Source organism: Brevundimonas sp. Leaf363, from assembly GCF_001424025.1.
Lineage (GTDB): Bacteria > Pseudomonadota > Alphaproteobacteria > Caulobacterales > Caulobacteraceae > Brevundimonas.
On sequence record NZ_LMPZ01000001.1, the window covers coordinates 1 to 111,482 of the forward strand.

Genomic DNA, 111,482 nt, shown 5'->3' on the forward strand with positions numbered 1-111,482 from the left:
TGTCCCGGCCGGGCTGGATCAGAAGTTGATGTCGATGGTGGCGCGACGGTTCAGCGGCTCGCGCACGCCGTCGGCGGTCGCACGGGCCAGCTGGGTTTCACCCTTGCCGTCCAGGGCGATCACGCCGCCGTTCACGCCCTGAGCGACCAGAGCGTCCGCGACGGTGCGCGAGCGGCGGTTCGACAGGCCGATGTTGTAGGCGGCCGAGCCSGAGGTGTCGGCGTGGCCGACGACCAGGACGCGCGTGGCGCGGCCCGACTTGGCGTAGTTCGCGGCCTGGGTGACCACCGAGCGCGCTTCAGCCGTCAGGTCCGAGCGATCCCAGTCGAAGTACACGACGAACTGACGGGGAGCGTTCACGACCGGCGGAGGCGGCGGCGGCGGGTAACGCAGGCCGACCGTCACGGTGTGCGACTGGTCGTAGTCGCCTTCCCAGACGCCGTAGTCCGTCGTCGACGAGAACGAGTTGAACTCGGCGTCGCTGGTCAGGTAGCGGTAGGTCAGGTCGATGTTGGCGCGCTCGCCCAGGGCGATGGCCAGACCGGCGATGGCTTGGGCCGCGAACTTGTTGTTGCTGTCGTCCAGCGTCATCTGGTTCGTGCGGTCGCCACGCAGGGTGCCGCGMACGCGGCCGTCCAGGTGGTTCACGCCGGCGCCCAGGCCGACGAAGGGACGGATGCCCCAGGCTTCCCAACCGAAGTCATAGATGACGTTCGCCATCACGGTCGTGGAGTTGATCTCRCCGTCCGGCGAGTAGCAGGCGCCGCGAGCCGGGGTGGTGTTGCACAGGCCCGACGGCACGGCGTTGTTCGCGCGGCGCACCTTGCCGATGTCGCCCGAGCGGTAGCCGCCTTCAAGTTCAACGCGCCAGTTGGGGTTGAAGCGGTAGCCCAGACGACCGAAAGCCGCCCAGCCGTTGTTGACCGAGTAGTTCCAGTTCACGCCGGTCGTCGACGATTCCAGGTTCAGGTCGTCGATCTTGTGGTAGCCGCCGTCRATGGCGCCGTACCAACCATCCGGCTCCGCGATGCCGCCAAGTCGCGCTTCCTGGCCCTGATGAGCCACGAAATGCNCCGAAAGCCGCCCAGCCGTTGTTGACCGAGTAGTTCCAGTTCACGCCGGTCGTCGACGATTCCAGGTTCAGGTCGTCGATCTTGTGGTAGCCGCCGTCAATGGCGCCGTACCAACCATCCGGCTCCGCGGAAGCGGCTCCGGCAGACAGGGCCAGGCCAGCAGCAGCGCTGGTGGCCAACAGCCAATTCTTAACACGCATGGGTTCGAGCCCTCCGCAGTGACAGTTTATGCGGCGGTCTCACCGCCTCGGCGCTCATAACAGCGTTGCCGTTGGGGGTCGAGTTTAAACTTGACCATTTCGCGCCGCAATCCGCACCGTGGCATTGAAGCTACACGAGAATGTCGGTCGATCGCCGTTGTGAAACGGCCATATTCCGCGGCGCGATTGAGCCATCGTGCGACGCACACTAGGATTTTGATCATGCAGGGACAGGCGTGCGAGATCATCGCCGAGGCCGGGGTCAACCATGACGGCCGGGAGGATCGCGCCCTCGCGCTGGTGGAGGCCGCCGCTCGGGCCGGGGCCGATGTCGTCAAGTTCCAGACGTTCGACCCGGACGAGATCGCCGCCGCGTCCGCCCCAACCGCCGGTTATCAGGCGCGCGCCGGTCAGGGCGCCGACCAGCGCGCCATGCTGCGGACCCTGGCCCTGCCGCGCGAGGCGTTCCGCCGGATCCGCGACCATGCCGACGCCTGCGGGATCGCGTTCCTGTCCACGCCGTTCGACATCGGCTCCGCGCGGTTCCTGGTGGACGACCTGGGCATGGCGCGGGTCAAGCTGGGGTCGGGTGAGCTGACCAACCTGCCCTATCTGCTGAAGGTCGCCCGCCTGGGCCGGCCGCTGATCCTGTCGACCGGCATGGCGACTTTGACGGAGGTCGAACAGGCGCTGGGCGTGGTGGCCTTCGCCGCCCTGGCAGAGACGGGTGAGCCACCGTCGCTGGCGGCCTTCGCCGAGGCCCTTACCGCGCCCGAGGCCGCAGCCATCCTGGCCGGGACCATCGTCATGCAGTGCGTCACCGAATATCCGGCGCCGCCGGACCAGGCCAATCTGAGGGTCATGGACGCCTATGCGGCGATGGGCGTCCGGCCAGGCTATTCGGACCATACGCCGGGGGTCACCGTCGCCCTGGCCGCCGCCGCCCGCGGGGCCGAGGCCATAGAGAAGCATCTGACCCTGGACAAGGCGGCGCCCGGCCCCGACCACGCCGCCTCGCTGGAACCGGACGAGATGGCGGCTCTGGTCGACGGCGTCCGCACCGTCACGGCCGCGCTGGGCGACGGGATCAAGGCGCCGGTCGGCGCCGAGCGCGCCAATATGGTCGCCGCACGCCGCAGCCTGGTCGCCGCCCGGCCCATCGTCGCCGGGGAAATCCTGACGGAGGACGGTCTCACCGCCCGTCGCCCCGGAAACGGCCTGCCGCCCTCGGCCCTTTGGTCGCTGTTGGGCACGCCCGCCGCCCGCGACTATGCGGCCGACGAGGCGATCGAGCCGTGAAGCGGATCGGCGTCTTCACCGCCACCCGCGCGGAGTACGGCCTGCTGGCGCCGGTGCTGGAGGCGATGGACCCGGCGCCCGGGCTTGAGCCCCTGCTGATCGTCTCGGGCGCCCACCTGTCGCCGCGCCACGGCATGACCGTGCGGGAGATCGAGGCGGACGGGCGGCCCATCGCGGCGCGCGTGCCCTTGCCGATGGCGGGCGACGACGGCGTTTCGGCCGCGCAGGACATGGCGGCGGCCACGGCGGGCGTGGCGCAGGCGGCGGCCAATCTGAGGCTGGACGCCCTGATGGTGCTGGGGGATCGCACCGAGGCGCTGGGCGCTGCGGCGGCGGCCGTGCCGATGGCCTTGCCGATCCTGCATCTGGAAGGCGGCCACCGCACCGCAGGAGCCGTGGATGACGCCATCCGACACGCGATCACCAAGCTGGCGGCCCTGCACTTCACCGCCCACCCCGACTATGGGCGGCGCCTGCGCCAGATGGGCGAGGCGGACGAGCGGATCTTCGTGGTGGGCTCCACGGCGGCGGATCGGCTGGGGCGCCTGCCAGCGCTCAGCCTCGATGAGCTGAACGCCGGACTGGGCGCGACGCTGAGGCCGGGCTTCCTGCTCGCCACCCTGCATCCGGAATCCCTGTCGGCACTGCCACCAGCCGATCAGGCGGCGCGGTTCCTGACAGCGCTTGAGGGCATCGACGCCGATGTCCTGTTCACCCTTCCCAACGCCGATTCGGGCGGCCGGGCGATCACCGAGGCGATCCAGACCTTCGCCGGTAGCCGCCCCGTGCGGGCCGTCGTCGTGCCTTCGCTGGGCGCCGACCGCTATCTGCAGGCCGCGCGGCTGGCGGGGGCGGTGATCGGCAACTCCTCCAGCGGCGTTATCGAGGCGCCGATGGTCCGCACGCCGTCGGTGGACATCGGCGACCGGCAGGCGGGACGGCTCAACCCGCCGGGCGTGGTCCACGCCGCCTTTGAAACCACCGCCATCCGCGAGGCCATCGAGAGGGCGCTCGATCCGGCACTGCGCCAGTCGCTGGCCAATAGCCCGCCGCCCTTCGGCGACGGCCAGGCGGCGCAAGGCATCGTCGAGATTCTGGGGCGCACCGACCTGACCGGTCTGGCCCGCAAGCCCTTCGTGGATCGCTGAAAAACGCTCTCCGCCCCTTGGGCGAAGACAGGCGACGCAGTCGCCAGAGGCGGGCCCGGAAGGTCGAGGCAGGACGACTTGCCCGCCTCCGCTCGCTACACTCGCTGTCGCCGCCCAGGAGGCGAAGATCGAAGACGCAGCACGGCCTCGCACGCCGCGAACTCCTCCAGCGTGTCCACGTCCCACGCCCGTTCGGCCGGCATGAGGTAGGCCAAGGCGTCCGGCGTCTGAAAGGTACGGTCGCGCAGCAGGCGGTCGAGCCGCGCCACATAGACCGCACCGTTCAGCGCCATCAGACCTTCAGCCTCCGCCGCCGGGCGGTACCGGCCCTCGGCGTCGATGCGGCCATGAAAGGCGGCCGGCTTGTCCAGCGGCGAGACCGAGACCACCGTCGTGTCCCTCTCGAGCGCCAGACGGAGGGCCCCCTCGATATCCTCGGGCAGGCGCAGGGGCGAGGTTGGCTGAAGCAGAACCACCCAGTCGAACCCGCCGCCCAGCGCCGTGGACGCGTGATCGATAGCGTCGATGACCGAAGCCTGGGCGTCCGCCAGCGCGGTAGGCCGCTCCACCACCTCGACCCCTTCGGCCCGCGCCAGCGCCGCCACGGCCGCGTCGTCAGTCGTCACGGCCAGCCGGTCCAGCCCGCGCGTCGCCTTCGCCGCCGCCAGAGTCCAGCCCAGCATCGGCCGTCCGGCCATCGGCCGCATGTTCTTGCCCGGCAGGCGCACCGACCCCGCCCGCGCCGGGATCAGCCCCAGCACCCGCCCGCCCGACGTACCCGCTCGCGTGTCCATGTCCCGACTAGATGGCGCGTCGCCTTACGACTGGTAAAGTCCCGGCAGAATCAGCCGGGAGATGTTGCATGGGCGTAGCGTCGCTCGCCGGCCGCCGGGTGCTGGTCACGGGAGCCGGCGGCTTCATCGGCAGCCGTTTGTCGGAAAGGCTGGTCGAGGCCGGCGCCCATGTGCGGGCTCTCGTCCGCTACACATCGCACGGCGGCGCCGGATGGCTGGACCACTCGGCGGTGCGCGGCGAGATCGAGGTGAAGCGGGGCGATCTGGCCGACCGTGACAGCGTGGCGGACGCCGTCGAGGGCTGCGACGTCGTCTTTCACCTCGGCGCCCTGATCGCCATTCCCTATTCGTATCTCGCGCCCGACAGCTATGTGCGGACCAACATCACCGGCACGCTGAACGTGCTGCAGGCCTGTCGGCAGGGGGGCACAGGCCGTCTGATCCATACCTCGACCAGCGAGGTCTACGGCACCGCCCAGACCGTGCCGATCACCGAGGATCACCCGCTGGTCGGCCAGTCGCCCTATTCGGCGTCCAAGATCGCGGCGGACAAGCTGGTGGAGAGCTTCCACCGCTCCTTCGGCCTGCCTGCGGTGACCATCCGCCCCTTCAACACCTATGGCCCGCGCCAGAGCGCCCGCGCCGTCATCCCGACCATCGCCAGCCAGGCGCTGGCCGGCGGCGTGGTTCGGCTGGGCGATCTGAGGCCCACGCGCGACTTCGTCTTCGTGGACGACACGGCGGCGGGCTTCATCGCCGCGGCGACGACCGAGGGCGTCGAGGGCGAGACGATCCATCTGGGCACGGGCCGGGAGATCGCCATCGGCGATCTGGCGGCGTTGATCGGCAGGATCGCCGGGGTGGAGCTGACGGTCGAGACCCAGGACGACCGCAAGCGCCCGCCGGGCAGCGAGGTCGAGCGACTGCTGGCCGATCCGTCGCTGGCCGAGGCCGCGCTGGGTTGGCGCGCCGAAACGTCGCTGGAAACCGGTCTGGAGCGGGTCGTCGCCTTCGTGCGCGACAATCCCGACGTCTATCGCCCGGCCGAGTACGCCGTATGAGCGAGGCCCCCCTGGAGCGAAATCTGCTGGCGGCCGAGACGCCGCTGCTGGCCGCCATCGAGCGGATGGATTCGGTGCGGCAGAAGCTGCTGCTGATCGTCGACGACCAGACCCGTCTGGTCGGCACGGTCTCGGACGGCGACATCCGGCGCGGCCTGATGCGTCGCCTGCCGATGGAGGCGCCGATCAGCGAGGTGATGAACCGCGATCCGGTGGCCCTGCGCGCCGGCGCCTCGGAGGCCCAGGCCCTGCGCCGCCTGTCCGAGCGCGGGGTCAGCCTGGCGCCGCTGCTGGATCCGCAGGGGAGGATCATCGGCCTCTATCCCGCCGGCCTGGGCGTGCAGGCCTCGCGCGACAACCTGGTGGTCATCATGGCCGGCGGACGCGGCGCGCGCCTGGCGCCTCTGACCCAGCACTGCCCCAAGCCGATGCTGAAGGTGTCGGGGCGACCGCTGCTGGAGACCATCATCGAGCGCCTGAAGGCCCAGGGCTTCAGCCGCTTCCGCCTGGCCGTGAACTATCTGGCCGAGGTGATCGAGGACCATTTCGGCGACGGTTCGGCCATGGACGTCGATATCCGCTATCTGCGCGAGACCGAGCCCAAGGGCACGGCGGGCGCCCTGTCGCTACTGGACGAACCGGCCGGCGCGCCGCTGCTGGTCATGAACGGCGACGTCATGACCCGGCTGAACTTCTCGGAGCTGCTGGACTTCCACGCCGAGCACGCGGCCTTGGCCACCCTGTGCGTGCGCGAGCAGCGTTTCCAGGCCCCGCACGGCGTGGTCGAGGCGGACGGCCCGCGCCTGACCTCGCTAAGGGAAAAGCCGACCTTCCAGTGGCTGGCCAACGCCGGGATCTACTGTCTGGACCCGTCTGTGCTGGGCCGCATCCCGACCACCGGCCAGTACGACATGCCCGAACTGCTGGCCGCCCTGGCCGCCGAGGGCCGGATGGTTGGCGCCTACCCGATCCACGAATACTGGCTCGACATCGGCCGTCCGCCAGACTTCGAACTGGCGCAGAAGGATTTCGACGGGGTGGTCTAGCGTGATCCTCCACCGTCAAGCGCAGCGAAACGGGGAGGGGGACCGCTTGCGCTGGAGGGGGCGGAAGCTGGGTAGCGCTTAATCAGGACAGGGCGTGGATGTCCTCGCCCCCTCCACCACTTCGTGGTTCCCCTCCCCCGCTGCGCGGTGGCGGATCCTCAGCCCCCGCCCGTCCGTCCGATCGCCTTGCCCGTGCCTTCGCAGACCGGACAGGTTTCGCCGGACCCCAGCACGCCGGAGCCCTCGCATTCGGGACACAGGGTCGGGTCCGGGTGCTGGAAAGCGGCCGGGTCGGTCGGATCCTGGGGACCCATGCCGCTGTCGTCGATCTCGGTCTGGTTCATGGGGTGCTGAACGGTCCAGCGTGGGACAGGGTTTCATCGTGACAGCGCGAGCCCCTGACGCTATGGCCCCGCGCATGGACGAGACCGAACGGCAATCCGAGGATCGCGGCTGGGCGACGGCGAAGACGCTGGCCGAGGCCTTGCCCTATATCCAGGTCTATGACCGCGAGACGGTGGTCATCAAGTACGGCGGCCATGCCATGGGCGAGACCGCCGTGGCCAAGCAGTTCGCGGCCGATATCGTGCTGCTGAAGCTGATGGGCGTGAACCCGGTCGTGGTGCATGGCGGCGGGCCTCAGATCTCCGGCATGCTGGACAAGGCGGGGGTGAAGTCGGCGTTCGTGGACGGCCTGCGCGTCACCGACGCCGACACCATGGCGGTGGCCGAAATGGTCCTGTCGGGCGCTGTGAACAAAGAGATCGCCCACTGGATCACCATGGCCGGCAAGGAGGCCGACGTGCGCGGCGTCGGCCTGTCGGGCAAGGACGCCGGCCTGCTGACCGTGCGCAAGACCACCCGCAAGCGCCGCGACCCCGACAGCATGATCGAGCACGAGGTCGACCTGGGCTACGTCGGTGATCCGACCCATGTGGACGCCAAGCTGATCCACCGTCTGATCGCGTCCGACGCCGACTGGGTGCCGGTGATCGCGCCGGTGGGCGTGTCCGAAGAGGGCGAGACCTTCAACGTCAACGCAGACACCGTCGCGGGCGCCCTGGCCGGCGAGATGAAGGCCAAGCGCATGCTGCTGCTGACCGACGTGCCCGGCGTGAAGGGCGCGGACGGCGAAATCATCCGCTCGATGACCGTTGGCGACGCCTCCCGGCTGATCGACGAGGGCGTCGCCACCGGCGGCATGATCCCCAAGCTGCAGACCGCCATGGCCGCCGTGCGCGCCGGGGTCGAGGCCGTGGTCATCCTGGACGGCCGCCGCCCCCACGCCATGCTGGTGGAGCTGTTCACCGAGCACGGCGCCGGGACGCTGGTGAAGGCGGGATGATGGACGACGCTGCGCCTCTCCCTCCCCGGGACGGGGAGGGTGGCCGACGCGAAGCGGCGGACGGGTGGGGGCGGCCGAGCGATCTGGCCGCTGCGCCCGGCAATGCGGGGCCGCCCCCACCCGGCGCTTCGCGCCCCCCTCCCCGGGACGGGGAGGGAGAGGCGGCGGCGCTCGATCCGAGCCTGATCGACGCCTGGATCTTCGACCTGGACGACACCCTGTATCCGCGCGAGCAGGGGGTGATGAAGCTGGTGGAAGCGCGCATCAACGCCTTCATGATCGAGGCCGTCGGTTTGCCGGAAGAGCAGGCGGCCGTGCTGCGTCGTCAGTTCCTGGACGAGCACGGCACGACGCTGGCGGGTCTGATGGCCAACTATGCGGTCGATCCCGAGCGCTTCCTTCGCGAGGTCCACGACGTGCCGCTGGATTCGCTGGAGCCTAATCCGGACCTGATGGACGCGTTGACGGCGCTGCCCGGTCGCAAGCTGGTGCTGACCAACGGCGCGCGCTTCCATGCCGCGCGGGTGCTCGACAAGCTAGGCATGGGCGATGTGTTCGAGGCCGTCTGGTGCATCGAGGACATGGAACTGACGCCCAAGCCGGCGCCCGCCACCTTCCGCAAATTCCTCGACCGGTTCGCGATAGACCCGGCCCGCGCCGTCTTCTTCGAGGACACGCCGCGCAATCTGGAGCCGGCCAAGGCCCTAGGCATGACCACCGTCCTGATCGGCGACGGGCGCGGTAAGCCGATCGGACGGGAGACGACGCCTTCGATCGACCATTGGTCGCCCGACCTTCTGGAATTTCTTCAATCTCTCTCGCTGGAGACGGCCGCATGACCGACCTCGCTCGCCTGGAATCGACGATCGAAGCCGCCTGGGAGCAGCGCACCGAGCTGTCGGCCTCGACCCACGGCGACGTCCGCAAGGCGGTCGAACAGGCGCTGGCCCTGCTGGACTCGGGCCAGGCCCGCGTCGCGTCGCGCGGCGAAGACGGCGTCTGGACCACGCACCAGTGGCTGAAGAAGGCGGTGCTGCTGTCCTTCCGCCTGAACGACAACCAGATCATGCGCACGGGCGATCGCGGCCCGACCTCGCACGCGCCGGGCGTCGGCCCCTATTGGGACAAGGTGCCCAACAAGTTCGGCGACTGGGCCGCGGCCGACTATCAGGCCGCCGGCTTCCGCTCGGTGCCCGGCGCCATCGTCCGGCAGGGGGCTTACATCGCCAGGAATGTCGTCCTGATGCCGTCCTTCGTGAACATCGGCGCCTATGTGGACGAGGGCTCTATGGTCGATGCCTGGGCCACGGTCGGCAGCTGCGCCCAGATCGGCAGGAACGTGCACCTGTCGGGCGGCGCCGGCATCGGCGGCGTGCTGGAGCCCCTTCAGGCCAACCCCACCATCATCGAGGACGGCTGCTTCATCGGCGCCCGCGCCGAGGTGGCCGAGGGCGTCATCGTCCGCGAGGGCGCGGTGCTGGCCATGGGCGTCTATCTGTCCGGCTCGACCAAGATCGTCGACCGCGCCACGGGCGAGGTGTTCCGGGGCGAAGTGCCGGCCTACAGCGTCGTGGTGCCCGGCAGCCTGCCCGACCCGAACGGCGGCCCGTCGCTGTATTGCGCGGTCATCGTCAAACGCGTCGACGCCCAAACCCGCGCCAAGACCGGCGTGAACGAACTGCTGCGCGACTGACCCTTTTTCTTTCTCCCGGGGGAGAAGGGCCGGTCAGGTCGGCCAGGTCTCCGGCGAGGCGCCCAACACCTCGCCGGCCAGATAAAGCGAGCCGCAGATCAGCACTCGCCCGGTGCCGAGCCTCAGCGCCAGATCCAGCGCCGTGCGCGCGTCGGCGCAGGGCTGGGCCGCCAGTCCGTGGGCGCGGGCAACGGCGGCCAGGGCCGAGGGCTCCGCGCAGCCGCCGTCGAACGGCACGGTGAACACCGCGGCCTCCGACGCCGCCAGCGCCTCGAAGAAGCCGCCCGCGTCCTTGTTGCCCAACATGCCGACGATCAGGGCCAGGGGGCGCGGCGCCCGCGCCTGACGCTGGGCCAGGAAATCGGCCACGGCCGCCGCCGCATGGGGATTGTGCCCCCCGTCCAGCCACAGCTCCGCCCCCGCCGAACGCGCCGTCGCGGCATAGGGCCCAACCGTCAGCCGCTGCAGACGCGCGGGCCAGCGCACCTTGCCCAGACCCTCGGCGATAGCCTCCTCCGGCAGGTCCAGCTCCAGCGCCGCCGCGACGGCCAGGCCCGCGTTGTCGAACTGATGCGGACCCATCAGAGCCGGCGCGGGCAGGTCCAGAAAACGCTCGGAATCCTGGAAGGCCAGGCCGCCGCGCTCGCTCCAGGCGTCGAAGTCCGTGCCCATGACGGTCAGAGGACAGTGCGCCCGCATCGCCGCCCGCTCGATGACCCCCAGCGCGGCCTCGCTCTGGCGGCCGATCAGGCCGCGCGCGCCCGCCTTGAGGATGCCGGCCTTCTCGGCGGCGACCAGCTCGATGGTGTTCCCCAGGAACTCGGCGTGATCCAGATCGACCGGGGCGATCAGGCTCAGCAGCGGCCGCTCGATCACATTGGTGGCGTCCAGCGTCCCGCCCAGGCCCACCTCTACGATGGCCAGGTCGGCGGGCGCCTCGGCCATGGCGACGAAGGCGGCGGCCGTGGTGCTCTCGAACACCGTCGCCTCGACACCCTGGACCGCCTCGATCCGGTCCAGCACGGCGTTCAGCGTCTCGTCGTCGATCAGCGTCCCGGCCAGCCGGATGCGTTCATTGAACCGCACCAGGTGCGGCGAGGTGTAGGCGTGGACCCGCAAGCCCGCCGCCTCGGCCATGGCGCGCAGGAAGGCGACCGTCGATCCCTTGCCGTTGGTCCCGGCCACATGGACCACCGGCGGCAACCGGTCCTGCGGATCGCCCAGCGCCGCGCACAGCGCCCGCATCCGGTCCAGCGACAGGTCGATCTTCTGAGGGTGGCGGGCCCTCAGGCGCTGTGAGATCGTATCCATCATCCTTCTCCTCTCGGGGGAGAAGGTGGCCGGCGGAGCCGGTCGGATGAGGGGGGCGTCGGCCGCACGAGGGCCGCATGATCCCGGATCGCACCGATCAGATCGTTGGGATTGGTCAGAAACGCCTCGTTCGAGGACCGCAGCACGGTAAAGCCTGCTTCAGCCAGTCGCTGATCGCGCAGACTGTCCTGCGCCTCCTTCAGCCGATGGACGCCACCGTCTAGTTCAACAACCAGTTTCAGATCAGCGCAGAGGAAGTCCGCCACCATCCCCGCAACAGGGGCCTGACGTCGGAACTTGAGGCCATCAACGCCCCGGCCCCGCGTCATCTCCCAAAAGCGTGTCTCGGCCAGCGTCATGGTCTGACGCAGCGAACGAGCGCGGGTCGTCCGGTCGGCGGTCTGCCACATCAGGCGTCCCCTCATCCGTCATGCTTCGCATGCCACCTTCTCCCCCGGGGGGAGAAGGAAGTCACCCCCGATCCCGGCGCTTCCCTCATTCCGGAGGAAGGACGAAGATGGTTGATGGCTTTACGCGCGCAGACCAACCGCACCATCGCCCGCTGGGTGCTGGCGGGCCTGTATCTGGTGGCGGGCGTCCTGCACCTGCTGGTCCCTGCGCCCTTCCTGACCATCACGCCGGACTGGGTGCCGTTTCCGGGCGAGGTCATTCGCCTGACCGGTTTGGCCGAGATCGCGGGGGCGATCGGGCTAATGGTCCCGCGTTTCAGGCAGGCCGCCGGCTGGGGCTTGGCCGCCTACGCCGTCTGCGTCTTCCCGGCCAACATCAAGCACGCGATCGACAGCCTGAGCCAGGCGCATCCGATGCTGGGCTGGAGCTATCACGCGCCCCGGCTGTTGCTGCAGCCGGTCATCATCTGGTGGGCGCTGTGGGCGTCGGCCGTGACCGACTGGCCGTTCAGGCGGCGCGGCTGGCGTTCCGGGCGTCCATGAGGATGGACAGGATGTTGGACAGCACGCTCGGCAGCTCTGGACGGGTCACGACGCGGTCGACCATGCCCTTTTCCTGCAGATATTCGGCGCGCTGGAAGCCCGGCGGCAGTTTCTCTCGGATCGTCGCCTCGATGACGCGCGGACCGGCGAACCCGATCAGGGCGCCCGGCTCGGCCAGATGGACGTCGCCCAACATGGCGTAGCTGGCGGTCACGCCTCCGGTCGTGGGGTCGGTCAGGACGACGACATAGGGCAGACGCGCCGCCTTCAGCTCCTGGATCGCCAGGGTGGTGCGGGCCATCTGCATGAGGGACAGCGCCCCCTCCTGCATCCGCGCCCCGCCGGCGGCGGTGAAACAAACCAGCGGAACCTCGCGGCGCACGGCCTCGCGCGCGGCGGCGACGAAGGCCTCGCCCGCCGCCATGCCCAGCGAACCGCCCATGAAGCTGAAGTCCTGGACGATGACGACGGCGGGCGTGCCGTCGATGTCGCCGGCGCCGATGGCCATGGTGTCCTTGCGACCGGCCGCCTTGCGCGCGGCCTGGAGGCGGTCGCGGTAGGGCTTGCCATCCGAGAACTTCAGGGGGTCTTCCGGCACGTCGGGCGCGGCGACCGGCTCGAACTGACCCTCGTCGAAGATGTAGCGCAGGCGCTGGTCGGCGTTGATGCGCATGTGCCGACCGCTGGGGGTGACCCACAGCGAGGTCTCCAGATCGGCGCGGTACAGCATCTCGCCCGAGTCAGGATCCTTGACCCACAGATTGTCCGGCGTGTCCCGGCGGCTGACGATCTTGCGCACGCCGGGGGCGAAGCGGCTCAGCCAGCCGCCGCCGCGTTCATTGCCTTGCTTGCGATCCGCCATCGTCCGTCTCCGTCAGCGAGCCGAGCGAACCGCGTCGCCCAGCGCCTTGACCGTTTCCAGAACGCGCGACACCGGGTCGCCGTTCGTTTCCAGCGCCGCCGCCACCTGGTCGACCAGCACCGAGCCGGCGACCACGGCGTCCGCGACGCGCGCGATCTGCGCCGCCCGCTCGGGCGTCTTGACCCCGAACCCGACCGCGACCGGCAGGTTCGAGGCGGCGCGCACGCGCTCGACGGCGGGCGCGACATCGCCGGCGACCGCCTCCTTGACCCCGGTCACCCCGGCGACCGAGACGTAATAGACGAAGCCCGAGGTGCGCCGGGCGATGACCTTCAGCCGCGCGTCATCGGACGTGGGCGTGGCCAGCCGGATCAGCGACACCTGCGCCGCGTCCAGCGCGTCGGTCAGGGGATCGGCCTCTTCCGGCGGGCAGTCGACGATGATGACGCCATCCACGCCCGCCGTCGCCGCGTCCCGCGCGAAGGCCTCATAGCCGTGGGTTTCGATCGGGTTCAGATAGCCCATCAGGATCAGGGGGGTGTCGGCGTCCGACTGGCGGAACTCAGCCGCCAGCGCCAGCGTGCCCTTCAGCGTCAGACCGGCCTGCAGCCCGCGCAGCGCCGCGCGCTGGATCGGCGGGCCTTCAGCCATCGGATCGCTGAACGGAAAGCCCAGCTCGATGATGTCGGCCCCGGCAGCGGGCAGGCCCTTCAGAATCTCCAGCGCCTGGTCCCGCGTGGGATCGCCGGCCATGACATAGGCCACGAAGGCGGCGCGGCCCTCGGCCTTCAGCGCGGCGAAGCGCGCGTCGATACGGGCGGTGGTCACAGCTGCACCCCAAACATGCGCGCCACCTGCGGGATGTCCTTGTCGCCGCGGCCGCACATGTTCAGCACCACGTCGCCGCCCTTGCCGACTTCCTCGGCGATCTCGCCGACGCGGGCCAAGGCGTGGCTGGGCTCCAGAGCGGGGATGATCCCTTCCAGTTGCGAGCACAGCTTGAAGGCCTCCAGCGCTTCGGCGTCGGTGGCGGCGCGGTATTCGGCGCGGCCGATGTCCTTCAGCCAGGCGTGTTCCGGGCCGATGCCGGGATAGTCCAGGCCGGCGGAGATGGAATGACCCTCCAGGATCTGGCCGTCGTCATCCTGCAGCAGATAGGTGCGGTTGCCGTGCAGCACGCCGGGGCGGCCGCCCTGCAGCGACGCGGCGTGGTCCGGGCCGTCCAGCCCGCGCCCGGCCGCCTCGACCCCGATCAGGCGCACGCCGGCGTCGTCGATGAAGGGATGGAACAGGCCGATGGCGTTCGACCCGCCGCCGATGGCCGCCACGCAGGCGTCCGGCAGCTTGCTCTTGCGCGCCAGCATGGAGGCGCGGGCTTCGCGGCCGATCACGCTCTGAAAGTCGCGGACCATCGCCGGATAGGGGTGCGGACCGGCGGCGGTGCCGATCAGATAGTAGGTGTCCGCGACATTGGTGACCCAGTCGCGCATCGCCTCGTTCATGGCGTCCTTCAGCGTCGCCCGGCCCGAAGTCACCGGCACCACCTCGGCGCCCAGCAGCTTCATGCGGAAGACGTTGGGCGACTGCCGCTCCACGTCCGTCGCGCCCATGTAGATGACGCAGGGCAGGCCGAAGCGGGCGCAGACGGTGGCGGTGGCCACGCCGTGCTGGCCGGCGCCGGTCTCGGCGATGATGCGGGTCTTGCCCATCCGCATGGCCAGAAGAATCTGGCCCATGCAGTTGTTCACCTTGTGCGCGCCGGTGTGGTTCAGCTCGTCGCGCTTGAACCAGATATCCGCCGCGCCGTAGTGGGCGCTCAGGCGCTCGGCCAGATACATCGGGCTGGGCCGCCCGACATAGTCGGTCAGGAAGCCGTCCAGCTCGGCCTGGAAACTGGGGTCCGCCTTGGCCGCCTCGTACGCTTCGTTCAGTTCCAGCACGAGCGGCATCAGCGTCTCGGCGACGAAGCGGCCGCCGTACTGGCCGAAACGGCCCTCGGCGTCGGGATAGGCGTAGGCGTTCGGAAGGGCGGTCACGGATCAGGCTCTCGCGGAAGCCACGGCCTCGAGGAAGGCCGCGATCAGGGCGGCGTCCTTAACACCCGAGGCGCTTTCCACGCCAGAGGAGACATCGACCAGGGGCGCGCCCGAGATGCGGATCGCCTGGCCCACATTGTCCGGCGACAGCCCGCCCGCCAGGAACCACGGCCGCCGCCACGCCCGGTCGGCCAGCAGGGTCCAGTCGAAGCTGAGCCCGAAGCCGCCGGTGCGGGTGGCGCCCTCCGGCGGCTTGGCGTCGAACATCAGGTGATCGGCGAACGGCTCCCAGGCGTCGGCGGCGTCCAGATCGGCGGCCGTGCGGATCGGCAGGGCTTTGATGATCCCGGCGCCGGTGCGCGCCCGTACGGCCTCGGCGCGCGCCGCATCCTCATGCCCATGCAGCTGGATCAGGTCGGGCGCGAAGCCGGCCATGATCGCGTCCAGCAGGGCGTCGTCGGCGTCCACCGTCACCGCCACGATCCCGGCCCGTCCGCGCGCGGCGGCGAAGACTTCGGCGGCGGCGACAGGGTCGACGTGGCGCGGGCTTTTCGGGAAGACCACGGCCCCGACGTAGGCAGCCCCGCCGTCGACGGCGGCGATGACGTCGGCGGGCGTGGTTAGACCGCAGATCTTGGCCTTGGTCATGGCCGCATCACCGGCACGCCGACAGCCTCGGCCGCGCGGACGAGATTGGTGTCGAAGGTCGCCAGTTGCGCTCCGATGCGCTGGGCGATGGCCAGATGCAGGGCGTCGGGCGCTCTCAAAAGCCCGTTTTCTATGATCAATCGTCGCGCTTCGGGGTGATCGTCGGCGTGGACATGGATGGCTGCCCCCGCTGCGGCGATCATCTCATTCAGCGTCGCCTCGACGATTTCAATCTGACCGACATCGAGCTCGCCGCGACGCGCCTTTACGCGAATTGCGCCGGCGAACTCGGCGGCCGCCCAGTCGCTGACCCGCCAGGCGCAGGCTTCCGCCAGTAGCGCCAGTGCACGCGGAGAACCCTTCTCACGCGTGAAGGCGGCTATCAGGACGCTGGTGTCGAGGCAGACGATCAATAGCGATAGTCGTCGCGCATGGCCTTGACCGTGTCGGTCTGGCCCGACGTCGGCGTGCGCCCTGCCTCCTGTAGCTTCCGCAGGCGTTCAACGTCCCATTTAAACGGCTTTGGCTCGGCCTGCTCGATAGGCACGACACGCGCGACCGCACGACCGCGCCGTGTGATTGTGACCGGCTCGCCAGCCAGCATACGATCGATCAGCTTGGGCAGCTGGTTCTTGGCCTCGGCGATGGAGTAGTCGCTCATTTCTTCAGGATAGCCATCTGGATGGCTATCTGCAATCAGGCGGCGAAGATCGCATCGACATCTTCCGGCGTGAGACGTCGCCATGCGCCCGGCGGCAGGTCGTCCGGGATGGTCAGGGCGCCGAAGCGTTCGCGGTGCAGGGCCTCGACGTGGTTGCCGACGGCGGCGAACATGCGCCGGACCATGTGGTAGCGGCCTTCGGTCACCGTCAGCCGCGCGTCGGTGGGCGACAGCACCTCCATCACGGCGGGCTTCAGCGGCTTGTCGTCGTTCTCCAGCAGCATCTCGCCCGAGGCGAACAGGGCCGCTTCGGTCCCCGCCAGCGGCCGGGCCAGGGTGGCGCGGTATACCTTGGGCACGTGCTTCTTGGGCGAAATGGCCCGGTGCAGCAGGTCGCCGTCGTCGGTCATCAGCAACAGGCCGGACGTCTCCTTGTCCAGCCGCCCGATGGTCGAGATCGCCGGGTCGCGCCGCCGCCAGCGGTCGGGCAGGACGTCATAGACCAGCGCCCCGTCCTCCTTGTGCGAACAGGTCATGCCCAAGGGCTTGTTCAGCAGGATGACCAGCCCTGGCGGCGGGTCGACCGGTTCGCCATCAACCGTCATCCGGGCCGGCAGGTCAGGCGTGACGGCGATGCGCCGGCTGGCGTCGGTCAGGTCCTGACCGTCGAGCGTGATGGCGCCCAGCCGCGCCAGCTGCGCGATCTGGGCCCGGCTGCCGTAGCCCAGCGAGCCGAGCAGCTTGTCGAGGCGGGCGGTCTTGCTCATCGGACGCGCCTCACTTGATCGCCTCGAACAGCTTGTAACCCGCCGCATCGATCGGCTTCACCTGCCGAAAGGCGGCGGCCAGCTCGGCCTCATAGGGCAGGTGGCGGTTGGCCACCATCCACAGCGAGCCCCCGCGTCGCAGCAGGCCCGCCGCCTTCTGGATAAAGGCCGCGCCCAGCCGCCGGTCCTCAGCGCCGGCCGAATGGAAGGGCGGATTCATGATGACGAACTGCAGGTCGCCGGCCTCCGTCAGGTCGCGCACGTCGGCCCATTCGACGCTTGCGCGCGGGTCCGTCAGGTTCAATCGCGCGGCCTCGACCGCGCGCCTGTCGCTCTCGATGACCCGGATCGCCGTGACCTTGGGCGAGCGCAGCGCCGCCTGCGCCAGCAGCCCCAGCCCGCCGCCCAGATCCGCGCCCGCTCCTGTCAGCGGCGGCAAGTTCTGGATCAGCAGCGCCGAGCCAGGATCGACCCGGTCCCAGGCGAAGACGCCTGGCTGGGTCCAGACGCCGCCCTCCTGACGCAAGGCCCCGGCGGCGACAGCCTCGTCCAGCCCGGTCAGGTTTTCGCCCTTGATGACGACGCAGCGGCGATGGTGCGCCTTGGCGTCCTCGGCGACCGAGGCGCCGAACGCCTCCAGCTCCTTCTTCAGCCGCGACCCGCCCTTGTCCTTCAGGGCCATGGCGGTCAGCCGGCCGCCGGGCTTCAGCGCCCGCAGCGCCAGGGCCAGCGTATAGCGCCGCTCCAGCACGCCGGGCGGCGCATAGACCATGGCGCTGTCGATCGAGCCGAGCTCGAAACTTTCAAGCGCGGTCGCGCCGGGGATCAGGGGCGAGGTCTGAGTGGCGGCGCCCGGCGGGTCGAACACGGCGGGCGGGCGGCCGTAGAGCAGGTCGGTCATCGGCGCGCCATAGCCCGCCGTTCAGTCGGCCGCCAGCACGGCCTCCAGTCCCTCGCGCCAGGACGGATAGGCCGGACGCCAGCCCAGTTCGGCCTTGGCCCGGGCGTTTGAGACGCGTTTGTTGTCCAGATAAAAGCGCCGCATGGCGTCACTGATCGACGGATCGTTCAGATCGACCTGAGGCGGCAGGGGCAGGCCCAGACGGGCCGCCGCATGGCGGATCACCGTTTCGGCCGGCGACGGCGCATCGTCGGTCACATTGTAGATCCCGCCCGGCCGGGGCCGGCGCATCGAAGCCATCAGCAGGCGCGCGGCGTCATCGACGTGGATGCGGTTGAAGACCTGGCCCGGCTGGATCGTCAGGCGCGCCCGGCCGTCGCGCAGCCGGTCCGCGACCGACCGGCCGGGTCCGTATATGGCCGAAAGGCGGAACAGCTGGACGGTCAGGCCCATGCCCCGCCCGATGTCGAGCCAGCCGGTCTCGGCCTTGACCCTTCGCGCGCCCTCGACCGTCGCGGCGTTCAGGGCATCGTCCTCGAACGCCCAGCCGCCGTTGCGGTCGCCGTAGACGGCGGTGGAGGAGACATAGCCGATCCAATCGGGCCAGGCGCCGGCGCGCGACAAGGCAGGGATGACGGCGCGCAGACCGGGGCAGCCCTGGGCGTCCGGCTGGACGGTGATCAGGACCGCGGGCGCATTGCGGGTGGCCGAGGCCATCTGCGCCTCATCGGCCGGATCGATGGCGACGAAGCCTTGCGCCTGCAGCGCGGCGCGGCCCTCGGGCGAGCGGCTGGTCGCGGCCACGTTCATGCCGGCGTCCCGCGCCATCCGCCCCACGGCCTGGCCTAGATAGCCGCCGCCGAAGATCAGCAAGCCGGTCACGCGACGCTCAAGGTCTCCGAGGACCGCGCCGCCTCGGCGTCGAGGGCCTCCGCCCGCCGGGCGTTCCAGGCGGATACGCAGGGCACCTTCGAAAGGTCGGCCCGGTCGGCATAGCGGCGCGCCACTTCGGTCACGTCCTGCATCAGGCCCTCGGCCAGGGTGATCGGCTTCAACCCCAGCTTCAGGAACTGGTCGTTGGCGACCACCAGCTCGTTCTCGTCCGCCTCATGGCGCGGATTGGCGACATGTTCGACGCGCGCGCCGGTCATGTCGGCGACCAGCCGGGCCAGGTCGCGGACCCGGCGGCTCTCGGTCATCTGGTTCAGGATCTTGACCCGCTCGCCCCGCCCCGGCGGGTTCTTCAGCGCCAGCTCGATGCAGCGCACCGTGTCCTGGATGTGGATGAAGGCCCGCGTCTGCCCGCCCGGCCCGTGCACCGTCAGCGGATAACCGACCGCCGCCTGCATCAGGAACCGGTTCAGCACCGTGCCGTAGTCGCCGTCATAGTCAAAGCGGTTGATCAGTCGCTCGTCCTTCCGGGTCTCCTCGGTCTGGGCGCCCCAGACGATGCCCTGGTGCAGGTCGGTGATCCGCAGCCCGTCGTTCTTGGCGTAGAACTGGAACAGCAGCGCATCCTGCGTCTTGGTCATGTGATAGATCGACCCCGGATTGGCGGGGAACAGGATCTCCTGCTCGGCCGGGCCGTGATCGGTCTGGACCGTGACGGTCAGATAGCCCTCTGGGATCCGCAGGCCGGCGGTGCCGTAGCCGTAAACCCCCATGGTGCCCAGATGCGCCAGATGGATGTCCTGGCCGCTCTCGACGATGGCCGCCAGCACATGGCTGGTGGCGTTGATGTTGTTGTCCACGGTGTAGAGCTTGTGCCGCGCCGACTTCATCGAATAGGGCGCGGCGCGCTGCTCGGCGAAATGGATGATCGACGTCGGCCGGTAGGCCTCCAGCAGCGCCAGCAGGCCGTCGAAATCCTTGCCGACGGTCAGCGGGGTGAAGCCGATCTCGCGGCCTGAGACCTCTTTCCAGGCGGCGATGCGGTCCTGGATGCTCTGAATCGGCGTCAGCGACTGGACCTGCAGCTCGTCGTCAATCTCGCGCCGGCTCAGGTTGTCGACGATGCGGACGTCCCAGCCACGGGCCGACAGATGCAGGGCCGTCGGCCAGCCGCAGAAACCATCCCCTCCCAGGATCAGCGCGCGCATGCTTCCTCCGCTTGCGTCTATCGTTGACGCCTGAGTAGCGGATGGCGACGCGCGGGCAAAGCGGGGCGGTGTCGCATCTCCCTCCCCTGCATGGGGAGGGACGGCGCAGCGCAGCGAAGCCCGGGTGGGGACGTTCAGAAACGCCGCGTGGATGCCCTTTCGGGCCCCACCCCGCCGCCTTCGGCGTCTTCCCTCCCCATGAAGGGGAGGGAAGTTACAGCAGATCCTCGATCGCCGCCCGCGCCGCCGCGCCCAGCTTGGCGTGCTTCAGCGCATAGGCGACATTGGCGCGCAGCAGGCCGACCGCGTCGCCGCAGTCATAGGTCGCGCCCTCATATTCCAGGGCGTGGAAGTCCCGCACCTTCATCAGCCGGGCCATGGCGTCGGTCAGCTGAATCTCGCCGCCCGCGCCGGTCGCCTGATCGGCCAAGAGGGGGAAGATATCGGGCGTCAGGATGTAGCGGCCCGAGATGAAGAGGTTCGACGGCTCGGTGCCCAGCGGCGGCTTCTCGACCATGCCGGTCATGCGGTTCAGCCGACCCTCGCGGCCGTCCAGCGCGACGATGCCGTATTTGTGGGTCTCGCCCTCGGGCGCCGGTTCGACCACGACGATGTTGCCGCCGGTCTTCTCGTGGGCGTCGATGGCCTGTTTCAGGGCCGGGGTGTCGGCCATCATCAGCATGTCGGCCAGGATCACCGCGAACGGCTCGTCGCCGATTAGGTCGCGGGCGCAATAGACCGCGTGGCCCAGGCCCAGCGGCGCCATCTGGCGCACGAAGCTCATCTCGCCGGGCTTGGGCAGGTCGGCGACGACCAGCTCCAGGATCTCGTCCTTGCCCTTGGCCTTGAGGATGGCCTCCATCTCATAGGCGTGGTCGAAATAGTCCTCGACCGATGTCTGGCCGCGCCCGACCACGAAGATGAAGTGCTCGATCCCGGCGGCGCGCGCCTCTTCCACGATGTGCGACAGGATCGGCCGGTCGAACACGTTCAGCATGTTCTTGGGCGTTGTCTTGGCGGCCGGCAGCACGCGCGTCCCCAGACCCGCGACGGGCAGAACGGCTTTGCGGACGCGGCGAGACGTGTCGGTCATGAAGGCTCCGATCAGGAAGGCGGCGGACCCTAGCGGAGGTCCGTGGCGACCGGAAGCGCCCCAACGGTGAAGGTTGTTCCGTCGGCTATTCGACGGTCACCGACTTCGCCAGGTTCCTCGGCTGGTCCACGTCCGCGCCCTTCACCACGGCGACGTGGTAGGCCAGCAGCTGGATCGGGGCGGACATGACCAGGGCCGAGACCAGCGGGTCCGAGGCCGGGGCGGTGACCACCACCTTGGCGCCGGCGGGGGCGTGGCGGGCGCCTTCGGGGTCGGTGATGAAGACCACCTGACCGCCGCGCGCCATCACCTCGCTCATGTTCGAGGCCGACTTTTCGAACCAGCTGTCGTAGGGCGCCAGGATGATGATGGGCGTCGCCTCGTCGACCAGGGCGATCGGGCCGTGCTTTAGCTCGCCGGCGGCGTAGCCCTCGGCGTGGATGTAGCTGATCTCCTTGAGCTTCAGCGCGCCTTCCAGGGCCAGAGCCGACATGGGGCCGCGGCCCAGGTAGAGGACGTCCTTGGCCTTGGCGATCTCGGTGGCGATCTCCTTGATGGCTCCTTCCAGATTGATCGCCTCGGCGATCAGCCGAGGCGCGCCCAGCAGCACCTTGACCAGCCGTTCCTCCTCGACCGCGTCGATGCGGTCTCGGGCACGGGCCGCCGCGATGGCGATGGCGATCAGGACGCAGACCTGGGCGGTGAAGGCCTTGGTCGAGGCAACGCCGATTTCCGGCCCGCAGTGGATCGGCCAGACCACGTCGGCCTCGCGGGCGATGGTGCTCTCGGTCGCATTGACGATGGCGGCGGTCTTCATTCCCGCCTGGGCGCAGTGGCGGAAGGCGGCCAGGGTGTCGGCCGTCTCGCCCGACTGGCTCATGGCGATGGCCAGGGCGCCGGGCCGTAAGGAAGGCTGGCGATAGCGGAACTCGGACGCGATCTCGACGTCCACCGGCAGGTCGGCCAGCTGTTCGATCAGATAGCGGCCGATCATGCCGGCGATCCACGAGGTGCCGCAGGCCACGATCTGGATCCGTTCCAGCCCGGCCCAGTCCACATCGCCCGGCACCGCCGTCGTCCCGGCCAGGGTGTCCACATAGGCGGCGATGGTGTGCTGGCACCCCTCCGGCTGGTCGTGGATCTCCTTTTCCATGAAGTGCCGGTAGTTGCCTTTCTCCATCAGCACGGCCGAGGCGGGGACGGTCTTGACCGGCCGGGCGACCTCGCGGCCCTCGCCGTCGAAGATGCGCGCGCCCGCATGGGTCGCCAGGACGTAGTCGCCGTCCTCCAGATAGGTGATCTTGTTGGTGAACGGCCCCAGCGCCAGGCCGTCCGAGCCAATGAACATCTCGCCGTCGCCGTGGCCGATGGCCAGGGGCGGGCCGTTGCGGGCGGCCAGGATCACATCCTCCTGCCCCGTCACCAGCACGCACAGGGCGAAGGCGCCCGAAAGCCGGTCCAGCGTCGCCTTGAACGCCTCCAGCGGCTCCAGCCCCGTGGCCAGTTCGGCGTCCAGAAGGTGGGCGACGACTTCCGTGTCGGTATCGGACGAAAAGACGCGGCCGGCGGCCTGCAACTCGGCCTTCAACTCGGCGAAATTCTCGATGATGCCGTTGTGAACCACCGCCACGCGCCCGGCGATGTGCGGGTGGGCGTTGCGCTCGGTCGGCCCGCCGTGGGTAGCCCAGCGGGTGTGGCCGATGCCGGTCGTGCCGCTCAGCGGCTCGGCCGCCAGCACTTTCTCCAGCTCTTTCAGCTTGCCCGGCGCGCGGCGGCGTTCCAGCACGCCGTCCACCTGGGCGGCCACGCCGGCGGAGTCATAGCCCCGGTATTCCAGCCGCTTCAGGCTCTCGACCAGACGGTCCGCGACGGGCTGGTTTCCCACGATGCCGATGATGCCGCACATGGCCGCCTGCCTCTCGTCCTGATCGAAGATCGCCGCCGCGCTTTGCGCCGACGCGGCGATGGGGCTAATCAGCCCACCGCGCCTCTAGGGGATGTTAAACCACGGGGCAGCTAAAAAGGGGTTTCGGAAGGTTTCCACCCCGTCACGAGGACAACGCCCTTGGCCAACGCCCCCACAAAGCGCCGCTATTTCGGCACCGACGGCATCCGGGGCAAGGCCAACACCCATCCGATGACGGCCGAGGTCGCCCTGCGGGTCGGCCTGGCGGCGGGCAAGCTGTTCATGTCGGGCGACGACCGTCGCCACATGGTGGTGATCGGCAAGGACACCCGCCTTTCGGGCTATATGATCGAGCCGGCGCTGGTGGCGGGCTTCTCGTCCGTCGGCATGGACGTGCGCACCTTCGGCCCCGTGCCGACGCCGGGCGTGGCGATGATGACCCGTTCGATGCGCGCCGATCTGGGCGTGATGATCTCGGCCTCGCACAACGACTACGCCGACAACGGCATCAAGCTGTTCGGCCCGGACGGCTACAAGCTGTCGGACGAGATCGAACTGAAGATCGAGGCGATGATGGACGACGCCCTGGGGCAGGGGCTGGCGGCGTCGGACAAGCTGGGCCGGGTCAAGCGCATCGACGACGCCCAGGCCCGCTACATCGAGATCGCCAAGGCCGCCTTCCCCAAACGCCTCAGCCTCAAGGGCCTGCGCATCGCCATCGATTGCGCCAACGGCGCCGGCTACAAGGTCGCGCCGACCACGCTCTATGAGCTGGGCGCCGAGGTCTTCCCCGTCGGGGTCGAGCCGGACGGCCTGAACATCAACGCCAAGTGCGGCTCCACCCACCCCGACACCCTGGTCGAGGCGGTGAAGCGCTACCGCGCCGATATCGGCATCGCGCTGGACGGCGACGCGGACCGCGTCATCATCTGCGACGAGAAGGGCCGCATCGTCGACGGCGACCAGATCATGGCCCTGGTCAGTCTGGACTGGGCCAAGCGCGGGCGGCTGAACGGCGGCGGTCTGGTCGCCACCGTCATGTCCAACCTGGGGCTGGAGCGGCTGATGACCTCGCAGGGCCTGACGCTGGAGCGGACGCAGGTCGGCGATCGCTATGTCATGGAGCGGATGCGCGAGGGCGGCTTCAACATCGGAGGCGAACAGTCCGGCCACATCATCCTGCACGACCACGCCACCACCGGCGACGGCCTGATGAGCGCCCTGCAGGTGCTGGCCGTGCTGGTCGACAGCGGCCGGTCGATGAGCGAGCTGGCGCGTCAGTTCGATCCGGTGCCGCAGCTCTTGGAAAACGTCCGCTTCTCGGGCGGCGCGCCGCTGGACGACGCCGGGGTCAAGGCCGCCATCGCCGAGGGCGAGGGCCGGCTGAACGGCTCGGGCCGCCTGCTGGTGCGTCCGTCCGGCACCGAAAAGCTGATCCGCGTCATGGCCGAGGGCGACGATGCGGGTATGGTGCGCTCGGTCGTGTCCGACGTGGTCGCCGCCGTGCGCGCGGCCGGCTGAGACCATGACCCTGCTGCGGATCGGCCTGCTGGCCCTGCTGCTGGCCCTCTTCGGACATACCGCGCAGGCCGCTCCGCAGAAGACCGAGCGCATCGAGGCCGAACTGGTCCCGATGAGCGCCTGGGCCGCCCCCGGCTCCACCGCCATCGTCGCCGTGCGCCAGAAGATCGCGCCCGGCTGGCACACCTACTGGCGCAATCCGGGCGACAGCGGCGGCCCGACCAGTCTGAGCTGGACCCTGCCGAGCGGCGTCACCGCCGGCGACATCCTGTGGCCGACACCCGGCCGTCAGCGGCTGATGAGCCTGGTCAACTACGGCTACGAGGGCGAGGTCTTCCTGCCCGTCCCGATCCAGATCCCCGCAACGGCGCGTCCCGGCCAGACCCTGCCCCTGACGGTCGAGGCCCTGTTTTTGGTGTGCAGCGACCAGCTGTGTGTGCCCGAGCCCCTGACCCTGACCGCCGAGATGCCTATCCGCGCCGGCGCCGCGCCCCTGAGCCGGCCCTACGGCCTCCGCATCGAACAGACGGTGGAGATCGCGCCCCGCCCCGCCGGGCTGGAGGCGCGCATGACGGCCCAGAACGGCCGCATCCTGCTCAGCGTCTCGGGCGCGGCCCTGACCGCCGCCAAACCGACCCAGGCCTGGTTCTACCCTTTCGACGCCGGCCGTATCGACCACGCCGCCGCCCAGTCCGGCACGGTCGGTCCCGACGGTCTGCGCCTGACCCTGACGCCCGCCGCTCGCCAGCGTGGGGACGGACCTCTGGCCGGGATCGTCGCCACCGATGCCGGCGCCTGGGAGATTTCCGCCACGCCCGGCGCCCCCTTGCCCGGCACGGACGGCCGCGCGCTCCAGCCGCTAGACGGCGCACCGGCGGCGCCCGCCTCGACCGGCCTCGTCGCCCTGGCCCAGGCGGCTCTGTTCGCCTTCCTCGGCGGGCTGATCCTCAATCTGATGCCCTGCGTCTTCCCCATCCTGGCGATGAAGGCGGCGGCGCTGGCCGCCTCGGCGGGGGACAGGGCGGCGGCGCGGCGCGACGGCCTGGCGTTCAGCGCGGGCGCGCTCGTCACCTTCCTGGCGCTGGCGGGCGTGCTAATCGCTCTACGCGCCGCAGGACAGGCGGTCGGCTGGGGCTTCCAGTTGCAGTCCCCGGCGGTGACGGCGGGCCTGTCCCTGCTGCTGCTGGCCTCGGCGCTCAACCTGTCGGGCGTCTTCCACGTCGGGCGCGGGCTTCAGGGCGTCGGCTCCGGCCCGCTGTCGCGCCTGCCCGGCGCCGCCGGCGCGGCCTTCACCGGCGTTCTGGCCGTCGTCGTCGCCTCGCCCTGCACCGCCCCTTTCATGGCCCCGGCCATGGGCGCGGCGCTGGTCATGGCCTGGCCTCTGGCGCTGCTGGTCTTCCTGTTCCTCGGCCTCGGTTTCGTCCTGCCCTATCTGGCGGTCAGCCTGTGGCCCGCCGCCCTGTCGCGCCTGCGCCCCGGTGCATGGATGGAGCGCCTCAAGGGCCTCCTCGCCTTCCCCCTCTATGGCGCGGCCCTGTGGCTGGCCTGGGTCTTCGCGCGGCAAGCGGGTGACGACGCCCTAGCCGCCCTGATGGCGTCGGGCCTGTTGCTGGCCCTGAGTTTGTGGCTGGCCGGCCGGGCCCAGGACGCCCGCGCGCGGGGTCGGCCCTATCTCTGGCACAGCCTCTTCGCCGCCCTGTCGCTGGTGCTGGCGGGCGCCGCCCTGATCCACGGCCTGAGGGCGCCTGGCCCCGCCGAGCCGTCCGCCCAGGCCGTCGAGGGCCGCGCCTGGTCGCCCGAGGCCGTGGCGTCCGCGCAAGCCGAAGGCCGCACCGTCCTGGTCAACTTCACCGCCGACTGGTGCGTCACCTGCAAGATCAACGAAGGCGCGGCCCTGTCCTCGCCCGCCGTTCGCCGGGCGCTGGACGGCTCGAACGCCGTCTATCTGGTCGGAGACTGGACCCGGCGCGACCCGGCCATCGCGGCGGAACTGTCCCGCCACGGCCGCTCGGGCGTGCCGCTCTATCTGGTTTACCGCCCCGGTCAGGCTCGGCCCGAGGTCCTGCCCCAGCTACTGACCGAAGGCGTTGTGTTGGAAGCCCTCAAGTAGCTTCTCTGGCGAAGCCGGAAACCAACCGCCTGGGTCAGGCGAAGGGGTTCATCACAATGAGCACAAAGGTTTCACAGAGGACACAACGAGGTCGAGCCAGGCACAACCCCGTCGTGCTCTTTGTGTCTCTCTTCGTTGTGCTCGTTGTGATGAACCCCTTCTTCTCGGCGACGCCAGAATAGGCGATCAGGCCGCCGGCGCAGGCGGCGAGGTGATCACCTCGTCATTGTCGTTCAGCAGGTAGGACAGGTCGTTCAGCGCGCCGCGACGCGCTTCGGCCGTCGGCGCCGCCTCCACCGCCTGCACCTTCAGCGTCATGTCTTCCGAGATGCCGCGCAGGATGCACTTCAGGTCGCCGTCCGTGCCGCGCTCCTTGAGGATCAGATGCCCCTGCATGTCTCGTTCAGACAGGGCGTGGGCGTCGGTCTTGAAGGCGGCGAAGGTCGGGCCCGTGACGAAGCCGTCGGCGTCCGCCGCGCCCGAAACCATCCAGCCGTCCACGATGGCCTTCAGCGAGCGCGAACGGCTGACGATGTCGGAGAACAGCGGCTCCGAGGCCACCGAGACGGGGGCGCCGGCGACCGCCATCGGCTGGCTGGCGGCCAGGGCGACGCTGGGGTCTGTCAGCAAGAGGGAGGCGACGAGGGCGATGCCACAGGACATGGGCGCGCTTTCAAAATGAATCGGTGATTGCGCCAGCTTGCGCCTGACCCGTAAACGACCCGTTGACCACGAAGGGGACGACCTCAGATGACCGACGCCGCGACCGAAGCCGCCTGGACCGCCCTCAAGGCCGCCGCCGACCCCGTGGCGCGCATCGTCGATCAGTTCGCGGCCGACCCCGAGCGCCTGTCGCGGATGTCGGTCGAGGCCGCCGGTCTTTATCTGGACCTGTCGAAGCAAAGCTGGACCCGCGCCGGCTTCGACGCCGCGCTGGCGCTGGCCCGCGTCCGTCAGGTCGAAGCGCGCCGCGCCCATCTGTTCGGCGGCGCGGCGGTGAACCTGACCGAGGGCCGCGCCGTCCTGCACCCCGCCCTGCGCGCCGCCCCCGGCGCCGACTATCACGCCCTGGGCGAGCCCGTGTCCGCCGAGGTCGATGCCGTGCGCGCCGACATGGCCGCCTATGCCGAAGCCGTCCGCTCGGGCGCCGAGACCGGCGGCACGGGCAAGGCCTTCAAGGCGCTGGTCCACGTCGGCATCGGCGGTTCGGACCTGGGGCCGCGCGTGGTCTGGGACGCCTTGCGTCCGCTCAGCCCCACCGTCGACCTGCGCTTCGTCGCCAACATCGACCCGCGCGACATGGCCGAGGCCCTGACCGGGCTGGACCCCGAGACCACCCTGGTCGTCGTCGTCTCCAAGACGTTCACCACCCAGGAAACCCTGGCCAACGCCGACGCCGCGAAGGCCTGGCTGGCCGCCGCCCTGACGCCCGAGCAGCTGCGCAAGCACTTCATCGGCGTCACCGCCGCGCCGGACAAGGCCGGAGCCTTCGGTTGCGGCCGCACCTTCGCCTTCCGCGACTGGGTCGGCGGTCGCTATTCGCTGTGGTCGGCGGTCAGCCTGTCGTGCGCCATCGGTCTGGGCTGGGACGCCTTCGAGGCCTTCCTGGGCGGCGCCCGCGCCATGGACCAGCATTTCGTCGACGCCCCGCTGGAGAAGAACGCGCCGGTCCTCCTGGCCCTCGCCCAGGTGTTCAACGTCGACGGCCTGGGCCGTCATGCCCGCACCGTCGCGCCCTACGCCCACGCCCTGCGCCGTCTGCCCAGCTTCCTGCAGCAGCTGGAGATGGAATCGAACGGCAAGCGCGTGCACCGCGACGGTTCGCCGGTCAGCCACGGCACCTGCCCCGTCGTCTTCGGCGAGCCCGGCACCAACGGCCAGCACGCCTTCTTCCAGCAGATCCATCAAGGCCCCGAGACGGTCCCGGCCGAGTTCGTCATCGTGGCCAAGACACACGGCAACGAAACGGAATCGCCGCTGTGGGCCAACGCACTGGCCCAAGGCCAGGCCCTGATGCTGGGCAAGACAACAGAAGCTGCCCGCGCCGAGCTTTTGGCCTCGGGCTCGGGCGACGCCGAAGCGGACCGGCTGCAGACGCACAAGACCTTCCCCGGCAACCGCCCCTCGACCGCAATCGTCATGGATCGGCTGACGCCCGCGACCCTGGGCGCTCTGATCGCCCTATATGAGCACAAGACCTTCGTCGAGGGCGTGATCTGGGACGTGAACAGCTTCGATCAGTGGGGCGTAGAACTGGGCAAGGTGCTGGCCAAGGCCATCCTCAAGGACGTCGCCGCCGGCGGCCCCTCGGACGAACTGGACCCGTCCACGGCCGCGCTGATGACACGCCTGCTGGGGTAAGAGGCGCGCCCTCTCGCCACCACAGCCGTCATCCTCGGCTCAAGTCCGAGGATGACGAGGCAGTCGGTATCGACACAGCAAAAGGGCGCCCCTTTCGGAGCGCCCTTCGATCTCAGACTTTCCGCTCCCTACCAGCGGCGGTCGTAGCGATAGTCGCGGCTGTCCCGGCGGTCGTAACGCGTGTCCCGACGATCGTAGCGCGGATCGTAGCCGTAGCGCTGGTCGTACCCGTAGCGCGGGGCGGAACGGTAATCCCGTTGCTGGTACTGGCTGTAATGGCGGCTGTCGTATCGGTCGTTGGCATTGCCGCCCGACGACGCCACCGCGCCCAGCGCGGCCCCGGCGAGCGCGCCGCCTGCGATCGTCGTGCCGTCGCCGTTGCCCAGCAGGGCGCCGGCCAGACCGCCCACCACCGCGCCGATCACGGCGTTCTGGGCGGTATTGCTCTGGCGGTTGTCGCGGTGGTCGTAGTAGCGGCTCTGGGCCGAAGCCGGGGCGGCGCTCAGCAGCGCCAGGGCGCCGACGGCGGCGGTGAGAGCCACAGCGGTGGTCTTCTGGGTCGAGGCGGTCTTCATCTCAGGTCCTCCGGACGATGCGCCGGACGGGGTCCGACTATGCCCAGAGGAATACCGCCGCCCGTTTGAACGTCCCGGCGCCGCCGCATTCACAACGGGTTCATGAAATGAGCCCGCGCGCGCTTGACGCTTACCCGCCCGCCCCCTACTTCCGCCTCCGTTAGCACTCGCGGGTCGCGGCTGCCAAAGCCGGTCCGGGGTGCATCCTTTTCGGACTACTCAGGGAGAACAACCGATGGCGTTTCGTCCGCTCGGCGACCGCGTGCTGGTTAAGCGCGTAGAAGAAGAATCCAAGACCAAGGGCGGGATCATCATCCCCGACACCGCCAAGGAAAAGCCGCAGGAAGGCGAAGTCGTCTCCGTCGGCCCGGGCGCCCGTGACGACAGCGGCAAGGTCAACGCCCTGGAGCTGAAGGCCGGCGACCGCATCCTGTTCGGCAAGTGGTCGGGCACCGAGGTCAAGGTCGACGGCGTCGATCTGATCATCATGAAGGAATCGGACGTCCTGGGCGTCCTGAGCTGAGTGAAAAGTGAGTAGTGCGAGTGAGCCGCGACGGCTCCTGGCGCTACCGACTTCTCCACTCACAATTCACTAGCACTCTTCACTAAGGAGCAGCCGCCAATGGCCGCCAAGATCGTACAGTTCAACACCGACGCGCGCGACAAGATGCTGCGCGGCGTCAACGTCCTCGCCAATGCCGTCAAGGTGACCCTGGGTCCCAAGGGCCGCAACGTCGTGATCCAGAAGTCCTTCGGCGCCCCGCGCTCGACCAAGGACGGCGTCTCGGTCGCCAAAGAGATCGAGCTGGAAGACGCCTTCGAGAACATGGGCGCCCAGATGATCCGCGAAGTCGCGTCCAAGACGAACGACAAGGCGGGTGACGGCACCACCACCGCGACCGTCCTGGCGCAATCGATCGTGCAGGAAGGCCTCAAGGCCGTCGCCGCCGGCATGAACCCGATGGACCTGAAGCGCGGCATCGACAAGGCGGTCACCGCCGTCCTGGCCGACATCAAGGCCTCGGCCAAGAAGGTCGAGAACAACTCCGAGATCGCCCAGGTCGGCACCATCTCGGCCAACGGCGACGCCGAAGTCGGCGAGATGATCGCCAAGGCCATGGAAAAGGTCGGCAACGAAGGCGTCATCACGGTTGAAGAGGCCAAGACCGCCGAGACCGAGCTGGACGTCGTCGAAGGCATGCAGTTCGACCGCGGCTACCTGTCGCCCTACTTCATCACCAACGCCGACAAGATGGAGGCTCAACTCGAAGAGCCCCTGATCCTGCTGCACGAGAAGAAGCTGTCCTCGCTGCAGGCCATGCTGCCGATCCTGGAAGCCGTGGTTCAGTCGGGCCGTCCCCTGATCATCATCGCCGAGGACATCGAAGGCGAAGCCCTGGCCACCCTGGTGGTCAACAAGCTGCGCGGCGGCCTGCGGGTCGCGGCCGTCAAGGCCCCGGGCTTCGGCGACCGCCGCAAGGCCATGCTGGAAGACATCGCCGTCCTGACCGGCGGCCAGGTCATCTCGGAAGACCTGGGCATCAAGCTGGAGAACGTCACGCTCGACATGCTCGGCAAGGCCAAGAAGGTCACCATCACCAAGGACGACACCACCATCGTGGACGGCACCGGTGAGAAGGAAGCGATCGAGGCCCGCATCGGCCAGATCAAGGCCCAGATCGAGACCACGACCTCGGACTACGACAAGGAAAAGCTGCAGGAACGTCTGGCCAAGCTGGCCGGCGGCGTCGCGGTCATCCGCGTCGGCGGCTCGACCGAAGTCGAGGTCAAGGAAAAGAAGGACCGCGTCGACGACGCCCTGAACGCCACGCGCGCCGCGGTTGAAGAAGGCATCGTCCCCGGCGGCGGCATCGCCCTGCTGAAGGCGACCAAGGCGCTGGAAGGCCTGCAAGGCGACAACGCCGACCAGACCGCCGGCATCGCGATCATCCGCCGCGCCATCCAGGCCCCGATCCGTCAGATCGTGGAAAACGCGGGCGTCGAAGGCTCCATCGTCGTGGGCAAGGTGCTGGAAAATAACTCCGCCACCTTCGGCTTCAACGCCCAGACGGAAGAGTACGGCGATCTGGTCGCCATGGGCGTGATCGACCCGGCCAAGGTGGTTCGCACCGCCCTGACTGACGCCGCCTCGGTGGCCTCGATCCTGATCACGACCGAAGCGGCCGTGGCCGATGCGCCGAAGAAGGCCTCGGCCGGCGGCGCCGGCGGCATGCCGGGCGGCGGCATGGGCGGCATGGGCGACATGGACTTCTAAGTCCGACGCTCACGCCATCTGGCTGAACGACAAGAGGGCGGGTCCGGCGACGGGCCCGCCCTTCTTGCGTCCGGGACCCCGCAAGACCGCGTCAGTCCACCTCGCGCAAGAACTCGAAGATGGCGGCGCGCGCCTCGGCCTCGTCCAGCATGGGTGCGTGCCCGACCCCGGGGATTTCCGCATAGGCCATTCCGGGGGCCTTCCTGCGCATCTTCGCCGCGATGTCTGCGCTGAGCAAATCGGAGCGCTCGCCGCGGATCAGCAGGACGGGACGGCCGCGCGCCAGCTTCGAGAAGAAGGGCCACAGGTTGGGGACCAGCGCCTTCTCGCCCGCCGCGCGGATCGGCACGGCGATGTCGGGATCGTAGTCCAGGATCGGCGCGCCTTCGGTCCCCTCGCGGAAGACCCGGCGCGCGAAGGTGTCCCAGTCGGCGTCGGCATAGTGCGGAAAGGCGACGGCGTTGATCTGGCGCGCGTAGGCGGCGGCGGCGGCCCAGGTCGGCGTGTCCACCGGCTGGCCCGAATAGGCGGCGATGCGCGCCAGGCCCTCCCTGGCGACCTCCGGCCCGACGTCGTTGATGATGGCCGCGGCGATGGCCCTCGGCTTCACGGCCGCCAGCCCCATGGTGATCAGGCCGCCCATGGAGGTGCCCAGGAAGACCGCCCGCTCGATGCCGGTCGCCTTCAGCAGCGCCGCCACGTCCTGAACATAGGTCGGCGGCTGATAGGTCATCGGATCGGGCGCCCGGTCCGAGCGCCCGCGCCCGCGCGCATCCACCGCCAGCACCCGCCGTCCCGACTGGGCCAGCAGCGGCGCGATGGCCTCGAAATCCGCGCTGTTGCGCGTCAGGCCGTGAATGGCGACCACGGGCAGTCGGGCCGGACCGGCGGCAGGGGCATAGTCGCGCGCAAACAGGCTGAGCCCATCGTGCGAGGTCCAGCGGCGTTCAACCCAAGGGAGCGTTTGCATGGCTGCAGGATACGGCGGATCGCAAGAATTCTCCACCGTGTAGCGCGGCGGCACGGGGGAGGGAGATCGCTTCAGCGCTGGAGGATCTAGCCGCCCAGCAGCTCCCGCACGAACAGGTCCAGGTCGCCGCCATCGAAGCGGAAGCCGGGGATGCCGGCGCGGCGGGCGGCCTCCATGTCCGTCGGCTGGTCGCCGATCATGAAGGATTTGGCCAGGTCGATCCCATGCTCGTCCGCGGCCCGACGGATCATGCCCGGATTGGGCTTGCGGTCCGGGTGGTCGGGGTGGAGCCACTGCGGGTCCTTGGCCTCGGCGTGGTACGGGCAGGCGTAGACCGCCCCGATCCGCGCGCCCTTGGCCGCCATCCGCCGCACCAGGGCGGTATTGAAGGCGTGCATCTGATCCAGGGTGAACAGCCCGCGCGCCACGCCGGACTGATTGGTGACGATGACCGCCAGATATCCGGCCCGGTTCAACCGCTGCACCGCCTCGGCCGCGCCGGGCATGAGGCGCAGCTCGGCCTCCAGGTGCGGATAGCCGGTGTCCTCGATCAGGACGCCGTCGCGGTCCAGGAAGACGGCCGGCACACCGCTCATTCGGCGCCTCGCAGCAGCACGGTGAAGGCCGTCATCACGTGGTAGAAGCTGGAGGCTGGGACCGTCGTGTCGATCTGGATGCCCGCCGCATCATAGCTGTCGACCCAAAGGCCGGGCACGTCGGTCGCCAGGTGGCTGTCGAAAATCCGATCGACCATGGCGGCGGCTCTGGCCTCGTCACCAACCGTCAGATGGGCGCGCAGGGCCTCGGTCTCGGCCCACAGGCGCCAGCCCGGATCGACCGGGCCGCCGCCCCGCGCCATCTCGCGCACCGGGAATCCCTCCGCGTTCAAGCCGGCCGTCCCTGCGTGGTCGTAGAGGCGCATCGCTCGCGCCTCGGCGTCGATCCAGCCGTTCTTCCTGGCCTCGCTCAGCAGCCACACCCATTCGAACTCGTGCCCCGGCTCGACGATCTCGCCCGCCTGGCCGTCCGCCAATCGCCAGTCCTCGGTGAAGAACTCGCTCAGGGTGCCGGTCGGTTCGTGGAAGAAGGCGGTGTCGAACAGGCCCAGGATTTCCCGGGCGATCTGTTCGAAGCGCGGCTCCGGCGTCGCCGCATGCCAGGCCAGCATGGCCTCCAGCAGGTGCATGTGCGGGTTCTGGCGGCGCGGCAGGCGGGCGGGCGCAGCCTCGGCCCAGCCGCCGTGCGGCGCGGCCATCACTGTCTCGATGGCGTCCAGCGTCTGCAACGCCAGCGGCAGGCAACGGTCGTCGCCCAGCAATCGATGCCCGGCCGCCAGGGCGAACAGGCAAAAGGCCTGGTCATAGAGGTCCGGGGTGTCGTCCAGCACCGCGCCGTTTCCGTCTGTCGACAGCACCCACAGGCCGTCCGGGCGGCGGCAGGTCCGGATCATGTTATCCAGGCCCTTCCGCGCGATGGCGCGGCCAGGCTCGAAGCCCAGATCGGCCGCCTCGGCGAACAGATAGACCTGACGGGCCTGCACCCGCGTGCGGCGGACGCCGCCGGTCACCGGTCTGCCGTCGAACTCCAGCAGTTCGTAGAACCGCCCGTCCGCGTCGGCGCCCCGCTCGGCCCACAGGGGCAGGGCGTGATCGAACAGCCAGGATCGGACCTTGGCGCGGGCGTCGTGCAGAAAGCTCATGGTCTTCGCGACTATGCGATGCGGCCGGGTTTGTGAAGCGGACGGATGACGGCGCGGTCGATCGGGGCTAACGGATCGGCCATGCCTTCCTCGGACACGCCGGCCGACGTCTTCAAGCGCGCCCTCGCGCACGCCGCGCGCGCCCTGGCCGAGCAGGCCGAGCTGGAAGTGGTGTTCGGCCAGGACGGGCCGAAGCTGTCGAACGGCGTCCTGACCCTGCCCAACCCGCCGCGCGACGCCTCACCGGCCGAGGCGGCGACCGTGCGCGGTCAGGCCGACCGGCTGGCCCTGCGTCTGGCCAATCACGACGAGATGCTGCATGGCCGCCTGCGTCCGCTGGACCAGACGGCGGCCGAGGTTTTCGAGGCGGTCGAACAGGCCCGCGTCGAGGCGGTCGGCTCCGAACACCTGGCCGGGGTGCGGTCCAATCTGAACGCCGCCCTGCTGGGCCGGCTCGAGCGCACCGGGGCGCTGCGGGTTGTCGAGGCCGCGCGGGTTCCGCCCGCCGAGGCGGTGTCCCTGCTGGTGCGCGAGCGCCTGACCGGCCAGCGTGCGCCCGACGGCGCCGGCGCCCTGCTCGACCTGGTCCGCACGGAGCTGGAAGCCAAGGCGGGCCGGCAGCTCGATGCGCTGGCCGAGGTCGCCCACGACCAGGCCGCTTTCGCGCGCGCCATGAAGGACGTGCTGCGCGCGCTCGACCTGGATCCCGGCGATGGGCGCGGCGACGAGGCCAATGACGAGGCGGGCGAGGACGAACCCCCGCCCCAGTCGCCCGATCCCAGCGAGGACAGCCAGGACGAGGAGCAGGAAGACGGCGGTCAGGGCGCCCAGTCGATGGACGGCGCACCCGACGACGACACCTCGGGCGAGGAGCGCGAGGGCCAGCCGCAGGGCGCATCGCCGGACGCGACCGACGACATGGGTGATCCCGGCGACGCCACGGACGAGGGCGCCGTCCCCAGTCCGCACCAGACCCTGGACGACGGCCAGGACATCAACGCCTATCGCGTCTTCACCACCGCCCATGACGAGGTGATCGACGCGGCCGACCTGTGCGACCCGATGGAGCTGGATCGGCTGCGGTCCCTGCTGGACGGCCAGTTGGCGGCGCTCTCCAGCGTCGTGTCGCGCCTGGCCAACCGGCTGCAGCGGCGACTGCTGGCCCAGCAGAACCGCTCGTGGATGTTCGATCTGGAGGAAGGCATGCTGGACACGGCGCGCCTGACGCGGGTCATCACCGATCCGACCGCGCCGCTCAGCTTCAAGGCCGAGAGCGAGAGCCCGTTCCGCGACACGGTCGTGACCCTGTTGCTGGACAACTCCGGTTCGATGCGGGGACGGCCGATCATGGTGGCGGCGGTCTGCGCCGACATCCTGGCGCGGACGCTGGAGCGGTGCGGGGTCAAGGTCGAGATCCTGGGCTTCACCACCCGCGCCTGGAAGGGCGGACAGGCGCGCGAGGCGTGGATCGCAGCGGGCAAGCCGGCCAATCCCGGCCGCCTGAACGACCTGCGCCACATCATCTACAAGTCCGCCGACGCGCCCTGGCGCCGGGCCAAGAAGAGCCTCGGCCTGATGATGCGCGAGGGCCTGCTGAAGGAGAACATCGACGGCGAGGCCCTGGTCTGGGCCCACGACCGGCTGATGGCGCGGCCCGAACAGCGGCGCATCCTGATGGTCATTTCCGACGGCTCGCCGGTCGACGATTCCACCCAGTCGGCCAATACGGCGCTGTATCTGGACAAGCATCTGCGGCAGGTGATCGCCGAGATCGAGGACCGTTCGCCGGTCGAGTTGCTGGCCATCGGCATCGGCCACGACGTGACCCGCTGGTATCGCCGCGCCGTCACCCTGATCGACGTGGAGCAATTGGCCGGCGCCATGACCGAGAAGCTGGCCGAACTGTTCGAGGCGGAACCGAAAACCGCCGCCCGACCGGTCCGCCGGAGGCGCGCCGCATGATCCGCAGAACCCTTCTGACGCTGGCCTTGTTCGCCGTCGCCGCCTGCGCGGGCGGGCCGACCGCGCCGGTCAGGGGCGTCGCCGGACCGGACGGCTGGACCGAGGCGCCGGCCGCCAGCCGCTCGGTCAATCTGGGCCTGCCGGGCGGTGCGGTCCTGGCCGATGGCGTGCGGTTCGCGGGCGGTCTGCGGATCGAGCTGGACCCGGCCTCGCCCCTGCACAGCCTGTCGGACATCAAGCTGACCGATGGCGCGGGCGGCTTCGTCGCCGTCACGGACGCAGGCGATCTGGTCACCGGCCGCATGCGCCTCGACGCCCGGGGCCGCCTGACCGGCGCGCACGACTGGCGCTATCAGCGGCTGACCGAACTGGACGGATCGCCCATCGCGGCCAAGGAGCGCGGCGACGCGGAAGGGCTGGCCCTGCTGCCGGACAGCGGCCTGCTGATCGCCTTCGAGCGCGATCACCGGATCTGGCGCTATGGCTCGGCCGCAACGCCCGGCCGCCCGGTCGCGGTTCCCCACCCCGACTTCGCCTTCCCCCTGAACGACGGCATGGAGGCGCTGTCGACCGGGCCGACCGGCTGGCGCGTCGGAGGCGAGGACGGCGGCGTCTGGGACTGCGCGCCCGCCGGCTGCCGCGTCGTTGAGGCCCCGCCCGAGCCCCTGCTGGGCGACGCCGACTTCCGCCGCACCGCCCTGGACCGCGATCCGTCCGGGAACGGCTGGTTCGTGCTGGAGCGATCCTTCCGCCCGCCGCTGGACGCCCGCGCCCGCGTCCGCCGAATGGCCCCGGACGGCACGGTCGGCCCGGTCCTGATCGAGCTGAAGCTGCCTGGCCTGACCGACAACTTCGAAGGCCTCGCCGCCGAGACGCGCGGCGGCCGGACGCGCCTCTACCTGCTGTCCGACGACAACGGGAACCCGGCCCAGCGGACTCTGCTGCTGGCGTTCGACGTGAAATCATAGAGCCTGCGCCGACGGCGGAGGATTTCAGACCTTCTCGCTGACCTTGATGGCCAGCTTGCAGCCGGCGCCGATCACGGCGCTGAGCAGCCGATAACCCGGCGCCTCGCGCGAGCCATGTTCCACCGCATGATCGTGGTGCGCCAGCTCCTCGTCGCGGAACGCCTTCAGCTCGGCAGCCAGGGCGGGGTCGCGGTCTGCGACCTCGGCGATCTGGTTGGCATAGTGCTTCTCGATGACGCTCTCGACCGCCTCGGTACAGGCATGGGCGGCCTTCTCGCCCATCAGGGCCGTGCCGGCGCCCAGCGCAGTCGCCGCGATGCGCCACAGGGGCGTCAGCGCCGTGGGCCGTACCTGGCGGTCGGCCAGCAGAGTCTCGAACCGCGACAGGTGGGCGGCCTCCTGGCTCTCCATCTCGGCCATGTCGGCGGCGATGGAGGCGCGACCCTTGCGACCCTCGAAGACGGCGCGCTGGGCGCGGTAGATGTGCACCGCCGCATATTCCCCGGCGTGGTCGACGCGCAGCATCTCGCCCATGCGGCCGGTCCAGGCGCCGCGACCGGGCCGGGGCAGCTGTGCACCGTCAGACACTGGCCGCCGCCCCCTTGCCGTCAGGTTTGTCGGACTTGGGCGCCCGCGCATCCTTGGGCCGTTTCGCCGCCAGCAGGCTGAAGACCGTCAGGGCGGCCATGATCAGCGTGTTCCAGCCCGCCATCGACAGGCCCAGGAAGCGCCAGACCACGGTGTCGCACATCACCACCGTCTGAACCGGGCCTGTGCCCAGGGCCAGGGAGGTCAGGTTTTCCAGATTGATGTCGCCGCCGCCGCCCGAACAGATGGCCGGCAGCGCCCACCACTTGGCCTCGCCCCCGGCATGGAACAGGGCGGTGATGAAGCCGGTGAAGAAGACCGCGCCCAGCAGGAAGGCGGCGATGCGCGGCGTGCCCCGGCTGCCGCGGCTGAACAGGTGCCACAGGGTCGCGGCCCCCGCGATGGCCACGGCGCCCCAGTAGACCTCGCGCTGCTTGAGGCAGAGGTTGCACGGGGCCAGCCCCATGAACTCCTCGAATGCATGGGCCGCGCCCAACAGGGCGAGCGACGCCGCCAGGGCGAAGGCGGTCCACCAGCGGGTCAGCAGGCGATAGACTTCGATCATCGGGCGCATCCTTACGCCCGGACGCTCAATGCTCCAACAGCTTCAGCGCCAGTAAGCCGCCGATCAGGATCGCCAGGCCCAGGACGAAGAACAGGGCCAGCCGCTTCTCGACCACCGCCAGCATGGCCGGACCCCAGGTCTTCAGCACCCAGGCCTCCAGGAAGAAGCGGGCGGACCGCGTGATGACCGAGGCGACCATGAAGATGGCGAAGTCGAAGTGGGCCAGGCCCGAGGCGATGGTCACCAGCTTGTAGGGGATGGGCGTCAGGCCCTTGGCCAGGATCACCCAGACGCCGAAACGGTCGTACCACTGCTGGAACTGCTCCAGCCCGTCGGAGTGACCCAGCAGCCGCATCAGGCCGACCCCCACATCGGTCAGGAAATAGCCGATGCACCAACCCAGCGCCCCGCCCACGACCGAGGCGATCGAGCAGATCAGGGCGATCCGGTACGCCTTGTCCGGCCGCGCCAGCACCATCGGCGCCATCATCACGTCCGGCGGAATGGGGAAGAAGGACGCCTCGGCGAAGGACACCACCGCCAGCGTCTTCTCGGCGTAAGGCTTGCGCGCCTGTTCGAAGACCCAGTCGTAAAGTTTCCGCAGCATCGGTCGCCCTCGTTCAGGGCGCCGCTGTAGCAGGGGACGCGGCGTCGCACATCCCTGCGGCGATCGGTGCGATTCCGGGGGCCGGCGGACATGCTAGAGCCCGGCCATGCACCGTCCCGACGCCCACGCCGATGACGTCAGCCACGACGTGGTCCGGTTGCTGCGGCGGCTGGCCGACGACGGAGGCGAGGCGGGGCTGACGCTGGGCGAGATCCGCGACCGGCTGGACGAGCGGGCGTACGGCCTGCTGATTCTTCTGCTCAGCCTGCCTTGCCTGGTCCCGGGCCTCTACGGCGTGCCTCAGGTGGTCGGGCTGGTCATCATCATGATCGCCGCACAACTGCTGATCGGGCGCGAAGAGCCCTGGCTTCCCCGCCGGGTGTTGAGCCTGCGCGCCAAGGCGAAATGGCTGAAGGCCATGGCCGACTTCGCCGAGGCGCGGCTGGGGTGGGTCGACCGTCTGTCGCGCCCGCGCCTGGCGATGTTCGCCACCGGCCTGGGGGAGCGGATGGTCGGACTGTTCATGATCCTGGCGACCCTGACCATCGTCCTGCCGATGACCAACACCATCCCGTCGGTCGCCCTGGCCCTGCTGGCCGTGGGCCTGATCCAGCGCGACGGCCTGTTCGTGCTGGGCGGGATGGTGGTGGCCATCGGCTGGCTGGTGGCGCTGGCCATCCTGGCCGGCGGCCTGTTGCTGGGCGCCGGCTGGGCCGGACAGTGGTTGAACTGACCCGCTAGAAGGCGACGTAGCCGACCAGCCCGGCGGCCAGCAGCACCAGCGGCGCGTTGAACGGGCTCTTCCACCGGGTGGCCACGGTCAACGCCAGAGCGAAAATGGCCAGACCGCAGGCGACGGCGACCGGCTCCCCGGGCGTGCGGCGAGCCGTCGCCCAGGCCAGTTGCAGCGCCGTCGCGCCGATCACGCCCACCGCGGCCGCTGCCACGCCCGTCAGCACGTCATGCAGTCGCGGCGTCTCCACCAGCTTTTCCAGCCGCTCGTAGAAGATCATCGAAAAGGCGAAGGCCGGCAGGAAGACCCCCGCCGTGATCGCCACGGCGCCCGCCCAGCCGCCCGCGACATAGCCGGCGAAGGTGCAGAAGATGACCAGCGGCGCCGGCAGGACGCCGGCGAAGGCCACGCCGTCCAGGAACACGTCGTCGGCGATCCAGCCGCGCCCGACCGTATCGGCCCGCACATAGGGAATTGCGGTATAGGCGCCGCCGAAGGTCAGAAGCCCGGCCTTCAGCCCGGTCCAGAACAGGACGACGGCCCCTGGCGCGGCCATGGCGCCCACGCCGGCGACCACCCCGCCGCCGGGACCCGCCGCCAGCCTCAGCCCCACGGCCAGGGCGACGACCGCCAGCGCAACCAGGGCGACGAAGGCCCAGCGCCGCGCCCGGACCAGCGGGTAGAGGACTGCTCCAGCCGCCAGACTGATCCAGAAACTGACGCCGGCCAGTGACGCCGCTCCGGCCGCCAGCGCCAGCGCCCACAGGGCTCGGTCCTCCAGAATGTGTCCGCCGATCCGCTGCACCGCCCGCGCGATCAGGGCCAGGACGGCGATCTGCACGCCCAAGAAGGCCCCCGCCAGCAGATCGCGCGACGGGGCGAAGGCGACGTAGGCCGCCGCCACGGCCAGCATCAGCACGAACCCCGGCAGCATGAAGCCCAGCCCGGCCAGCAAGCCGCCCAGCCGCCCCTTGGCCCGCACGCCCAGGTGGACGCACAGCTCGTGCGCCTCCGGCCCCGGCAGCACCTGCATGACGGCCAGCAGGCGATTGAAGCCGGCGCTGGAGATCCAGCGCTCCTCGTCCACCAGCTCACGGCGGATCATGCCGATCTGGGCGACCGGCCCGCCGAAGGCCATCAGGCCGAACTTCAGAAATCTCAGGAACAGGGCGCCGTAGGTCAGGCGCGGCGGTCGGGCGTCGTCGATCAGGGTCGTCACTTACAAGCTCCTGCGCATGGGCGCGCGTTCAGGAGCGGCGCTTGGGCGGAATCGCCTGACCGGGCGTCCGCAATGGCCCGATAAGGCGACGCTATGTCGCGTTCACCGCACTGTCAAAGGGGCCGGGTTGGCGCGGGGCCGCCCGACGACTAGGTTCCGGCCATCCCGGTCCGGCCCTTGTTCGGACCCACCCCATCAGGAGACCCGACATGACCGACACCGGCATGAGCGCGGCCGAGCAGCTGGATCACGACAACCCCCTGGGCGTCGACGGCTTCGAGTTCGTGGAGTTCACCGGCCCCGAGCCGGAGGCGATGGTGAAGGCGCTTGAGGTCATGGGCTTCGTCCCGACGCACCAGCACCCGCAATCCGGCGCCGTCCGTTTGAAGCAGGGCGACATCACCCTGATCGTTCACCGCAATCCCACCGGCCACGCGGCCGACTTCGCCAAGGTGCACGGGCCGTCGGCCAGCGGCATGGCCTTCCGCGTCGGCGACGCCAAGGCCGCCTATGAAGGCGCGCTGGAGCGCGGCGCCAAGGCCGCGAACGCCCAGGGTGCCGCTCTGACCGGCTGGCCCTATGTGCTGGAAGGCATCGGCGGCAGCCTGCTGTATCTGGTCGATCGCTACGGCGAGGCCGGCTCCCTCTATGCCGACTGGACCGAGCTGGACGGCTGGCGCGAGGCCGAGGCCGAAAGCAGCGTCGGTCTGCTGGTCCTCGACCACCTGACCCACAACGTCCGGCGCGGCGAGATGCGGACCTGGTCCGGCTTCTACAACTCGGTCTTCAACTTCGAAGAACAGAAGTATTTCGATATCAAAGGCAAGGCGACCGGCCTGTTTTCCCAGGCCATGATCGCGCCGGATCGCGCCATCCGCATCCCGCTGAATGAAAGCCAGGACGAGAACTCGCAGATCGAGGAATACCTGCGCCGCTACAACGGCGAGGGCATCCAGCACATCGCCCTGACCACCGACGACATCTTCGCCACCGTCGAGGCCATGCGCGAGCGGGGCGTCCAGTTCCAGGACACCATCGAGACCTATTTCGAACTGATCGACAAACGCCTGCCCAACCACGGCCATGACGTGGAGCGGATGCGCAAGAACCGCATCCTGATCGACGGGTCGGATGAAGAGGGCCTGCTGTTGCAGATCTTCACCCAGGACACCTTCGGTCCGATCTTCTTCGAGATCATCCAGCGCAAGGGCAACGAGGGCTTCGGCAACGGCAACTTCCAGGCCCTGTTCGATTCCATCGAGCTGGACCAGATCCGCCGCGGCGTCATCAAGGTCGACGCCTGAATGAAGATGCGGCCTCCCATGTGGCTGCCCTGGCTGGGGCCGTGGCTGGCCGCCGCCGTGGGGGCGCTGGTGGGCCGCTTCGGCCTGGGCGGAGGTTTCTGGACCGTCCTGGTCGCGGCCCTGATCTGCGGTTTCGCCCCCATCATCGGCTACCGCATCTGGAAGCGCCTGCACCACCAGCGGCCGCCAGGGTGATCCATGACCGATGAGCTGCGCCAGATGGCGGACGAGGAGCTGGACGCCGCCTGCGCCCTGCCGTTCCCGGACATCGTGCGGGTGACGCCGTGGGGCGACAGCTTCACGGGCTTTGCGCCGTCGGGCCGTCAGGTCGATGTGGAGCGCCGCTATCTGTGGGCCGCTTCGCCGCCGGGGGCCGTGCTGGTCGAGGTGGAGGTGCGAGATCCGGTCGCCCGCACGGGCGCAGAGGTCACCGCCGTGCTGACGCCACCCGAGCGTTAACCTTTTCCGATTGCGCCGTTCCGCGGGTGGGGCATGATGGCGGCCAAGCTTGGGGCCGCACGCCCGCGCAAGCGCGAGAGGTTCGAGATGCAGGCGACCGATTTCGCCACCACCGACGGCGGGTTCACGGCCATCGATCCTCCCGTCTTCTTCAGCCTGCCGCCGATGATGACGGTCGGCGGCCTGGTTCTGCTGGCGCTTGCGGTGCTGATCGGCTGGTGGATCGGCAGCGAACAGGGGCGGTCGAACACGCCCGATCCGACCAAGGCCGCGCGCGAGATTTACGACGCCGTGCTGAAGGCCTCGACCGCCGCCGTCTCGGCCTCCAACGACGACCTGAAGTCCCGTACCATCGCGCTGCAGAAGGTGCTCGACGATCTGCTGGGGCCGGTGCTGAAGCTGGGCAAGGGCTTGTCGGGCGCCACCAAGGGCGTCGACGAGGCGCTGAAGGGCAGGATCAAGGTTGAAAAGCCGGCCGATCACGGCGCGCCGCATTCGCCTGCTCACACGCCCGGCCATGGCGACGCCGGTCATGAGCCCCACGCCCATCCGGCCCCCGCCGCCGTGTCGTCCGTCACCGTCATCGGCCTGCCGATCGGCTCGATGGTCACGACCCCGCCCGCACCGGCGCACGCCCACGGACAGGGTCACGGCCATGGGGACCAGAGGGAAGAAACGCGCGACATGACCGCCGACGAACAGGTCGAGGCGCTGGCCCGGGCGGTGCGGGCCTTTCACAACTACTGGATCCAGGACGGCCGCAAGGCCGAGCTGACCGCCGCACGCGCGGCGTTGGGCAAACGCCCGCCCGCCCATCTGCTGCCGGGCGACAGACGGGCCGACGCGACCGACCGGCAGGGCTGGCGCTTCGGCGACTGAGTTTCCGTTCCGGCAAAACGGGTCTAAGCCAGTCCCATGAAACTCGCCTCCTTGAAGCACGGCCGCGACGGCCGCCTGGTCATCGTCTCCGAGGACCTGAACTGGTTCACAGACGCCTTCCTCATCGCCCCGACGTTGCAGGCGGCGCTGGACGACTGGGGCCGCTGCGAACCGCAGCTGCGCGCCTTGTCAGAGAGCCTGGAACACAACGCCGTGCCGCGCGGCCGCTTCCACGAGCATGACGCCGCCAGCCCCCTGCCGCGCGCCTATCAGTGGGCTGACGGCTCGGCCTATGTGAACCACGTCGAGCTGGTGCGCCGGGCCCGCGGCGCTGAAATGCCTGACAGCTTCTGGACCGACCCCCTGATGTATCAGGGCGGCTCCGACGGCTTCCTGCCGCCGCGCGATCCCATCTCGCTGGCCGACGAGGCCTGGGGTTGCGACCTGGAGGCCGAGGTCGTCGTCGTCACCGGCGACGTGCCGCAGGGCGCGACCCGCGAGCAGGCGCTGGCCGCCATCCGCCTGGTCGGACTGGTCAACGACGTCTCCTTGCGCAACCTGATCCCGGCCGAACTGGCCAAGGGCTTCGGCTTCGTCCAGTCCAAGCCGGCCAGCGCCTTGTCGCCCGTCCTGGTCACGCCCGAGACGCTGGGCGACCGTTGGAACGACGGCCGACTGACCGGCGAGCTGTGGGTCCAGCTCAACGGCCAGGATTTCGGCCGCGCCGACGCCGGCGTCGACATGACCTTCGACTTCGGAACGCTGGTGGCGCACCTGGCCAAGACACGGTCGCTGGGCGCCGGTACGATCGTCGGGTCGGGCACCGTGTCGAACAAGGGACCCGATGGGGGCCCGGGCCGCCCCGTCAGCGACGGCGGCGTCGGCTACAGCTGCATCGCCGAGGTCCGCACCGTCGAAACCCTCCAGAACGGCCAGGCCCGCACCCCCTTCCTGAAGCATGGCGATGTCGTCCGCATCGAAATGCTGGACGCCCGACGCCACTCCATCTTCGGCGCCATCGAACAGACGGTCGAGCCCGCGCCGTCCGCCGAGACCTGAGGACCCATCATGAAGCCCGAAATGCTGATCCCGCTCATCGTCCTGTGCGTGATGATGCCGGTGGTGCTGCTCAGGAACCGCGCGCCGCGCGTGCTGCATCCGGACAGGCTGTGGATCATGCCCGCCATCGTCCTGCCCCTGATCGGCCTGGGCCTGTGGGGCAGCCAGTTCGAGCCGGGCGTGAGCCACGCCCCCTTCGGCGTCATCGGCTGGAGCCTGCTGCTGATCGGCCTGTTGCTCGGCGCCGCCTTCGGCTGGCAGCGCGGCCGCATGGTCACCATCGAAAAGACGCCGGAGGGCGTGCTGAAGGCCCAGGCCTCGCCTCTCGCCGTGTTGCTGATCATCGCCGTCTTCGTCGCCCGCTCGGCCCTGCGACCCTGGACCGAAGCGCACGCCGCCGAATGGCACATGAGCCCCCTGGCCATCGGCGACGCCTTCCTGATGTTCGCCGTCGGCATGATCGTCGCCCAGCGCATCGAAATGTACATCCGCGCCAAACGCATCCAGCACGGCGGCACGGACGCGCATGTGGAGCCCGTCCCCTCGTGAAGCCGGCCCTCGCCGCCCTGGCCCTGCTGCTAGCGGTCAGCCCGGCGGCGGCGCAGGAGGCGGGCGCGGAGGGGCAAAACGCCTGGACGTGGGTCGAGCGAGACGGCGTGGTCATGGCGTCGGTCGCCTATGCCTCGGGACCCGCCCTGGCGGTGCGCTGTCTGCCGGGCAACGCCTTCCAAGTCCTGCTGGCCGGTCTTCCGGCCGCCGAGCCGGACGCCTTCACCCGCACGCTGGAAGTCACCCAGCCAAACGGCGAACTGGCGGAATCATCCTGGGTCGTGGCGCAGGACCGCAGCGTGGCTTTCGCGCTCAGTCCGTCACGCACAGCCCGCAGCTTCCGCTCCGGTCCGCGATTCACGGTTCGGGCCCCGACGACCGCCGGGCGTCACACCCGGCTGGAACTGGACTTGCCCAGCGAGACGGCCGCGCTCGACCGGGTGCTCCAGGCCTGCAATCGCCCACTGGAGGATGAGGCGGATCTGGAGGTCCTGCCCGCCGGCTCTGCCGGGACGATCGACTGGGCGCAGCGCCCCCGGCCGAACTATCCGCGCGCGGCGGAAGCGGCCCGCGTGACCGAGGGCGCCACGGTCCTGGATTGCGGCGTGCTTGTCACCGGGCGTCTCGAGGGATGCCGGATCGAAGCCGAGTTCCCCTACGGCATGGGCTTTGGCGGCGAAGCACTACAGGCCAGCTGGACCGCACGCCTGACCACCGACAGTGCGCAGAACACCAAGGGCCGCGCCCGCTTCACTATCCGCTTCCGTCTGCAGTGACGCGATTGACGGCGCCTCGTGGCTCGCTAAGGTTGAAGCGATCGACCTGAGGGCTGTTCCAAATGCGACTGTCGGCCTGGATCGCGACCTTCGTAATGGCGTTGGCCGGGTCTGACCCGACCTTGGCTCGGCAGCCGCCTCATGAGATTTCGGCTGGGGCGATCGCCGGGCCGCCCAGCGATTGGGATCTGATCGACGAAGGCCGCGACGTTACGGCCTACGCCGCCTTCAACGAGACCCCCAGCTTCGTGATCCGCTGCAAGCGCGGCGCTTTTGACGTCCTGCTTCTGGATCTGCCGCCCGCGACCAGCGAATCGGGCACGCGTATTCTGGAGGTCGGCTTCGACGGCGAAACGCCTGTCCGCACCGGCTGGAGCATCGCCGATCCATCGACCAGGGCGCTGGCGACCGTGCCAGCCTATCTTGCACGACGGCTGCGGCGCGGCGGCATGTTCCACCTCATCGTGCCGGCTGACGGCGAGGCGCCGCGTCAGGAGTATCGCCTACCGCTCCCGGCGTCCGAGCATGCGATCGACGCCGCCCTGACCGCGTGCGATCTCCCGCTGGAAGACCCGCGCGATCCGCTGATCGAGCGATCCTGGCTGGCGCCCGAGTTCCTGCCTCAATGGTCTCGCCTTCCGCAGGCCCAGTTTCCAAACCAGGCGGCCCAGCGCGGGGTGAAATCGGGCCAGGCCCACATGAGCTGCTTCGTTCAGCCCGACGGCCGGCTTCGTGACTGCCGGGTGGAAAACGAACGTCCTCACGGCGCGGGGTTCGGCGCCTCGGTACTGCAGGCCCTGCGGGTCGCCAGGCTGGACAAGGCGCCCGACGATCCAGACCACATGGTCTTCTTCACCGTCCGATTCCGCATTCGATAAGCGCCTTTGACGCACTGTCGCTGCTCGCTAAGGTTGAGATTGGGGCCAAGCTTGGGTGATGTGGGTGACGCTGCGACGGTTTCTGACTTCCGCCACCCGCTTCGCCGACTCCGGGTTAGCCCGCGTCGACCGCACCTTTATCCTCGCGCCAGCCGGATCCCGAACTGCGCGGTCACAGATTAGCGTCCAGGCTACGGTGACGGCGGCTCGAACGCTTCTTCTGCTTCTCGCGGCGATTGTCACGGCCACGCCTGCGTTCGCTTTGGCCCAGTCGCCGGCTTCGACCGAGGCTGAAGCGGAGTCGCCGCCGGACTGGGATCTTCGGGATGGCGACGGCTTCCTGATGGCGGTGGTCGTCTACAATCCGGGCCTGATCATCGGGGTGCGCTGTCGCGCCTGGGATCTGGACGCCTTCATCAGCGGATTGCCCGTAAGCGCAGACGAATGGACCCGGTCGCTCGACACGAACACGGACGGGGACGACTTCTCTCCCTCGACCTGGGCGGTGACGACCGACCCAGGTACGGTGTTCAGCCTGTTGCCGGGACGGTTCGCGCGCGGGCTGCGCGAGGGCGGGCCGCTGCAAATTCGCGCCCAGGGCTCGGATGGTCGCCGCATGCGATACGTCATGGAGCTGCCGTCCTCGCCGGCGGCCATCGATCAGGTTCTGACCAAGTGCCGAAAACCTCTGGTCGATCCACAGGACGCGGCGCTGGAGGCCGCGGGGCAGATCACGACGTCGCCTGGGCCACGTGACTGGGCGCGTCAGCCGAGGCCGCGATACCCCGACGAGGGCCTGGGCGTCACACGGGGGCTGGCGACCCTTAGCTGCGTCGCCGCGCCGACGGACAGCTGAGCGACTGCGTGGTCGAGTCGGAATATCCCCGGGATCGTGGTTTCGGTCGCGCCAGCCTGCAATCGGTCGGGCGCGCGCTTGTCGAGCCACGCCCGGAAGAATCGCCGGCTCTTGTCGTGTTCACCGTCCGCTTCCGAATGGCCGGCTTTGGCGTAGACGGCGAGCCGGATCATTAGGCGGGTGGCGCGGGACCGCTCCGGCGATTGACCCCGGCCACGCCATCGCTAGATTGCGCGGCCCGCCGGCCCCGGTGGCGAAATGGTAGACGCGGTGGACTCAAAATCCACTGCCGCAAGGCGTGTTGGTTCGAGTCCGACCCGGGGCACCACCTTTTCAGGTGACGGCGACATGCATTGCTGCGTTGCAGCAAATTCGTGGGCGGACGCCTTGCGCATCGCTTCGCGCGCCCGCATCTGGGCCGGATGACCGACATCGCCATGCCCAGGAAGTCAGCCGGACCGGGCTTCGTCGAGTTCGTCTGCCTGATCGCCCTGATGATGGCGCTGAATGCGCTGGCGATCGATTCCATGCTGCCGGCCCTGCCGCACATCGGCGTGGACCTGGGCGTCGCCAACGAGAACAGCCGCCAGTGGGTGGTCACCGCCTATCTGCTGGGCTTTGGCGCCGCCCAGCTGGCCTATGGCCCCCTGGCCGACCGCTATGGCCGGCGTCCGATCCTGTTCATCGGCATCGGCCTGTACGTGCTGTTCAGCCTCATGGCGGCGTTGGCGCCGACCTTCGAGACGCTGATCGCGGCGCGTTTCGCCATGGGGCTGGGTTCGGCGGCGACGCGGGTGCTGGCGGTGTCGATCGTGCGCGACCGGTTCGAGGGGCGGACCATGGCCAAGGTCATGTCGCTGAGCTTCCTGGTCTTCCTGGGCGTGCCGATCCTGGCGCCCAGCCTGGGCACCCTGATCATGCTGGTGGCGCCGTGGCGCTATATCTTCGGCGTGCTGGCCTTCGCGGGCCTGGCCCTGATCGTCTGGGCCTACATTCGCCTGCCCGAGACCCTGCGCCCCGAGGACCGCCTGCCGATCGAGCCGACGCGCATCCTGTCGGCCTTCCGCGAGGCCCTGACCAACCGGATTTCGCTGGGCTACACCCTGGGCATGACGGCGATCACCGCCGCCCTGTTCGGCTTCATCAACTCGGCCCAGCAGATCGTCTTCGACGTGTTCGACCAGGGGCAGCACTTCGCCCTGATCTTCGCCCTGCTGGCCAGCGGCATCGCCGTCGCCTCGATCGTCAACGCGCGGCTGGTGGTCAAGCTGGGCTCGCGCAAGATCGCCCATACGGCGCTCTTGGGCTTCACCGCCTTCGCCGCCCTGCATGCCGCCGTGGCTCTGAGCGGGCATGAAAGCATCTGGACCTTCGGCGTGCTGCAGGGCCTGACCATGTTCTGCTTCGGCCTGATCGCCGGCAACTTCGGAGCCATGGCGATGGAGCCGATGGGCCATATCGCGGGCACGGCCTCCTCCGCCCAAGGCTTCCTGTCGACCATCGCCGGCTCGCTGGGCGGCTTCTTCATCGGCCAGCATTTCAACGGCACCGTCGTGCCCTTCGTGACCGGCCTGACGGTCTGTGGCCTGCTGGCCATCGGCGCGGTGCTGTTCGCCGAGCGCGGGCGGCTGTTCAGCCAGCGTCACCTTACACCGGCATCCGCGACGACTTGATCTTTCCGGCGGTCCGGCGTCCTGTCCGCCCGACTATTCTGGAGCGTTGCATGATCCGTCTGAGCACTTTGGCGTCCGTCGCCGCCCTGACCCTGGCCGCCGGCCTGGGCGCCTGCGCCACCATGGCCGATGCGCCCGTGATGCCGGTCGTGGAGGCCCCGATGACCTACGCCCACGACGTCCACTCCTACGCCCGGCCCGAGGTCGCCCGCGTCCTGAACGTGGCGCTGGACCTCACCGCCGACTTCACCGCCAAAACCCTGTCGGGCACGGCGACCCTGGACGTCTCGGGCCAGGCCGGCGCGACCGAGGTCGTTCTGGACACCCGCGACCTGGACATCGGCGCCGTCACCGATATCCGCGGCCAGGCCCTGCGTCATGAGCTGGGCGCCGCCGATCCCTTCCTCGGCCAGTCGCTGACGGTCCACTTCGCCCAGCCGCTGGCGGCCGGCGAGACGCGCCAGATCGTCATCCGCTATTCGACCCGTCCGACCGCGGCGGCCCTGCAGTGGCTCAGCCCCAGCCAGACGGCGGGCGGCCAGAAGCCCTATCTGTTCAGCCAGGGCCAGGCGATCCTGACCCGCACCTGGGCCCCGACCCAGGACAGCCCCGGCATCCGCCAGACGTGGAGCGCCCGCATCGTCGCGCCGTCGGACCTGCGCGTGGTCATGAGCGCCGAGCATCTGAACGAACGCGGCGAGCCGGCCGGTCCGGGCATGAGCGCCTGGCGCTTCCGCATGGACCACCGCGTCCCGCCCTATCTGATCGCCATCGGCATCGGCGACATCGCCTTCCAGGCCATCGACGAGCGCACCGGCGTCTTCACCGAGCCCAGCCGCCTGGCCGCCGCCGCGCATGAACTGGAGCCGACCGCTCCGATGGTGGATGCGGCAGAGGCCCTGTACGGCCCCTATCGCTGGGGCCGGTACGACCTGCTGGTCCTGCCGCCCAGCTTCCCGTTCGGCGGCATGGAGAACCCGCGCCTGACCTTCGCCACGCCCACCATCATCGCCGGCGACCAGTCGCTGGTCAGTCTGGTGGCGCACGAACTGGCGCACAGCTGGTCGGGCAATCTGGTGACCAACGCCACCTGGGCCGACTTCTGGCTGAACGAGGGCACCACGACCTATTTCGAGAACCGGATCATGGAGTCGATCTACGGCCGTGATCGGGCGCTGCAGGAACAGGCGCTGGGCTGGGATTCGCTGCAGGCCGAACTGGCTGCGCTGCCGCCCGGCGACACCAAGCTGCACATTGACCTGACCGGCCGGGATCCCGACGACGGCATGACGGACATCGCCTATGAGAAGGGCGCCGCCTTCCTGCGCACCATCGAACAGACGGTCGGTCGCGAGCGGTTCGACGCCTGGCTGCGCGGCTATTTCGATCGCCACGCCTTCCAGCCGATGACCGATGTGGGCTTCCTGGCCGACATCCGCGAGAATCTGGTCAAGGGCGACGCAGCGCTGGAGCAGCGCCTTCAGCTGGAGACCTGGATCTACCAGCCCGGCCTGCCGTCCAACGCCGTCGCCCCGGTATCCCAGGCCTTCGTCGCGGTCGATGCTGCCGCCCAGGCCTTCGCCGCCGGCGGACCCGCCTCGGCCGTGCCGTGGAGCGGCTGGAACACCCAGCAGCGCCAGCGTTTCCTGAACTGGCGCAAGCCCGGCGTGACCGGCGACGTCCTGACGATGGCGCAACTGGCCGATCTGGAGCGCACGCTGAACCTGGCGAACGAGGGCAACAGCGAGGTCGTCTTCGCCTGGCTGCAGCTGGCGCTGGCGCACCGCTACGAACCAGCGGTCGCCACCGCCGACCGCTTCCTGACCAGCCAGGGTCGCCGCAAATTCGTCCTGCCCTTGTTCACCACCCTGTGGGGCGAAGGCGACTGGGGCCGACCGATCGCGCGGCGCATCTACGCCGAGGCCCGGCCGCTGTACCACTCGGTGACGGTCGGGTCGGTGGACGCCCTGATGGCCAAGCCGTAGGGGTCAGCTCCCAACCGCCGTCATCCTCGGATCAAGTTCGAGGATGACGACGGGCAATTTCGGACAGGCCTACAGGTTGACGATCTCGAAGCCGTCCTCGGCCGCCAGTTTCTCGGCCAGGACGGCGCGGTGGCAGCCCGCGTGGTCGGCCTCGAAGCACAGCAGCGCCGCCTTTCGCTCGGCGGCGATGGCTTTCAGTTTCGCGTAATCCAGCTGGGCGACCGGCTCCGCCATCCAGTCGTCGTAGATGGCGCGCATCTCGCTGACCCGTCCCTTGCGGGCGGCGTCGCGGCCGGCCTTCGGCGTGCCAAGGCCGCGCAGGTGGACGTAGTCGACGCCCGCCTCGTTCAGGCTGGCGCCCAGCACGGTCTTGGAAAAGCCGGCCCGGCGCGAGGCGGCGATGGCCCGCACGTCGACCAGCACCTCGACCCCGGCCGTCTTCAGGCGCTGGATGACCTCGCCCTGGGGCGCGCCCTCGTATCCGATGGTGAAGAGTTTCATCGGCCACAGATGGGCGCCGACGGCCCCGCGACCAAGAGGCCCGCGTTGCGGCGTCCGGCGGCTTCGTCTAAGCCGCTGGCATAAGGTTTTGGAGCGCGTCATGGCGGATTTCGCCCCCGGTCTGGTCACCCTCTTCGGCGGTTCGGGCTTCATCGGCTCACAGGCGGTTCGGGCCCTGGCCAAGCGCGGCTGGCGTATCCGCGTCGCCGTGCGCAAGCCGACGGTGGCCAATGAGCTGCAGCCTCTGGGCGATGTCGGCCAGATCCAGCTGATGCGCTGCGACGTCACCAATCCAGCCGACGTTGCGGCCGCCCTGCGCGGCGCCGATGCGGTGGTCAACCTGGTGGGCGTTCTGCACGAGGCGCCCGGCCGGTCCTTTGCGCGGATGCACGCCGAGGCGGCCCGGACCATCGCCGAGCAGGCCCGCGCCGCCGGCGTGACCCGTCTGGTGCAGATGTCGGCCATCGGCGCCGACGCCGACGGCGCCTCCACCTACGCCCGGACCAAGGGCGAGGCCGAGGCGGCGGTGCGTGCCATCTATCCCGACGCGGTGATCCTGCGCCCCTCGATCGTCTTCGGGGCCGGCGACAGTTTCCTGAACCGGTTCGCCTCGATGGCGACCCTGGCCCCGGCCCTGCCGCTGGTCGGCGGCGGCCACACGAAGTTCCAGCCGGTCTATGTCGGCGACGTGGCCGAGGCCATCGCTCGCGCCGTCGTCCGTCCCGACGCGGCCGGCAAGACGTATGAGCTGGCCGGTCCCGCGACCTACAGCTTCGAAGACATCCTGAAGTATGTGCTGCGCGAGACGGGTCGCAAGCGGGGCCTGCTGCCCCTGCCCTTCTTCGCAGCCGAGACCCTGGGCGGGCTGATGCAGCCGCTGGCGGTCCTGGGCTTGAACCCGCCGCTGACGACGGACCAGGTCAAACTGCTGAAGACCGACAACGTCGCCGCGCCGGGTTCGGCGGGGCTGGCCGACCTCGGCATCGAGCCGACGGGCCTGGAGGCCATCGCCCCCAGCTATCTGTGGCGCTATCGCAAGGGCGGCCAGTTCGCCGAGAACCCCTCGCGCGCGTCCGAAATCGCCCTGCCGGCCTAGGCCAGGACGCCGCCGTAGAGGGCGGCCAGACCGGCGAGGCCCACCGCGATCCGCCACCAGGCGAAGGGCGTGAAGCCGTGCCGGGCGACAAACCCCAGCATCCAGCGGATGACCAGCAGGCCGCTGAGGAACGACACCACGAAGCCGATGGCGATGATCCAGGCGAAGTTCATGTCGATCGCGCCGCCGTCCTTGATCAGGTCGTAGGTGAAGGCGCCGACCATGGTGGGGATGGCCAGGAAGAAGCTGAACTCGGCCGCCGCCGGCTTCTCAAGGCCCAGCACCAGGCCGCCGGCGATGGTGGCGCCCGAGCGCGACACCCCGGGCACCAGCGAGAGGCACTGGAACAGCCCCACCAGCACCGACTGCCGCCAGCTCAGCGCCATGGCGTCGCCCGTGTGCGGCTTGGGCGCGAACCGCTCCAGCGCCAGCAGGACGAAGCCCCCCACGATCAGCGAAACGCAGATGGTCGCCAGGCTCTCGAACAGGAAGGCCTTGATGAAGTCGTAGAGGAAGGCGCCCGCCAGCAGGGAGGGGATGAAGGCGACCAGGACGCTGATGGCGAAATGGCGCGCCTTGGGGTCGGTCGGCAGACGGATCAGCACGCCCCACAGGCGCTGGAAATACAGCGCCACCACCGCCAGGATGGCGCCCAGCTGGATCAGCACCACGAAGGAGCTCCAGCGCGGATCGTTCAGCCCCAGCAGATGCTGGGTCAGCAGCAGATGGCCGGTGGACGAGACGGGAATGAACTCCGTCAGCCCCTCGACCAGGCCCAGAATGATCGCCGCCAGCCAGTCCGCCATGACACGCTCTTGCTAAAGATGAGGGCGCAAATCAGTGGGCGCCCGGCCCCGGACCCACATAGCGCACGCGCGCCCGCATCGGCGAGCCGTCGCGTGTCTGGTCCAGCGCATGACCCAGCAGCCCGACCATCCGCGCCACCAGCCACAGATCGTGGGCGCCGTCCTTCGGCAGGTCCGCCTTGCGCGCCACGGCGGCCAGGGCGATCGGCAGGGCCGGCGCCTGGCCGGTCGCCTCGGCGCCCGCCTGTACTACGCGGGCCCAGTCGGAGGGCAAGGCGCCTGCGTCCAGCAGGGCCGCCGCGCGCGGATCGCCCTTGGGAAAGCGGGCGTCGCCATAGCCGAAGCGCTCGCCCCGGGCGATGACCTGCCGCGCCGCACCCGCCGGGTCGCGCCGGGCCTGGATCACATAGTCCGACGCTCGCGCCACCTCGCGGGTCGAGGCCGCGCCGGTCAGGGTCGCCACCCCGGCCAGCAGCGACCCGGCCAGTCCCGCGCCCCCGGCGGCGGCGGCGCGCGTGGCGGTGATGGCGGGACCGTCGGGCGTATCGGCGGCCAGGACGATCGCGCGGCGGATCAGGTCGCCCTCGCTCTCGGGCGCTCGCCAGCCGCGCACCAGTCGCTGATGCAGGCGCAGCCGCGGCCCCGGCCCGGCGGCGGCGTCGACGGCCTCGTCCAGCACAGAGGCGGCCTCGGCGATCAGGTCGCCGGGCGTGCGTCCCGCATCCTCGTCGGCCCGGCGCGCCAGGGCCTGCATCAGCCGCGCGCGCGGCGACGGACCCAGGGCCGCAGTCACCCTGGGCTTCAGGTTGGCGAACGGATTGACGTCGCGCGCGTCCCACAGGCGGCGCGCCAGATCCTCCATGGTCGCGCTCTGCGACAGCTGGACCGCGTCCAGGCCGCGATAGAACAGGCGACCGTCGGCGATGACGCTCTGCGACGAGCGGATTTCGGCCTCGCCCCGTCCGGCGGCGGCGCCCGGGTGAAACAGGGTCGCGGCCGCGCCGGGCGCGCCGGTCAGGCGGGCCACGTCATTGGCGGCGTAAAGGCTGCGGCGGGGGTCGGCCGGGTGCGGCCGGGCGGCGATCCGGCCCCGGCTGACATAAGCGTAGAGGGTCTGTATCTTCACGCCGAGACGCTGCAACGCCTCCTCGCGCGCGATCCAGCGCTCGTCCTGCTCGTCCATCGCGCCCCCCGGTGCGGTTCAGCGTCCGGCCAGTCAATCACCGGGTTGCGGCGGGTTGATGTCGGCTTTGTAACGACGGTATCCAAAGCCGCCATTGGCAAGTGAAGTCAATCGCGCGAGAAGCGGCGAATGACCGCCGCTCCCTCGGCCACGACCGACGTCCATGCCGCCACCCGGGCCATCACCCGCCTATCGGTGGGCGTCGCCGTGGTGCTCATCGCCCTGAAGGCCTTTGCGCTCGGCGCGTCCGGGTCGGTATCGGTCCTGGCCTCGCTGGCGGACTCGACGCTGGACCTGGTCGCGTCGCTGGCCACATTCTACGCCGTGCGCTGGGCCGCCGCGCCGCCGGACCAGGATCATCGCTATGGCCGCGGCAAGGGCGAGGCTCTGGCGGCCCTGGTCCAGGCGGGGCTGATCTTCGCCTCCTCCGTCTTCATCGGCTGGGAGGCGATCAACCGGATGATCCGGCCCGCCCCCGTCGAAAACGGCCTGTGGGGCGTGATCGTCATGGTTCTGTCCATCGGCATCACCGGCTGGCTGGTCTGGCGTCAGACGGCGGCTCTGAAGGCGTCCGGCTCGCTGGCCGTGGCCGGCGACCGCGCCCATTACGTCGCTGACCTGGCCGCCAACGTCGTGGTGCTGATCGGCGTGGCGTCGGGCGCCTGGCTGAATGCGCCGGGCCTGGACGCCGCAGCCGGTTTGATCGTCGTCATCTGGCTGTTCTGGGGCGCGTTCGGCCTGCTCAAGACCGCCGCTGACCACCTGCTGGACCGGGCTCTGCCGCCGTCCGAACAAGCCGCCATCGCCACGGCGGTGCTCGCCGATCCCCGGATCCAGGGCGTCCACCAGCTTCGCACCCGCATGTCCGGAACGGTCGTCATGGTCCAGATGCACGTCGATCTGGACCCTGACCTGACGCTGGACCAGGCCCACGCCATCCTGGTCGAGGCCGAAGGGCGGGTCCTGAAGGTCGCGCCCCTGGCCGACATCCTGATCCACCCGGACCCGCGCGGTAAGGCGGAAGCCCATGCCCCCGCCTCCGCTCCTCCTGCCGTCGCAGATCCGCCGAAGGCCGCCGGACCCTGGTCCTGATCCGGGCCGGGATCGCCACACGGTATACGGCCGGTTAACGCGGCCGGCTGCATAGGGCGGGGATGGCCACGGCCCCGCAGCTTCTGCATTTCCCCTTCGACCCGTCGTCGCGCATCGCACGGCTGGCGCTCGGCGAAGCGCGCGTCGAGTTTCGCGAGGCCCTGGTGCGTCCGTGGGAACCGGACTGTCCCCTGCGGACGCTGAACCCGTCCGGCATGCCGCCGGTTCTGGAGGTTCCGACGGCCGGGCGCATCCTGCGCCTGTGCGAGCCGGCCGCCATCCTGGGCTGGATCGAGGACCAGGCTTCGGCGCCGGTGCTGATGCCCACCGATCCGGCCGAGCGCGCCGAGTGTCGCCGTCTGGTCGGCTGGTTCGAACGCCAGTTCCTGGACGAGGTCGATGCCGTCCTGCTGCATGAACGGCTGGAAAAACCGCTGCTGCGCCTCGGTTCTCCCAACGCCCAGGCCCTGCGTGACGGCCGCGCGGCGCTGAAGCTTCAGCTGGGCCTGCTGGAGCCCATGTTGGCCGAACGCGACTGGCTGGCGGGACGTCGTCTCAGCCAGGCCGACCTGGCCGCAGCCGCCCATCTGTCGGTGCTGGATTATTTCGGCGAGATCGCCTGGGCCAACTGGCCGGCGCTGAAGATCTGGTACTCCAAGCTGAAGTCCCGCCCCTGCTTCCGCCCCCTTCTGTCCGACCGCTTCGCCGGCGTGCAGGCGGCCAGCTGGTACGACGACCTGGACTTCTAGGCGACCTTCCTCAGATCCTCGCGCAGGCGCGGCGCCGCGCCCTCCAGTTCCTCTTCCAGCACGCCGTGCTCGCGTCGCCAGATGACCGTGGCTTCGCCCAGCAGGGCCCGCCCGGCGTCCGTCAGGGACGCCCGGCGGATGCGGCGGTCCGCACCATCGACCGACAGGGTCAGCAGGCCGCGCCGTTCCAGCGGCTTCAGATTGGCCGTCACCGTCGTCCGGTCCATGGCGAGCAGGTCCGCCACGGCGCCCAGCGTCGGCGCCTGTGGCCGGTTCAGGCCGTTAAGCAGGGAAAACTGGCCGCTGGTTAGGCCGACCCGCCGCATCGCCTCGTCGAACCGACGCGCCAGCACCCGCGCCGCCCGCTGCGTATGCAGACACAGACAGGCATCCTTGACTGCGAGGGTCGTCTGGTAGGCGCTGAAATCGACGGCTTTTGACACGTGCGCAATTATGTTGATATCAATCTATTCGTCAACTCCAGCGAGGCGAGCGATGATCCAGGTGACGGCGTTTCAATGGGTTCCGCCCTTCGCGCAGGGGTCGGTGCGGGACATCCGCGTCCGCTGGGCCCTGGAGGAAGCGGGTCTCGGCTATGACGAGCGGCTGTTGGGCCTCGGCGAGCACAAGTCGCCGCAGTATAAGGCGGTGCAGCCCTTCGGTCAGGTGCCGGCCTATCGCGACGGCAAGGTCGAGATGTTCGAGAGCTGCGCCATCGTCCTGTATGTCGCCGAACAGTCGGACGCCCTGATGCCCCGGGATGCGGCCGGGCGGGCGGCGGTCCTGACCTGGCTGTTCGCGGCGTCGAACACCCTGGAGCCGCAGGTGGCGCAGCTGGCCGCGATCGACATCTTCAACCCGGACAAGGCGTGGGCCAAGGAACGCCGGCCCGAGGTGGAGGCCATGGTGCGCGAACGCCTGGGTGAGCTTCAGGCCGCGCTGGCCGACCGTCGCTGGCTGGCCGACGACCGGTTCAGCGCCGCCGACATCATCATGACCCACGTGCTGCGCGACCTGCGGCACACCGACATCCTGGCCGACTATCCGGCGCTTCGGGCGTATCGCGAGCGGGCCGAGGCGCGTCCGGCGTTCAAGCGGGCGTTGAGCGACCAGCTGGCCCCCTTCAAGGCCGCCGAGGCCGCGCGGCCGGAGCTCGTCGCCGGCTGACCCGCGCGCAAGCCGCCGTCCCGTGCTAGGGCGGCGGCTTGAGCCCGCCCTTGAAAGACGACATTCGCCGCCGCGCCGAGGCCCTGGGCTTCGACGCCTGCCGCTTCGCCTCGGCCGCCGCGCCGTGGGCGGCGGGCGCGCGGCTGGAAGCCTTCGTTGAGGCCGGACGGCACGGCGACATGGGCTGGATGGAGACGACGCTGGAACGGCGCGCCCATCCCACCGCCATGTGGGCCGAGGCGCGCACCGCCATCGTGCTGGGCCTGAACTACGGGCCGGACCAGGATCCGCTGACGGCGCTGGCTGACCGGTCGGCGGGATACGTGTCGGTCTATGCGCGTGGCGATGATTATCACGAGCTGATCAAGGGTCGATTGAAGACGCTGGCGGGACAGGTGGCGGCGCGCACCGGACAGGACGTGAAGGTCTTTGTGGACACCGCCCCCCTGATGGAAAAGCCGCTGGCCCAGCGCGCCGGCCTGGGCTGGCAGGGCAAGCATACCAACCTGCTGTCGCGCGACCTGGGCAACTGGCTGTTCCTGGGCGTGATCCTCAGTGAAGCCGAGATCGAAGCGGACGAGGCGGAGACCGACCATTGCGGGTCGTGCACAGCCTGTCTGGACGCCTGCCCGACCAAGGCCTTCGCCGCGCCCTATCAGCTCGACGCCCGGCGCTGCCTGTCCTACCTGACCATCGAATTCGCCGGTCCCTGGCCGATCGAGTTCCGTCGCGCGACGGGCAGCCGGATCTACGGATGCGACGACTGCCTGGGCGTCTGTCCGTGGAACAAGTTCGCGCAGGGCTCGCGCGAGGCGCGGCTGCAGGCGCGGGACGCTCTGGTCTCGCCCCGACTGGCAGACCTGCTGGCGCTCGACGACGCCGCCTTTCGCGCTCTGTTCAGCAAGAGCGCGGTGAAGCGGATCGGACGCGACCGCTTCGTGAGGAACGTCCTCTATGCGGCCGGCAATGCAGGCGATGCGGCGTTGATCGCGCCGGTGCGGGCCCTGCTGACGGATGCGTCGCCGCTGGTGCGCGGCGCGGCCGTGTGGGCGTTGGCGCAGCTGGCGCCCGGCGCGCTGGGGGAGCCGACCAGCGAGGTCGACCCCGACGTCCTGGCCGAATGGGCCCTGGCCCTGGCCTAGCCCGCGGCGCCCTGATCGGCGCTGGGCAGGGTGATGGCGACCTCCGCCCCTTCGCCCTCGGCACTGTCGATCGACAGGACGCCGGACGCCTGGCGGGCGAAGGCGTAGGCCTGCGACAGACCCAGGCCCGAGGCGCCCTCCTTGGTCGTGAAGAAGGGCTCCAACGCGCGCGCCGCCAGTTCGCGGTCCATGCCCGGCCCGCTGTCGCGAACGCTGAGGCGCAGGCCGCCTTCCATCAGGGTCTCCAGCCGCACGGCGACCGAGCCTTCGCCGGCCACCGCCTCGACGGCGTTGGCGACCAGCGCCTTGACCGCACCCTCGAAGGCGACGGGGTCCAGGCGGGCGGTCGCGGCATCGGACGGCCCCTCGATCAACAGGTCCACGCCCGGCCCCGCCAGGGCGCGCAGCCGCGCCTCCATGGCCTTCAGCAGCACGCCGGCGTCCATCACCTGCAACACAGGCTCGTCCTCGCCCTGCGAGAAGGCCGCGAGCCTGCGGGTCAGCACCTCGCCGCGCTGACCGGCCGCCAGCGCCGCATAGCCCAGACGCTTGACCCGCGACGGGTCGTCCGCCTGACGCAGGATCATGTCCAGCGCCGAGGTCATCACGCCCAACAGGGCGTTGAAGTCATGCGCCACGCCGCCGGTCAGCCGTCCGACCGACTCCATGCGCCGTCCGCCGGACAGTTCGGCCTCGGCCTCGGACCGGGCGCGGGCGGCGGCCTGGCGAGCCTCCTCCGCCTCGGCGCGGGCCGTTTCGACGGCCTGGCGGGCGGCGTGTTCGTCCAGCTGCGCCTGACGGGCCAGGGCGCGCGCCTCGGCGGCGTCGGCCAGGGCTTCCTCGATGCGTGCCTGACGCTCGGCCTCCCGGCTGGCGGCCTCGGTCACTTCGTCGGCGTTCGGTCGGGTCTGGCCGTCCAGGGCCGCGGCGACGGCGGCGTCGATGCGCGCCTGGATCGCGGCCTCGTCGACCATCGGCTCGGCGTCCGAGGGTCGGGGCGCTTCGGCCCCGGCGTCCTCAGCCGTATCGTTATGGACCGCCTCAGGCTCGGCCTCGGCCACCTCGTCCCAGCGCTCGCCGGCCAGCAGCAGGGCGTCGGCGCCCTCGGCGCCGTCCAGCGGCAGGATGCGCCACAGGACGCCGCCGCCGTCGGGGTCGCGCGCGGTGATCGGCTCGGCCTCGCCCGCCGGTGCGTTCAAGGCGGCGCGCAGGGCCTGACGGCCCTCGACGCGCGCGTCCTCGCCCAGGAACAGATCGGCGAAGTCTTGGCCCACGGCGTCGCCTTCGCGGCCCAGCACGCGCAGGGCGGTGGCGTTGGCCTCGCGGATCACGCCGTCGGTCCCGACCACGACCAGGGCGCTGGAGGCGGCCTCGAAGACGCGGCGGACGATGCTGTCGCTGGCGGCGGGGGCCGGCTCGGCCGGGGCGACCGCCTCGGACGCGGGCGTCGGCTCCGGCGAATAATAGGTCTCGGGCTGCACCAGCCCGTCCGCCTCGACGATGGCGGCGGTCGAACCGATGATGCGACCGTACTCGTCCTCGATCGGCATGGCCGTGACCGACACCGTCATCTTGCGGCGCGTGGCGGCGTTGGACAGCAGGTGCTGGAACCCCTTGACCGTCTGACCCCGCAGCGCGCGGGCGCTGGGCAGAAGCTCAGGGGGGATCGGCCTGCCGTCCGGATAGGTGATGCCCCAGGTCGCCGAGTGGAAACGCAGACCGATCAGCTCGGCGTCCTTGCGGCCCAGCAGCTGGTGCGCGGCGCGGTTGGCGAAGACGAACTTGCCCTGTTTATCGGTCTCGACCAGGGCCACCGGTATGGCGTTCAGCGTCTGCATCAGGCGCTTGTCGGCCGCCTCGGCGACCTTCTGCACCAGGTCCAGCTCGCTGGAGGCCGTGGAGTGACGCGCGCGGTTGGTCACGGCGAACCACAGGGCGACGATGGCGATCAGGCTCGCGACGCCGGCGACCACGCCCAGCAGCAGCACCCAATCGATCTGGCCTTCCAGAAACATCGTCGCCTTTCCCAAAATGGCGCCGCGCGCTCCGCGACGTCCAACGCTGTGCAAGAGGCGAACCGCTCTCGCCCCTCAGGCGACTAACGACCGCGCGGATCAGCGTCCAGCGTGGCCTTTGCGCGATGAAAAAGGGCCGGGCGTCGCCGCCCGGCCCCTTTAGACGCTCGAAGGTGAACGCCGGATCAAAACGCGAGGACGTTCCTAGAAGGCGACGCGGGCGACCAGCTGGAACACAGGACCGGCCTTTTCGGTCTCCAGTTCGTACTCGTCGTAGTCGCGGTCGATCTGGTCCTCCAGGGTGTTGAACTTGTCGAACACCTCGTCCTTGCTCGAGTCGAGCAGATTGGAACCCGTCAGGCGCACCACCACGGTGTTGGCGAAGGTCTTTTCGACGAAGATCTCCAGGTCGGCGCCGTAGGAGGTGGTGACCTCCTCGCCGATGATGCGGCTGTCGGCGTCGCCCTGCTTGCGATAGCTCGCGCCGAAGGCCGCGCCCCAGGCCGGCAGATCCTGGGTGAAGCCGACGTTGTAGACATAGTTCGACTGGCTGTTGAACCGACGCGAACCGGCGAAGTCGTCGACGTTGGAGTCCAGCAGCGAGACGTTGGCGTAAACGCCCGTGTTCTCCATGCCGATGAAGTCCAGCGGCGTGGAGAGGTCGAACTCGATGCCGTAGACCTCGCCGTCGCCGACGTTGTCCGCTGTCAGCACGAAGGAGGTCAGTTCCTCGGCCGCTTCTTCCGGCGTGGCGCCGTCGTCGATGGCGTCCTCGTAATTGCCCAGGGCTTCGTCCGAATAGTCGCCGGTGTTCACCAGCTCGATCAGGTCCGAAACCTTGCGGTAGAAGACGTTGACGCCGACCACGCCGCGACGGCCGATGCGGTGCTCATAGCCCAAGTCGCCGCCCCAGGCCGTCTCCGGCTCCAGGTCCGGATTGCCCAGGAAGTCGTTGTCGCCGTACTCGCCTTCCAGCACCGCCGGAGAGATGAAGTTGAAGTCCGGGCGGCGCACCGTGCGGGCGACCGAGGCGGTGATCCGGTCGGCGTCCGACAGGGCGAAGCGCACGCTCGCCGAGGGCAGCAGGATGTTGTAATCGCTCGAGGTGTTGCGCAGATCGTCATCGGCCGTCTCGTCGGTGATGTCCGTGCTGGTGGTCTCGTAGCGCAGGCCGACCTGCCATTTGGCCGGGCCCGTCTCGCCGGACAGCATGACGTAGGGGTCGATCCGCGTCTCTTCGATCGTGCTGACGCCGCCGGCGACCGCTTCGAAGTCGCCGAACTCCGACGCCGTCAGGATGCGGAAGCTGGAGACGCCCTCGACCTCGCCGTCGGCGCTGTAGATGGCCGTGTCCCGGTTCTTGTCCCAGTACTGGACGCCGAACTCCAGCTTGGTGTCGTTGGCCAGTTCAAACTCGTGGGCGAACGAGGCCGACAGCTCGGTATCCTCGATCAGGCTGTCGACGATCTCGCCCTCGACGACCTCGTCCTCGACGTCCAGCTCGTCCTCACGCTCGTACTGGTCATCCTTGATGCCCGAGTAGCCGATGCGGAAGGTGCTCTCGCCACCGAACTGCTCGCGCTCGTAGCGCGCGCCCACCGAATAGTTGTCGGTCAGGATGTCCAGCGGGTTGGCGTTGATCTTGGCCAGTTCGTCCGGGTCCTCGGCGCCGCCGTTGTACTCCAGCGAGTTCTCGTTCTGCGTCCGGTCGGTGCGCACGAACAGGCCGCTCAGCTGCAGCGTGCCGCCCGCGACATCGACCTCATACGAGGCGTTGGCCGAATAATCGGTGCCGTCGCGAACGTCGCTCTGGACCTCGATATTGTCCAGGTCGCCGCCGGGCTCGTCGAACCGCTGGCTGAACTTTTCCTTGGGATTGCGACGACCCTGGATGCTGCCGCCGACCAGCAGCCGGCCGGGGCCGACCTGGCCGCCGTAGACCGCGCCGAAGGTGCCCTTCAATTCGTCGTCGCTCAGCAGGATGCCGCCGGCGCGAACATAGCCGCCGTCCAGCGTCAGGGCGTCGCGCAGCAGGATGTTGATGGCGCCCGATACGGCGTCGCCCGAACGGTTGGCCGAGGCGGAACGAACGACCTCCACGCCCTCGATCAACTCGGCCGGAATGCGATCGACGAAGAAGGAGCGGTCCAGGCCGGCGCCCGGCACACGCTCGCCGTTGATCAGGATCTGCGTATAGGCCGGGTCCAGGCCGCGCAGGCGCACGCCGTCCGATTCCAGCACGTCCGACAGGAAGGTGACGCTGGGCACGCGGCGCAGGGCGTCGCCCACGGTCAGCGGCTCGAAACGCTGGAAGTATTCCAGATCGTACGACAGGGTCGGCACGACGTCGTCGCTGCGGTTCCGCATCGCGGGTTCGCCGGTGACGATGATGTCCGCGACCTGGGTCGGCTCACCCAGGGCCGCCGAGGCCAGATCGGTCTGCGCCAGGGCCGGGTAGGCGAACAGAAGCGGCGCCACGGCGGCGCCGAGCAGGAGTGCGGATTTCATGGAGGTCCCCAGGATGCATGGCGGACATCCCCATCCGCCTTGCGGCAGCGCTTAGGGGCAAGGCGCAACGCGCCTTTGACGGTTCCACGAAGAACCCGCGTCGATTCAGAGACGCGAACGCGACAAACCGTCCGGCGCCGGACGTTGCGGGCCGCGTATCATCGCGATGTCGGGAAAATCTCGACTGGAGCGGGCGAGGCGATTCGAACGCCCGACCCCAACCTTGGCAAGGTTGTGCTCTACCCCTGAGCTACGCCCGCATCTCAGTCGAGGGCGGGCCTATAGCGGAGCACCTCGCGGGACGGCAAGCCTTTTTTGTCAGCCGCGGTCGTCGGCCCTTCGGGACCTCCCGATCCGACGCGGCCTAGCGCTTGTTCCGCGCTCAAGCAGCGCCTCAGCGCGGCGCGAGCCGGATGGCGCCGTCCAGCCTTATGCACTCGCCGTTGATGTAGGTGTTCTCGGCCAGATGGACCGCCAACGCGGCGTAGTCGGCGGGCGTGCCCAGACGTTTGGGGAAGGGGATCATGGCGGCCAGGGCGTCCTGCACCTTCTGATCCATGCCGGCCATCATCGGCGTCCACATGATGCCGGGCAGGATGGTGTTGACCCGCACGCCCTCGTTCATCAGGTCACGCGCAACCGGCAGGGTCATGGCGTAGACGCCGCCCTTGGACGCCGAATAGGCCGCCTGGCCGATCTGGCCGTCCTGGGCTGCGACCGAGGCGGTGTTGATGATCGCGCCGCGCTCCCCGTCCTCCATCGGGTCCAGCGCGACCATGCCGGTCGCCGACTGCGACAGCACGCGGAAGGTGCCGAACAGATTGATCGAGACGGTCTTCTCGAACTGCGCCATGTCGTGGGCGCGCGGCTCCTGCGTCTCGCGGTTGCGCGAGACGGTCTTTTGGCCTGTCGCGATGCCGGCGCAATTGATGGTCAGCCGCTCCTGGCCGTGGGCGGCGCGGGCCTTGGCGAAGCCGGCCGCGACGCTGTCGTCCGAAGTGACGTTCACCTCGCAGAAGACGCCGCCGATGTCCTTGGCGACGGCCTCCCCCTTCTCGACGTTCAGATCGAAGATGGCGACCCTGACGCCCTTGGCCGCCAAGGCCCGCGCCGTGCCCTCGCCGAGCCCGGAGGCCCCGCCCGTGACGACCGCGGCGATCGATGCATCGAGTTTCATGGCGAGAACCCCTATCTATGTGAACCAGTCTTCTGCGTGGGGGATTTAGCCGCCATGACCGCCAAAGCCAAACCCATGACGCCGGACGACGCGCTCGACCCGTCCCGCGCCCTTGTCCCCTCCGTGCAGCGCATCAACGAGATGCGGGTACAGAAGGGGTTCTGGCCCAAGATCGCCCGCACCGCCGCCGGCATTCCCTTCGCCGGCCAGGCGCTCAGCGTATATTTCTCGGCGCGCGACCCCGATACGCCGGTGGCGGCCAAGGGCATGATGCTGGGGGCGCTGGCCTATTTCGTCCTGCCCATAGACGCCATTCCCGACATCTTCGCCGGCATCGGCTTCACGGACGACGCGGCCGTCTTCGCGGCCCTGATCGCCACCCTGGGGGCCAATATCAAGGCGCGACATCGGGATCAGGCCAAGGCTGCGCTGAAGAAGCTGAAGGAGCGCTAGGCTAGATCCTCCCCCATTGGGGGAGGGGGACCGCTCTGCGGTGGAGGGGGCTAGCCCCAGCCGCCGCACTCGAATTTGGGAACGGTCCGCCGGCCTCGTTCCCCTTCCACCCCTTCGGGGTCCCCCTCCCCCTCTGGGGGAGGATCTTTAGTAGCTGCGCTCGCCCGTCTGCGGCCCGACCTTCTGGCGCGACCGCACCCAGCCGACGATCGACAACCGGTGGCGCGGCGCGAAGCGGGCCACCTCCGTCACCGCATGGCGCGTCGGGACGACGAACAGGTTCAGCGCGTTGAAGGCCGGGACCCAGCCGTGCTCGATGTGGCCGTCCTCGCCGTAGAACAGCAGGTTGCCGCCCCAGTCGGGACGCCACTCGCGCGTGAAGTTCAGCACATAGCCGTAAAGGCGGTTCATGCCCGCCGACACGTCGTTGTGCGCCGTCAGCACATGGCCGGGCCGATAACGGCTGGCCTGGCCATCGACGAAGTCCACCCGCTCCTCGCCGGTGATGGCCCGGATCAGATCCAGGAAGGGCGCGGTGTTCATGAAGTCGAAGGCGGCGTCGGCGGCGTCGCGTTCGCCCGCCTCGTGCCCGGCCCGCACGTCCAGCCGGCGGTTGTCGAAGATGTACTGGGTCACCGGGCTGGCGCCATCCACCCGCGCCCCATCCAGCCAGGATTGCTTGCCGCTTTCGGCCGCCTTCACGCCGTCCAGCGGCAGTTCGAAGAACTCGCCCCCCGCCGCCACCGTGGTGTTCCAGCGCGTCTCGGCCTCCAGACAGTCGGCCACCGCGGCCGCCGCCTCTGGCGTCAGGACGCCTGGAACATGCAGCCGCCCCTTGGCCGCAAACGCCGCCTTTAGCGCCGCGACGTCCAGCGCCGGATTGAGCGCGATCTGCGTCACGACTCGACGGTCACCACGATCTTGCCCATGGCCTGCCGGTCACCGAGCGCCCGGATCGCCTCGCCCGCCTTCTCCAGCGGGAAGGTCTTCGACACGCGTGGCCGGATCTTGCCGGCGGCGTAGAGGCCCATCAGCTCGGCCATGTTCTGCGCGTGCGCCTTGGGCTCCTTGGCGACATGGGCGCCCCAGAAGACGCCGATGACGGACACCGACTTCAGCAGGGTCAGGTTCAGCGGCAGGGCCGGAATGCCGGCCGGGAAACCCACCACCAGATACCGTCCGTTCCAGTCCATGGCCCGAAGCGCCGGCTCGCAATAGTCGCCGCCCACCGCGTCATAGACGACGTCGGCGCCGTCGCGGCCCGTGGCCAGCTTCAGCTCGGTCGACAGGCTTTTTTGCGCCTCCTTGTCCATCGGACCGGACGGATAGATCAGGCCGTTGTCGGCCCCCATCTCAAGCGCGAACTCGACCTTGTCGTTGGTCGAGGCGGCGGCCACGACGTGCGCGCCCATGGCCTTGCCCAACTCCACCGCCGCGGCTCCCACGCCGCCGGCCGCGCCCAGCACCAGCAGGGTCTCGCCCGGCTGCAGCTTCGCCCGGTCCTTCAGGGCGTAATAGCTGGTCCCGTAGGTCATGATCAGGGCGGCGGCCTCATCGAAGCTCATGCCGTCCGGTATGGGGATCAGCCGGTCCGCCGGGACCGCCAGCCGTTCGACCAGCCCGCCCCAGCCGGGCACGGCGATGACCCGGTCGCCCCGGCGCACGCCCTTGACCCCCTCGCCCACGCTCTCGACCACGCCCGCCACCTCGGCGCCGGGCGCAAAGGGTCGCGCCGGGCGAAACTGGTACTTGTCCTCGATGATCAAGGTGTCGGGGAAGTTGATTCCCACCGCCTTCACCTCGACGATCACCTCGCCCTTCAGCGGCGTGGGATCGGTGATCTCCTCCACGACCAGGGTTTCGGGGCCGCCGGGGGCCTTGGACAGGACAGCGCGCATGAAATCTCCCGCACAGATCGGCATGGCGCCGGTTCGCCCGTGACGCTAATCAGCCGCCGGTACGAAGGAAAGCCCGAGCCGACCGCATGCCCATGCCCGATTTCATCTGCCCCGGCATGCAGAAGGGCGGCACCAGCTGGCTCTACGACCAGCTGTCCGTTCATCCGGACTTCCATCTGGCCCCGTACAAGGAGCTGCATTTCTTCAACAAGCCGGCCCCGCAGGTGGCGCTGACGCGGATGCACAAGGCCTATCTGGCGCGCCCGGAAGGCGAGCCCGGCCACACCTTCTTCGAGGCGGTCTCCCGGGCCGAGGGTCGCTGGGGCGACATGGCGCTGTATCCGCACTTCTTCGAGGGCGCGGAGGGCCGGCTGGCGGGCGACATCACGCCGGGATACTCGACGCTGAGCGCGGAAAAGGTCCAGGCGCTGGCGGACGCCTGTCCCGGCGCCAGGGTCATCCTGATGGTGCGCGAGCCATCCGCCCGGGTGCTGTCGCAGTTTCACATGGGCGTGCGCGTTCGGCGCTTCAGCCCGGACGATATCTCGACGCCGGAAAAGCTGGATGCCTTCCTTCGCCTGCCTCGTGTCGCCGATCGGGCCTTCCCGACGGCCATCTTCGCGCGCTGGAGCGCGGCCTTCGCCCAGTGCCGGGCCTATCTGATGGATGACCTGGTCGCCGATCCGGTCGCCTTCCGGGCGAGCGTCATCACCTATCTGGGCGGCGATCCGACGATCGAGGTCGGACCGGGCGCTGATTTCAACGCCAAGCAGAACGACGCCAAGGTCGAGCTGGCGGACTGGCAACGCAAGCAGGTGTTCGACTATTTCGCCGAGGAGCGGTTCCGCTGCGCCGAGATGTTCGGCGGCGCCGCCGAAGCATGGCCGAGCCGGGAGTTCCAATGACCACTGCCCTGATCCTGCACGGCGGCGCCGGCGCGCGGCGCGGCGTCGACTACGGCGCCGAGACCGTCAACATGGGCGAAGTGGTCGCGGCGATGCAGGCGCGGCTGGCGGACGGCGCCTCGGCGCTGGACGTGGCGGTCGAGGCGGTCGTGATGCTGGAGGCGTCGGGCCTCTATGTCGCCGGTCGCGGCGCTTCGCCCAATCTGGCCGGGGCCTATGAGCTGGACGCCAGCCTGATGGACGGGGCGACCGGCCGGGCCGGGGCCGTCGCGGCCCTGCAGGGGTTCCGCAGTCCGGTCCAGGTGGCGCGTGCGGTGATGGAGCGGACGCCGCACGTCATGCTGGCGGGCGAAGGCGCGGCCCTGTTCGCGGCCGACCAGGGCCTGGAAGCCATCGGCGACGAACCCGCCTGGTTCACCCACGCCGGTCAGGGCGACGACAATCACCCGCCGTCCGGCCTGTCGCACGGCACCGTGGGCTGCTGCGTACTGGATGATCAGGGACGGCTGGCGGCCGCCACCTCCACCGGCGGGGTCTTCGGCAAGATGCCGGGGCGGCTAGGCGACACGCCGATTCCGGCCGCCGGAACCTGGGCCGATGGCCACGCCGCCGTCTCCTGCACCGGCCAGGGCGAGTTCTTCATCCGCATCGCCGCCGCCGCGCAGGTCGCCTGGCGCGTCGCGGCGGGCGCGTCGCTGGCCCAGGCGGGCGCCGCCGTGATCGATCAGGTGGGGTCGATGGGCGGCGACGGCGGCCTGATCGCACTGGATCGCACCGGCCAGATCGCCCAGCCCTTCAACAGCCAGGGCATGAAGCGCGCCTGGCTAACGACGGACGGCCGGATCGGCGTCGACGTCTTCGGTCGCTGAACCACATTACATCTCCGTAAGGTGCACCGGGCCGCGCGCCTGATAGGGTCCGCGCGCATCTGATCGGACCGTATCCATGAAACGTCGTCTCGCCCTCGCCGCCTCCGCCCTGGCCCTGTTCGCCGCCGTCCCCGCCATGGCGCAGACGCCCGCGCCCGCCGCCGCCTCGGCCGGCGTCGTGGTGCCGCCGCTGGGGTTTGCGCACCGCACCCTGGCCAACGGGCTGGAGATCTACACGGCGCGCGACACGTCGACGTCCAACGTCACGGTCCAGGTCTGGTACAAGGTCGGCTCAAAGGACGATCCGGCCGGTCGCTCGGGCTTCGCCCACCTGTTCGAACACCTGATGTTCAAGGCGACCAAGGATTTCCCGGACGAGACCTTCGACCGCCTGACCGAGGACGTGGGCGGCTTCAACAACGCCTTCACCGCCGATGACGTCACGGCCTATCACGAGGTGATCCCGGCCAATCACCTGCAACGCCTGCTGTTCGCCGAGTCCAGCCGGATGGGCTCGCTGGTGGTCGACGAGGCCACGTTCAAGAGCGAGCGCGACGTCGTCAAGGAAGAGTACCGGCTGCGCATCCTGGCCTCGCCCTACGGCCGGCTGTTCGGCCTGTTCGCGCCCCAGACCATCTATCAGGAGAGCCCCTATCGCCGCTCGGGCATCGGCTCGATCGCCGACCTGGACGCCGCCACCACCGAGGACGTGCAGCGGTTCCACGCCACCTACTATCGACCCGACAACGCCGTTCTGATGGTCGCGGGCAATTTCGATCAGGCGCAACTGGACGCTTGGATCGACCAGTATTTCGCGCCCCTGAGCAATCCGGACCGCGCCCTGCCGGCCAATAATGTGCCCGAGCCGGAGCCGACGGCTCCGCGCGAAGCGACCTTCTACGCGCCGAACGTGCCGCTGCCCGCTGTGGTCGTCGCCTGGCCGACCGTGCCCTACAACCACCCGGACCGAGCGGCCCTGGCCATCCTGGACGGCATCCTGTCGACGGGCGAGAGCAGCCGCCTTTATCGCTCGCTGGTCTATACCCAGCAGATCGCCGCCCAGGCCGCCTCGACCCCCGACTTCTCGCAACAGGTCGGCAATCTGAGCAGCTACGCCATCATGGCCGGCGGCCAGGATCCTGAAACCGGCATCACCGCCCTGAAAGCTGAAGTCGCGAAATTCAGCGCCGAACCGGTGACCGCCGAGGAACTGGCCGAGGCCAAGAACGAGCTGGTCGCCAACGCCCTGCGCGAACGTGAAACCGTTCAGGACCGCGTCAGCGCCCTGGGCTGGGCCCTGATCAACACCGGCGACGCGTCGGCCGCCGACCGCGAGGTCGCCGACCTCCAGGCCGTCACCGCCGCCGACGTCCAGCGCGTGGCCCGTCGCTATCTGACGCCCGAGCGGTCGATCACCATCCGCTATCTGAACGCCGACGACGAGCATCCGGCGACCGAACAGCCGACCAATGTCGACGCGCCGGTCAAGCTGGCCGATCTGGCCCCCGTCGGTCAGGTCTATGCCCTGCTGCCCGAAGCTGACCGCGCGCCGATCCCGGCGGCCGGCGATCCGATCGCCCCGACCACCCCGGCGGTGGCTGACTTCCGGCTGGACAACGGCCTGCGCGTGCTGGTCGCGCGCCGCACCGGGCTGCCGCTGGTCTCGGCCCGGCTGAACTTCGACGCCGGCACCGCCGATGAGGTTCCGGGCAAGGCGGGCGTCGCGGCCATGACCGCCGGCCTACTGACCCAGGGGAGCGCCACCCGCACCGCGCCCCAGATCGCCACCGAAATCGAACAGCTGGGCGCCAGCGTCGGCGCCGGCGCGGGCGCGGACTTCACCAACGTCTACGCCAACGCCCCGGCCAACGTCTTCCCGCAGACGGTGGCCCTGATGGCCGATCTGGTCCGCAACCCGGCCTTCGCCCAGGAGGAGCTGGACCGCCAGCGCGACCAGACGCTGGACGGCCTGCGCGTCGCCCTGTCTTCGCCGGGTTCGGTGGCCGGCCTGGCCGCCGCCCGCGTGGTCTACGGCGACGCCGCCTATGGCGCGCCGGCGTCGGGCACGGTGACCAGCCTGCCGACCATCACCCGCGAAGACATCGCCGCCTTCCACGCCGCCCGCTACAGCCCGTCGGGCGCCAGCCTGGTCTTCTCGGGCGACATCACGGAAGCGCAGGCCCGCGCCCTGGCCCAGCAGTATTTCGGCGACTGGCGCGCCGCCGCGCCCGCCGCCCGTACGGCGCCGGCCGCCGGCGCCGTCCTGCCCACCCGCGTCGTGGTCATCGACCAGCCGGGCGCCGGCCAGGCGGCCGTCTACGCCGCCGGCCGCAGCGTCGCTCGCGCCGACGACGCCTATTTCCCCCTGTCGGTGGCCAATGCGGTGCTGGGCGGCGGCTACGGCTCGCGCCTGAACCAGGAGATCCGCGTCAAGCGCGGCCTCAGCTACGGCGCCGGATCGGGCCTCGGCCTGCGTCTGGAACCGGGGGTCTTCACCGCCCAGGCCCAGACCCGCAACGACGCGGCCGTCGAGGTCTCGGACCTCATGCTGGCCGAGATCGCCAAACTGGGCACGACGCAGCCCACGCCTGAGGAGCTGGGCACCCGTCAGGCCGTGCTGACCGGCGGCTTCGGCTCGTCGCTGGAGACGGTGGACGGCCTGGGCTCGCGCGTCGCCAATCTGGCGCTCTACGACCTGCCGCTCAGCGACCTGGCGACCTTCGTCTCCAGCGTCGAGGCCGTCACCCCCGCCGACGTTCAGGCCGCCGCCGCCCGCGCCCTACCGGCCGACCGAATGAGCCTGGTCATCGTCGGCGACGCCTCGGTCTTCATCGACGCCCTGCGCGCCAAACACCCCAACGTCGAGGTAATCCCGCTGACCGCGCTGAACCTGGACAGCGCGGCGCTGAAGTAGCGCGGAGCGCGCGCGTCTTGCCCTCTCCCAGAGGGAGAGGGCTTGAGCGCACGGCGCGAAGCCGTCGTCCTTGCGTGAAAGGGTGAGGGGTGGGCGGCCAACCGGTGAGGGCGAACCCCTCACCCTTTCGGCTATTCCAATCGCCTTCGGCTCTTGGAGCCTCAAGGCCTCTCCCTCTGGGAGAGGGAAGCGTTTCACGCCGACAGACACACCACCTGCGCCACGCGCAGATCCCGGCGCAGGTCGTCCGCGACCCGGCCGTAGTTGTCGACCGTGATCGGCTCGGCCAGGGCGGGTTCGTCGGCGCGTTGCTCGCCGCGGATGGCGGGGCCGAAACTGTCAGGGGCGGTGGTGTAGACTCGCCCACGGCGCGGCGACTCCGCCAGGGTGACGCCGATGACCCGACCGCGGCGGTCCAGCGCCGGCGCGCCCGACAGCCCGCTGAGCGAGCCGTCCAGTCCCTGCGTCCGGCCGACCTCGGCCCAGGCCAGCACCGGCTCGTCATGCGCGCCGCGCCCGAACACCTTCAGCGTTTCGCGGCCCAGCAGGCGCGTCGCCACCTCGCCCGCCCGGCCCTTGGGAAAGCCGGGATGGAAGGCGCGCTGGCCGACGCGCAGGTCGGGGCTCAGCAGCACCGGCAGGGCGGTCGGCCCGCCCTGGGTCAGCAACAGCGCCACGTCGGCGCGCGGGGCCAGGCGCACGTCGGCCGCCACGGCCCGGCCGCCGCCGATCACCAGAGCCGGACGCCGGCACCCCTCCACCACGTGACGGGCGGTCACCCAGCGGCCGTCGGCGGCGATGGAAAAGGCGGTGCCCGAGCTGGGCCGGAACGGCGTGTCCGGCGCATTGACTGTGACGGACGGATCGAAGGGGGTGACGGGGCCCAGCAGGGCGCCCTCGACCTCGTCCACCGGCGGCGGAGCGGGCGGGGCGTTGGAGCCCTCGCGGCGATTGACCGAAATGATCACCAGCGCCAGCGCTGCGGTCGCATAGATGGCCCAGTCCGGCGGCCGGGGAATCCTCATGCCTTCAGCCTGTCAGGGCCGCGGCCAGAATCAGGGCCGTCGACAGCTTGGCCCCGACCAGCAGCACGGCGGCGGACACCTCGCCGTCCTGGATGCGCTGAGGCAGGCCGGTCAGCAGGATGTCGACGACGCGGAAGGCCAGCAGCTGCAGCACCACCGTCGCCACGCCCCAGATCGCGATGTCCCGCACCGAGGTGGACGCCGCCAGCGACACCGCCAGGGGAATGGCCAGGCCGATCAGAACGCCGGAGAAAGCCACCGCCGCCGCCGGATTCCCGTCGCGGATCAGCGCGATCTCCTTCCACGGCGTCAGCAGGGCGTAGAGAATGGCCGCCCCGGCGAAGAGGCCCAGCGTGACGATCAGGTGCACCACCGTCACGGGGAAGCCGCTGGCGAAGGCCTGCACCTCCGCGCTGGACAGGATTTGCGACAGATCCATCGGAACTACGATACGCGGGCGCCGTTTCGCGCCCCCATCGCCAATGCCCGATCCGCCCGGCCCTCCGCAAGCGCGGGCGGGCAACAGTGTATGGTGAACAGACGTCGCGCCGCCGCCGCGCGGGTGTCGATCAGCCCGGCCAGCCCCGCACGCCGGCGCCGAACACCACCTGATCACGCAGGCCCGGACGCGACAGGGCGTACAGCATGCGCGGTTCCGGTGCGCTGACCGCGTCCAGCGCCGCCCGCTGCTGGGCCGGCAGCACCAGGTCCAGGGCCGCCACATTGTCCGTCACCTGTGACGCGCGGCTGACGCCCATCAGGGTCGATGCGACCCCCGGCCGGCCCAGCACCCAAGCCAGGGCCACGCGCGCCGGCGCCTCTCCGATCTCGGCCGCGGCCTGTTTGACCGCGTCCACGATGGCCCAGTTGCGCGGGGTGAACAGGGAGTCGCCGAACGGGTTGGCCCCGTCCAGGCGCTTGTCGTCGGCCGGTCGCTGCTCCCCGTCCGAGGCCGCATCACGCGGCAGGCCTCCGGCGCGCGGAGACGACGCCTCGACCGTCGCCCGATCGTATTTCCCCGCCAGCAGCCCATAGGCCAGCGGGCTCCATGGCTGGATACCCAGGCCGAACGCCTCGGCCAGCGGCGCGTGCTCGTCCTCGATGTCGCGATTGGCCAGGGAGTAGAAATACTGCAGGCCGATGGGGCCCGGCACGCCCCGCGCCGCCGCCAGCGTCGCCAGCTGCGCCACATACCAGGCGGGCGTGTTCGACAGCCCCCAATAGCGGACCTTGCCCGCCCGGATCAGCGTGGTCATCGTCTCCAGCAGCTCGGCCGCCGGCGTCACCCCGTCCCAGACGTGCAGCCAGTACAAGTCGATGTAGTCGGTCCGCAGCCGCTTCAGCGACCCCTCGACGGCGGTGTGCAGATGCTTGGCGCCCGCGCCGCCGGCCAGGGGCGCCCCGGTGGCGAAGCCCGCCTTGGTCGCCACCACCATCCGGGCGCGCAGACCACGCTCGGCGATGAAGTCGCCCAGCATCGTCTCGCTGCGTCCGCCGGAATAGACGTCGGCCGTATCGACGAAGTTGCCGCCCGCCTCGACATAGGCGTCGAACACCGCCCGCGATCCTGCCGTGTCCGACCCCCAGCGCGCGGTCCCGAACGTCATCGTCCCTAACGCCAGAGGGCTGACGACCAGGCCGGAGCGGCCGAAGGTGCGATAGTCGGACAGCGACATCGGGGATTTCCTAGCGATTGATACGGAACCCTTTGCGCCCCTTGCTGTCGCAGGTCAATGGTTTCATATTGGTCGCTATGGAATCGCTCGTCGCCCCTCCGCGTCGCAAGGCCGGCCGCCCCCTGTCTTTCGACCGAGATGCAGCCTTGAACCAGGGCATGCTGCTGTTCTGGCGCCACGGCTATGAGGCGACGGCCGTCAGCGACCTGACCGCCGCCATGGGCGTGACGCCGCCCAGCCTCTACGCCGCTTTCGGCGACAAGAAGCGGCTGTTCCTGGAGGCGGTCGCGCTCTACCTGTCAGGCGACAGCCGCCCGCAATCCATCATTGACCGCGCAGCCGACGCCCGCAGCGCGGCCCTGACCCTGATGGCGGGCGCGGCCCAGGCCTTCACCGGCCCCGACACCCCGCCCGGCTGCATGCTGGCCACCTCGGCCATCAGCGTCTCGGCCGCGGCCGCCGACGTCCAGGCCGCCCTGTCCGACATCCGCAACGGCGTCGAAGCTCACCTACGCGCCCGCATCGAGGCCGACATCGCCGCCGGCGCCCTGCCTCCCGACACCGACGCCGAAGCCCTCGCCGCCCACATCACCGCCGTCATCCAGGGCCTCTCCACCCTCGCCCGCGACGGCGCGCCCCGCGAGAAGCTGGAGCGCGTCGTGGCGATGGCGATGCGGGCGTGGCCGGAAGCGGCCGGCTAGGAGGCCTTGCGCCCCTTCGCGATCGCCGCGCTCTCGGCCTTCAGCGGTTTGGACACCGGACAGACCTCCTGCGCGTAGGCGCTCAACGTGTTGGCCAAATGGTCGGGCACCAGGCTGTAGTGCACGAACTGGCCCTTCTTCTTCGACGTCACCAGCCCGGCGTTCTCCAGCACGGTCAGATGCTGGCTGACGGCGGGCTTGGAGATTTCGAACCGCGCCGCGATCTCGCCCGCCGTCAGGTCGGCATGGGCCAGATAGGCCAGGATCTTGCGCCGGATCTGGCTGGAAAGGGCTTCGAACACACGCTGCATGGGCATCATTTAAGCGATTTACGAACCGCTTGCCAGAGCCAAGCTTCGGTGTTTAAGGTATTCCTTAAATACGAAAGGACATGGCGATGCATGAGCCTGAAAGTTTGGGCTGCAATCCGAGGGAAGGCCGCGTCGTTTGGGACCCCCTGCATTCGCTGTGGAATGGCGGGATGATGGCGCCGCCGTCCTGCTCGGACCGGCGACGTTCTCCTGGTCCGCCCTCGGCGTGGCCGTGGTCCTGGGCGCCCTGAGCATGCTGGGGTTCTCGGTCGGACTTCACCGCCATTTCGCTCATGCCGCCTTCGACTGCGGCGTCCGGACAGGACGCGTGCTGGCGTGGCTCGGCGTCCTGACCGGCATCGACGGGCCGATCGGCATGGTCCGCGCGCACCACTTGAGCCACTGGGCGCAGCAAAGGCATGAGGCCCACGACTTCTTCACCCACCGGCGAAGTTGGCTGACCCACACGATCTGGCGCGCCCATGGGCGGATCATCCTGGCCCGTGCTCCGGCGTTCGATCTCGGATGGCTCCAGGCCGATCCTGTACTCCGGAGCCTCGACCGCACCTGGATGCTCCAGCAGATGGTTCTGGCCGTCCCGCTTTACGCGGCCGGAGGCTGGCCGCTGGTGATCTGGGGCGTGCCGGTGCGAGTCGCGGCGACCGTCACCGCCTATTGGACCCTGGCGCATCTGGCGCACCGGCCAGAGGGGCAGAGCGCGAGGCATACGCCGGGGAACGACGTCGGCTGGGCGGCCGTCCTCACGCTCGGCGAAGCCTGGCACAGCAACAACCACGCCTGGCCCGGCTCGGCCAGGATCGGCCTTTATCCTGGCCAGAGCGACGGGGGCTGGCGGTTCATCCAGCTGCTGGAGCGGCTGGGCCTGGCGTGGAACGTGCGGACGCCGGAGACAATGGGCGCGCGGCCGCTGGAGAGGGCGACGTCATGATGGCGCTACGATCATGGCCAACGATCGTGCTCGCCTGGGTGAGCGCCGCCTGTGCCGGCAGTCTCGTCGTGGCGGTGGAGTTCGCTCTCGCGATGGCGATCCTCAATGCCGCCACGGACTCGTCCGGCGGCCTCGTCGGTGGCTTGGCGGGCGGCATCATGCTTTCGCCCTTCGCCTTCATCACCGCCCTGCCAGTCTTTGCGACGGGCCTCCTGGTTGTCGGACTACCGGCTTGGTTTGTGATGCACCGGCGTGGGCTCATGTCTGGCCTAGCCGTTCCCATCACCGGAGCGGCGCTCGCCGTCATGGGCGGGTTGGGTTTCGTCCTCGCGACGGCGCTGAATAACCCGGAGCTTCGCGAGACCCCGGCGTTGGCCCAGTCCTTTGGCCTAGCGCTCCTGTTGGCCCCGCCGGGAGCGTTCGCCGCCCGTGCATTGCGCCGGATTGCCTATGGGGAGCGCCCTAGGCCGCCTCGACCGTCGCCTGCTCCAGCTTCCTGATCGCGCTGGCCCGCAGCTTTTCGCTCTCGCTTTTCAGCTGGCCGCAGGCCGCCAGGATGTCCCGGCCACGCGGCGTTCTGATCGGGCTGGCGTAGCCGGCCTTGTTCAGGATGGCGGCGAACGTCTCGATCGTCTTCCAGTCCGAGCACTGATAGTCCGTGCCGGGCCAGGGGTTGAAGGGGATCAGATTAACCTTGGCCGGGATGCCCTCGATCAGCTTGATCAGGGCGCGCGCCTCGGCCGGTGAGTCGTTGACGCCCTTCAGCATGACGTATTCGAACGTCACCCGGCGCGCGTTCGACAGGCCCGGATAGGCGCGGATGCCGGCCATCAGCTGGTCCAGCGGATATTTCTTGTTCAGCGGCACCAGAACGTCGCGCAGGGCGTCGTTGGTGGCGTGCAGGCTGATCGCCAGCATGGCGGCGGTGCGTTCGCCCAGGGCCTGGAGCTGCGGCACGACGCCGGATGTGGACACGGTGATCCGGCGCCGCGACAGGGCGATTCCCTCATTGTCCGAGATGATGTCGATGGCGTCCGCGACGCTGTCCAGGGCGTAGAGCGGCTCGCCCATGCCCATGAAGACGATGTTGGACAGGCGGCGGTCTTCCTTGGGCGACGGCCACTCTTCCAGGTCGTCGCGCGCCACCTGAACCTGGGCGACGATCTCGGCCGTGGTCAGGTTGCGGACCAGCTTTTGCGTGCCGGTGTGGCAGAAGGTGCAGTTCAGCGTGCACCCGACCTGGGACGACACACACAAAGCCCCGGCGCGGCCGACGTCGGGGATGTAGACGGTCTCGATCTCGATGCCCGGGGCGGTGCGGATCAGCCATTTGCGGGTGCCGTCCTTGGACACCTGGCGCTCGACGATCTCGGGGCGGGTCAGAGTGAAGGCCTCGGCCAGCCTGGCCTGCATGTCCTTGGCGACATTGCTCATCGCGGCGAAGTCGGTCACGCCGTAGTGGTGGATCCAGCTCCACACCTGCGAGGCGCGCATCTTCGCCTTCTCGGGCGGACAGACGTCGGCGTCGATCAGCGCCTGGCGCAGGCCGGCGCGCGTCAGACCGGACAGGTTGACGAGGCCCTTGCCACGATCGGCGTTGGCGGCGTGCGAAAGGTCGAGCGTCAGGCTCAAGGCGGCGTCCTGGGGCGATGGGAAGGCGGCGTTATACCACGGAATGCGGCGACATAGGAGCAGGCGGCCCGATTGCGAGTCGCTGGCCCTTGCCCGAGAGGCCTCGATTTTCTAAACGGCGGGCGTTGGGGAGTAGCGTCCGGCGCGTTTCAGCCGGGGCCGTGTCAACACACTCGTTCCGCCGGACCTCCCCGTTCGGCGACGTGGTGCGGCCAGCGGATCATCCGCCTTGCGAGACCAGCACGCGTTCCGGGCCTTCGGCCGGCCGGTTCGGACGCGTGCTGTCTGGCGTCCGGCGGAGACCGATCGAATGACTCCCATCGCCATCGCAGTGCTGTCGCTGAGCCTGTCGGCCGACGCCTTCGCCGCCGCCATCGGCCGCGGCGCCCAGCATCGGCCTCGCTTCGCGGAGGCGCTGAAGACCGGCGCCATATTCGGCCTGATCGAGGCCGTCACCCCCGTGATCGGCTGGGGCGTCGGCCTGGTCGCCGCGGGGCTGGTGGAGCGGATCGACCACTGGATCGCCTTCGTCCTGCTGACCGGCGTGGGCGGCCGGATGATCTGGGAGGCCCGTCACGAACGCGAGGAGGAGGCTGGCGTGGCCGGGGCCGTGAAGCGCGGCGGCCTGCTGGCGTTGGTGGCGACCGCCGTGGGCACCAGCATCGACGCGGCGGCTGTGGGCGTTTCGCTGGCCTTCTTGGGGTCGCATATCTGGCAGGTGGCGCTGGGAGTCGGGATCACCACCTTCATCCTGGCCACCCTGGGCCTGCTGATCGGCCGCCAAGCCGGCGCGAAACTGGGCCTGTGGGCCGAGCGCATCGGCGGGGTGCTGCTGATCGGCCTGGGAACGAAGATCCTGCTGGAGCACCTGGGGGTGATCGCCTTCTAGGCGCCCGCCTGTTGCAACCGGTCATCGGAAGTGACGCGGCCCGATTTGGCGTCACCGCACCGTTTGCGCTACGCAGCGGCCATCCGCCGTGGACGCCCGTCGTCCGCCCTTCGCGCGCCGATGCGCTGACGCCGGGAGACCCCGCATGCTGCCCTTCATCGACCTTCAGGCCCAGCGCCTGCGTTTGGACGGCAAGATCGAGGCCGCCGTCCAGGCCGCCGTCGTCGGCGGCGCCTGGGTCATGGGCCCGCAGGTGCGTCAGTTCGAGGCCGATCTGGCGACGTTCGGCGGCGCCAAGCACGCCCTCGGCTGCGCCAACGGCACCGACGCCCTGGCCCTGCCACTGATGGCATGGGGGATCGGGCGCGGCGACGCGGTCTTCGTGCCCAGCTTCACCTTCGCCGCCACGGCTGAGATCGTGCCCTGGTTCGACGCCGAGCCGGTCTTCGTCGATGTCGACCCCGACACCTACAACATGGACCCCAAGGCCCTGGCCGCCGCCATCGAGGGCATCGCGGCCGAGGGCCGCCTGACGCCCAAGGTGGTCATCGCCGTGGACCTGTTCGGCCAGCCGGCCGACTATCCGGCCATCAAGGCCATCTGCGACCAGCACGGGCTGAAGCTGATCTCGGACTCCGCGCAAGGCTTCGGCTGCACCATCGACGGCGCCCACCCGCTGAAATGGGCCGACATCACCACCACCAGCTTCTTCCCGGCCAAGCCGCTGGGTTGCTACGGCGACGGCGGGGCGGTGCTGACCAATGACGACGAGCTGGCCCAGCTGATCGACTCGGTCCGCGTGCACGGCAAGGCCGTGGCGGTGGACCTGAAGGATCGCACCTTCGACCACGACCCCAAATATCTGAACATGCGCATCGGCCTGAACAGCCGCCTGGACACCATCCAGGCCGCCGTCCTGATCGAGAAGCTGGCCGTGTTCGGCCAGGAGATCGAATGGCGCAACCGCATCGCGGCCCGCTACAACGAGGCCCTGCGCCCTCACGTCGCCAAGGCGCCGGATGTGCCCCAGGGCAACATCTCCAACTGGGCCCAGTACACGATCGAGCATTCCGATCGCGACGGCCTGGCCGCGCACCTGAAGGATCTGGGCGTGCCGACCGCCGTCTACTATCCTATCCCGCTGCACCTGCAGCCGGCCTATGAGATGTTCCCGCGCGGCGCCGGTGGTTTGCCGGTCACCGAGCGGCTGAAGGACGTGGTCATCAGCCTGCCGATGCACGCCGACCTGGACGAGGCGACGCAGGACCAGATCATCGCCGCCGTCGCCTCCTACAAATCCTGATTCTGGGGCTGAACCGCATGACCACCCTGTCCGCCCCCCTCAAGCTCGGTGTCGCCGGCGTCGGCGTCATGGGCCGCAACCACGCCCGCGTCGCGTCGGAGATGCGCGAGTTTGATCTGACGGCGATCTTCGACGCGGATCACGCGACGGCCGAGGGCGTCGCCGGCGTCTACGGCGCGCGGCCCTTCACCACCGCCGAGGATTTCGTAGCGGCCGGCCTGGAAGCCGCCATCGTGGCCGCGCCGAATCGCTTCCACGCCGAGCTGGGCGTCGCTCTCTTGAACGCCGGCGTCCACGTCCTGGTTGAAAAGCCCATCGCCGCCACGGTGAAGGACGCCCAGGCCCTGATCGACGCCGCCAAGGCCAACGGTCGCGTCCTGATGGTCGGTCAGGTCGAGCGCTTCAACCCGGCGGTCGAGGCGGTCAAGCGCGCCATCGCCGGCGAAGACGTCATCTCCATCCAGATCACTCGCGTCGGCCCCTTCCCGCCGCGCATGGGCGACGTCGGCGTGGTCATCGACCTGGCGGTGCACGACATCGACATCATCCGCCACCTGACCGACAGCGAGATCGTCGAGGTCCAGCCGCAGCTGGCCCGGACGAAGGCAGAGCGCGAGGACACGGCCCTGCTCCAGTTCCGGCTGGCCAACGGGACCATCGCCCACATCACCACAAACTGGGTCACGCCCTACAAGACCCGCACCCTGCAGGTCGCGACCAAGGGCAAGTTCGTCGTCGCCGATCTGATGACCCGCCAGGTCACCGAATATTTCGGCCAGCAGCCGGACGGCAGCTACTCCACCCGCGGCGTCATGAGCTGGCCCGCCGAGCCCTTGAAGAAGGAGCTCGAAGCCTTCGCCCACGCCATCCGCACCGGCGAAACCCCGGCGGTCACCGGCGAAGACGGCCTGCGGAACCTGGAGGTGGCCCTGCGCTGCCTGGGCGAGAGCTAGGCTGGTAGCGGCGCGACAACGTCCAACCAAGAGGTGATCAGCCGGGGCGCTGGTTTGGATGAGAAGCGCACGTCGAAGAGTGGCGCCGAGGCGAGTTGGACACGGCACACGGTGAAGGCAGCGCCGGGCTCCCGGCTGTTATCGGTTAAGATCGCAGCGTCAGCCACGTCGAGAGCATGGCTGATGGCCTTCTGCGTTCTCGGAAAACGCTGACGCAAGATGGGCTCTTCTATCGTGTGCCCTCCTGCCTTTGTTCGCGTCATGACACGCAGGACCGACAGATCGGGGCTGGCCAGCCCCACAAAGAAGAGCAGTACAAAGTAGCCGGCGCTCTGCATTTCGCGGATAAGATCGATCTTCGACCGGACGCGACCATCGCCCTGTGGCTCCCAGTATGAAAAGACGGTTTCCATAGCGAACGGCACCTTGGCCCCCATCGCATGCCCGACGAATGCGTTGACGCCTTGTTGGGCGACGCCCATCCAGCCGCGATCTTTGTCACGAAGCTGCTGGGCCCAGGGCGTCAGATGGCCGTCGTCTCCCGGTCTGGGCAAGATCGACATCATCATCCGGTCAGCATTGATCAGAGGAATCTGCAGGCGATCGGCCAGCGATCCATCCCACATAGTCGATTTTCCTGAACCGTTATGGCCCGCCACGACTATCGCGAGGGGTTTGGCGGTAGCGCTCTGGGCCGCCAAGACCTGATCGACAGCCTGGGAAAGACTGATCAATCAGTAACCTTGAACGCGCCGTTCTCGAGAATACCGCGGTCGATCTTGCCGTTCAGTCTACGGATATAGACACCCGGTCGCTCAGGGTCGGCAGAATAGAGCGGAACATCCCGACGCGCGTAAACGCGAACCCCCGGACGCATCAGCTTGTCTTTGAGACGCTTGAGGGCTTCCGAGCCTTTATCGACGTTTTGCCGAACCTCAGTAGCCGTGGGCTTGTGAACAGCGACCGTCACGTCACCCACAGTGACACGGGTGCGTCGCCGCTTTGCACGCAGCTCCGCAGTCGAAGACCCGGGTCCCGTTGGCGCGTTGGCAACTGACATGCCCACAAGATAACTCCGGCAGCGATGGACGCAAGCGCGTCCATCCTCACCCCACCACCTGCATCGACAGCCATTCGGCGATCAGGGCGGGTTTGTCGCCGCCTTCTATCTCGACGGTCAGTTCGTGCTTCAGCAGCCAGCGGCCACCGCCCTTGTCTTCTGCCGACAGCAGCTTGAACCGGCCGCGCACCTTGGACCCCGCCCGCACCGGCGCGAGGAAGCGGATTTTGTCGAAGCCATAGTTCACGCCCATGACCACGTTCTCAAGCCCCTCGACCGCGTCATAGCTCATGGCCGAGGCCAGGCTGAGGGTCAGGAAGCCGTGGGCGATGGCGCCGCCGAACGGTGTCTTGGCGGCCGCTTCCGGGTCGATGTGGATGAACTGACGGTCCTCGGTGGTCTCGGCGAAGGCGTCGATGCGCGCCTGGTCGATCTCGAACCACTTGGAGACGCCGACCTCCCGGCCGATCAATGATTGAAGGTCAGACGCTTTGGTCATGGATCAGGCCTCGAACCGGTCTTCGATGATGGCGGAGAACAGCGCCGGGTCGATGTTGCCGCCCGACAAGATGACGGCGGTCGTGCGCCCCTTCGTCTCGACCTTGCCAGCCAGCAGCGCCGCCAGACCGGCCGCACCGCCCGGCTCGACCACCAGCTTCAGGGTGCGGAACGCGTAGCGCACCGCATCGGCCGCCTCGGCGTCCGTAATGGTCAGCGCGCCCTTCAGGGCCCGCTGGTTGATCGGGAAGGTCAGGACGCCGGGGATTGGCGTCTGCAGGGCGTCGCAGATCGACGGCTTGCCCTCGGGGTGGCCCATGCGCTCGCCCGCCGCCAGCGAGCGGACGGTGTCGTCAAAGCCTTCCGGCTCGACGCCCCAGGCCTCGGTCGCAGGCGAGCGCGCCTCCAGCACCAGATTGATCCCGGCCATCAGTCCGCCGCCCGAACAGGGGCACAGTAGCTGGTCGAGGGACGCCTCGCCCGCCTGATCCAGCAGCTCCAGCGCCGTCGTGCCCTGGCCCTCGATGACGAAGGGATCGTCGAACGGCGGCACCAGCACGCTGCCGCGCTCGGCCGCCAGCGCCGCCCCGATCGCCTCGCGGCTCTCCTTCCAGCGGTCGTAGAGCCGCACCTCGCCGCCTAACGAGCGGACCCCAGCGATCTTTATGGCCGGGCTGTCGGCCGGCATCACGATGGTCGCATTCGTCCCCATCATCTTCGCCGCCGCCGCCACGCCCTGGGCATGATTGCCGGAGGAGAAGGCGACCACGCCGCGCGCGCGTTCCTCTTCGGTCAGGCGGCTGATGCGGTTGTAGGCTCCCCGGAACTTGAAGGCGCCCGCCACCTGCATCGTCTCGGCCTTCAGCAGGACCCGGCCGCCGACCCGCTCGCTCAGGGCCGGGCTCTCGATCAGGGGGGTGCGCACGGCTACGCCGTCGATCTGGCGGGCGGCGTCCAGAACGCCTTCGAAAGAGGGGGCTGCGTCGCGCATGCCTCCCACTACCAATCAGCTCATCCCGGCGGAAGCCGGGACCCAGTCCTGCTGGGGAGCACCGCCCTCAACGTGGCCCACTGACCTCTTTCCCGAACTCGGCATCCATCGCTAAAGGACTGGATCCCGGCTTCCGCCTGGATGAACGGAGAGTTTCATCCGGTTTGCGTCGGTCCCGGAGCGCTCTAAACCTTGCGCATGAACCGCCTGATCCTCGCCATCGACCAGGGCACGACCTCGACGCGCGCCATCGCCTTCGAATGCGCGGACGGCCGCTTCAGCCCGGTGGCCGTCAGCCAGATCGAGCTGGAGCAGCATTTCCCCGCCTCGGGCTGGGTCGAGCACGACGCGGCCGAGATCTGGACCGCGACGCTGCAGACCTGCCGCGAGGTGGTAAGGAAGGCCGGCGGCGTCGGGCGGTTCGCCGCCATCGGCATCACCAACCAGCGTGAGACCTCGGTGATCTGGGACGCCGCAACCGGCCGGCCCCTGCACCGCGCCATCGTCTGGCAGGACCGGCGCACCGCCGATGTCGCGGCGCGGCTGGCGGCGCAGGGGCTTGAGACGAAGGTGCAGGCGGCGACAGGCCTGATCCTCGACCCCTATTTCTCGGCGACGAAGTTCGCCTGGCTGCTGGACGCCGTGCCGGGCGCGCGCGAACGGGCGGCGAAGGGTGAGGTCAGGCTGGGCACGATCGACAGTTGGCTGATCTGGAACCTGACCGGCGGTCGCAGCCACGTCACCGACGCCACCAACGCCAGCCGCACCTCGCTGATGGACCTGAAGACGCGGCAGTGGCGGCCCGACCTGTGCGACCTGTTCAACGTGCCGCAGAACGCCCTGCCCGACATCCGGGGCTGCGCCGACCATCTGCGCGACTGCGACGCCAGCCTATTCGGCCGCGCCCTGCCGATCCACGGCTCGGCGGGGGACCAGCAGGCGGCCCTGGTGGGCCACGGGGCGCTGAACGCCGGGGACGCCAAGATCACCTACGGCACCGGCGCCTTTCTGGTCGCCAATGTCGGGGACCAGCCCGTGGTCTCCACCCGGCGGTTGCTGGGTACGTTGGGGTACGACGTGCGGGGGACGGCCGCCTATGCGCTGGAGGGGTCGATCTTCTCGGCCGGCTCGGCGATCCAGTGGCTGCGCGACGGGGTGGGTCTGATCTCCGAGAGCCGGCACTCCGAGGCGATGGCGCAGGGGCTGAAGGACAACGGCGGCGTCTATCTCGTGCCCGGCTTCACGGGTCTGGGCGCGCCGTGGTGGAACCCGGAGGCGCGCGGCACGGTCGTCGGCCTGACCCGCGACAGCGGCCCGGCCCATTTCGTGCGCGCGGCGCTGGAGGCCCTGGCCTACCAGACCCGCGACCTGCTGGATGCGCTCTACGCCGACGGCGCGCCGCGTCTGGGCCGGCTGAAGGTCGACGGCGGCGTCACGGCCAACGCCTTCGCCATGCAGTTCGTGGCCGACATCTGCGAGGTGGAGGTCGAGCGCCCCGCCTTCCAGGAGATGACGGCCCTGGGCGCCGCGCGGCTGGCGGCGCTGGGCTGCGGCCTGATCGACGACTTGCAACCCGTGGCGGCCGAGGCGCCGGCCGTCTGGACACCCCGCATGACCGCGCCCGAGCGCGAGCGCCTGCTGGCCGGCTGGCGCCGCGCCGTGAAGGCCGCCATCGTCGCCGCGCCCGAGACCGAAGCGCCATGACCGAAGACGCCCAGAGCACCTTTTCCGGCACCCGCGAGGTCGATCCGCGCCACGCCTTGGACGAGGCGGCGCTCGAGGCATGGATGGCCGCGCACGTCGATGGCTATGCCGGCCCCCTGACCCTGCGCCAGTTCAAGGGCGGCCAGTCGAACCCGACCTATGAGGTGGCGACGCCCGGCCGGACCTATGTCCTGCGCCGCAAGCCGCCGGGCGTCCTGCTGCAAAGCGCCCATGCCGTGGACCGTGAGTTCAAGGTGATCTCGGCGCTGCATGCGCAGGGCTTTCCCGTCGCCCGCCCCTACGCCTTGTGCGAGGACGCCGAGGTGATCGGCTCGATCTTCTACGTCATGGAGAAGGTCGAGGGCCGCGTCCTATGGGATCTGAAGCTGCCGGGCCTGGAGCCGGCCGAGCGCCGCGCCATCTATGACGCGCAGGTGGACACGCTGGCGCGGCTGCACGGCTATGAGCCCGACGCCATCTGCCTGGGCGACTATGGCCGGCACGAGGGCTATTTCGCCCGCCAGGTCGGCCGCTGGACCAAACAGTACCGGGCGTCCGAGATCGACCTGATCCCGTCGATGGACCGCCTGATCGAATATCTGCCCGACAGCCTGCCGCCCGAAGGCCCGGCGCGGATCGTCCACGGCGACTTCCGCCTCGATAACCTGATCCTGGCCGCACGCGGGCCCGAGGTCAGGGCGGTGCTGGACTGGGAGCTGTCGACCCTGGGCGACGCCATGGCCGACTTCTCCTATCTGCTGATCGCCTGGGTCATCCCGGCCAGCGAGCGCAACGGCCTGCTGGGCGCCGACCTGCCCGCGCTGGGCATTCCCTCGATCGAGCAGACGGTGGAGCGTTACGCCGCCATCACCGGCATGCGGCCCGACAACCTCGACTGGCTGTTCGCCTATAATCTGTTCCGGCTGGCGGCCATCTGCCAGGGCATCGGCGGGCGGGTCCGCGACGGCACCGCCGCCAGCGCCCACGCCAGGGCCATGGCCGCGCAGGCGCCCGTTCTGGCGGACGCGGCGTGGGGCTTCGCGAAGCGCGCGGGGGCCTAGTTCGTGGCGGCGGTCAGGATGCGGCGATCGCTCTTGGCCTGGACCAGCACGGCCACCGCCTCGCCGTCCGCGACGCCGCTGGGCAGGGCGTAGAGGACCGGCCGCCCGGTCCAGTCGCCGAGGCGGCGCAGGCGCTTGACGACATTGACGTGACGCACGACCTGGCCGCGGTTGTCGCCGCCCTGAACCGTCACTTCCTGCAGGCCGGGCCGGTAGACCACGGCCCAGACCTCGGCCCCACCGGCCGGTGCGGAGCCGGAGCCGACGCCGACGCGGTCGCCGCTCTGGCGGAACTCGATTTCGGGCGGGGCGGTGCGGCGCACGGCCTCCGCATCGATGGCGGCCTGAAGCTCGGGCGGGCGGGCGCCCGAAACCGGCCGGCGTCCGTCCACCACGACCTGCGGCGTCTCGACCGAGCGCAGGCGCAGGGCCTGCCGATAGGATCGCTGGCGCTGGGTGAACTCGGGCTTGGCGAAGGTGTCCTCCCAGCCCAGATAATCCCAGTAATCGACGGCGTAGGTCAGGGCGATGACGCCAGGCTCGCTCGACGCCGCCTCGACCACGCGATTGGCCTCAGGACAGCCCGCGCAGCCCTGGGCGGTGAACAGCTCGACCACCACCGGCTGGCCCGTAGCGGGACGCGGCGAGACTCGCGCGCGCGGTTGGGCCGCGCCCACGTTCGCAAGCGCCGTCGCCAGGGCGACGCCCCCGATGATCCAGCCCCAAGGTTTCATGGATCGACCCATAGCCGCCCGGGGGCCCGGCCGCGCCTCATATCTGCGTGAGGCGCCCGCTCCGTCCGTCATTCCGGGGCGATCGTAGAGCGAACACCCGAACTCAGGGGATCAAGCGGAGGGGTGGATGTATCCCTCGTCGAACCTGGTCACCTGGATCCCGGGCGCCGCTGCGCGCCCCCGAAATGACGGGATGGAGCGATGAAGCGGGTCGCTCCCTAATCCATCAGCTGCTGCGCCAGATAGGTGTAGTGGCGCGCCCAGCGGCGGGCGTTGGCGACCGGATCGGCGTCGTTGGAGTGACCGCCGCTAGTCTCCTCATAATAGAGGTGATCATAGCCCATGTCGCCCAGACGCGCCGCGAACTTGCGGGCGTGGCCGGGATGGACGCGGTCGTCGCGCGTGTTGGTCGTGATGTAGACGCGTGGGTATCCGGCGCCCGGCCGCAGGTTCTGATAGCCGGAGTAGCGGGCGATATAGGCCGCTTCGGCCGGGATGCGCGGGTCGCCGTATTCCCCGATCCAGCTGGCGCCGGCCGGCAGGTCCCAGTAGCGCAGCATGTCGATCAGCGGGCTCTCGATGACCGCCGCGTTGTAAAGCTCCGGGTGCTGCGTGATCGAAACGCTGGTCAGTACCCCGCCGTTGGAGCGGCCGTAGATGCCGGTGTGGCGCGGGCTGGTGATGCGGCGCGCCTGCAGGTCGCGCGCCACGGCGGCGAAGTCGTCGAAGGCCAGCTGGCGGTGTTCCTTCAGCACGCTCTGGTGCCAGGCCGGGCCGAACTCACCGCCGCCGCGGATGTTGGCGATGACGTAGACGCCGCCGTTCTCCAGCCACAGCTTGCCCATCTCGGGGATGTAGGCGGGCGGCTTGGAGACCTGGAAGCCGCCGTAGCCATAGATGATGGTCGGCGCCGTGCCTTCCATCGCCAGGTCGCGCGGGCGCACGACGAAGTACGGGATCTTCGTCCCGTCGGTGGACGTGGCCTCGAACTGCTCGACTACGTCGCGCGAGGCGTCGAAGCGGGCGGGCGCGGACTTCAGTACCCGCGAGGCGCCGGAGGCGACGTCGGCGAGGCTGAGCGTCGACGGCGTCAGGAAGCCTTCGACGGTGTAGAAGACCCGGCCGCTCGACCGGCCGGCGGACGCCAGATGCACCGACGTGTTCTCCGGAACGTCCAGCGCCGTCTGGGGCCAGCCGAACTCGCCCCGGTCGCGGAAGCTGATGGCGCGACCCCGGACGTTGTCCAGGATGGTCGCCACGACATGGTCGTCGAACACGGCGACGTCCTCCACCGACTGCCGGTCCGTGGGCGCAAAGACCAGCAGATCGGCGTTCGAGACGGCCTGCGTCGCCGGATCGGCGGGACGAAGCTGCCACAGGTTGGCGGCGACCAGAGATCCGGGCTGGAACGCGCGCGTGTTGAGGGTCCAGGGCTCGTCGAGGCTGAAGACAAGCCGGGCGTCCGCGCCCGCGCCCGGGCCCATCGCGCCCCGCACCGACACCCGCTCCGGCAGGTTCAGCTTGACCGGGGCCCCATCGACCAGTTCCCAGGTCTCGCTGCGGAAGGTGTCGAGCGGGCGGTTGAACAGGACGGCGATCACGGCGCCCGCGTCGTTCCGCAACACCATCGGGCTGACGCCGTACCCACCGTCCGCCTGCTCGCCGCGATAGACCTCGGTCGCCTGGGCCAGCGTCTGGCCGCGCTTCAGCGTCTTGACGATGAACGGATAGCCGCTCTCCGTCAGCGTCCCCGGCCCGAAGTCGGTGGCGACCAGCAGCGTGTCGCGATCCAGCCATTCGATGCGGTGCTTGCCCTCAGGCAGGTTGAAGCCGCCGTCCACGAACGACTTGGTCGTCGTGTCGAACTCGCGAACCACCACGGCGTCCTTGCCGCCGTCCGACAGGTTGACGAGGCAGCGCGTCTCGTCCGGCGCCAGGCAGTCGGCGCCCTTGAACACCCAGTCCTTGCCCTCGACCCGCGACAGGGCGTCGATGTCCAGCAGGGTCTCCCACGACGGGCTGTCGGAGCGGTAGCTTTCCAGCGACGTCCGCCGCCAGACGCCCTTGGGATTGGTCGCGTCCTGCCAGAAGTTGCCGACGCCTTCGCCCAGGAAGTAGGGCTGGGCGATGCGGTCCGTGGCGGTCAGGATCGCCTCGGCCTCACGGCGGAAGGTCTCGTAGCGCGGGTCGCCGGTCAGGGCGGCCAGCGACCGTTCGTTCTCGGCGTCGACAAAGGCCATGGCCTCGGCGCCGTTCACCTGTTCCAGCGCCAGATGATCGTCGGCGGCGCGCACCCCCTCGATCGACAGGTCGGTGGGCATGTGCGGCGGGGGGGTCAGTGATGGGCTTTGGGCCAGGGCGGGCGCGGCGAGTGTCGCGATGACAGCGGCGAGGGCGAGACGGTTCATGCGAAACTCCAGCAAGATCCTCCACCGCGAAGCGGGGGAGGGGGACCGCGCTTGCGCGGTGGAGGGGGCGGGGTCACGCGCGGCGCTTGGGGTCGCCCCCTCCACCACTCCGTGGTCCCCCTCCCCCGTAAAGGACGGGGGAGGATCTAAGGTCTACTCCTGCGCCGGCTGATCCATCAGCCTGCGCGTCAGATAGGTGTATTCCAGCGCGATGCGGCGGGCCGTTTCGCGCAGGTTGGCGCCGGCCGCGTGGCCGCCGTCGGTGTTCTCATAGAACAGCACCGGATAGCCCAGCTCCTCAAGCCGCGCGGCCGCCTTCCTGGCATGTCCGGGGTGGACGCGGTCGTCCTTGGTCGAGGTGTGGATGAAGACTTCCGGATAGGGCTGGCCGGCCGCCAGTCGCTGGTACGGCGAATATTCCGCGATCCAGGCCCGCTCGGCCGGAATGTCCGGATTGCCGTATTCGCCCTGCCAGCTGGCGCCGGCCAGCAGCTTGTTGAAACGGAACATGTCGAACAGCGGCACCTGGATGACCGCGCCGTTGATCAGGTCCGGGCGCTGGGTCAGCATCGCCCCCATGAACAGGCCGCCCTGACTGCCGCCCATGATCCCCAGATGCGGCTGCGAGGTGATGTTGCGCGCGGTCAGGTCCAGAGCCACGGCCTGGAAGTCCTCGTGCGCCCGCTGACGGTTGGGGCCCTGCGCCGCCTGGTGCCAGCGCGGGCCGAACTCGCCCCCGCCGCGCGTATTGGCGATGACGTAGACGCCGCCTCGCTCCAGCCACAGCTTGCCGACCGTGGCCGAATAGCCGGGCAGCAGCGAGCTCTGGAACCCGCCGTAGCCGTACAGCAGCGTCGCGTTCGACCCGTCCATCGGCATGTCGGCCTTGTGGACCACGAAATAGGGCACCATCGTCCCGTCGGCGCTGCGGGCCTGGAACTGGTCGACGGTCATGCCCTCGGCGTCGAACTTGGCCGGCAGGGATTTCACCTGTTCCGGCGCTGCGGCCGTGCTCAGATCGGTCAGCCACAGGCTGGACGGGTTCAGATAGCCGGTCACGCTGACGAAGATCTTGTCGTCGGTCTCGGATGCCGACCCCAGGCCGACGCTGACGTTCTGGGGCAGGTCCATGCGGGTCCGGCTCCAGTCGGCCGGGTCATAGACATAGACGCCGCCGCGCACGTTTTCGTACAGCGCCACGACCAGCCGGTTGCGGGTGGCGGTGATGCCCTCGATGGCCTCGCGCTCGGTCGGGCGCAGCACCAGGGTCGCCTGAACCGCCGGATCGGCCAGCCAGGCGTCCAGGTCGTAGGCCACCACGTCGCCGGTCTGGAAGGTCTGGCCCGACGGCGCGGTCCAGTCCTGATCGGTGGTGAAGACCAGCTTGCCCTGAACCAGGGCGTTGATGTTCGACTTCAGCGGCAGCGGCATCCGGGTCGTGGAGCCGTCGTCGTTCAGCCGCCAGGTCTCGGCCTCGTAGAAGTTGATCGCCCGGTTGATGAAGGTCGCCTTCGCCACGCCGTCGGCGTCGCGCAGTACATAGGCGCTGACGGAGACGTCGGTCGGCTGGCCGGTGAACAGGGTCTCGGCCTGGTCCACCGGCTGGCCGCGCCGCAGCCGCTTGACCACCATCGGATAGCCCGAGGTCGTCAGTGTTCCTTCGCCGAAATCACGCGAGATCAGCAGGGTGTCGCTATCGACCCAGGCGGCGCCGCCCTTGGATTCCGGCAGGCTGAAACCGCCGTCGACGAAGGTGCGGGTCTCGCTGTCGAATTCCCGCGCCTCGGTGGCGTCCTTGCCGCCGTTCGACAGATAGACCAGGCACAGCCGCTCGCCCGGCGAAAGGCAGGTCGTGCCCTTGTAGACCCAGTTGGCGCCCTCGGCGGCCGACAGGGCGTCGAAGTCCAGGATCGTCTCCCACGTCGGCGTCGCGGTGCGATAGCTGTCCAGCGTCGTGCGCCGCCAGATGCCGCGCACGTGCTCGGCGTCCTGCCAGAAGTTGTCGATCGTGCCGTCACGATTGAAGCCGGGCGACGGGATCCGATCGCGCGATTCCACCAGCGCCAGCGCCTGCTGGTGCAGGGTCTCGTAGCGCGGATCCCCCTGCAGCACGCCCAGCGACCGCGCGTTGTGCGCCCGGACCCATTCCATGGCCCGCTCGCCCTCGACCTCTTCCAGCCACAGATAGGGATCGGACGCGTCGCTCTGAGCAAAGCCCTCCGCGGCGGCGGGGGCGGGGGTGTTTTGGGCCAAGGCGGGAACGGCTCCGGTCATCAGAAGGGCGGCGAGGGCGAGGCGTCGGATCAAAAGCTTACTCCGGTCGTCGATGCGGACATGGGGTCAGGCGGTCGGCTTGCCCAGAGGGCGCGCCGCCTCGGCCGCCTCGCGCGGCGCGATCTCGGCCTCGATCAGGGCGGGCAGGTCGGGGATGTCGAAGGGCTGGCTCTCGCGCGCCTTGGCGATCCGGCCGACCAGGCGGCCGAAGTTGTGCCGCAGGTTCTCGCGGCCTTCCTCGCCCAGCAGCCGCGTGGCCTTCAGCACCACGTCGTCCTGTTCCTCGTCGGCCTCCCGGCCCTCGGCCCAGCCGGCGACCCAGCGCTCCTGCCGCTCGACCACCTCGCGGGTGTGGTCGACCTCGAAGTCCAGCATCCCCCACTCCTTGTTCGGGTGGGACTGTTCGTTGGCGAAGGCGCGGTCGAACAGACGGCGCGCCGCCTGGGTCGAGGCGACGGCGTCCTCGGTGCGGCCGTACTTCCGCAAGAGGAAGGCGCCGATCATCGACATCCGCACCGAGTTGTAGCTGTGCAGGATGCCCGGATGGACGTGACCCTCGCCATAGACCGAGGCGTCGGTGACCGTCTTCAGCAGCTCGCCTTCGTCCAGCAGGGCGACCGCCAGGTGCCAGCGCGCCATCAGCATGGACTGCACCAGATGCCGGGGGTCCTGGCGGATGTGCATGGTCGCCGGCAGGGCCAGCAGCCGCTTGTGATTGATCAGCCGGTCGATGTTCTCCAGCGCCGTGCGCGCCCGGAAGACATCCCACACCTCCAGCGCCCGATAGGCGTAGACCACCGCGACGACCGCCCGGTGGGCCATGGAGCTGTCGTACTTGTCGGCCAGCTGCTCGGCGGCGAACAGCAGGGTGTGGTTGTCCTTGCCGCGCTTGCGCCGGACATAATAGCCGCGTTCGAAGGCGCGCCGGTTGAAGAAGAACAGGCTGTGGATCTGCCAGCCTTCCTCGTCATGGACCGCCCGGGCCAGCCTCTGGCCGGGGCCGGCGGTGAAGACGCGGACGCCGGAGAAGGGCGCCGTATCCGGCCCGACCGGATAGCGCAGGCGCACCATCCCGGCCTCTTCGTCGACCGTGAAGGTGCTGGCGGGGGCCTGGACCCGCTCGTAGCCCTCGGCATGGCGGAAGCGCAGTTCGATCCGCTCGGGGGCGGGGCCGGTGAACTCCAGGTCCGCCTCGATGATGCCGTGGCGGTATTTGTTCGGGACCGGCGTGACCACACCCCGCACGGCCGTCACCACCGTCGGCATCGGATCGGGCGTGAAGGCGCCGGACCGCGCCGCATAGGTGCGGATCATCTGCGACGTCGCTTCGTAGAACTCCGGCGTCTTGATGCGCGGCGCGTTCCAGATCAGGTCCATCAGATAGCCGTGGCTGATCGGGACGGTCCCCTTCTCCACCCGGTCGGCCAGGTTCAGACAGGCGGCGGCGGCGGCGTGCGACACCGCCAGTTCGGCGTACCAGGTGACGTTCTTGGTGCCGGTCTGAACGGCGCGGCGGAAGACGTCGATGTTGGTGCGCGAGATGCGGATGGTCGACTTGGGCTTCTTCTGCGCGGCCAGCAGGACGCCCAGCACCAGGATCGAGATGGCGTAGTTGAAGGCGCGGTTGGTCTGGAACTTGACCTCCGGCGAGCCCTCCGGCTGGGCCAGCTCCCGCTCGTGGACCACCTGCTTGTAATAGTCGAAGACGCCCAGGGCCGCGTCGTAGGCGCCCTGATAATCGCCGTCGATGATGCACCAGTGCCAGAGCACCGTGTGGATCGAGGCGTAGACGTGGATCTTGTCGTGGCGAACGCCGAGGTCGTCCTCGTTCAGCTGCTCGACCGCCTTGAAGGCATAGGCCTTGTACTTGTCGAACTTGGCGTCGCCCGGACGGCGGCCCAGTTCGATGGCCTTGTAGAGATAGACCACGAAGCAGTTGATGACGTAGCCGGCCAGCTCCGTCGAGGGCGGCTCGCCGGTCTCGGCCCAGGAGGCGTAGATCTGGCGGCTGATGTGGAAGGCCGTCTCCGGGTCCAGATTCCGGCGTGTGGCGATGGTGAAGTAGTCGAGGAACGCCTGCTGCGTCTGCGGCATCAGGGGGTCCAGCCAGGCGCCCTTGGCCCAGACCATCGCTTCGCCCGTGTCGGCCCGGCTCAGCGTCATGCCGATATAGGCCCGGCCGGGCACGGCCTCGAACGCGAAGTCGCGCCAGGCCGTCCAGGGGGCCAGCTCGGCGGTCGTGTCCTCGTCCAGCGCGGCCTGCAGCACGTCCAGCTGGGCGCTCTCGGCCGCCGTGATCGCGCGCGCGGCCGCCTTCTGGCCCGAGCCCTTCGCCGCCCCGGCCTTGTCGGTCTCGGTCAGCGCATAGGCCTCGGCCAGACCGCCTTCGTGTCCGAACACCCGAACCAGGAAGGCCTCGTCGCGCCAGGCGCCGATCGCATTGGGGGCCGGATCACTCGCCGACCGTCCCTCCGACGCCACCATAGTCATTCCAAGCCGTCTCCAGATCCTCGAAGCCCCGGCGACGCCAAGCCTATGGCGGGTCTGGCGAAACCGCCACGGAGCAGCGCAGCCTTAGTATGCCCGCCCGGAGAATTGAAGCGAGCGCGACACCGCACCGCCTTTGCCCCGCCACACGCGCGGGTCTTCATGCGGCCATGACTGCTCGCGGAGCCCGCATGACTGTCCTTCTGTCCCGTCGTACCCTTCTGGGCGTCAGCCTGGCCGCCTTCGCCGCGCCCGCCTGCGCGGGCCCGCCGCCCGACAGCCTGACCCCCGCGGCCTTCGGGGCCGATGCGACCGGCGACGCGACCCAGGCGCTGAACGCCCTGTTCACCGCCGCCGCGCGGGCCGGGCGACCCGCCGACCTGTCCGCCCAGGCGACATACAGCGTCAGCCGGCTGGTCCTGCCCGACGGCCTTCAGACCACCGGAGACGGCGCCGTCTTTCGGGGCGACGACGCGACCGGCCGCAACCAGACCCTGGTCGCGGTGGGCGAACGCGTCCGCATGGAGGCGCTGAAGATCGCCATCTCGGGCGCCAGCCGGGCCGGCTTCCGCATCGCCACCATCGGCAAGGGATGCCAGTTCGAGCGCATCGAGATCGAGGCGGACCAGCAGACCGATACGATCGGCGTCATTTCCGCCGGCCAGGATGTGCGTATCGGCGCCTTCCGCAGTCGCTTCGTCGACCGCCCCCTGCACATCAAGGTCGACGCCGCCAAGCCTGAGCGCAACTTCCGCCTCGGCCGGTTCGAGGCCGAGGGCTATGTCCGCGCGCTGCGACTGGACTACCTCGAACAGTTCGAAATCGGCCCGCTGACCGTGTCCGGCCGCTCGCCCAACGGCAGCAAGCATCCGGGGCACAACGGCATCCTGATCAACGGTTGCCACGACGGCGTCTTCGCCCCCTGCCGCATCGCCGATTCAGGCGAGCACGCCATCCGCATCGGCGGCGCCCAGCGCAACAGCGCGCGCCTGCGCTTCCAGGGCGTGGAGGCGATCCAGCCGGGCGGCTGCGGCTTCAAGATCAATCCCAACTTCCAGCGTTTCGCCGCCGAGGACATCCAGATCGATCGGCTGCACAGCGAGGACGGCGGAGAGCCCCTCAGCGGCAACGCCGATGTCCTGCGCATCACCCACGGCCGCAACATCCGGGTGGGCGAGCTGACCGCGCGCGGAAACAAGCGCCGCGCCTCCGGCTGGACAGGCATCAAGCTGAACGACGTCAATGGACTGACGGTCGAGCGGGCCGACATTCAGGACACGGTCAAGTCGCTGCTGCTGATCGACGAGCGGTCTGACGGCGATCCGGCGGGCGTCTACAACGTCCACATCAAGTCGTTCCGGGGCTCGGTGCGCGACGCGCGCGCCTTCGTCGGCATCGAGTTCGTCTCGCCGACGTACGAGATCGGAAACATCCGCCTGGACGACGTGGATTTCCGGGGCGACGCGGTGAACCTGATCGCCGTTTCCGGCGACGCGACCATCCGCACGAACGGCCCCGTCTCGATCCGGGGCCGCGCCCAAGGCCCCGCCAACATCGACGGCTTCGCGCCGGGCGCCCCGATCTCGGTCGATGTAACGCGCGCCTAGGGCGTCAGGCCGCCCTCGCGGACGATGTCGATGATCTCGCGCAGGTCCTTGGGCGTATCGACCGACAGGGACTTGGACGGCTCGACCACCACCATCTGCAACGGCGCGCCACCTTCGATGAAGCGCAGCTCGTTGATGTCCTCGACCGTCTCGATCGGCCCCCGCGAACGGCCGACGAAATAGTCCAGCGCCGCCTTGTTGTAGGCCAGCACGCCCACGTGCTTGAAATAATCGAAGTGCAGCGCGCTCTTCGGATAGGGAATGGGGCTGCGCGAGAAGAAGATGGCGCGGCCTGTCTCGTCGAACACCACCTTGATGTTGGTGCTGTCGATCACCTCGGCGGGGCTGCCCATCTTGCAGGTCAGATTGGCCGCATAGAGGCCCGTACCCGGCGCCGTCTCGGGGATGATCGCCTCGATGTCGCGATGGTCGATCAGCGGCTCGTCGCCGTTGATGCAGATGTAGAGGTCCGCCTGGACCTGCTCGGCTACCTCGTGCACCCGCGCCGTCGAGGAGCGGTGGTCCGGCGAGGTCATGATGTAGTTCAGACCGTGCGCCTGGCAGGCGTCGGCGATCCGCTGGTCGTCGGTCGCCACATAGACCTCGGCGATCTTCGACGAGCGCGCCACGCGCTTGTAGACCCACGCGATCATGGGCGAGCCGGCGATGTCGGCCAGCGGCTTGCCCTCGAAGCGGGAGGAGCCGTAGCGGGCGGGGATCACCGCGACGATCTTCATACGGGGTCTCGAAATCCTGTGATCGGCGAGCCTAGGGGCCGGGCCGCGAAATGGAAAGGCGCGGGGGTCACTCGGCGGGCGGTTTGGGCGCCCGCTTCTTGAGCGACGGCCCCAGATCGACCCAGCCCGGCTCGAACGGCTGCACCTCGCCCGCCGCGACCCGCGTCTCCAGCCCCTTCAGGAAGGCGGCCGGCTTGTTGAAGGGCAGGTCGCCCAGGTCGGCGAGGTTATAGCGCCACCACTGCGAGGCCTTCAGACGCTCGATCATCGGTTCGCCGAACCGATACCGGATCAGGCGGGCCGGCACCCCGCCGACCATGGCGTAGGCCGGAACATCCTTGGTCACCACCGCCCCGGCGGCGACGATGGCGCCGTCGCCGATGGTCACGCCGCCCCGGATCAGCACATCCTGGCCGATCCAGACATCGTTGCCGATCGTCACACCCTTGGCTTTGGCGCTGAAGTGCGGGTGCTTCATCGTCTTGCCGAACGCCTTCTCGGCGAAGGCGGCGGAATAGGGCCGGTAGGCCATCACGCTGGTGGAGATCCAGTCGGTCGGGTGCGAGGCGCCCATGACCGACACACCGTCCGCGATGCTGCAGTACCGGCCGATGGTGACCGGCCCCGACAGGCCGATGGACCGGCAGTAGGAAAACGCGCCCATCGACAGGAAGCCTCTGGGCGGCATGGTCGAATATCGCTCGGTGCGGACCGGTGCGCGCAGCACCACATCCTCATCCCGCCCGTAGGCGCGGGCGATCTTGTAGGGGTGCTTCAGGAAGATATTGTTCTTGCGAAAGAACTTTTCGATGTCGACCGTGAACGGCACGGTCAGCGGATAGGCTGGATCGCTCACGCCGCCGCCCTCTGCGCCGCGCAGAAGGTCTCGTAGCGCCGGCTCAACGCCTCCGCCGCGCGGGGGTCGAACAGCCGGTGCGCCGCCTCCAGCACCACGGCCGGGCTCAGCGCCGGCTTCTTCGCCTCGAGCCGCTCGACGATCTCCAGCGCCATGCCCGAAGCGTCGTGCGCCCGCCGGGTCTCCTTGAACCACTGGCTCTTCTGTTCGAGGTTCAGCATGTTCTCGACGTAGTACCGACCGCACGCGCTGGCCAGCGCCCTCGCCGCCTCGACCTCGCCGCGCCGGGCGTGGATGTCGGTGCGCAGCAGCATCGAACAACACCCGTTGAAGACCACCCGCCCGAACGGGCTCTGATGGGTGCGCAGATGGGCGATGTAGTCGTCCAGCGCGGTTACCACCTCGTCGAACCGGCCGAGAGACAGCAGCACCTGCCACAGGGCCATGTACATGGACGCGGTCTGGTGCACCCCGTCGGTGCGCAGCAACCCGGTCGCCGGCACGCCCTCCATCCGGTCGATCTGGCGGCGCAGCGCACCGGCCGCCTCTTCCATCAGGCCGGCATCCGCCAGATCGATGGCGGCATAGCCCTGGACCACCGCCGCGATGGCGCGGTCGGCCTCGTCCAGCGGATAGTGGGCGGTGACCTGCCGGGCCGAGAACTGCAGGGTCTCGCGATCGGGCAGCCGCCCTTTCCGCTTGTACCAGGCGGCCTCGAACTCCGCGCGCGTGGAGGGAAACAAGCGCACCAGCTGCCACTCCGGCCCCCGCTTCAGGCCCTTGCCGGAGGCCTCGGGCTTGATTCCCGCGAACGGCTCCAGCGCGGCTGTGTCAGGCAGGCGCGCCCGGCCCTCCCCCGGCTCGCCGTCGAAGGCGAAGTCGGTGGGCCAGGTCAGCACACGTTCGGCGATCCGCTTGCCGCCCCGGAACACGGCGAAGACCACCGGCGAGGGCGCCGCGGTGGGGTCACCCTTCAGCGTCACCTCCGGCGCGCCCTTCCGGATCACGCCGCGGACGGCCGTCAGCGCGATCACGTCGTCTTGCGCGCGCGGGGCCGTGTCGCCTTGGCCAGCACGCCGGCCTGTTCCAGCATGCGTGGCAGCTGGATGCGGCCGTAGGCCTCGTTGGCGTGGTGGTGGTCGCGCGCGCGGTCGCGCTTCCACAGCTCGCGGCGCAGGAAGCCCTGGTCCAGGGCATGAGTGTCGTCCTCGCTGGCCTCCTTGGGCGCCCGGATCACCGGCACGTCCAGATCGGCCAGCGCCTCGAACAGGGCGCCGCGGCACAGGCGGGTGATCTCGAGCACCCCCGCCTCGCCGATGTATTCGACGGCCGGATCGTCGCGGCGCACCTGCGGCGCCTCCACGGCGGCCACCTTCACGCCCATGGCTTTCAGCGCCGCGAAGAAGTCGATGACGTGTTTGAAGTAGTCCAGCGAGACCTGCGTCATCGTCGCATCGCTCAGCGGCTGGGTCGTCTTCAGGCTGGTCCGCCACGGCCGGAACGCCTTCCAGATCGGCGCCCGCAGAAAGACCGTCGTGCCGCCCAGCGACAGCAGATAGACGTGCGGGTCGTTCGGCACGATGGCGGTCCGGCCGATCAGCGCCGTCATCGTCTCGCGCGCGCCCTCGTGAGTGAAGGCGACGCCCCCGTCCTCCGGCACGTAGAACGGCCGCAGCGAGGTGTTGAACGGAAACAGCTTGGCGATCCCCAGGCCGCCGGCCGGCGAGGCATAGGCCGACGGTTCGCTGGTATAGGCTTCGGCGTAGGCCAGGGTGTGCGAGTCGCCGATGATGACGACCTTGCCCCGCTCGACAGGCTTGCGCGCGGCGGCGGGCTTGGCGGCCGCCTTCGCCGGCGACGTCCTGGCCGGCGCCTTCTTGGCCGCCGGCGTCTTCGCGGGCGCCCTGGTCATGCGACCACCGGATCCAGCTTGGCCTCGTCGCAGATGACTTCCATCTCCTTGGCCTCGGCGGTTTCGTATTCGGCCGATCCGGCCATCTCCAGCTTGGGCGACGGCGGACCCCTGAAGTCCCCGTGCGCCTCGAAGAAGCAGCGCATCACATTGGCCACGCCGTCCATCGAGACCTCGCGCATGCCGCTTTCGTAATGGGCGCCCCGGCTCATCGGCGCGGTGATGATCTCATAGCTGGGGAAGTAGTCGACGTAGTCGTGTCGCGCCCGAAGCTCGCCCGCGACGGCCCGCAGCACGCTCTTGGAATAGGTGGTCGAGACCGCGACGTGCTGGTCCTCGGCCGTGGCCGCCAGCGGCACCGGCGACACCGTCAGCAGGAATTTGAGGTTCGGATTGTGCTTGCGCATCCAGGCCATGGTCGCCTCCATGTCCTCCAGGATCTCGCCGAAGCTCAGGTTCTTGAAGACGTGGCGTTCGGGATCGAACTCGCCCGCCACCGTACCCGGACAGGTCGGATAGGCGGCGCCGTCCACCCTATCCATCCACATCTCGGTCAGGCCCAGGGTGAAGACCATCACGTCGGACTTCTTCACCATCTTGCGCACGGCGCGGAAATGGCTGTCGCGCACGGTCCGCAACTCCTCGGCCGACCCGAAGCCGTTGGGCTCGATCGACGGGCGGAAGGGATCGTAGAAGCGGCCGTCCTTTTCCCAGATGTCCTGGCTCGGCTTGAACCGGCCGGTCGCCCGACGGCACATCTGATAGAATTGGCGCGAGGTGTAGATGTTGCCGTAGCGGCCCGAGAACAGGCCGTAGCCATAGGTCTTCAGGTCCAGCCGGGGCACCGGCGACGGCTCGAAGTCCTGGTAGTTGTATTTCCGGGCGCGCAGCTCACGCCCGATGTTCTGGGCGAAACAGCTGCCGGCGGTGGAGATGCGCGTCTTCCGGGTGATCGGGAAGCGCGGGATGTAGAGGTTCTTGTAGGTCCCTTCGGACCAGCCCTCGACGCCGCGACGCCAGAACTGGCGGTCCGGCATGGATTTGTATGGATTGTCCGCCATGCGCGACACGTCTCCCCGCCTCTGGGCTTAGGTTCGCCCAGGCGATCTTGTCAATCAACCGACGCGGGTTCCGCCGCCGTCTCGGCGCCGGCGTCCGTCGCGGCTTTCCGGGATTTCCGTACGCCCCGGCAGAACCGGCTGAACTGCGTATCCAGCACCGCCACCGCCGGCGGATAGTTCACCCGGTTGGCCGCCTGGATCACGGTGGTGGAGCCCAGCGGCTTCAGCCCGTCGTGCAGCCGCTCCATCATCTGCAGGCCCAGCGCCACGCAATCCAGGGAGTGGGTGTTCTCCTTGAACCAGATCGCCTTGCGCGGCAGGCGCGGCAGGTGCTTGCAGTAGAACTCGGCGTTGAAGTTCACCAGCGCGCGCGCCTCTTCGACCTCGCCCTGGATGAAGTGCAGATAGGCGCGCACGAAGATGGTCGAGCAGCCGTTCAGGATGATGCCCGGGAAGGGCATGTCGACCGACTTCAGATACGCGACCGTCTGGTCCAGCGTCTCCATGAAGCCGCGCGCATTGCCGGCCGACAGATACAGCTGCCACAGGGTGAAGCTCATCGAGACGGTCAGATGCTCGCGGTCCGTACGCGGATCGCCCGTCAGCTCCATCTTCGGCGCCGCCTTGATCTCGGCGGCCAGATGCCGGGCGGCGGCCTTCTGGGCGTTCAGATCGCCCAGGTCCATGGCGCGGTAGCCCTGGATCACGGCCGCCACGCTGCGGTGCGACTGGTTCTTGGTGTAGTGCTCCAGGATCTGGTTGGTCGCGAACAGCTGCGTCTCGCGGTCCTGCGTCCGGTTCCGCCGCCGGAAGAAGTGGCGCACGAACTCCTTCTGCGAGGCGGCGTACATCCGCGTCAGCACCCAGCCCCGACCCGTCGGCACCGGCTCGCCGCCCAGCTCGGGCTGGATGGCGCTGATCGGCTTGAACGAGGAGAAGGCGTCCAGGGTCGAGACGCCCTCGTCCGGCTGCTTCTCGTTCCTGAAGGCGAAGTCGGTCGGCCACATCAGCGAGATGACGCCGGCCTTGGCCTTGCCCCTGAACAGAACGAAGCGGATTTCGGTCTCGGGGACGTCGCGCGGCCCCTGGATCGCCACCTGCGGGCGGCCGCGGCGGACCCAGCCGAAGGGCGCGGTGAACGGATGGCTCACCACGACAGGTGCGGGCTTGGCTTTTTCGGCGGGCATCGGGACGGGGGTCTCAGTCTGCCTGGGCGGCGAAGGCGGGCCGGGTGAAGTCAGGCCGGGGCACATGATGCGCCTCCAGCCAGCGGGCGGTGCTTTCCAGGTCTTCCAGCGAGTGGACGTCCAGGCAGCCTTCGGTCTCGTAGACGCCGATGGTGGACCCCATGCACGGCCACGGCGGCTGACCGTTCATGTCGAACACGGCCGATCGCCCGCGCAGCACCCAGAACGAGTGGTCGAAGAAGACCGCCGTCGGCAGGTCCTGGCGGTTGGCGCTGGCGGGGCCGTCGCCGGTGGCGAAGTTGACCAGCGACCCATCGGGCAGCAACCGCTTGGCCCGCATCGGGTGGTATTCGGGGTTCTGGTGGCTGGGCACCACCGACGACAGGTGCGGATGGGCCAGCAGCTTGTCGATGCAGGCGTCGATGACGTCCTCGGTGATCATGCCGACGTTGGCGTGCTGGACCACCAGCACGTCGACCGCACCATCCTTCTCGATGATGTCCAGCGCATGCCGCACCGCGTCGCAGCTCTGGGCCGTCGCGCTGGCCAGTTCAGGCGGGCGCACGATGGGCTGATAGCCGGCCTCGCCCGCCGCGCTCAGGATCTTGTCGTCGTCGCTGGAGACGTAGAAGCGGCTGACATAGCGGCTGCGCCGCGCCGCCGCCGCCGTCCAGTGCAGCAGGGGATGGCCCAGCACCGGCAGGATGTTCTTGTCCGGCAGCGAGCTTCCGCCCCGGCCGATCATCAGCGCCGCGACCACCGTCATCGGGCGATCCATCGGGAAGCCGTCAACCGGGCGGCAGGGCTGAAAAGCGGGGCTCGGGTCGTCATCGTGACTTCACGCCGGTGGGTTGGCCGACCTTGATAGGGCCGAAGCGGCGCGGCGGCGAGTGGTTTTGATCACCCGGCCCGCCGCCCCGCGCCGAGGCTCAGGACGCGTTGGCCTTGGGGCGGAAATACTTGTGGTGCTCGCTCTCGTTGACCTTCTTCTCGGCCGAACCCAGCACCACCTCCGCTTCGCGGATCTTGTCGACGTATTCCTTGAAGGCCGGCGTGGTCAGGTCGACCGCCACGGCGTCGAAGTGGGCCCATTCGGTGTTGCCCAGCTTGACGTGCTTCTCGATCATCCGCGCGCCGGCGGCGGCCGCCAGGGCCGAGCCGAACCAGCCGAAGTCGTGGCTCGAGAAGGCCGGAACGACCTTCGGATATTTCAGCGACAGCTCGTGATAGTGGCGCACCACCGCGACGTGGCAGTCGTGCTGCGGCGTCGGATAGGCCGAGTTGGCCTGCATCAGATACAGCGTCTCCATCTGGGTGAAGTTCTCCAGCACCCAGGTCTCGAACGTGGTGTCCGTCATCCCGGTCGAGAGCACCACGCCGCCCCGGTAGTTGTCGGCGACGTATTTCAGATAGTCGGTGTGCTCCGAGATCGTCGACGGCAGCTTCACGATCTTCGGATCGAACTGCAGCATGAACTCGAACGACTTCTGGTCCAGGATCGAGGCGAACCAGTCGACGCCCAGCTCCTTGCACAGCGCATCCACGAACTCGAAGTCGTCGCGGGTCAGCTCCAGCGCATGGCGGTATTCCCCGAACGTCTTGCCATACGGCGACACATAGGGGCTGGCCATCTGTTCGGCGGAATAGAAACTATCCGGGTCGCGCTTCTGCAGCTTGACGTGGTCGGCGCCGGCGGCCGCGGCGGCGCGGATCATGCGCTCCAGCCGGTGGCGGTCGCCGAAGTGGTTGGTGGTCAGCTCAGCCGTCACGGTGACGGCGTGCGCCCCGTGGGCGCGGCGCGCCTCGGCCGGCATGAAGCGGGCGTTCAGCTCCTCGGCCGACATGCCCGAGAAGTTGCGGCCGCCGACGTGCACGACCTCCAGCTCGGAGTTCTTCAGAACATAGAGGGCGTTGAGGAAGAAATGCTCCTGGGCCGCGATCTTGGCCGCGCGGTCCTGGGCCGTCGCCTCGTCATAGTCCGAGGTGATGGCCGAGGCGTAGCCGAGCGAGGTCTGGAAGTCGAAGCCGACCATATAGACGGTCTGCGGCCGGCCGCGGCGTTCTGCGGCCATGCGGGCGACCTTCAGGGCCGACAGGAACTGCACCTCTTCCAGGACGAACTCGCCCGACTGGAAGCGCTGCATCATCAGGTCCGAGCTTTCCTGGCTCAGCGGCATGTACGGCGCCTTGACCACGTCGCCGCGCACGGGGCGGAAATCGGTCGAGGTGATGTACAGGCGCGAGCGACCGCCCGAGCCGGCCAGGGCCGTCTTCACCCAGTCCTCGTGGAACAGGGTGATGTCGGCCGGCGCGATGCGCTCGGCGTCGTTCAGCGCGATGACGAGGGAGCCGGCGAAGACCTCCGGCCGGACCAGATCAGCCGATGGGCCCTTGCCCAGGATGAAGATCGTATCGGTGCCGTATGTCGACGCGATGTCGCCGACCCGCTTGGAGATAGTGTCCGTCATAGGGTTTTCCATCGATCTCGACGTCGCAACGGTTCTCGAGCGCCAGCATTACGCCGGCCAGAAGATCCCAGGAGTAGGCCCCCCGGGGATTGACGAAGCGAGCGAGAGCCCCGCGCGCGACGTTATAAAGGTTGTAGACCGCGCATCCTAGGATGCGGGCCTCGGGATCCGACGGCGGCTGGGCCGCCTTGCCGTCGGCGATCAGCGTGTCCAGCACGCCCAGGGTCTCGTTCTTCAGCGTGGACGAGACCCCGACGATGCGCGAGCGCAGCAGGGGCGGCGTATCGCCCGTCATCAGGTGACGACCCATCTCGGGCAGCTGCAGCAGGCTGCCGGCGTGGGCGCCGTCCTTCCACAGGGTCAGGGCCACGCCCCATTCGGGCAGGCCCGAACAGAAGTTCTCGGTGCCGTCGATCGGATCGACCACGGCGATCCAGCCTTCGGGCGACTGGTCGTCCGCGTCCTGGAAGGTCTCTTCGCCGATCACCCGCACGCCGGGCAGGCGCGACTTCAGGAAGTCGCCCAGCTCGGTTTCCATCAGGATATCGGCCTGGGTCACCGGACTGCCGTCCGGCTTCCACGTCACGTCGTAGCGCAGGGCCTGCAGGCGCGGGACAAGGTCCCCCGTCAGCATCATGACGTCGGTCAGAAGCGGTCGAACGTCCATGATCCCCGGATGCCGGCTATGCCGCCCCCCGTGGACGCGCGCGCCTCCTTATCGCCAGTCGCGACGGGCCCGCAAGCGTCGCCGCCTCGCGGGCGAGCGCCACGCCGCCGATGGGCGCGAGACCGCCGCCATTGTGCAACGGCCTGGGATGGGTCAATTCCCGCTCTCATGACCCAGGATTTCGCCCTTTCGACCCCCGACGACATCGCCCGCATGACCGACCGCGCCCGCGAGGTGGTGCGGCTGAATGTCCAGGCGCTGGAGGCGCTGGAGCGCGCCATCGACGTCAACATCGCCCGCGCCTGCGACGTGATCCTGGGCCGGCCCGGCTATGTCGTCGTCACCGGCATGGGCAAGTCCGGCCACATCGGCGGCAAGATCGCCGCCACCCTGGCCTCCACAGGCACCAACGCCTTCTTCGTCCACCCGGCGGAAATGAGCCACGGCGACCTGGGCATGCTGCGGTCCGACACCACCCTGCTGGCCATCTCCAACTCGGGCGAGAGCCGCGAGCTGCGCGATCCGCTGATCTATTGCCAGCGCAACAACATCCCGGTCATCGGCATGACCCAGCGCGCGTCCAGCTTCCTGGGCCGCGCCTCCGACGTCACCCTGCTGATGCCCAGCGTGGCCGAGGCCTGCCCCAACGGCCTGGCCCCCACCACCTCCACCCTGATGACCCTGGCTCTGGGCGACGCCCTGGCCATGGTGCTGATGGACCGGCGCCAGTTCTCGGCCATGGACTTCGGCCTGCATCACCCGGGCGGCGCCCTGGGCATGAGCCTGCAGAGCGTGCGCGAGTGGATGGGCGACAACCACGCCCCGCCCGCCAGCGTGCCCGAGACCGCCCGCTTCAGCGAGGTCGTCTCGGCCATCACCGAGGGCCGCAAGGGCTCTGTCGCTGTGCTGGACGCCGAGGGCCGCATGGTCGGTGTCATCACCGACGGCGACATCCGCCGCGCCTTCTCGCTGGACATCGGCGCCATCAGCGCCACCGACTTCATGGGCAAGAACCCGATCACGGTGGGCCCGGACGCCCGCATGAGCGACGTCATTGACCTGCTGGCGGCCAACAAGATCTCCAACCTGTTCGTGGTCGAGGACCATCGGCCGGTGGCCATCATCCACATCGCCGAACTGATGCAGGCCGGCTATGTCGTCTGACGGACCGCCCACCGCCGATCTGCTGGTCGGCCGCGTCATCGCCATGCCGGGCGACGCGAACCCCGAGGGCGACATCTTCGGCGGCTGGCTGCTGGCCCAGATGGACCTTGCCGGCGCCACCCCGGCGTTCGAGCTGGCGCGCGGCCGCTGCGCCACCATCGCCCTGGACGGCATGGTCTTCCATCAGCCGGTGTCGATCGGCGACGAGGTCTCGACCTACGCCAAGGTCGTGAGGACCGGCCGCACCTCCATCCGCGTCCTGGTCGAGGCCTGGAAACGCTCGCGCGGCCAGCCGGATTCCGAGGCGGTGAAGGTGACCGAGGGCGTCTTCACCTATGTCGCCATCGATCAGGACCGGAAGCCCAGGCCCCTGCCGGATCAGGGCGCGCCAGCCCCGAATTCTTGACCTTTCGGGGTGCGAGGCCTACCTCCGGACCATGTCCATCCGCCGCATCCTGACCATCGACAACAGCGCGGACCTGCAGGTCCTCAAGCAGGTGTCCAAGCCCGTCGAGACCGTCGACGCGCCCTTGCGCGCCCTGATGGATGACATGCTGGAGACCATGTACGACGCCCCCGGCATCGGCCTGGCCGCCGTGCAGATCGGCGAGACCAGGCGCGTCATCGTCATGGATCTGGGCGACCGCGACCTGGGCGACACCGATGTCGCCGGTGACGTCGCGGAGCCGGAGATCGACGAGGCCGCGCGCCGCAATCCGCGTTATTTCGTGAACCCTGAGATCGTCTGGTCGTCCGACGAACTGTTTTCCTATGAGGAAGGCTGCCTGTCGGTGCCGGAGTATTTCGACGCCGTCGAACGCCCGGCGCGCGTCCGCCTGCGCTACCTGAACTATGAAGGCCAGCCGGTCGAGGAAGAGGCGTCGGGCATGTACGCCGTCTGCATCCAGCACGAGATGGATCACCTGGAGGGCGTCCTGTTCATCGACCACCTGTCGCGCCTGAAGCGCGAGCGCGCAGTGACCAAGGTCAAGAAGATGGCGCGCGATCGGGTGGCCGCCTGATGGGTCGTGACCGTATCACCGACCGCCACGGCCGGCGCCGGATGACGCGCAGCGAGCGCCTGGGCGTCGGCGGCGTCATCACCCTGGCGGCCGTCGCCCTGGCCGGCGTCGTGGCCGGCGTCATCATCGACCGCCTGCTCGACTTCGACGACGCCATGGACGCGGGCGGCGAGTGGGACGAGGGCGGCGGCGTCTCCACGCGCTGGCAGTAAGTCCGCTCACGGGCTAAACGCCCGCCCATGCGCATCGCCTTCATGGGAACCCCCGAATTCGCCGTGCCGTCCCTGGGCGAGCTGATCGCCTCAGGGCACGACATCGTCGCGGTCTATTCCCAGCCGCCCCGCCCGCGCGGCCGCGGCCAGACCGTCAAGCCGTCCCCCGTCCAGGTCCTGGCCGAGACCATGGGCCTGCCGGTCTTCACGCCCGAGAGCCTGAAGGCGCCCGAGGCCGTCGAAACCTTCCAGAGCCTGGACCTCGATGCGGCCTGCGTCGTCGCCTATGGCCAGATCCTGCTGCCGGCGGTGCTTGAGGCGCCGCGTCTGGGCTGTTTCAACCTGCACGGCTCGCTGCTGCCGCGCTGGCGCGGCGCGGCCCCGATCCAGCGCGCCGTCATGGCCGGCGACCGCGAGACGGGCGTCCAGATCATGCGGATGAGTGAGGGCCTGGACGAGGGCGCCATCCTGCTGTCCGAACAGGTCACCATCCGCCCCGACGACACCTCCGCGTCGCTGGCCGAGCGGATGGCGACCATCGGCGCCGGGCTTTGGCCAAGAGCATTGGCCGCCATCGAGCGCGGCGGCGTCACCGAGACGCCCCAGGCGGGCGAGCCGACCTACGCCCGGAAGATCAAGCCCGCCGAGGCCCGCATCGACTGGACCCGCCCGGCCGCCCAAGTCGACGCGCACATCCGCGGCCTGTCGCCCTTCCCCGGCGCCTGGTTCGAGGCCCCCGGCCCCGACGGCCCGGTCCGCATCAAGGCCCTGATGTCCGCCGTCGCCCAGGGCACGGGCGCGCCGGGCCAGGTGCTGGACGGCGGACTGCAGATCGCCTGCGGCGACGGCGCGGTCCGCCTGAGCCGCGTTCAGCGCGAGGGCCGTGCGGCCCAGTCGGCCGAGGACTTCCTGCGCGGGTTCGCGCTTCCGACCGGCGCGCGGCTCGGCTGATGCCTCGCTACCGCCTCACCGTCGAATACGACGGCTCCGGCTACAACGGCTTTCAGGCCCAGGCCGGCCAGCCGACTGTGCAGGGCGCCATCGAGACCGCCGTGCTCGCCTTTTCCGGCGAGAGCATCCGCATCGCCGCCGCCGGCCGCACCGACACCGGCGTCCACGCCACCGGCCAGGTGGTCCAGGTCGATCTGGACAAGGCCTGGCCCGCCCGAACCGTCGTGAACGCCCTGAACGCCCACCTCATTCATGAGGCGGTCTCGGTGCTGGACTGTGTGGAGTCCGAGAACGACTGGCACGCCCGTTTCTCGGCGACCGGGCGGCGCTATCTCTATCGCATCCTCAATCGCCCCGGCCCGCCGGCGCTGGACAAGGGCCGGGTCTGGCACCTGAAGAAGGCTCTGGACGCAGACGCGATGCGGGCGGCGGCGAAGGCCCTGATCGGCCACCACGACTTCACCACCTTCCGCGACGCCCAGTGCCAGGCCGACAGCCCGATGCGGACGCTCGACGTGGCCGAGGTGACGCGGGCGGGCGAGGAGATCCACGTGCGCTTCGCGGCGCGCAGCTTCCTGCACCGTCAGGTTCGCTCGATGGTGGGATCGCTGGCCGAGGTCGGCCTTGGCCGCTGGGCGCCCGACGATCTCGGCGCGGCGCTGGCCGCGCGCGACCGACGCGCCTGCGGCCCCGTGGCGCCGGCCACGGGGCTGTATCTGACGGGCGTGCGGTATTGATCCGCTCGCCCCGGCGAAAGCCGGGACGAGCGGAGCATTCTTAGTTCTTGGCGGCTTCCGCGCCCGAGGCCACGGCCGAACCGGCGGCCGAGACGTCGCGGCCGACGCCCGAAACGGTGTTGCAGGCCGAGACGGCCAGGGCGGCGGCGACCAGGGTGAAGACGACGATCTTGCGCATGATAGAATCCCTTGGGGGAGTGGATGACGGGCGCTGAACGCCAAGCTTGGCCACACGGTTGCATGGCCAAGATGCGGTCGTGTCTGCTACGGGCGCGTCCATGACCTCGACGCCACACTCCGCCACCCCCACCGCCGCCCAGCGCCTGGTCGAAACCCTGGTCGCCAACGGCGTCGACCGGGTCTTCTGCGTGCCGGGCGAAAGCTATCTGGCCGTGCTGGACGCCCTGGCCGACGTGACCGACCGCATCCAGGTCATCGCCTGCCGCAACGAGGCCGGCGCCGCCAACATGGCCGAGGCCTACGGCAAGCTGACCGGCAAGCCCGGCATCTGCATGGTCACGCGCGGGCCGGGCGCGACCCACGCCTCCATCGGCGTGCACACGGCGCATCAGGATTCCACGCCGATGATCCTGTTCGTCGGCCAGGTGGCGCTGGCCGACCGGGGGCGGGGCGCCTTCCAGGAGGTCGACTACCGCCAGGTCTTCGGCGGTCTGGCCAAATGGGCGACCGAGATCGAGAGCGCGGACCGTACGGTCGAGATCGTGGAGCGCGCCTTCGCCACCGCGCTTCAGGGCCGGATGGGGCCGGTCGTCATTGCCCTGCCCGAAGACATCCTGACCGCCGACGGCGGCCCGGCGCCGCGCCGCGCGGTCGAACCGGCCAAGGCCGCGCTGGACCCCGCCTTCGCCCAGGCCGTCGCCGAACGGCTGGGCCAGGCCGAGCGGCCGCTGCTGATCCTGGGCGGGTCCGGCTGGTCGCAGGCGGCCGCCGACGCCATCGCCGTGTGGTCCGAGAAGCTGGGCATCCCCGTCGCCCTGTCGTTCCGCCGCAAGGACCTGATCGACAACGACCGCTCCAACTACGCCGGCGACCTGGGACTGGGGCCGAACCCCAGGCTGATCCAGCGGGTGAAAGACGCCGACCTGATCGTCGCCATCGGCGCGCGCCTGGGCGAGAACCCGACCCAGGGCTACAGCCTGTTCGACCGGGCCGAGATCGCCGATCGCCTGATCCACATCCACCCGGGCGCCGAAGAGCTAGGCCGCGTCTGGCCGACCCTGATGAGCGCCACGGCCGACAACAGCCTGGCCGCCCTGGCGCTGGCCCAGACCCAGCCTATCCGCAGCTGGCCCGACCTGGCCGCCCAGGCCCATGCCGACTTCGAGGCCTTCATAGAGCCGGTCAGCGTCACCGGCGACGTGAACATGAGCCAGGTGATCCGCCACCTGGGCGAGGTCCTGCCCGCCGACGCCATCCTGACTAACGGCGCCGGCAACTACGCCGCCTGGCTGCACCGCTTCCACAAGCACCATACGAAGGGCACCCAGCTGGCCCCGACGTCCGGCGCGATGGGCTACGGCTATCCCGCCGCCCTGGCCGCCAAGAGCGTCCATCCCGAGCGCGAGGTCATCTGCGTGGCCGGCGACGGCGAGTACCTGATGACCGGCCAGGAGCTGGCTACCGCCGTCCAGTACGGGCTGAACGTCGTCGTCGTCATCGTCGACAACGGCACCTACGGCACGATCCGCATGCACCAGGAGCGCGACTATCCGCACCGGGTCATCGCCACCGACCTGAAGAACCCCGACTTCGTCGCCTACGCCCGCGCCTTCGGCGCCTTCGGCATCCGCTGCGAGACCACCGAAGCCTTCCCCGCCGCCCTCGCCGCCGCCCGAGCCGCCGGCGAACCGGCGGTGATCCACCTGCTGACCTCGCCCGAGGACATCGCGCCGGGAAGAACGCTGAGCCAGCTACGGGGCGGCTAGGCGCCGAACCCTCTCCCAGAGGGAGAGGGCTTGAGGCTCCAAGAGCGAAGCGATTGGCCAAGCCGAAAGGGTGAGGGGACCACGCTATCCTGTGAGGGAATACCCCTCACCCTTTCGCGCCAGAACGACGGCTATCGCCGCCGTGCGCTCAAGCCCTCTCCCTCTGGGAGAGGGGGTTGGAGGGAACGCATCTCCGCCGCAAAGCTTTCGCAAGCTCGAAGCCTGATCGCTCCGGGAGCCCCTTTATGCGCGCCTTCGTCCTGATCTCGTCCGTGGCGGCCCTGGCCGTCTCCGCCTGCGCCACGCCCGGCGATCCCGGCGCCCCGCCGCCGATGGCCGACAACGGCAACGACTGCG

111 protein-coding genes and 2 tRNA genes (1 of these 113 running past the window's edge) are annotated in these 111,482 nt (G+C 69.5%); 54 read left to right on the top strand and 59 right to left on the bottom strand.

What is annotated here, in order from left to right; translation table 11 throughout:
- Positions 1-18: 18 nt before the first annotated feature.
- Positions 19-1,065 (bottom strand): OmpA family protein, encoded by a 1,047-nt coding sequence (locus ASG17_RS00005; protein ID WP_082496022.1) that lies wholly within the window; start codon positions 1,063-1,065, stop codon positions 19-21.
- A 430-nt stretch (positions 1,066-1,495) separates the two neighbouring features.
- On the opposite strand from ASG17_RS00005, the gene ASG17_RS00010 reads away from it, so the two are divergent.
- Both ASG17_RS00010 and neuC read left to right on the top strand, forming a co-directional pair.
- Positions 1,496-2,572 carry an N-acetylneuraminate synthase family protein gene (locus ASG17_RS00010; RefSeq protein WP_056098841.1) on the top strand — a complete coding sequence of 359 codons (1,077 nt, stop codon included), beginning with the start codon at positions 1,496-1,498 and terminating at the stop codon, positions 2,570-2,572.
- Positions 2,569-3,720, top strand: coding sequence for a UDP-N-acetylglucosamine 2-epimerase (gene neuC, locus ASG17_RS00015; protein ID WP_056097816.1), 1,152 nt, complete (start codon positions 2,569-2,571; stop codon positions 3,718-3,720). Before ASG17_RS00010 ends, neuC begins: the two co-directional genes overlap by 4 nt.
- Before the next feature lie 95 nt (positions 3,721-3,815).
- On the opposite strand, the gene ASG17_RS00020 is transcribed toward neuC, so the two are convergent.
- Positions 3,816-4,514 carry a cytidylyltransferase domain-containing protein gene (locus ASG17_RS00020; protein WP_082496024.1) on the bottom strand — a complete coding sequence of 233 codons (699 nt, stop codon included), beginning with the start codon at positions 4,512-4,514 and terminating at the stop codon, positions 3,816-3,818.
- A 68-nt stretch (positions 4,515-4,582) separates the two neighbouring features.
- On the opposite strand from ASG17_RS00020, the gene ASG17_RS00025 reads away from it, so the two are divergent.
- Both ASG17_RS00025 and ASG17_RS00030 read left to right on the top strand, forming a co-directional pair.
- Complete coding sequence (locus ASG17_RS00025; protein ID WP_056097820.1) at positions 4,583-5,575, top strand: SDR family NAD(P)-dependent oxidoreductase; 993 nt, start codon at positions 4,583-4,585, stop codon at positions 5,573-5,575.
- Positions 5,572-6,621, top strand: coding sequence for a nucleotidyltransferase family protein (locus ASG17_RS00030; protein ID WP_056097822.1), 1,050 nt, complete (start codon positions 5,572-5,574; stop codon positions 6,619-6,621). Before ASG17_RS00025 ends, ASG17_RS00030 begins: the two co-directional genes overlap by 4 nt.
- 158 nt (positions 6,622-6,779) lie before the next feature.
- Here ASG17_RS00030 and ASG17_RS00035 read toward each other — a convergent pair whose 3' ends face one another.
- The gene (locus tag ASG17_RS00035) at positions 6,780-6,965 is read right to left on the bottom strand and encodes a hypothetical protein (RefSeq protein ID WP_056097824.1); all 186 of its coding nucleotides are present in this window, start codon (positions 6,963-6,965) and stop codon (positions 6,780-6,782) included.
- Positions 6,966-7,039: 74 nt separating this feature from the next.
- Between ASG17_RS00035 and argB the strand changes: the two genes are divergently transcribed.
- From argB to dapD, 3 genes are read left to right on the top strand one after another with little or no spacing between them, the layout of a single operon-like run.
- Positions 7,040-7,966 carry an acetylglutamate kinase gene (gene argB, locus ASG17_RS00040; RefSeq protein ID WP_056098844.1) on the top strand — a complete coding sequence of 309 codons (927 nt, stop codon included), beginning with the start codon at positions 7,040-7,042 and terminating at the stop codon, positions 7,964-7,966.
- Complete coding sequence (locus ASG17_RS00045) at positions 7,963-8,805, top strand: pyrimidine 5'-nucleotidase (RefSeq protein WP_235560319.1); 843 nt, start codon at positions 7,963-7,965, stop codon at positions 8,803-8,805. Before argB ends, ASG17_RS00045 begins: the two co-directional genes overlap by 4 nt.
- Positions 8,802-9,659 carry a 2,3,4,5-tetrahydropyridine-2,6-dicarboxylate N-succinyltransferase gene (gene dapD / locus ASG17_RS00050; RefSeq protein WP_056097825.1) on the top strand — a complete coding sequence of 286 codons (858 nt, stop codon included), beginning with the start codon at positions 8,802-8,804 and terminating at the stop codon, positions 9,657-9,659. Before ASG17_RS00045 ends, dapD begins: the two co-directional genes overlap by 4 nt.
- Before the next feature lie 33 nt (positions 9,660-9,692).
- Here the strand turns inward: dapD and ASG17_RS00055 are convergent, their stop codons facing one another.
- Together ASG17_RS00055 and ASG17_RS00060 are read right to left on the bottom strand one after the other, a co-directional pair.
- Positions 9,693-10,970 (bottom strand): folylpolyglutamate synthase/dihydrofolate synthase family protein, encoded by a 1,278-nt coding sequence (locus ASG17_RS00055; RefSeq protein ID WP_056097827.1) that lies wholly within the window; start codon positions 10,968-10,970, stop codon positions 9,693-9,695.
- The gene (locus ASG17_RS00060) at positions 10,970-11,380 is read right to left on the bottom strand and encodes an endonuclease domain-containing protein (RefSeq protein ID WP_235560320.1); all 411 of its coding nucleotides are present in this window, start codon (positions 11,378-11,380) and stop codon (positions 10,970-10,972) included. Before ASG17_RS00060 ends, ASG17_RS00055 begins: the two co-directional genes overlap by 1 nt.
- A gap of 114 nt (positions 11,381-11,494) precedes the next feature.
- On the opposite strand from ASG17_RS00060, the gene ASG17_RS00065 reads away from it, so the two are divergent.
- Positions 11,495-11,923, top strand: a complete 429-nt coding sequence (locus tag ASG17_RS00065) for a DoxX family protein (RefSeq protein ID WP_056097829.1) — start codon at positions 11,495-11,497, stop codon at positions 11,921-11,923.
- Here the strand turns inward: ASG17_RS00065 and accD are convergent.
- From accD to glmS, 12 genes are all read right to left on the bottom strand, one after another.
- Positions 11,889-12,785, bottom strand: coding sequence for an acetyl-CoA carboxylase, carboxyltransferase subunit beta (gene accD, locus ASG17_RS00070; RefSeq protein ID WP_056097833.1), 897 nt, complete (start codon positions 12,783-12,785; stop codon positions 11,889-11,891). The two genes, ASG17_RS00065 and accD, sit on opposite strands and share 35 nt — an antisense overlap.
- Before the next feature lie 12 nt (positions 12,786-12,797).
- Positions 12,798-13,613 carry a tryptophan synthase subunit alpha gene (gene trpA, locus ASG17_RS00075; protein ID WP_056097836.1) on the bottom strand — a complete coding sequence of 272 codons (816 nt, stop codon included), beginning with the start codon at positions 13,611-13,613 and terminating at the stop codon, positions 12,798-12,800.
- Positions 13,610-14,821, bottom strand: a complete 1,212-nt coding sequence (trpB, locus tag ASG17_RS00080) for a tryptophan synthase subunit beta (RefSeq protein WP_056097837.1) — start codon at positions 14,819-14,821, stop codon at positions 13,610-13,612. The genes trpA and trpB overlap by 4 nt, the downstream gene beginning before the upstream one ends.
- 3 nt (positions 14,822-14,824) lie before the next feature.
- Positions 14,825-15,469: a phosphoribosylanthranilate isomerase gene (locus ASG17_RS15305; protein WP_056097838.1), complete on the bottom strand. Its 645-nt coding sequence runs from the start codon at positions 15,467-15,469 to the stop codon at positions 14,825-14,827.
- Complete coding sequence (locus ASG17_RS00090) at positions 15,466-15,882, bottom strand: type II toxin-antitoxin system VapC family toxin (RefSeq protein ID WP_056097840.1); 417 nt, start codon at positions 15,880-15,882, stop codon at positions 15,466-15,468. Before ASG17_RS00090 ends, ASG17_RS15305 begins: the two co-directional genes overlap by 4 nt.
- Complete coding sequence (locus ASG17_RS00095) at positions 15,879-16,130, bottom strand: type II toxin-antitoxin system Phd/YefM family antitoxin (protein WP_056097842.1); 252 nt, start codon at positions 16,128-16,130, stop codon at positions 15,879-15,881. The genes ASG17_RS00090 and ASG17_RS00095 overlap by 4 nt, the downstream gene beginning before the upstream one ends.
- Positions 16,131-16,165: 35 nt before the next feature.
- Positions 16,166-16,897, bottom strand: a complete 732-nt coding sequence (locus ASG17_RS00100) for a pseudouridine synthase (RefSeq protein WP_056097844.1) — start codon at positions 16,895-16,897, stop codon at positions 16,166-16,168.
- Between the two features lie 10 nt (positions 16,898-16,907).
- Entirely contained in the window at positions 16,908-17,798 is an 891-nt protein-coding gene (locus tag ASG17_RS00105) for a class I SAM-dependent methyltransferase (RefSeq protein ID WP_056097846.1), read from the bottom strand.
- 21 nt (positions 17,799-17,819) lie between these two features.
- Positions 17,820-18,680, bottom strand: a complete 861-nt coding sequence (locus ASG17_RS00110) for an SDR family oxidoreductase (RefSeq protein ID WP_156367675.1) — start codon at positions 18,678-18,680, stop codon at positions 17,820-17,822.
- Positions 18,677-19,897: an NAD-dependent epimerase/dehydratase family protein gene (locus tag ASG17_RS00115; RefSeq protein WP_056097847.1), complete on the bottom strand. Its 1,221-nt coding sequence runs from the start codon at positions 19,895-19,897 to the stop codon at positions 18,677-18,679. The genes ASG17_RS00110 and ASG17_RS00115 overlap by 4 nt, the downstream gene beginning before the upstream one ends.
- A gap of 214 nt (positions 19,898-20,111) precedes the next feature.
- A complete protein-coding gene (locus tag ASG17_RS00120; RefSeq protein WP_056097849.1) occupies positions 20,112-20,990 on the bottom strand; it encodes a UTP--glucose-1-phosphate uridylyltransferase in 879 nt (292 codons plus the stop codon).
- Positions 20,991-21,075: 85 nt separating this feature from the next.
- Entirely contained in the window at positions 21,076-22,896 is a 1,821-nt protein-coding gene (gene glmS / locus ASG17_RS00125) for a glutamine--fructose-6-phosphate transaminase (isomerizing) (protein ID WP_056097851.1), read from the bottom strand.
- Positions 22,897-23,055: 159 nt separating this feature from the next.
- Between glmS and glmM the strand changes: the two genes are divergently transcribed.
- Together glmM and ASG17_RS00135 are read left to right on the top strand one after the other, a co-directional pair.
- Positions 23,056-24,417, top strand: coding sequence for a phosphoglucosamine mutase (gene glmM, locus ASG17_RS00130; protein WP_082496027.1), 1,362 nt, complete (start codon positions 23,056-23,058; stop codon positions 24,415-24,417).
- Between the two features lie 4 nt (positions 24,418-24,421).
- The gene (locus ASG17_RS00135) at positions 24,422-26,527 is read left to right on the top strand and encodes a protein-disulfide reductase DsbD (protein WP_082496028.1); all 2,106 of its coding nucleotides are present in this window, start codon (positions 24,422-24,424) and stop codon (positions 26,525-26,527) included.
- A 186-nt stretch (positions 26,528-26,713) separates the two neighbouring features.
- Here ASG17_RS00135 and ASG17_RS00140 read toward each other — a convergent pair whose 3' ends face one another.
- Positions 26,714-27,190 (bottom strand): hypothetical protein, encoded by a 477-nt coding sequence (locus ASG17_RS00140; RefSeq protein WP_056097854.1) that lies wholly within the window; start codon positions 27,188-27,190, stop codon positions 26,714-26,716.
- A gap of 87 nt (positions 27,191-27,277) precedes the next feature.
- Here ASG17_RS00140 and pgi point away from each other — a divergent pair, with 87 nt between their 5' ends.
- Positions 27,278-28,888 (top strand): glucose-6-phosphate isomerase, encoded by a 1,611-nt coding sequence (pgi, locus tag ASG17_RS00145; RefSeq protein ID WP_056097856.1) that lies wholly within the window; start codon positions 27,278-27,280, stop codon positions 28,886-28,888.
- A 128-nt stretch (positions 28,889-29,016) separates the two neighbouring features.
- Here the strand turns inward: pgi and ASG17_RS00150 are convergent, their stop codons facing one another.
- Positions 29,017-29,463, bottom strand: a complete 447-nt coding sequence (locus tag ASG17_RS00150) for a hypothetical protein (RefSeq protein ID WP_056097858.1) — start codon at positions 29,461-29,463, stop codon at positions 29,017-29,019.
- A gap of 235 nt (positions 29,464-29,698) precedes the next feature.
- On the opposite strand from ASG17_RS00150, the gene ASG17_RS00155 reads away from it, so the two are divergent.
- On the top strand, positions 29,699-29,986 hold the full coding sequence (locus ASG17_RS00155) for a co-chaperone GroES (RefSeq protein WP_056097860.1): 288 nt from the start codon (positions 29,699-29,701) through the stop codon (positions 29,984-29,986).
- Between the two features lie 99 nt (positions 29,987-30,085).
- Entirely contained in the window at positions 30,086-31,738 is a 1,653-nt protein-coding gene (gene groL, locus ASG17_RS00160) for a chaperonin GroEL (protein WP_056097861.1), read from the top strand.
- 91 nt (positions 31,739-31,829) lie between these two features.
- On the opposite strand, the gene ASG17_RS00165 is transcribed toward groL, so the two are convergent.
- The 3 genes from ASG17_RS00165 to ASG17_RS00175 all read right to left on the bottom strand — a co-directional run bounded on the left by ASG17_RS00165 (position 31,830) and on the right by ASG17_RS00175 (position 34,407).
- Positions 31,830-32,708, bottom strand: coding sequence for an alpha/beta fold hydrolase (locus tag ASG17_RS00165; RefSeq protein WP_056097863.1), 879 nt, complete (start codon positions 32,706-32,708; stop codon positions 31,830-31,832).
- A gap of 86 nt (positions 32,709-32,794) precedes the next feature.
- The gene (locus ASG17_RS00170; protein ID WP_056097864.1) at positions 32,795-33,304 is read right to left on the bottom strand and encodes an HAD-IIIA family hydrolase; all 510 of its coding nucleotides are present in this window, start codon (positions 33,302-33,304) and stop codon (positions 32,795-32,797) included.
- Entirely contained in the window at positions 33,301-34,407 is a 1,107-nt protein-coding gene (locus ASG17_RS00175; RefSeq protein ID WP_056097866.1) for an AGE family epimerase/isomerase, read from the bottom strand. Before ASG17_RS00175 ends, ASG17_RS00170 begins: the two co-directional genes overlap by 4 nt.
- Positions 34,408-34,488: 81 nt before the next feature.
- On the opposite strand from ASG17_RS00175, the gene cobT reads away from it, so the two are divergent.
- Together cobT and ASG17_RS00185 are read left to right on the top strand one after the other, a co-directional pair.
- Positions 34,489-36,369 carry a cobaltochelatase subunit CobT gene (cobT, locus tag ASG17_RS00180; protein ID WP_056098860.1) on the top strand — a complete coding sequence of 627 codons (1,881 nt, stop codon included), beginning with the start codon at positions 34,489-34,491 and terminating at the stop codon, positions 36,367-36,369.
- Entirely contained in the window at positions 36,366-37,337 is a 972-nt protein-coding gene (locus ASG17_RS00185; protein ID WP_056097867.1) for an esterase-like activity of phytase family protein, read from the top strand. Before cobT ends, ASG17_RS00185 begins: the two co-directional genes overlap by 4 nt.
- Before the next feature lie 24 nt (positions 37,338-37,361).
- On the opposite strand, the gene ASG17_RS00190 is transcribed toward ASG17_RS00185, so the two are convergent.
- Genes ASG17_RS00190 through ASG17_RS00200 form a run of 3 tightly spaced genes read right to left on the bottom strand, consistent with a single transcriptional unit; the run spans position 37,362 to position 39,097 of the window.
- A complete protein-coding gene (locus ASG17_RS00190) occupies positions 37,362-37,871 on the bottom strand; it encodes a demethoxyubiquinone hydroxylase family protein (RefSeq protein WP_056097869.1) in 510 nt (169 codons plus the stop codon).
- A 46-nt stretch (positions 37,872-37,917) separates the two neighbouring features.
- Complete coding sequence (locus ASG17_RS00195) at positions 37,918-38,490, bottom strand: disulfide bond formation protein B (protein ID WP_056098864.1); 573 nt, start codon at positions 38,488-38,490, stop codon at positions 37,918-37,920.
- Between the two features lie 25 nt (positions 38,491-38,515).
- Positions 38,516-39,097 carry a YqaA family protein gene (locus ASG17_RS00200; RefSeq protein ID WP_056097871.1) on the bottom strand — a complete coding sequence of 194 codons (582 nt, stop codon included), beginning with the start codon at positions 39,095-39,097 and terminating at the stop codon, positions 38,516-38,518.
- Between the two features lie 106 nt (positions 39,098-39,203).
- On the opposite strand from ASG17_RS00200, the gene ASG17_RS00205 reads away from it, so the two are divergent.
- Entirely contained in the window at positions 39,204-39,830 is a 627-nt protein-coding gene (locus ASG17_RS00205; protein ID WP_056097872.1) for an exopolysaccharide biosynthesis protein, read from the top strand.
- A gap of 4 nt (positions 39,831-39,834) precedes the next feature.
- Here ASG17_RS00205 and chrA read toward each other — a convergent pair whose 3' ends face one another.
- On the bottom strand, positions 39,835-41,049 hold the full coding sequence (chrA, locus tag ASG17_RS00210) for a chromate efflux transporter (protein WP_235560321.1): 1,215 nt from the start codon (positions 41,047-41,049) through the stop codon (positions 39,835-39,837).
- A gap of 224 nt (positions 41,050-41,273) precedes the next feature.
- On the opposite strand from chrA, the gene hppD reads away from it, so the two are divergent.
- From hppD to ASG17_RS00270, 12 genes are all read left to right on the top strand, one after another.
- Positions 41,274-42,353, top strand: a complete 1,080-nt coding sequence (gene hppD, locus ASG17_RS00215; RefSeq protein WP_056098869.1) for a 4-hydroxyphenylpyruvate dioxygenase — start codon at positions 41,274-41,276, stop codon at positions 42,351-42,353.
- On the top strand, positions 42,354-42,548 hold the full coding sequence (locus ASG17_RS00220; protein ID WP_056097874.1) for a hypothetical protein: 195 nt from the start codon (positions 42,354-42,356) through the stop codon (positions 42,546-42,548).
- 3 nt (positions 42,549-42,551) lie between these two features.
- Positions 42,552-42,812, top strand: coding sequence for a hypothetical protein (locus tag ASG17_RS00225; RefSeq protein WP_056097876.1), 261 nt, complete (start codon positions 42,552-42,554; stop codon positions 42,810-42,812).
- A 36-nt stretch (positions 42,813-42,848) separates the two neighbouring features.
- Positions 42,849-43,691, top strand: coding sequence for a hypothetical protein (locus ASG17_RS00230; protein WP_162238756.1), 843 nt, complete (start codon positions 42,849-42,851; stop codon positions 43,689-43,691).
- A 36-nt stretch (positions 43,692-43,727) separates the two neighbouring features.
- A complete protein-coding gene (locus tag ASG17_RS00235; RefSeq protein ID WP_056097879.1) occupies positions 43,728-44,750 on the top strand; it encodes a fumarylacetoacetate hydrolase family protein in 1,023 nt (340 codons plus the stop codon).
- A gap of 21 nt (positions 44,751-44,771) precedes the next feature.
- On the top strand, positions 44,772-45,299 hold the full coding sequence (locus ASG17_RS00240) for a CcdC protein domain-containing protein (protein ID WP_235560322.1): 528 nt from the start codon (positions 44,772-44,774) through the stop codon (positions 45,297-45,299).
- Positions 45,296-46,075 carry a hypothetical protein gene (locus tag ASG17_RS15310; protein WP_056097884.1) on the top strand — a complete coding sequence of 260 codons (780 nt, stop codon included), beginning with the start codon at positions 45,296-45,298 and terminating at the stop codon, positions 46,073-46,075. Before ASG17_RS00240 ends, ASG17_RS15310 begins: the two co-directional genes overlap by 4 nt.
- A 62-nt stretch (positions 46,076-46,137) precedes the next feature.
- On the top strand, positions 46,138-46,953 hold the full coding sequence (locus ASG17_RS00250; RefSeq protein ID WP_056097886.1) for an energy transducer TonB: 816 nt from the start codon (positions 46,138-46,140) through the stop codon (positions 46,951-46,953).
- A 262-nt stretch (positions 46,954-47,215) separates the two neighbouring features.
- Complete coding sequence (locus ASG17_RS00255; RefSeq protein WP_056097888.1) at positions 47,216-47,809, top strand: hypothetical protein; 594 nt, start codon at positions 47,216-47,218, stop codon at positions 47,807-47,809.
- A 244-nt stretch (positions 47,810-48,053) separates the two neighbouring features.
- Positions 48,054-48,137, top strand: a tRNA-Leu gene (locus ASG17_RS00260).
- Between the two features lie 94 nt (positions 48,138-48,231).
- Complete coding sequence (locus ASG17_RS00265; protein WP_056098872.1) at positions 48,232-49,482, top strand: multidrug effflux MFS transporter; 1,251 nt, start codon at positions 48,232-48,234, stop codon at positions 49,480-49,482.
- A 50-nt stretch (positions 49,483-49,532) separates the two neighbouring features.
- Positions 49,533-51,467, top strand: a complete 1,935-nt coding sequence (locus tag ASG17_RS00270) for a M1 family metallopeptidase (protein WP_056097890.1) — start codon at positions 49,533-49,535, stop codon at positions 51,465-51,467.
- 69 nt (positions 51,468-51,536) lie between these two features.
- Here the strand turns inward: ASG17_RS00270 and ASG17_RS00275 are convergent, their stop codons facing one another.
- Entirely contained in the window at positions 51,537-51,968 is a 432-nt protein-coding gene (locus ASG17_RS00275; RefSeq protein WP_056097892.1) for a DUF488 family protein, read from the bottom strand.
- A 100-nt stretch (positions 51,969-52,068) separates the two neighbouring features.
- Here ASG17_RS00275 and ASG17_RS00280 point away from each other — a divergent pair, with 100 nt between their 5' ends.
- Complete coding sequence (locus ASG17_RS00280) at positions 52,069-53,064, top strand: complex I NDUFA9 subunit family protein (protein ID WP_056097894.1); 996 nt, start codon at positions 52,069-52,071, stop codon at positions 53,062-53,064.
- Here ASG17_RS00280 and ASG17_RS00285 read toward each other — a convergent pair.
- Positions 53,061-53,870 (bottom strand): undecaprenyl-diphosphate phosphatase, encoded by an 810-nt coding sequence (locus ASG17_RS00285; protein WP_056097895.1) that lies wholly within the window; start codon positions 53,868-53,870, stop codon positions 53,061-53,063. The genes ASG17_RS00280 and ASG17_RS00285 overlap by 4 nt on opposite strands.
- A 31-nt stretch (positions 53,871-53,901) precedes the next feature.
- Positions 53,902-55,053 (bottom strand): citrate/2-methylcitrate synthase, encoded by a 1,152-nt coding sequence (locus ASG17_RS00290; RefSeq protein WP_056097897.1) that lies wholly within the window; start codon positions 55,051-55,053, stop codon positions 53,902-53,904.
- Between the two features lie 129 nt (positions 55,054-55,182).
- Here ASG17_RS00290 and ASG17_RS00295 point away from each other — a divergent pair, with 129 nt between their 5' ends.
- Positions 55,183-56,145, top strand: a complete 963-nt coding sequence (locus tag ASG17_RS00295; protein ID WP_056097899.1) for a cation diffusion facilitator family transporter — start codon at positions 55,183-55,185, stop codon at positions 56,143-56,145.
- Positions 56,146-56,207: 62 nt separating this feature from the next.
- Positions 56,208-56,894 (top strand): glutathione S-transferase family protein, encoded by a 687-nt coding sequence (locus ASG17_RS00300; protein ID WP_056097901.1) that lies wholly within the window; start codon positions 56,208-56,210, stop codon positions 56,892-56,894.
- Here the strand turns inward: ASG17_RS00300 and ASG17_RS00305 are convergent.
- The gene (locus tag ASG17_RS00305; RefSeq protein ID WP_056097902.1) at positions 56,891-57,337 is read right to left on the bottom strand and encodes a MarR family winged helix-turn-helix transcriptional regulator; all 447 of its coding nucleotides are present in this window, start codon (positions 57,335-57,337) and stop codon (positions 56,891-56,893) included. The genes ASG17_RS00300 and ASG17_RS00305 overlap by 4 nt on opposite strands.
- A gap of 52 nt (positions 57,338-57,389) precedes the next feature.
- Between ASG17_RS00305 and ASG17_RS00310 the strand changes: the two genes are divergently transcribed.
- Entirely contained in the window at positions 57,390-58,061 is a 672-nt protein-coding gene (locus ASG17_RS00310; protein ID WP_056097904.1) for a glutathione S-transferase family protein, read from the top strand.
- A gap of 50 nt (positions 58,062-58,111) precedes the next feature.
- Positions 58,112-59,203, top strand: coding sequence for a tRNA epoxyqueuosine(34) reductase QueG (gene queG / locus ASG17_RS00315; protein WP_235560323.1), 1,092 nt, complete (start codon positions 58,112-58,114; stop codon positions 59,201-59,203).
- Here the strand turns inward: queG and ASG17_RS00320 are convergent.
- The 4 genes from ASG17_RS00320 to ASG17_RS00335 all read right to left on the bottom strand — a co-directional run bounded on the left by ASG17_RS00320 (position 59,200) and on the right by ASG17_RS00335 (position 64,903).
- The gene (locus tag ASG17_RS00320) at positions 59,200-61,218 is read right to left on the bottom strand and encodes an ATP-binding protein (RefSeq protein WP_056097908.1); all 2,019 of its coding nucleotides are present in this window, start codon (positions 61,216-61,218) and stop codon (positions 59,200-59,202) included. The genes queG and ASG17_RS00320 overlap by 4 nt on opposite strands.
- A gap of 204 nt (positions 61,219-61,422) precedes the next feature.
- Positions 61,423-63,726 (bottom strand): TonB-dependent siderophore receptor, encoded by a 2,304-nt coding sequence (locus ASG17_RS00325; protein WP_056097910.1) that lies wholly within the window; start codon positions 63,724-63,726, stop codon positions 61,423-61,425.
- A 185-nt stretch (positions 63,727-63,911) separates the two neighbouring features.
- A tRNA-Gly gene (locus ASG17_RS00330) sits at positions 63,912-63,986 on the bottom strand.
- 134 nt (positions 63,987-64,120) lie between these two features.
- Positions 64,121-64,903 (bottom strand): SDR family oxidoreductase, encoded by a 783-nt coding sequence (locus ASG17_RS00335; RefSeq protein ID WP_056097912.1) that lies wholly within the window; start codon positions 64,901-64,903, stop codon positions 64,121-64,123.
- Between the two features lie 54 nt (positions 64,904-64,957).
- Between ASG17_RS00335 and ASG17_RS00340 the strand changes: the two genes are divergently transcribed.
- On the top strand, positions 64,958-65,356 hold the full coding sequence (locus ASG17_RS00340; RefSeq protein ID WP_056097914.1) for a YkvA family protein: 399 nt from the start codon (positions 64,958-64,960) through the stop codon (positions 65,354-65,356).
- Between the two features lie 147 nt (positions 65,357-65,503).
- Here ASG17_RS00340 and ASG17_RS00345 read toward each other — a convergent pair whose 3' ends face one another.
- Positions 65,504-66,256, bottom strand: coding sequence for a 2OG-Fe(II) oxygenase family protein (locus ASG17_RS00345; protein ID WP_056097915.1), 753 nt, complete (start codon positions 66,254-66,256; stop codon positions 65,504-65,506).
- Positions 66,253-67,254, bottom strand: a complete 1,002-nt coding sequence (locus ASG17_RS00350) for an NADPH:quinone oxidoreductase family protein (RefSeq protein ID WP_056097917.1) — start codon at positions 67,252-67,254, stop codon at positions 66,253-66,255. The genes ASG17_RS00345 and ASG17_RS00350 overlap by 4 nt, the downstream gene beginning before the upstream one ends.
- Before the next feature lie 86 nt (positions 67,255-67,340).
- Between ASG17_RS00350 and ASG17_RS00355 the strand changes: the two genes are divergently transcribed.
- The 3 genes from ASG17_RS00355 (at position 67,341) to ASG17_RS00365 (ending at position 71,942) form a co-directional block, all read left to right on the top strand.
- Complete coding sequence (locus ASG17_RS00355) at positions 67,341-68,159, top strand: sulfotransferase (protein WP_056097920.1); 819 nt, start codon at positions 67,341-67,343, stop codon at positions 68,157-68,159.
- A complete protein-coding gene (locus ASG17_RS00360; RefSeq protein ID WP_056097922.1) occupies positions 68,156-69,028 on the top strand; it encodes an isoaspartyl peptidase/L-asparaginase family protein in 873 nt (290 codons plus the stop codon). Before ASG17_RS00355 ends, ASG17_RS00360 begins: the two co-directional genes overlap by 4 nt.
- A 76-nt stretch (positions 69,029-69,104) precedes the next feature.
- A complete protein-coding gene (locus ASG17_RS00365) occupies positions 69,105-71,942 on the top strand; it encodes a pitrilysin family protein (RefSeq protein ID WP_056097923.1) in 2,838 nt (945 codons plus the stop codon).
- 194 nt (positions 71,943-72,136) lie between these two features.
- On the opposite strand, the gene ASG17_RS00370 is transcribed toward ASG17_RS00365, so the two are convergent.
- The 3 genes from ASG17_RS00370 to ASG17_RS00380 all read right to left on the bottom strand — a co-directional run bounded on the left by ASG17_RS00370 (position 72,137) and on the right by ASG17_RS00380 (position 74,643).
- Positions 72,137-72,967: a serine protease gene (locus ASG17_RS00370; protein WP_056097925.1), complete on the bottom strand. Its 831-nt coding sequence runs from the start codon at positions 72,965-72,967 to the stop codon at positions 72,137-72,139.
- A gap of 4 nt (positions 72,968-72,971) precedes the next feature.
- Positions 72,972-73,406, bottom strand: a complete 435-nt coding sequence (locus ASG17_RS00375) for a DUF350 domain-containing protein (protein WP_056097927.1) — start codon at positions 73,404-73,406, stop codon at positions 72,972-72,974.
- A gap of 130 nt (positions 73,407-73,536) precedes the next feature.
- The gene (locus ASG17_RS00380; RefSeq protein ID WP_056097929.1) at positions 73,537-74,643 is read right to left on the bottom strand and encodes an aldo/keto reductase; all 1,107 of its coding nucleotides are present in this window, start codon (positions 74,641-74,643) and stop codon (positions 73,537-73,539) included.
- A gap of 158 nt (positions 74,644-74,801) precedes the next feature.
- Between ASG17_RS00380 and ASG17_RS15980 the strand changes: the two genes are divergently transcribed.
- Entirely contained in the window at positions 74,802-75,344 is a 543-nt protein-coding gene (locus tag ASG17_RS15980; RefSeq protein ID WP_304438779.1) for a TetR/AcrR family transcriptional regulator, read from the top strand.
- Here the strand turns inward: ASG17_RS15980 and ASG17_RS00390 are convergent.
- Positions 75,341-75,655, bottom strand: coding sequence for a metalloregulator ArsR/SmtB family transcription factor (locus ASG17_RS00390; RefSeq protein WP_056098878.1), 315 nt, complete (start codon positions 75,653-75,655; stop codon positions 75,341-75,343). The two genes, ASG17_RS15980 and ASG17_RS00390, sit on opposite strands and share 4 nt — an antisense overlap.
- A 136-nt stretch (positions 75,656-75,791) precedes the next feature.
- Here ASG17_RS00390 and ASG17_RS00395 point away from each other — a divergent pair, with 136 nt between their 5' ends.
- Both ASG17_RS00395 and ASG17_RS00400 read left to right on the top strand, forming a co-directional pair.
- Complete coding sequence (locus tag ASG17_RS00395; protein ID WP_156367676.1) at positions 75,792-76,604, top strand: acyl-CoA desaturase; 813 nt, start codon at positions 75,792-75,794, stop codon at positions 76,602-76,604.
- Complete coding sequence (locus ASG17_RS00400) at positions 76,601-77,104, top strand: hypothetical protein (RefSeq protein WP_056097934.1); 504 nt, start codon at positions 76,601-76,603, stop codon at positions 77,102-77,104. The genes ASG17_RS00395 and ASG17_RS00400 overlap by 4 nt, the downstream gene beginning before the upstream one ends.
- On the opposite strand, the gene rlmN is transcribed toward ASG17_RS00400, so the two are convergent.
- Entirely contained in the window at positions 77,067-78,236 is a 1,170-nt protein-coding gene (rlmN, locus tag ASG17_RS00405; protein WP_056097936.1) for a 23S rRNA (adenine(2503)-C(2))-methyltransferase RlmN, read from the bottom strand. The genes ASG17_RS00400 and rlmN overlap by 38 nt on opposite strands.
- A gap of 310 nt (positions 78,237-78,546) precedes the next feature.
- On the opposite strand from rlmN, the gene ASG17_RS00410 reads away from it, so the two are divergent.
- From ASG17_RS00410 to ASG17_RS00420, 3 genes are all read left to right on the top strand, one after another.
- Entirely contained in the window at positions 78,547-79,125 is a 579-nt protein-coding gene (locus ASG17_RS00410) for a manganese efflux pump MntP family protein (protein ID WP_056097939.1), read from the top strand.
- Positions 79,126-79,270: 145 nt separating this feature from the next.
- Entirely contained in the window at positions 79,271-80,428 is a 1,158-nt protein-coding gene (locus ASG17_RS00415; protein ID WP_056097941.1) for a DegT/DnrJ/EryC1/StrS aminotransferase family protein, read from the top strand.
- Between the two features lie 17 nt (positions 80,429-80,445).
- Positions 80,446-81,381, top strand: coding sequence for a Gfo/Idh/MocA family protein (locus tag ASG17_RS00420; protein ID WP_056097943.1), 936 nt, complete (start codon positions 80,446-80,448; stop codon positions 81,379-81,381).
- Here ASG17_RS00420 and ASG17_RS00425 read toward each other — a convergent pair.
- The 4 genes from ASG17_RS00425 to ASG17_RS00435 all read right to left on the bottom strand — a co-directional run bounded on the left by ASG17_RS00425 (position 81,378) and on the right by ASG17_RS00435 (position 83,930).
- Positions 81,378-82,115, bottom strand: a complete 738-nt coding sequence (locus ASG17_RS00425; protein WP_056097945.1) for a toxin — start codon at positions 82,113-82,115, stop codon at positions 81,378-81,380. The two genes, ASG17_RS00420 and ASG17_RS00425, sit on opposite strands and share 4 nt — an antisense overlap.
- Positions 82,112-82,351 carry a hypothetical protein gene (locus ASG17_RS15315; protein WP_156367677.1) on the bottom strand — a complete coding sequence of 80 codons (240 nt, stop codon included), beginning with the start codon at positions 82,349-82,351 and terminating at the stop codon, positions 82,112-82,114. Before ASG17_RS15315 ends, ASG17_RS00425 begins: the two co-directional genes overlap by 4 nt.
- A gap of 136 nt (positions 82,352-82,487) precedes the next feature.
- Positions 82,488-82,940, bottom strand: a complete 453-nt coding sequence (locus tag ASG17_RS00430) for a MaoC family dehydratase (RefSeq protein WP_056097947.1) — start codon at positions 82,938-82,940, stop codon at positions 82,488-82,490.
- A gap of 3 nt (positions 82,941-82,943) precedes the next feature.
- Positions 82,944-83,930 carry a threonine/serine dehydratase gene (locus ASG17_RS00435; RefSeq protein WP_056097949.1) on the bottom strand — a complete coding sequence of 329 codons (987 nt, stop codon included), beginning with the start codon at positions 83,928-83,930 and terminating at the stop codon, positions 82,944-82,946.
- Between the two features lie 198 nt (positions 83,931-84,128).
- Here ASG17_RS00435 and glpK point away from each other — a divergent pair, with 198 nt between their 5' ends.
- Positions 84,129-85,634, top strand: a complete 1,506-nt coding sequence (glpK, locus tag ASG17_RS00440; RefSeq protein ID WP_056097951.1) for a glycerol kinase GlpK — start codon at positions 84,129-84,131, stop codon at positions 85,632-85,634.
- On the top strand, positions 85,631-86,695 hold the full coding sequence (locus tag ASG17_RS00445; RefSeq protein WP_056097953.1) for a phosphotransferase family protein: 1,065 nt from the start codon (positions 85,631-85,633) through the stop codon (positions 86,693-86,695). Before glpK ends, ASG17_RS00445 begins: the two co-directional genes overlap by 4 nt.
- Here the strand turns inward: ASG17_RS00445 and ASG17_RS00450 are convergent.
- The 4 genes from ASG17_RS00450 to ASG17_RS00465 form a co-directional block, all read right to left on the bottom strand.
- On the bottom strand, positions 86,692-87,429 hold the full coding sequence (locus ASG17_RS00450) for a thioredoxin family protein (protein ID WP_056097955.1): 738 nt from the start codon (positions 87,427-87,429) through the stop codon (positions 86,692-86,694). The genes ASG17_RS00445 and ASG17_RS00450 overlap by 4 nt on opposite strands.
- A 218-nt stretch (positions 87,430-87,647) precedes the next feature.
- Positions 87,648-89,837 carry a prolyl oligopeptidase family protein gene (locus tag ASG17_RS00455; RefSeq protein WP_056098881.1) on the bottom strand — a complete coding sequence of 730 codons (2,190 nt, stop codon included), beginning with the start codon at positions 89,835-89,837 and terminating at the stop codon, positions 87,648-87,650.
- 153 nt (positions 89,838-89,990) lie between these two features.
- Positions 89,991-92,111 carry a prolyl oligopeptidase family protein gene (locus tag ASG17_RS00460; protein ID WP_056098882.1) on the bottom strand — a complete coding sequence of 707 codons (2,121 nt, stop codon included), beginning with the start codon at positions 92,109-92,111 and terminating at the stop codon, positions 89,991-89,993.
- Positions 92,112-92,177: 66 nt separating this feature from the next.
- A complete protein-coding gene (locus ASG17_RS00465) occupies positions 92,178-94,601 on the bottom strand; it encodes a hypothetical protein (protein ID WP_156367678.1) in 2,424 nt (807 codons plus the stop codon).
- A 188-nt stretch (positions 94,602-94,789) separates the two neighbouring features.
- Between ASG17_RS00465 and ASG17_RS00470 the strand changes: the two genes are divergently transcribed.
- Positions 94,790-96,205 carry a hypothetical protein gene (locus ASG17_RS00470; protein WP_056097958.1) on the top strand — a complete coding sequence of 472 codons (1,416 nt, stop codon included), beginning with the start codon at positions 94,790-94,792 and terminating at the stop codon, positions 96,203-96,205.
- Here ASG17_RS00470 and ASG17_RS00475 read toward each other — a convergent pair.
- The 9 genes from ASG17_RS00475 to ASG17_RS00515 form a co-directional block, all read right to left on the bottom strand.
- Complete coding sequence (locus ASG17_RS00475) at positions 96,202-96,942, bottom strand: 3-deoxy-manno-octulosonate cytidylyltransferase (protein WP_056097960.1); 741 nt, start codon at positions 96,940-96,942, stop codon at positions 96,202-96,204. The two genes, ASG17_RS00470 and ASG17_RS00475, sit on opposite strands and share 4 nt — an antisense overlap.
- 67 nt (positions 96,943-97,009) lie before the next feature.
- A complete protein-coding gene (locus tag ASG17_RS15985; protein ID WP_056097962.1) occupies positions 97,010-97,798 on the bottom strand; it encodes a CatB-related O-acetyltransferase in 789 nt (262 codons plus the stop codon).
- Entirely contained in the window at positions 97,795-98,832 is a 1,038-nt protein-coding gene (locus ASG17_RS00485) for a hypothetical protein (RefSeq protein ID WP_056097964.1), read from the bottom strand. The genes ASG17_RS15985 and ASG17_RS00485 overlap by 4 nt, the downstream gene beginning before the upstream one ends.
- Positions 98,829-99,710, bottom strand: coding sequence for a hypothetical protein (locus ASG17_RS15610; protein ID WP_056097965.1), 882 nt, complete (start codon positions 99,708-99,710; stop codon positions 98,829-98,831). Before ASG17_RS15610 ends, ASG17_RS00485 begins: the two co-directional genes overlap by 4 nt.
- Positions 99,707-100,771, bottom strand: coding sequence for a GSCFA domain-containing protein (locus ASG17_RS00495; protein ID WP_082496033.1), 1,065 nt, complete (start codon positions 100,769-100,771; stop codon positions 99,707-99,709). Before ASG17_RS00495 ends, ASG17_RS15610 begins: the two co-directional genes overlap by 4 nt.
- 50 nt (positions 100,772-100,821) lie before the next feature.
- A complete protein-coding gene (locus ASG17_RS00500; RefSeq protein WP_056097968.1) occupies positions 100,822-101,958 on the bottom strand; it encodes a hypothetical protein in 1,137 nt (378 codons plus the stop codon).
- 13 nt (positions 101,959-101,971) lie between these two features.
- Positions 101,972-102,724: a cytidylyltransferase domain-containing protein gene (locus ASG17_RS00505; protein ID WP_162238757.1), complete on the bottom strand. Its 753-nt coding sequence runs from the start codon at positions 102,722-102,724 to the stop codon at positions 101,972-101,974.
- A gap of 163 nt (positions 102,725-102,887) precedes the next feature.
- Positions 102,888-104,426, bottom strand: coding sequence for an N-acetylneuraminate synthase family protein (locus ASG17_RS00510; protein ID WP_056097974.1), 1,539 nt, complete (start codon positions 104,424-104,426; stop codon positions 102,888-102,890).
- On the bottom strand, positions 104,335-105,093 hold the full coding sequence (locus ASG17_RS00515) for an inositol monophosphatase family protein (protein WP_056097975.1): 759 nt from the start codon (positions 105,091-105,093) through the stop codon (positions 104,335-104,337). The genes ASG17_RS00510 and ASG17_RS00515 overlap by 92 nt, the downstream gene beginning before the upstream one ends.
- Before the next feature lie 168 nt (positions 105,094-105,261).
- On the opposite strand from ASG17_RS00515, the gene ASG17_RS00520 reads away from it, so the two are divergent.
- The 6 genes from ASG17_RS00520 to truA are packed head-to-tail and all read left to right on the top strand — an operon-like array spanning position 105,262 to position 109,179.
- Positions 105,262-106,257: an SIS domain-containing protein gene (locus ASG17_RS00520; protein WP_056097978.1), complete on the top strand. Its 996-nt coding sequence runs from the start codon at positions 105,262-105,264 to the stop codon at positions 106,255-106,257.
- Positions 106,247-106,663, top strand: coding sequence for an acyl-CoA thioesterase (locus ASG17_RS00525; RefSeq protein ID WP_056097980.1), 417 nt, complete (start codon positions 106,247-106,249; stop codon positions 106,661-106,663). The genes ASG17_RS00520 and ASG17_RS00525 overlap by 11 nt, the downstream gene beginning before the upstream one ends.
- Before the next feature lie 31 nt (positions 106,664-106,694).
- Positions 106,695-107,279 carry a peptide deformylase gene (gene def, locus ASG17_RS00530; RefSeq protein WP_056097982.1) on the top strand — a complete coding sequence of 195 codons (585 nt, stop codon included), beginning with the start codon at positions 106,695-106,697 and terminating at the stop codon, positions 107,277-107,279.
- Positions 107,279-107,491, top strand: coding sequence for a hypothetical protein (locus ASG17_RS00535; RefSeq protein ID WP_056097984.1), 213 nt, complete (start codon positions 107,279-107,281; stop codon positions 107,489-107,491). The genes def and ASG17_RS00535 overlap by 1 nt, the downstream gene beginning before the upstream one ends.
- 27 nt (positions 107,492-107,518) lie before the next feature.
- Positions 107,519-108,442, top strand: a complete 924-nt coding sequence (gene fmt / locus ASG17_RS00540) for a methionyl-tRNA formyltransferase (protein ID WP_056097986.1) — start codon at positions 107,519-107,521, stop codon at positions 108,440-108,442.
- Positions 108,442-109,179 (top strand): tRNA pseudouridine(38-40) synthase TruA, encoded by a 738-nt coding sequence (truA, locus tag ASG17_RS00545; protein WP_056097988.1) that lies wholly within the window; start codon positions 108,442-108,444, stop codon positions 109,177-109,179. Before fmt ends, truA begins: the two co-directional genes overlap by 1 nt.
- A 40-nt stretch (positions 109,180-109,219) precedes the next feature.
- Here the strand turns inward: truA and ASG17_RS00550 are convergent, their stop codons facing one another.
- Positions 109,220-109,357: an entericidin A/B family lipoprotein gene (locus ASG17_RS00550; RefSeq protein WP_056097990.1), complete on the bottom strand. Its 138-nt coding sequence runs from the start codon at positions 109,355-109,357 to the stop codon at positions 109,220-109,222.
- Between the two features lie 100 nt (positions 109,358-109,457).
- Between ASG17_RS00550 and ASG17_RS00555 the strand changes: the two genes are divergently transcribed.
- Both ASG17_RS00555 and ASG17_RS00560 read left to right on the top strand, forming a co-directional pair.
- A complete protein-coding gene (locus ASG17_RS00555) occupies positions 109,458-111,125 on the top strand; it encodes a thiamine pyrophosphate-binding protein (RefSeq protein WP_056097991.1) in 1,668 nt (555 codons plus the stop codon).
- Between the two features lie 245 nt (positions 111,126-111,370).
- On the top strand, positions 111,371-111,482 hold the beginning of the coding sequence (locus ASG17_RS00560; RefSeq protein ID WP_056097992.1) for a hypothetical protein. It continues 344 nt past the right edge of the window; 112 of the gene's 456 nt are visible here — the first part of the coding sequence; its start codon is at positions 111,371-111,373; its stop codon lies off the right edge, out of view.

Coding starts and splice junctions, on each gene's coding strand:
- ASG17_RS00400 (WP_056097934.1), top strand. CDS start 76,601: ATGATGGCGCTACGATCATGGCCAACGATCGTGCTCGCCTGGGTGAGC.
- ASG17_RS15305 (WP_056097838.1), bottom strand. CDS start 15,469: ATGACCAAGGCCAAGATCTGCGGTCTAACCACGCCCGCCGACGTCATC.
- ASG17_RS00290 (WP_056097897.1), bottom strand. CDS start 55,053: ATGGACGAGCAGGACGAGCGCTGGATCGCGCGCGAGGAGGCGTTGCAG.
- ASG17_RS00450 (WP_056097955.1), bottom strand. CDS start 87,429: ATGAAACCTTGGGGCTGGATCATCGGGGGCGTCGCCCTGGCGACGGCG.
- ASG17_RS00200 (WP_056097871.1), bottom strand. CDS start 39,097: ATGCTGCGGAAACTTTACGACTGGGTCTTCGAACAGGCGCGCAAGCCT.
- ASG17_RS00460 (WP_056098882.1), bottom strand. CDS start 92,111: ATGACCGGAGCCGTTCCCGCCTTGGCCCAAAACACCCCCGCCCCCGCC.
- ASG17_RS00025 (WP_056097820.1), top strand. CDS start 4,583: ATGGGCGTAGCGTCGCTCGCCGGCCGCCGGGTGCTGGTCACGGGAGCC.
- glpK (WP_056097951.1), top strand. CDS start 84,129: ATGAACCGCCTGATCCTCGCCATCGACCAGGGCACGACCTCGACGCGC.
- ASG17_RS00470 (WP_056097958.1), top strand. CDS start 94,790: ATGACTGTCCTTCTGTCCCGTCGTACCCTTCTGGGCGTCAGCCTGGCC.
- ASG17_RS00270 (WP_056097890.1), top strand. CDS start 49,533: ATGATCCGTCTGAGCACTTTGGCGTCCGTCGCCGCCCTGACCCTGGCC.
- ASG17_RS00465 (WP_156367678.1), bottom strand. CDS start 94,601: ATGACTATGGTGGCGTCGGAGGGACGGTCGGCGAGTGATCCGGCCCCC.
- ASG17_RS00030 (WP_056097822.1), top strand. CDS start 5,572: ATGAGCGAGGCCCCCCTGGAGCGAAATCTGCTGGCGGCCGAGACGCCG.
- ASG17_RS00175 (WP_056097866.1), bottom strand. CDS start 34,407: ATGAGCTTTCTGCACGACGCCCGCGCCAAGGTCCGATCCTGGCTGTTC.
- ASG17_RS00150 (WP_056097858.1), bottom strand. CDS start 29,463: ATGAAGACCGCCTCGACCCAGAAGACCACCGCTGTGGCTCTCACCGCC.
- ASG17_RS00535 (WP_056097984.1), top strand. CDS start 107,279: ATGGGTCGTGACCGTATCACCGACCGCCACGGCCGGCGCCGGATGACG.
- ASG17_RS00035 (WP_056097824.1), bottom strand. CDS start 6,965: ATGAACCAGACCGAGATCGACGACAGCGGCATGGGTCCCCAGGATCCG.
- ASG17_RS00205 (WP_056097872.1), top strand. CDS start 39,204: ATGCACCGTCCCGACGCCCACGCCGATGACGTCAGCCACGACGTGGTC.
- ASG17_RS00410 (WP_056097939.1), top strand. CDS start 78,547: ATGACTCCCATCGCCATCGCAGTGCTGTCGCTGAGCCTGTCGGCCGAC.
- ASG17_RS00520 (WP_056097978.1), top strand. CDS start 105,262: ATGACCCAGGATTTCGCCCTTTCGACCCCCGACGACATCGCCCGCATG.
- ASG17_RS00445 (WP_056097953.1), top strand. CDS start 85,631: ATGACCGAAGACGCCCAGAGCACCTTTTCCGGCACCCGCGAGGTCGAT.
- ASG17_RS15610 (WP_056097965.1), bottom strand. CDS start 99,710: ATGACCAGGGCGCCCGCGAAGACGCCGGCGGCCAAGAAGGCGCCGGCC.
- ASG17_RS00350 (WP_056097917.1), bottom strand. CDS start 67,254: ATGCGCGCTGTCCTGTCCAAGGCCCCCGGCGGCCCCGAAACCCTGGTC.
- ASG17_RS00295 (WP_056097899.1), top strand. CDS start 55,183: ATGACCGCCGCTCCCTCGGCCACGACCGACGTCCATGCCGCCACCCGG.
- ASG17_RS00555 (WP_056097991.1), top strand. CDS start 109,458: ATGACCTCGACGCCACACTCCGCCACCCCCACCGCCGCCCAGCGCCTG.
- ASG17_RS00355 (WP_056097920.1), top strand. CDS start 67,341: ATGCCCATGCCCGATTTCATCTGCCCCGGCATGCAGAAGGGCGGCACC.
- ASG17_RS00185 (WP_056097867.1), top strand. CDS start 36,366: ATGATCCGCAGAACCCTTCTGACGCTGGCCTTGTTCGCCGTCGCCGCC.
- ASG17_RS00155 (WP_056097860.1), top strand. CDS start 29,699: ATGGCGTTTCGTCCGCTCGGCGACCGCGTGCTGGTTAAGCGCGTAGAA.
- ASG17_RS00275 (WP_056097892.1), bottom strand. CDS start 51,968: ATGAAACTCTTCACCATCGGATACGAGGGCGCGCCCCAGGGCGAGGTC.
- ASG17_RS00235 (WP_056097879.1), top strand. CDS start 43,728: ATGAAACTCGCCTCCTTGAAGCACGGCCGCGACGGCCGCCTGGTCATC.
- groL (WP_056097861.1), top strand. CDS start 30,086: ATGGCCGCCAAGATCGTACAGTTCAACACCGACGCGCGCGACAAGATG.
- ASG17_RS00250 (WP_056097886.1), top strand. CDS start 46,138: ATGCGACTGTCGGCCTGGATCGCGACCTTCGTAATGGCGTTGGCCGGG.
- ASG17_RS00360 (WP_056097922.1), top strand. CDS start 68,156: ATGACCACTGCCCTGATCCTGCACGGCGGCGCCGGCGCGCGGCGCGGC.
- ASG17_RS00380 (WP_056097929.1), bottom strand. CDS start 74,643: ATGTCGCTGTCCGACTATCGCACCTTCGGCCGCTCCGGCCTGGTCGTC.
- ASG17_RS00505 (WP_162238757.1), bottom strand. CDS start 102,724: ATGACGGTGGTCGCGGCGCTGATGATCGGCCGGGGCGGAAGCTCGCTG.
- ASG17_RS00420 (WP_056097943.1), top strand. CDS start 80,446: ATGACCACCCTGTCCGCCCCCCTCAAGCTCGGTGTCGCCGGCGTCGGC.
- hppD (WP_056098869.1), top strand. CDS start 41,274: ATGAGCGCGGCCGAGCAGCTGGATCACGACAACCCCCTGGGCGTCGAC.
- ASG17_RS00430 (WP_056097947.1), bottom strand. CDS start 82,940: ATGACCAAAGCGTCTGACCTTCAATCATTGATCGGCCGGGAGGTCGGC.
- ASG17_RS00135 (WP_082496028.1), top strand. CDS start 24,422: ATGACCCTGCTGCGGATCGGCCTGCTGGCCCTGCTGCTGGCCCTCTTC.
- ASG17_RS00515 (WP_056097975.1), bottom strand. CDS start 105,093: ATGGACGTTCGACCGCTTCTGACCGACGTCATGATGCTGACGGGGGAC.
- argB (WP_056098844.1), top strand. CDS start 7,040: ATGGACGAGACCGAACGGCAATCCGAGGATCGCGGCTGGGCGACGGCG.
- ASG17_RS00120 (WP_056097849.1), bottom strand. CDS start 20,990: ATGACCGACACGTCTCGCCGCGTCCGCAAAGCCGTTCTGCCCGTCGCG.
- ASG17_RS00170 (WP_056097864.1), bottom strand. CDS start 33,304: ATGAGCGGTGTGCCGGCCGTCTTCCTGGACCGCGACGGCGTCCTGATC.
- def (WP_056097982.1), top strand. CDS start 106,695: ATGTCCATCCGCCGCATCCTGACCATCGACAACAGCGCGGACCTGCAG.
- ASG17_RS00455 (WP_056098881.1), bottom strand. CDS start 89,837: ATGAACCGTCTCGCCCTCGCCGCTGTCATCGCGACACTCGCCGCGCCC.
- fmt (WP_056097986.1), top strand. CDS start 107,519: ATGCGCATCGCCTTCATGGGAACCCCCGAATTCGCCGTGCCGTCCCTG.
- ASG17_RS00220 (WP_056097874.1), top strand. CDS start 42,354: ATGAAGATGCGGCCTCCCATGTGGCTGCCCTGGCTGGGGCCGTGGCTG.
- glmS (WP_056097851.1), bottom strand. CDS start 22,896: ATGTGCGGCATCATCGGCATCGTGGGAAACCAGCCCGTCGCGGACCGT.
- ASG17_RS00020 (WP_082496024.1), bottom strand. CDS start 4,514: ATGGACACGCGAGCGGGTACGTCGGGCGGGCGGGTGCTGGGGCTGATC.
- ASG17_RS00045 (WP_235560319.1), top strand. CDS start 7,963: ATGATGGACGACGCTGCGCCTCTCCCTCCCCGGGACGGGGAGGGTGGC.
- ASG17_RS00550 (WP_056097990.1), bottom strand. CDS start 109,357: ATGCGCAAGATCGTCGTCTTCACCCTGGTCGCCGCCGCCCTGGCCGTC.
- truA (WP_056097988.1), top strand. CDS start 108,442: ATGCCTCGCTACCGCCTCACCGTCGAATACGACGGCTCCGGCTACAAC.
- ASG17_RS00010 (WP_056098841.1), top strand. CDS start 1,496: ATGCAGGGACAGGCGTGCGAGATCATCGCCGAGGCCGGGGTCAACCAT.
- ASG17_RS00100 (WP_056097844.1), bottom strand. CDS start 16,897: ATGAGCAAGACCGCCCGCCTCGACAAGCTGCTCGGCTCGCTGGGCTAC.
- ASG17_RS00370 (WP_056097925.1), bottom strand. CDS start 72,967: ATGAGGATTCCCCGGCCGCCGGACTGGGCCATCTATGCGACCGCAGCG.
- ASG17_RS00225 (WP_056097876.1), top strand. CDS start 42,552: ATGACCGATGAGCTGCGCCAGATGGCGGACGAGGAGCTGGACGCCGCC.
- ASG17_RS00525 (WP_056097980.1), top strand. CDS start 106,247: ATGTCGTCTGACGGACCGCCCACCGCCGATCTGCTGGTCGGCCGCGTC.
- cobT (WP_056098860.1), top strand. CDS start 34,489: ATGCCTTCCTCGGACACGCCGGCCGACGTCTTCAAGCGCGCCCTCGCG.
- ASG17_RS00310 (WP_056097904.1), top strand. CDS start 57,390: ATGATCCAGGTGACGGCGTTTCAATGGGTTCCGCCCTTCGCGCAGGGG.
- ASG17_RS00365 (WP_056097923.1), top strand. CDS start 69,105: ATGAAACGTCGTCTCGCCCTCGCCGCCTCCGCCCTGGCCCTGTTCGCC.
- ASG17_RS00475 (WP_056097960.1), bottom strand. CDS start 96,942: ATGAAGATCGTCGCGGTGATCCCCGCCCGCTACGGCTCCTCCCGCTTC.
- ASG17_RS00340 (WP_056097914.1), top strand. CDS start 64,958: ATGACCGCCAAAGCCAAACCCATGACGCCGGACGACGCGCTCGACCCG.
- ASG17_RS00265 (WP_056098872.1), top strand. CDS start 48,232: ATGACCGACATCGCCATGCCCAGGAAGTCAGCCGGACCGGGCTTCGTC.
- ASG17_RS00060 (WP_235560320.1), bottom strand. CDS start 11,380: ATGTGGCAGACCGCCGACCGGACGACCCGCGCTCGTTCGCTGCGTCAG.
- ASG17_RS00055 (WP_056097827.1), bottom strand. CDS start 10,970: ATGGATACGATCTCACAGCGCCTGAGGGCCCGCCACCCTCAGAAGATC.
- dapD (WP_056097825.1), top strand. CDS start 8,802: ATGACCGACCTCGCTCGCCTGGAATCGACGATCGAAGCCGCCTGGGAG.
- ASG17_RS00115 (WP_056097847.1), bottom strand. CDS start 19,897: ATGCGCGCGCTGATCCTGGGAGGGGATGGTTTCTGCGGCTGGCCGACG.
- ASG17_RS00300 (WP_056097901.1), top strand. CDS start 56,208: ATGGCCACGGCCCCGCAGCTTCTGCATTTCCCCTTCGACCCGTCGTCG.
- ASG17_RS15980 (WP_304438779.1), top strand. CDS start 74,802: ATGCTGCTGTTCTGGCGCCACGGCTATGAGGCGACGGCCGTCAGCGAC.
- ASG17_RS00230 (WP_162238756.1), top strand. CDS start 42,849: ATGGCGGCCAAGCTTGGGGCCGCACGCCCGCGCAAGCGCGAGAGGTTC.
- ASG17_RS00335 (WP_056097912.1), bottom strand. CDS start 64,903: ATGAAACTCGATGCATCGATCGCCGCGGTCGTCACGGGCGGGGCCTCC.
- ASG17_RS00285 (WP_056097895.1), bottom strand. CDS start 53,870: ATGGCGGACTGGCTGGCGGCGATCATTCTGGGCCTGGTCGAGGGGCTG.
- ASG17_RS00435 (WP_056097949.1), bottom strand. CDS start 83,930: ATGCGCGACGCAGCCCCCTCTTTCGAAGGCGTTCTGGACGCCGCCCGC.
- ASG17_RS00140 (WP_056097854.1), bottom strand. CDS start 27,190: ATGTCCTGTGGCATCGCCCTCGTCGCCTCCCTCTTGCTGACAGACCCC.
- ASG17_RS00510 (WP_056097974.1), bottom strand. CDS start 104,426: ATGACGGACACTATCTCCAAGCGGGTCGGCGACATCGCGTCGACATAC.
- ASG17_RS00320 (WP_056097908.1), bottom strand. CDS start 61,218: ATGTTTCTGGAAGGCCAGATCGATTGGGTGCTGCTGCTGGGCGTGGTC.
- ASG17_RS00165 (WP_056097863.1), bottom strand. CDS start 32,708: ATGCAAACGCTCCCTTGGGTTGAACGCCGCTGGACCTCGCACGATGGG.
- ASG17_RS00105 (WP_056097846.1), bottom strand. CDS start 17,798: ATGACCGACCTGCTCTACGGCCGCCCGCCCGCCGTGTTCGACCCGCCG.
- ASG17_RS00390 (WP_056098878.1), bottom strand. CDS start 75,655: ATGCAGCGTGTGTTCGAAGCCCTTTCCAGCCAGATCCGGCGCAAGATC.
- ASG17_RS00500 (WP_056097968.1), bottom strand. CDS start 101,958: ATGCCCGCCGAAAAAGCCAAGCCCGCACCTGTCGTGGTGAGCCATCCG.
- ASG17_RS00065 (WP_056097829.1), top strand. CDS start 11,495: ATGGCTTTACGCGCGCAGACCAACCGCACCATCGCCCGCTGGGTGCTG.
- accD (WP_056097833.1), bottom strand. CDS start 12,785: ATGGCGGATCGCAAGCAAGGCAATGAACGCGGCGGCGGCTGGCTGAGC.
- ASG17_RS00280 (WP_056097894.1), top strand. CDS start 52,069: ATGGCGGATTTCGCCCCCGGTCTGGTCACCCTCTTCGGCGGTTCGGGC.
- pgi (WP_056097856.1), top strand. CDS start 27,278: ATGACCGACGCCGCGACCGAAGCCGCCTGGACCGCCCTCAAGGCCGCC.
- ASG17_RS00095 (WP_056097842.1), bottom strand. CDS start 16,130: ATGAGCGACTACTCCATCGCCGAGGCCAAGAACCAGCTGCCCAAGCTG.
- ASG17_RS00195 (WP_056098864.1), bottom strand. CDS start 38,490: ATGATCGAAGTCTATCGCCTGCTGACCCGCTGGTGGACCGCCTTCGCC.
- ASG17_RS00240 (WP_235560322.1), top strand. CDS start 44,772: ATGCTGATCCCGCTCATCGTCCTGTGCGTGATGATGCCGGTGGTGCTG.
- ASG17_RS00495 (WP_082496033.1), bottom strand. CDS start 100,771: ATGGCGGACAATCCATACAAATCCATGCCGGACCGCCAGTTCTGGCGT.
- ASG17_RS00190 (WP_056097869.1), bottom strand. CDS start 37,871: ATGGGCGAGATGCTGCGCGTCGACCACGCCGGGGAATATGCGGCGGTG.
- ASG17_RS00325 (WP_056097910.1), bottom strand. CDS start 63,726: ATGAAATCCGCACTCCTGCTCGGCGCCGCCGTGGCGCCGCTTCTGTTC.
- ASG17_RS00375 (WP_056097927.1), bottom strand. CDS start 73,406: ATGGATCTGTCGCAAATCCTGTCCAGCGCGGAGGTGCAGGCCTTCGCC.
- ASG17_RS00415 (WP_056097941.1), top strand. CDS start 79,271: ATGCTGCCCTTCATCGACCTTCAGGCCCAGCGCCTGCGTTTGGACGGC.